Source organism: Natranaerobius trueperi (assembly GCF_002216005.1).
GTDB lineage: Bacteria > Bacillota > Natranaerobiia > Natranaerobiales > Natranaerobiaceae > Natranaerobius_A > Natranaerobius_A trueperi.
Map to the genome: position 1 here is coordinate 1 of NZ_NIQC01000009.1, position 83,148 is coordinate 83,148.

General features: G+C 32.3%; 94 protein-coding genes and 2 pseudogenes. 2 read left to right on the plus strand and 94 right to left on the minus strand.

The annotated features are described in order from the left end of the window. Positions 1-128 precede the first annotated feature (128 nt). The 7 genes from CDO51_RS05220 to CDO51_RS05250 form a co-directional block, all read right to left on the minus strand. Positions 129-1,436, minus strand: coding sequence for a hypothetical protein (locus tag CDO51_RS05220; RefSeq protein WP_158212331.1), 1,308 nt, complete (start codon positions 1,434-1,436; stop codon positions 129-131). A gap of 172 nt (positions 1,437-1,608) precedes the next feature. Further along, positions 1,609-2,073 (minus strand): RidA family protein, encoded by a 465-nt coding sequence (locus tag CDO51_RS05225; protein WP_089023256.1) that lies wholly within the window; start codon positions 2,071-2,073, stop codon positions 1,609-1,611. Between the two features lie 75 nt (positions 2,074-2,148). Further along, positions 2,149-2,682 (minus strand): spore maturation protein, encoded by a 534-nt coding sequence (locus tag CDO51_RS05230; protein WP_089023257.1) that lies wholly within the window; start codon positions 2,680-2,682, stop codon positions 2,149-2,151. Between the two features lie 14 nt (positions 2,683-2,696). Next, positions 2,697-3,275, minus strand: coding sequence for a nucleoside recognition domain-containing protein (locus tag CDO51_RS05235; protein ID WP_089023258.1), 579 nt, complete (start codon positions 3,273-3,275; stop codon positions 2,697-2,699). 20 nt (positions 3,276-3,295) lie between these two features. Next, a complete protein-coding gene (locus CDO51_RS05240; protein ID WP_089023259.1) occupies positions 3,296-4,420 on the minus strand; it encodes a D-alanyl-D-alanine carboxypeptidase family protein in 1,125 nt (374 codons plus the stop codon). 72 nt (positions 4,421-4,492) lie between these two features. Further along, positions 4,493-4,915, minus strand: coding sequence for a GerW family sporulation protein (gene ytfJ / locus CDO51_RS05245; protein ID WP_089023260.1), 423 nt, complete (start codon positions 4,913-4,915; stop codon positions 4,493-4,495). Next, entirely contained in the window at positions 4,888-5,529 is a 642-nt protein-coding gene (locus CDO51_RS05250) for a DUF2953 domain-containing protein (RefSeq protein ID WP_089023261.1), read from the minus strand. The genes ytfJ and CDO51_RS05250 overlap by 28 nt, the downstream gene beginning before the upstream one ends. Positions 5,530-5,748: 219 nt before the next feature. On the opposite strand from CDO51_RS05250, the pseudogene CDO51_RS15320 reads away from it, so the two are divergent. After that, positions 5,749-6,772: pseudogene (locus CDO51_RS15320) on the plus strand (IS30 family transposase). A gap of 59 nt (positions 6,773-6,831) precedes the next feature. Here CDO51_RS15320 and scpB read toward each other — a convergent pair. From scpB to CDO51_RS05685, 86 genes and pseudogenes are all read right to left on the minus strand, one after another. Beyond that, the gene (gene scpB, locus CDO51_RS05260) at positions 6,832-7,371 is read right to left on the minus strand and encodes an SMC-Scp complex subunit ScpB (RefSeq protein WP_089023262.1); all 540 of its coding nucleotides are present in this window, start codon (positions 7,369-7,371) and stop codon (positions 6,832-6,834) included. A gap of 19 nt (positions 7,372-7,390) precedes the next feature. Then, positions 7,391-8,113: a segregation and condensation protein A gene (locus CDO51_RS05265; RefSeq protein WP_089023263.1), complete on the minus strand. Its 723-nt coding sequence runs from the start codon at positions 8,111-8,113 to the stop codon at positions 7,391-7,393. 14 nt (positions 8,114-8,127) lie between these two features. Continuing rightward, the gene (locus CDO51_RS05270) at positions 8,128-8,787 is read right to left on the minus strand and encodes a site-2 protease family protein (RefSeq protein ID WP_089023264.1); all 660 of its coding nucleotides are present in this window, start codon (positions 8,785-8,787) and stop codon (positions 8,128-8,130) included. After that, entirely contained in the window at positions 8,780-11,440 is a 2,661-nt protein-coding gene (locus tag CDO51_RS05275) for a CBS domain-containing protein (protein ID WP_089023265.1), read from the minus strand. Before CDO51_RS05275 ends, CDO51_RS05270 begins: the two co-directional genes overlap by 8 nt. A 73-nt stretch (positions 11,441-11,513) precedes the next feature. Next, positions 11,514-12,605 carry a 2-hydroxyacyl-CoA dehydratase gene (locus CDO51_RS05280; protein ID WP_089023266.1) on the minus strand — a complete coding sequence of 364 codons (1,092 nt, stop codon included), beginning with the start codon at positions 12,603-12,605 and terminating at the stop codon, positions 11,514-11,516. Further along, positions 12,602-13,570 carry an acyl-CoA dehydratase activase-related protein gene (locus tag CDO51_RS05285; protein WP_089023267.1) on the minus strand — a complete coding sequence of 323 codons (969 nt, stop codon included), beginning with the start codon at positions 13,568-13,570 and terminating at the stop codon, positions 12,602-12,604. Before CDO51_RS05285 ends, CDO51_RS05280 begins: the two co-directional genes overlap by 4 nt. An 11-nt stretch (positions 13,571-13,581) precedes the next feature. Further along, entirely contained in the window at positions 13,582-15,057 is a 1,476-nt protein-coding gene (locus CDO51_RS05290; protein WP_169710426.1) for a spore germination protein, read from the minus strand. 11 nt (positions 15,058-15,068) lie between these two features. Beyond that, positions 15,069-15,422 (minus strand): stage V sporulation protein AE, encoded by a 354-nt coding sequence (gene spoVAE, locus CDO51_RS05295; RefSeq protein ID WP_240503492.1) that lies wholly within the window; start codon positions 15,420-15,422, stop codon positions 15,069-15,071. Then, positions 15,415-16,467 (minus strand): stage V sporulation protein AD, encoded by a 1,053-nt coding sequence (gene spoVAD / locus CDO51_RS05300; protein ID WP_089023269.1) that lies wholly within the window; start codon positions 16,465-16,467, stop codon positions 15,415-15,417. The genes spoVAE and spoVAD overlap by 8 nt, the downstream gene beginning before the upstream one ends. 41 nt (positions 16,468-16,508) lie before the next feature. Continuing rightward, positions 16,509-16,946, minus strand: a complete 438-nt coding sequence (spoVAC, locus tag CDO51_RS05305; protein ID WP_089023270.1) for a stage V sporulation protein AC — start codon at positions 16,944-16,946, stop codon at positions 16,509-16,511. An 81-nt stretch (positions 16,947-17,027) separates the two neighbouring features. After that, a complete protein-coding gene (locus CDO51_RS05310) occupies positions 17,028-17,231 on the minus strand; it encodes a dodecin family protein (RefSeq protein WP_089023271.1) in 204 nt (67 codons plus the stop codon). A gap of 64 nt (positions 17,232-17,295) precedes the next feature. Next, positions 17,296-18,075, minus strand: coding sequence for a sigma-70 family RNA polymerase sigma factor (locus CDO51_RS05315; RefSeq protein WP_089023272.1), 780 nt, complete (start codon positions 18,073-18,075; stop codon positions 17,296-17,298). 3 nt (positions 18,076-18,078) lie between these two features. Next, on the minus strand, positions 18,079-18,516 hold the full coding sequence (gene spoIIAB / locus CDO51_RS05320; protein ID WP_089023273.1) for an anti-sigma F factor: 438 nt from the start codon (positions 18,514-18,516) through the stop codon (positions 18,079-18,081). A 12-nt stretch (positions 18,517-18,528) separates the two neighbouring features. Then, on the minus strand, positions 18,529-18,864 hold the full coding sequence (gene spoIIAA / locus CDO51_RS05325; protein ID WP_089023274.1) for an anti-sigma F factor antagonist: 336 nt from the start codon (positions 18,862-18,864) through the stop codon (positions 18,529-18,531). A gap of 122 nt (positions 18,865-18,986) precedes the next feature. After that, positions 18,987-20,204 (minus strand): D-alanyl-D-alanine carboxypeptidase family protein, encoded by a 1,218-nt coding sequence (locus tag CDO51_RS05330; RefSeq protein WP_089023275.1) that lies wholly within the window; start codon positions 20,202-20,204, stop codon positions 18,987-18,989. A 125-nt stretch (positions 20,205-20,329) separates the two neighbouring features. Then, positions 20,330-21,670: a pyrimidine-nucleoside phosphorylase gene (locus tag CDO51_RS05335; protein WP_089023276.1), complete on the minus strand. Its 1,341-nt coding sequence runs from the start codon at positions 21,668-21,670 to the stop codon at positions 20,330-20,332. Positions 21,671-21,686: 16 nt separating this feature from the next. Beyond that, positions 21,687-22,502, minus strand: coding sequence for a purine-nucleoside phosphorylase (locus CDO51_RS05340; RefSeq protein WP_089023277.1), 816 nt, complete (start codon positions 22,500-22,502; stop codon positions 21,687-21,689). Between the two features lie 32 nt (positions 22,503-22,534). After that, on the minus strand, positions 22,535-23,701 hold the full coding sequence (locus CDO51_RS05345) for a phosphopentomutase (RefSeq protein WP_089023345.1): 1,167 nt from the start codon (positions 23,699-23,701) through the stop codon (positions 22,535-22,537). Between the two features lie 41 nt (positions 23,702-23,742). Continuing rightward, positions 23,743-24,630 carry a site-specific tyrosine recombinase XerD gene (xerD, locus tag CDO51_RS05350; RefSeq protein WP_089023278.1) on the minus strand — a complete coding sequence of 296 codons (888 nt, stop codon included), beginning with the start codon at positions 24,628-24,630 and terminating at the stop codon, positions 23,743-23,745. Between the two features lie 91 nt (positions 24,631-24,721). Beyond that, the gene (locus CDO51_RS05355) at positions 24,722-24,925 is read right to left on the minus strand and encodes a hypothetical protein (RefSeq protein WP_089023279.1); all 204 of its coding nucleotides are present in this window, start codon (positions 24,923-24,925) and stop codon (positions 24,722-24,724) included. 162 nt (positions 24,926-25,087) lie between these two features. Then, positions 25,088-26,203 carry an alanine dehydrogenase gene (ald, locus tag CDO51_RS05360; RefSeq protein ID WP_089023280.1) on the minus strand — a complete coding sequence of 372 codons (1,116 nt, stop codon included), beginning with the start codon at positions 26,201-26,203 and terminating at the stop codon, positions 25,088-25,090. 95 nt (positions 26,204-26,298) lie between these two features. Next, positions 26,299-26,931, minus strand: a complete 633-nt coding sequence (gene spoIIM, locus CDO51_RS05365) for a stage II sporulation protein M (protein ID WP_089023281.1) — start codon at positions 26,929-26,931, stop codon at positions 26,299-26,301. A 78-nt stretch (positions 26,932-27,009) separates the two neighbouring features. Continuing rightward, positions 27,010-28,185: an endonuclease Q family protein gene (locus tag CDO51_RS05370; RefSeq protein WP_089023282.1), complete on the minus strand. Its 1,176-nt coding sequence runs from the start codon at positions 28,183-28,185 to the stop codon at positions 27,010-27,012. 14 nt (positions 28,186-28,199) lie between these two features. Then, entirely contained in the window at positions 28,200-28,724 is a 525-nt protein-coding gene (locus tag CDO51_RS05375; protein WP_089023283.1) for an NUDIX hydrolase, read from the minus strand. A 10-nt stretch (positions 28,725-28,734) separates the two neighbouring features. Then, entirely contained in the window at positions 28,735-29,811 is a 1,077-nt protein-coding gene (locus tag CDO51_RS05380) for a DUF3866 family protein (RefSeq protein WP_089023284.1), read from the minus strand. Positions 29,812-29,887: 76 nt separating this feature from the next. Next, positions 29,888-30,433 carry a 2-oxoacid:acceptor oxidoreductase family protein gene (locus CDO51_RS05385; RefSeq protein WP_089023285.1) on the minus strand — a complete coding sequence of 182 codons (546 nt, stop codon included), beginning with the start codon at positions 30,431-30,433 and terminating at the stop codon, positions 29,888-29,890. 1 nt (position 30,434) lies between these two features. Then, entirely contained in the window at positions 30,435-31,184 is a 750-nt protein-coding gene (locus CDO51_RS05390) for a thiamine pyrophosphate-dependent enzyme (RefSeq protein ID WP_089023286.1), read from the minus strand. After that, on the minus strand, positions 31,184-32,248 hold the full coding sequence (locus CDO51_RS05395) for a 3-methyl-2-oxobutanoate dehydrogenase subunit VorB (RefSeq protein WP_089023287.1): 1,065 nt from the start codon (positions 32,246-32,248) through the stop codon (positions 31,184-31,186). The genes CDO51_RS05390 and CDO51_RS05395 overlap by 1 nt, the downstream gene beginning before the upstream one ends. A gap of 30 nt (positions 32,249-32,278) precedes the next feature. Continuing rightward, positions 32,279-32,500, minus strand: coding sequence for a 4Fe-4S binding protein (locus tag CDO51_RS05400; RefSeq protein WP_089023288.1), 222 nt, complete (start codon positions 32,498-32,500; stop codon positions 32,279-32,281). A gap of 56 nt (positions 32,501-32,556) precedes the next feature. Next, positions 32,557-33,246, minus strand: coding sequence for an ATP-binding protein (locus CDO51_RS05405; protein WP_089023289.1), 690 nt, complete (start codon positions 33,244-33,246; stop codon positions 32,557-32,559). A 13-nt stretch (positions 33,247-33,259) separates the two neighbouring features. Further along, positions 33,260-34,336 (minus strand): butyrate kinase, encoded by a 1,077-nt coding sequence (gene buk / locus CDO51_RS05410; protein WP_089023290.1) that lies wholly within the window; start codon positions 34,334-34,336, stop codon positions 33,260-33,262. A gap of 34 nt (positions 34,337-34,370) precedes the next feature. Then, on the minus strand, positions 34,371-35,435 hold the full coding sequence (locus CDO51_RS05415; protein ID WP_089023291.1) for a Glu/Leu/Phe/Val family dehydrogenase: 1,065 nt from the start codon (positions 35,433-35,435) through the stop codon (positions 34,371-34,373). Positions 35,436-35,460: 25 nt separating this feature from the next. Continuing rightward, positions 35,461-36,372 (minus strand): phosphate butyryltransferase, encoded by a 912-nt coding sequence (gene ptb / locus CDO51_RS05420; RefSeq protein ID WP_089023292.1) that lies wholly within the window; start codon positions 36,370-36,372, stop codon positions 35,461-35,463. A 172-nt stretch (positions 36,373-36,544) separates the two neighbouring features. After that, entirely contained in the window at positions 36,545-38,299 is a 1,755-nt protein-coding gene (locus CDO51_RS05425; RefSeq protein WP_089023293.1) for a sigma-54 interaction domain-containing protein, read from the minus strand. Between the two features lie 23 nt (positions 38,300-38,322). Further along, the gene (locus CDO51_RS05430; RefSeq protein ID WP_089023294.1) at positions 38,323-39,144 is read right to left on the minus strand and encodes a hypothetical protein; all 822 of its coding nucleotides are present in this window, start codon (positions 39,142-39,144) and stop codon (positions 38,323-38,325) included. A gap of 14 nt (positions 39,145-39,158) precedes the next feature. Then, the gene (locus tag CDO51_RS05435; RefSeq protein WP_089023295.1) at positions 39,159-39,845 is read right to left on the minus strand and encodes a glycosyltransferase family 2 protein; all 687 of its coding nucleotides are present in this window, start codon (positions 39,843-39,845) and stop codon (positions 39,159-39,161) included. Beyond that, positions 39,829-40,284 carry a copper transporter gene (locus CDO51_RS05440; protein WP_089023296.1) on the minus strand — a complete coding sequence of 152 codons (456 nt, stop codon included), beginning with the start codon at positions 40,282-40,284 and terminating at the stop codon, positions 39,829-39,831. The genes CDO51_RS05435 and CDO51_RS05440 overlap by 17 nt, the downstream gene beginning before the upstream one ends. Positions 40,285-40,299: 15 nt before the next feature. Further along, complete coding sequence (gene steA / locus CDO51_RS05445; protein ID WP_240503493.1) at positions 40,300-41,451, minus strand: putative cytokinetic ring protein SteA; 1,152 nt, start codon at positions 41,449-41,451, stop codon at positions 40,300-40,302. 113 nt (positions 41,452-41,564) lie between these two features. Beyond that, a pseudogene (locus tag CDO51_RS05450) lies at positions 41,565-43,007 on the minus strand (IS1182 family transposase). Between the two features lie 117 nt (positions 43,008-43,124). Beyond that, positions 43,125-43,958, minus strand: coding sequence for a sporulation transcription factor Spo0A (spo0A, locus tag CDO51_RS05455; protein WP_089023297.1), 834 nt, complete (start codon positions 43,956-43,958; stop codon positions 43,125-43,127). A 190-nt stretch (positions 43,959-44,148) separates the two neighbouring features. Further along, positions 44,149-45,444 carry a SpoIVB peptidase gene (spoIVB, locus tag CDO51_RS05460; RefSeq protein WP_089023298.1) on the minus strand — a complete coding sequence of 432 codons (1,296 nt, stop codon included), beginning with the start codon at positions 45,442-45,444 and terminating at the stop codon, positions 44,149-44,151. A 167-nt stretch (positions 45,445-45,611) separates the two neighbouring features. Continuing rightward, positions 45,612-47,297, minus strand: coding sequence for a DNA repair protein RecN (gene recN, locus CDO51_RS05465; RefSeq protein ID WP_089023299.1), 1,686 nt, complete (start codon positions 47,295-47,297; stop codon positions 45,612-45,614). 13 nt (positions 47,298-47,310) lie between these two features. Further along, a complete protein-coding gene (locus CDO51_RS05470; protein ID WP_089023300.1) occupies positions 47,311-48,171 on the minus strand; it encodes an NAD(+)/NADH kinase in 861 nt (286 codons plus the stop codon). Then, positions 48,168-49,007, minus strand: a complete 840-nt coding sequence (locus CDO51_RS05475) for a TlyA family RNA methyltransferase (protein ID WP_089023301.1) — start codon at positions 49,005-49,007, stop codon at positions 48,168-48,170. The genes CDO51_RS05470 and CDO51_RS05475 overlap by 4 nt, the downstream gene beginning before the upstream one ends. Further along, on the minus strand, positions 48,994-50,895 hold the full coding sequence (dxs, locus tag CDO51_RS05480; RefSeq protein WP_089023302.1) for a 1-deoxy-D-xylulose-5-phosphate synthase: 1,902 nt from the start codon (positions 50,893-50,895) through the stop codon (positions 48,994-48,996). The genes CDO51_RS05475 and dxs overlap by 14 nt, the downstream gene beginning before the upstream one ends. A gap of 25 nt (positions 50,896-50,920) precedes the next feature. After that, positions 50,921-51,514, minus strand: coding sequence for a hypothetical protein (locus CDO51_RS05485; protein WP_089023303.1), 594 nt, complete (start codon positions 51,512-51,514; stop codon positions 50,921-50,923). A gap of 678 nt (positions 51,515-52,192) precedes the next feature. Next, positions 52,193-52,636 carry a divergent PAP2 family protein gene (locus CDO51_RS05490; protein ID WP_089023304.1) on the minus strand — a complete coding sequence of 148 codons (444 nt, stop codon included), beginning with the start codon at positions 52,634-52,636 and terminating at the stop codon, positions 52,193-52,195. A gap of 33 nt (positions 52,637-52,669) precedes the next feature. Further along, positions 52,670-53,560 carry a polyprenyl synthetase family protein gene (locus CDO51_RS05495; RefSeq protein WP_089023305.1) on the minus strand — a complete coding sequence of 297 codons (891 nt, stop codon included), beginning with the start codon at positions 53,558-53,560 and terminating at the stop codon, positions 52,670-52,672. Between the two features lies 1 nt (position 53,561). Beyond that, complete coding sequence (locus tag CDO51_RS05500; protein ID WP_240503494.1) at positions 53,562-53,810, minus strand: exodeoxyribonuclease VII small subunit; 249 nt, start codon at positions 53,808-53,810, stop codon at positions 53,562-53,564. Beyond that, entirely contained in the window at positions 53,800-55,062 is a 1,263-nt protein-coding gene (gene xseA, locus CDO51_RS05505; RefSeq protein WP_089023306.1) for an exodeoxyribonuclease VII large subunit, read from the minus strand. Before xseA ends, CDO51_RS05500 begins: the two co-directional genes overlap by 11 nt. Continuing rightward, positions 55,044-55,898: a bifunctional methylenetetrahydrofolate dehydrogenase/methenyltetrahydrofolate cyclohydrolase FolD gene (folD, locus tag CDO51_RS05510; RefSeq protein ID WP_089023307.1), complete on the minus strand. Its 855-nt coding sequence runs from the start codon at positions 55,896-55,898 to the stop codon at positions 55,044-55,046. The genes xseA and folD overlap by 19 nt, the downstream gene beginning before the upstream one ends. Before the next feature lie 1,079 nt (positions 55,899-56,977). After that, a complete protein-coding gene (locus CDO51_RS05520) occupies positions 56,978-57,967 on the minus strand; it encodes a Kae1-like domain-containing protein (protein ID WP_089023309.1) in 990 nt (329 codons plus the stop codon). A 4-nt stretch (positions 57,968-57,971) separates the two neighbouring features. After that, positions 57,972-58,391 carry a transcription antitermination factor NusB gene (gene nusB / locus CDO51_RS05525; RefSeq protein ID WP_089023310.1) on the minus strand — a complete coding sequence of 140 codons (420 nt, stop codon included), beginning with the start codon at positions 58,389-58,391 and terminating at the stop codon, positions 57,972-57,974. Positions 58,392-58,424: 33 nt separating this feature from the next. After that, on the minus strand, positions 58,425-58,646 hold the full coding sequence (locus CDO51_RS05530) for a DUF2273 domain-containing protein (protein ID WP_089023311.1): 222 nt from the start codon (positions 58,644-58,646) through the stop codon (positions 58,425-58,427). A 14-nt stretch (positions 58,647-58,660) separates the two neighbouring features. Beyond that, complete coding sequence (gene amaP, locus CDO51_RS05535) at positions 58,661-59,197, minus strand: alkaline shock response membrane anchor protein AmaP (RefSeq protein WP_089023312.1); 537 nt, start codon at positions 59,195-59,197, stop codon at positions 58,661-58,663. 78 nt (positions 59,198-59,275) lie between these two features. Continuing rightward, complete coding sequence (locus tag CDO51_RS05540; protein ID WP_089023313.1) at positions 59,276-59,644, minus strand: Asp23/Gls24 family envelope stress response protein; 369 nt, start codon at positions 59,642-59,644, stop codon at positions 59,276-59,278. 124 nt (positions 59,645-59,768) lie between these two features. Beyond that, on the minus strand, positions 59,769-60,419 hold the full coding sequence (locus CDO51_RS05545; protein WP_089023314.1) for a SpoIIIAH-like family protein: 651 nt from the start codon (positions 60,417-60,419) through the stop codon (positions 59,769-59,771). Between the two features lie 11 nt (positions 60,420-60,430). Continuing rightward, entirely contained in the window at positions 60,431-61,012 is a 582-nt protein-coding gene (locus tag CDO51_RS05550; RefSeq protein WP_089023315.1) for a hypothetical protein, read from the minus strand. A gap of 66 nt (positions 61,013-61,078) precedes the next feature. Further along, the gene (gene spoIIIAF / locus CDO51_RS05555) at positions 61,079-61,747 is read right to left on the minus strand and encodes a stage III sporulation protein AF (RefSeq protein ID WP_089023316.1); all 669 of its coding nucleotides are present in this window, start codon (positions 61,745-61,747) and stop codon (positions 61,079-61,081) included. 17 nt (positions 61,748-61,764) lie between these two features. Beyond that, complete coding sequence (spoIIIAE, locus tag CDO51_RS05560; protein ID WP_240503495.1) at positions 61,765-62,946, minus strand: stage III sporulation protein AE; 1,182 nt, start codon at positions 62,944-62,946, stop codon at positions 61,765-61,767. 14 nt (positions 62,947-62,960) lie between these two features. Continuing rightward, a complete protein-coding gene (gene spoIIIAD, locus CDO51_RS05565) occupies positions 62,961-63,347 on the minus strand; it encodes a stage III sporulation protein AD (RefSeq protein ID WP_089023318.1) in 387 nt (128 codons plus the stop codon). A 2-nt stretch (positions 63,348-63,349) separates the two neighbouring features. Further along, positions 63,350-63,556, minus strand: coding sequence for a stage III sporulation protein AC (gene spoIIIAC / locus CDO51_RS05570; protein ID WP_089023319.1), 207 nt, complete (start codon positions 63,554-63,556; stop codon positions 63,350-63,352). Positions 63,557-63,573: 17 nt separating this feature from the next. Continuing rightward, on the minus strand, positions 63,574-64,089 hold the full coding sequence (locus CDO51_RS05575; protein WP_158212332.1) for a stage III sporulation protein AB: 516 nt from the start codon (positions 64,087-64,089) through the stop codon (positions 63,574-63,576). Between the two features lie 2 nt (positions 64,090-64,091). Further along, positions 64,092-65,078: a stage III sporulation protein AA gene (spoIIIAA, locus tag CDO51_RS05580; protein WP_089023321.1), complete on the minus strand. Its 987-nt coding sequence runs from the start codon at positions 65,076-65,078 to the stop codon at positions 64,092-64,094. Positions 65,079-65,170: 92 nt separating this feature from the next. After that, entirely contained in the window at positions 65,171-65,608 is a 438-nt protein-coding gene (locus CDO51_RS05585; RefSeq protein ID WP_089023322.1) for a CD1247 N-terminal domain-containing protein, read from the minus strand. 34 nt (positions 65,609-65,642) lie between these two features. Continuing rightward, the gene (gene efp, locus CDO51_RS05590; RefSeq protein ID WP_089023323.1) at positions 65,643-66,209 is read right to left on the minus strand and encodes an elongation factor P; all 567 of its coding nucleotides are present in this window, start codon (positions 66,207-66,209) and stop codon (positions 65,643-65,645) included. A gap of 34 nt (positions 66,210-66,243) precedes the next feature. Further along, positions 66,244-67,314, minus strand: coding sequence for a M24 family metallopeptidase (locus tag CDO51_RS05595; protein ID WP_089023324.1), 1,071 nt, complete (start codon positions 67,312-67,314; stop codon positions 66,244-66,246). A 5-nt stretch (positions 67,315-67,319) separates the two neighbouring features. Further along, positions 67,320-67,766, minus strand: a complete 447-nt coding sequence (gene aroQ / locus CDO51_RS05600; protein WP_089023325.1) for a type II 3-dehydroquinate dehydratase — start codon at positions 67,764-67,766, stop codon at positions 67,320-67,322. Positions 67,767-68,078: 312 nt separating this feature from the next. Next, positions 68,079-68,270, minus strand: a complete 192-nt coding sequence (locus tag CDO51_RS05605; protein ID WP_338044564.1) for a hypothetical protein — start codon at positions 68,268-68,270, stop codon at positions 68,079-68,081. A 327-nt stretch (positions 68,271-68,597) separates the two neighbouring features. Continuing rightward, positions 68,598-69,428 carry a lipoate--protein ligase family protein gene (locus CDO51_RS05610; RefSeq protein WP_089023327.1) on the minus strand — a complete coding sequence of 277 codons (831 nt, stop codon included), beginning with the start codon at positions 69,426-69,428 and terminating at the stop codon, positions 68,598-68,600. Positions 69,429-69,444: 16 nt separating this feature from the next. Then, positions 69,445-70,404: a LipS2 family lipoyl synthase gene (locus tag CDO51_RS05615; protein WP_089023328.1), complete on the minus strand. Its 960-nt coding sequence runs from the start codon at positions 70,402-70,404 to the stop codon at positions 69,445-69,447. Next, complete coding sequence (locus tag CDO51_RS05620; protein WP_089023329.1) at positions 70,401-71,258, minus strand: LipS1 family lipoyl synthase; 858 nt, start codon at positions 71,256-71,258, stop codon at positions 70,401-70,403. Before CDO51_RS05620 ends, CDO51_RS05615 begins: the two co-directional genes overlap by 4 nt. Beyond that, entirely contained in the window at positions 71,255-71,635 is a 381-nt protein-coding gene (locus CDO51_RS05625; protein ID WP_089023330.1) for a hypothetical protein, read from the minus strand. Before CDO51_RS05625 ends, CDO51_RS05620 begins: the two co-directional genes overlap by 4 nt. A 169-nt stretch (positions 71,636-71,804) precedes the next feature. Next, on the minus strand, positions 71,805-71,984 hold the full coding sequence (locus CDO51_RS13745) for a hypothetical protein (protein ID WP_158212333.1): 180 nt from the start codon (positions 71,982-71,984) through the stop codon (positions 71,805-71,807). 551 nt (positions 71,985-72,535) lie between these two features. Further along, the gene (gene cysK, locus CDO51_RS05630; RefSeq protein WP_089023331.1) at positions 72,536-73,456 is read right to left on the minus strand and encodes a cysteine synthase A; all 921 of its coding nucleotides are present in this window, start codon (positions 73,454-73,456) and stop codon (positions 72,536-72,538) included. A 75-nt stretch (positions 73,457-73,531) separates the two neighbouring features. Beyond that, positions 73,532-74,059, minus strand: coding sequence for a shikimate kinase (locus CDO51_RS05635; RefSeq protein ID WP_158212334.1), 528 nt, complete (start codon positions 74,057-74,059; stop codon positions 73,532-73,534). Positions 74,060-74,078: 19 nt separating this feature from the next. Continuing rightward, a complete protein-coding gene (locus tag CDO51_RS05640) occupies positions 74,079-74,351 on the minus strand; it encodes a late competence development ComFB family protein (RefSeq protein ID WP_089023333.1) in 273 nt (90 codons plus the stop codon). Positions 74,352-74,372: 21 nt separating this feature from the next. Beyond that, the gene (locus CDO51_RS05645) at positions 74,373-74,855 is read right to left on the minus strand and encodes a prepilin-type N-terminal cleavage/methylation domain-containing protein (protein ID WP_089023334.1); all 483 of its coding nucleotides are present in this window, start codon (positions 74,853-74,855) and stop codon (positions 74,373-74,375) included. A 3-nt stretch (positions 74,856-74,858) separates the two neighbouring features. Continuing rightward, the gene (gene pilO, locus CDO51_RS05650; protein WP_089023335.1) at positions 74,859-75,485 is read right to left on the minus strand and encodes a type 4a pilus biogenesis protein PilO; all 627 of its coding nucleotides are present in this window, start codon (positions 75,483-75,485) and stop codon (positions 74,859-74,861) included. After that, on the minus strand, positions 75,482-76,039 hold the full coding sequence (locus tag CDO51_RS05655; protein WP_205842122.1) for a hypothetical protein: 558 nt from the start codon (positions 76,037-76,039) through the stop codon (positions 75,482-75,484). The genes pilO and CDO51_RS05655 overlap by 4 nt, the downstream gene beginning before the upstream one ends. After that, positions 76,027-77,001, minus strand: a complete 975-nt coding sequence (pilM, locus tag CDO51_RS05660; RefSeq protein WP_089023337.1) for a type IV pilus biogenesis protein PilM — start codon at positions 76,999-77,001, stop codon at positions 76,027-76,029. Before pilM ends, CDO51_RS05655 begins: the two co-directional genes overlap by 13 nt. A gap of 4 nt (positions 77,002-77,005) precedes the next feature. After that, positions 77,006-78,028 carry a pilus assembly PilX N-terminal domain-containing protein gene (locus CDO51_RS05665; RefSeq protein WP_089023338.1) on the minus strand — a complete coding sequence of 341 codons (1,023 nt, stop codon included), beginning with the start codon at positions 78,026-78,028 and terminating at the stop codon, positions 77,006-77,008. A gap of 18 nt (positions 78,029-78,046) precedes the next feature. Then, complete coding sequence (locus CDO51_RS05670; RefSeq protein WP_089023339.1) at positions 78,047-78,535, minus strand: PilW family protein; 489 nt, start codon at positions 78,533-78,535, stop codon at positions 78,047-78,049. Continuing rightward, positions 78,532-78,897 (minus strand): type IV pilus modification PilV family protein, encoded by a 366-nt coding sequence (locus CDO51_RS05675; RefSeq protein WP_089023340.1) that lies wholly within the window; start codon positions 78,895-78,897, stop codon positions 78,532-78,534. Before CDO51_RS05675 ends, CDO51_RS05670 begins: the two co-directional genes overlap by 4 nt. A gap of 176 nt (positions 78,898-79,073) precedes the next feature. Then, a complete protein-coding gene (locus CDO51_RS05680) occupies positions 79,074-79,505 on the minus strand; it encodes a type II secretion system protein (protein ID WP_089023341.1) in 432 nt (143 codons plus the stop codon). A 21-nt stretch (positions 79,506-79,526) separates the two neighbouring features. Next, positions 79,527-80,738 (minus strand): type II secretion system F family protein, encoded by a 1,212-nt coding sequence (locus CDO51_RS05685; RefSeq protein WP_089023342.1) that lies wholly within the window; start codon positions 80,736-80,738, stop codon positions 79,527-79,529. 205 nt (positions 80,739-80,943) lie between these two features. Here CDO51_RS05685 and CDO51_RS13750 point away from each other — a divergent pair, with 205 nt between their 5' ends. Continuing rightward, entirely contained in the window at positions 80,944-81,114 is a 171-nt protein-coding gene (locus CDO51_RS13750) for a hypothetical protein (RefSeq protein WP_158212337.1), read from the plus strand. An 87-nt stretch (positions 81,115-81,201) separates the two neighbouring features. On the opposite strand, the gene CDO51_RS05690 is transcribed toward CDO51_RS13750, so the two are convergent. Next, positions 81,202-82,878 carry a GspE/PulE family protein gene (locus tag CDO51_RS05690; protein ID WP_089023343.1) on the minus strand — a complete coding sequence of 559 codons (1,677 nt, stop codon included), beginning with the start codon at positions 82,876-82,878 and terminating at the stop codon, positions 81,202-81,204. Positions 82,879-83,148 lie beyond the last annotated feature (270 nt).

The window sequence follows — 83,148 nt, forward strand, 5'->3', positions numbered from 1 at the left end:
AAGTACCTCCTCTGCTATTTTAATTAAGGGTCGTTAAGGGTCGACTTCAGTGACGACACCTCGTATATTAGCAGGAGGTACTTTTTTTATCATTCTTCATTTAAATTCATTACAGGAATGCTTCCTTATTACATAATTATAACAGCAACCAAACTTGAACTTAATAACCCAACAAGAACTGGGATGAAGTTTTTTCTAGCTAATTCAATAGGATCTACTCCAACAACACCAGCAGTTGCAACAAGGCCAAAAGCCCATGACGTTAAGGTTCCTCCACCAGTCCAAATTGCCCCCATTTGACCAATTGCAGCAAGCGGTGCAATTGATACATCCATCGTATTAGAAATCACTTCTGCAAAATTAGCAGTAAGTGCAATACCAGAAAAACCAGAGCCATCTAAACCTGATATTATACCCAATATCAGGTTGCCTAAAACGACTATAAAAGAATTCAATGGTACATGTTCTGTAAAAACTATCGCTATGTCAAACAGTATCTCATTCGCCTCTTTTCCAAGTATATTATATGTTTGAGAAGAACCTAGAAAGAAAAAACCTGTTACAGGTATAACTTTACTAAAAACTTTAATTGAAAAAACAAAACCTTCAGTTAAATAATTAGCGATATGATCTAAAAAACCTATTCCATATACTGTAGAATTGGCTATTATAATTATAATTAATGCTGTGCCTCCAAGTAAAGCTGTAGCCTCATTACCCTGGATGTCATAATAAATCATTAATATTAGAATTCCTATAAAAATACACGGTACTACTATAGCTAGTAGTGTTGATTTAAAGCTTTGTTTATAAGAATCTTTTTTTACTAATTTATGCTTTTTCACTTCAGTTTTATCTTGACAAAATTCTTGTTTGTACATAAAAAATGCTATTATGCTCGCTACACTACCTGTTACTATTGATAAAAGTGCTGCTTCAAACACTATTGTACCTGGTTCAAGACCAATCGCTCTTTCACTGAAACCAGGAGCCCCCTGTATTATAAAATCGCCACTCAAAGCCATACCATGTCCTAATATTGTCATACTAACAGCAGCTCCCATTGGCGTTAAGCCAGATTTTACTGCAGCTGGTACAATTATAGTACCCACCAATGCTGTCGTTGGTGTCGGCCAAAAAAATAGTGATAAAATATACATTACTATTCCTAATACCCAATATGAGACACTTGACGTTATCATAAGATATGTACAAGGTTTAATCATTTTCTCATCAGCATTTATTGCTTGCAAACTTTTAATCATTGCTGTCATAAGAGCAATCAATAGTATTAAATCTAGTAACTCACTACCAGCACTTAACATAGACCAAAATAAGGTTTGTAAGCCTAGTAAAACAGAATAGTCATGAAAAACGTATCCAATTAAAAAAGTACCTAATAAGCATACTGCTATAACATTTTTCCTAGCCAACATTGTTATTATTATTAAAAAAATGAAAAACAAATAAATCCCATGTAAAATTGTCATTGAATCTGGATACTCCTTTTTAAATATAGTTCATATTATTACATATGAAAGTATCCAGCCTAAAATTACTACACATTAAAAAACATCAAAAGCTAAAAAGCTTTTGATGTTTAACTAGTTATTCAGAAACCTCAACTATCATTTCAATTTCTACAGGACTATTAAGGGGTAGTTCACTCACGCCGACTGCAGCTCTTGAATGTTCTCCTTTTTTTTCAAATACTTCTCCTATGAAATCACTAGCTCCATTTATAACTTGTGGCTGTTTATTAAAATTAGTAGCACTACTCACATATCCTGTTAACTTTACAATCTTTGTTATTTTATCTAGATCGCCAATTTCTCCTTTTATAACACTTAGACAGTTAATAGTACATTGTTTAGCTGCTTCAATTCCTTCTTCTAAAGAGACATCTTCTCCCACTTTACCTTCATATTTAAGATCACCAGAAACTAAAGGTAATTGACCAGAAACAAACACAAGATTACCTGTTTTTGCTGTTGGGACATAAGACGCTACAGGCTTAGGTGGCTCAGGTAATTCAATTCCTAGACTTTGTAATTTTTGTTCCACTTTTGACATTATTATTCCCCCTTAAATTATAAAGTATTGCTTTAATATATTTCGTTGTAAATAAAATAAATCCTTTATTTATCTTTACCCAAAAATTAATAAACATATAGCTACTGAAGCTACAAATCCTACAAAGTCACCAACTAATCCAACACCAAGTGCATGTCTTGTCTTTTTAATTCCAACTGAACCAAAGTAAACTGTAAGCACATACAGTGTTGTATCAGTACTTCCTTGCATAGTAGAGGCTATTCTTCCTATTAAAGAATCAGGCCCATGTGTGTGTAGTAAATCAGTTGTCATTGCAAAGGTGCTAGACCCCGAAATAGGACGCATTAAAGCCATGGGAATAATTTCACCTGGTACTCTGAAAGCTTGAACTACCGGTTGTATTAAGTCTAATAAAAAATCCATAGCACCACTGGCTCGAAATATTCCTAATGCCGTTAACATAGCAACTAAAGACGGAATGAGTTTAACTGCAGTATCAAAGCCTTCTTTTGCCCCTTCAATAAATACATCAAAGACACTAATTTTTTTAAAGTGACCATATAATAAAGTAGTAATGATCATAGCAGGAACAGCCCATTTAGAGAGAAAATTAACAATTTCTAGCATCTTATACCTCCCCATTAACGAGTTACTTTCTGTAGGAATTTATCAACTGTTATAGCAGCTAGAGAGGATAAAAAAGTCGCCAAAACAGTTGTTCCAACTATTTCAGCAGGCTCGTTTGAACCTGCTGCACTTCTGATTCCTATAATAGCAGTAGGTACTAAAGTTAAACTTGAAGTATTAACTGCTAAAAATGTGCACATAGCATTTGTAGCTGTATCTTTTTTTTCGTTTAACTCTTGTAGATGCTCCATAGCCTTTAAGCCAAAAGGGGTGGCAGCATTTCCCATACCAAGAAGATTTGCACTCATATTCATCAATATAGCGTTCATAGCAGGATGATCTATAGGTACACCGGGAAATAAAAACCTAGCTAAAGGAGTAAGAGCTTTATTAATTAAATTTATAAGTCCTGATTTTTCTATTATCTTCATGATACCTAACCAAAATGTCATTATACTTATCAATCCAATTGCTAAGCTAACCGCTTCATCAGCTGAATCAAATAAGGCCTGAGTCACATCTTCCACATTATCATTAATAAAAGCAAATATAAATCCTCCAATAATGAAAAACATCCAAATTATATTTACCAAATTTCCCACCCCTGTTTCTACTACCAGTCTAGATTAAAAAATCTGTTGAAAAAGGAACGCTCTACGTCTCTTGAGGTCAATAATGACGCTTCTCCAATAACATCATTCTGTGATATGATTTCTATTCTTCCCACAACCTCGTGTTTATCTAGAGGTGCTTTTAATTGTTCTGGTAATTTCAAATTGTAACTTAAAGATTCCGACTCTTCCTCTTTAAGTGGTTTAACTATATCTCTACTAGCTATAAGAGAAATATTAGAAATTCTCCCACCTTCAACTGGAACAGTTCGTACAAGTTGACCACTTTGGAGCAATTTCTTCTGTTTGAAATTGTCAAAACTATAGTTGATTAAATTTTCAGCGTCCTGAAACATATTTGAAGCATTTAACAATGTCCCTACTATTTGTTTTCCATCTACACTAGCAGAAAATATCAGACATCGCCCTGCTTCATCAGTCCAACCTGTTTTCACCCCATCAGAAATATCCAATTTATCAAGTAATTTGTTATCATTATTCAAATATCGTCTTTTTACATCATCATTTGCAGGCCAAGGAATTGTATATTCGTTTGTACTAACTATCTCTGCTAACTTTTCATTATTAAGTGCTGTTTTTGCAATTATAGTCATATCATGAGCTGTCGTGTAATGATTTTCAGCGGGCAACCCATGAGGGTTTTTAAACTTACTATTTTTTGCACCAATTTTATGTGCTTTATCCGTCATTTTCTGAGCAAAATCGGGTACGGATCCAGAAACGTATTCTGCTATTGCATGAGCAGCATCATTTCCAGACTCTAACATTAAACCATAAAGCATTTCTTCTAATGTTAATGTTTCACCTTTTGATAAGTATATCGAAGAACCCTCTACGTTAGAAGCAGATTCACTAGCAGTTACTTTATCTTCTAAGTCACCCTCTTCTAGTGCTACCAACGCTGTCATTACTTTAGTTATACTTGCCATAGGTAATATTTCATCACTATTATGTTCATATAAAATACGTCCACTTGATACGTCCATTAAACTCACACTTTTAGCAGAAATATCTTCTTGTGAAATCTCTTCATTCCCAAATAGATGTGTAGGTGATATACACATTAATATTACAATTACTATAATAAAAAAATTAAAATTTTTCACATTCACCTAACTCCTTTGTATATGTTTTTATATTTCAAATATATTAAGTAATAAAAAAAAATATGCCCCCAACTACTCTTTTGGGGGCGTATCACTAGAACCATTATTTTCATTTTTGTGTGAAGTCATAGTTTTCAAATTATCTAATAGTTGAGGTGCTACATCAACTAACCGATCCCACAAGGGAGAATTATCTACTGTCATTAATCGAACTTGTTCATTTCCAACAACCAAAAAAGCTACAGGTTGCACTGAAACACCAGCACCACTCCCACCTCCAAAGGGAAGGTCAGAGTCATCTTCTTTGCTTTCTGTATTTTCAGGTTCGAACTCGCTACCACCTGCGGCAAAACCAAAACTCACTCTAGATATAGGAATTATAACTTTACCATCAGGAGTTTCTACTGCATCACCAACAATCGTATTTACTTCAACCATACCTTGAATACTTTCCATCGCGGTTTTCATCAAGCCTTGGATGGGATGTTCTTCCATTTTAATAACCTCCTTTTTAGTCCATTAATCATTAATGATAACCCAATTAATGTGATTTGATACCCATGTAAGTGAAATGTACACTCAAAATAAGTATCTAAGTATAATTTGTCGTAATAAGGTACAATAGCGAAGTCTTTATAAAAGTTTTTTGTTTTTTTCAAATGCTTTAGTAAATGATCCATATTTCCTAAAATAGTCCAGCCTACGCCATTAAGCATGGCAGTATAAAAGGCATCTGCTACCCCAACACCTGCTTTAATGATTAGTTTATGCAAAGTAATATATTTTAAAAGTAAAATTACCATTTGCAGTAAATTTTCTTTACTGCATACACTCTTTGATAATCTTTGTTTTAGATTTATATTTAGACCTAACCTCCCTAAGAGCCCTTTTTTAGTTTGTAAATCAGTTTCTGTTTTTAGATTACTTTGGTTGAAAATTAAATACGGTATTTTAACTTTAAAACTGATTAAGTTCCATAACAACCCAATAACTAAAGAAATATCTTCATCTTTCTGAGCTTTTCTTGCACTAACTGTTACAACTATCGGACTAACTAACATGAATATATAAAATAATGGTATTACGAAAACAAACTTCTTTAACCCCATTTTTACCACTCACCTATTTCTTTTAACTAATATTCTTACCAAAATCTAGATAAAATATGAAAATCCGATGGTATTTAATACCATCGGATTTTTTATGAATCTTTTATTGGCTTAATTGTAAAATCAAATTGGACTAAATAAAAAACTCCATAGTGGACCCAACTGTAATATAATTAATTCGCCAGAAAAAACTAATTACAGGAATGGTGCACACTATGGATCACTTTAAATGATACACCAACTTCCCGCAAGAATAAACACCTAAATGATTTCGAGCGAGGAAAAATTGAGTTACTGCATAAACAAGCTACACTCCCTACGCTATTGAAAAAATTTTAAATAGAGCATCAAACACTTTCGAAATGAACTAAAAAGAGGCACAGTAACCAAATCAAGGCTCTTAGACTATGTCAAATTTATTATCCAGATACAGCTAAAGGAATATATGAAAAGAACCGAAAGAACTGTGGACCTAAATTTAAGTTTTTACAATGTGAAGAATTCATCAATCATGCTACAAATTTGTTTTGAAATTCCAAGTTTTCTTTGGATTATATTTGTGGGTCTATCAAAAGACAAAACAAGTTCCCTAAAGAGACTATGGTATCAACTAAAAAGTTCTATAATTACGTTTATGCAAGTTTACTCAATATTAAAAACATCGATCTACCGCTAAAGACTAGACGCAGGACTAAACTTAAACGAATTAGAAAACGAAAAATATTTTAGGAACGAGTATTAGCGAACGACCTAAAGAAGTAAATGATCGCCAAGTATTTGGTCACTAGGAAATTGACATCGTGATTGTTAAGAAAACAACTGAACCTGTGTTACTAACTATTACTGAGAGGAAAACTCGCAAAGAAATTATACGTAAGATTCCTGCTAAAACGACTGAAGCTGTACAAGAAACTTTAGCAAACCTGGCTTATGAAATAAGTGATAGTTTTTCAAAAGTCTTCAAGAGCTTTACTGCTGATAATGATTTAGAGTTTGCAGATCTAGCATCTTTAGAGAAATTAGTAACACCAAAGTTTACTTTACACATCCTTACTCTTCTAGAGAAAGAGGAACTAACGAACAACATAACGGCTTGATTAGACGTTTCATCCTAAAAGGGGCTCTCTGATTTTTCATCACAAGCAATTGCTAAAGTTCAAACCTGGTACATACCTTACCCAGACGGATCCACTTATCTCCAGACGAGGCGTTCTTAGAACAGTGCAATGTTCTATTTAAGTAACAATTTTTATATTACAGTTGGAAACTAGTTCAACTTAATATTGCAATTTAGCGAATCTTTTATTGGACATTTTCGAATAAGTTTTCAGAGAAATCCTCAGGACGAGGTAAGTCATCAATAGAATTCAAACCAAAGTGAAGCAGAAATTTTTTGGTAGTCCCAAATAGTATAGGCTTACCAGGAACATCTTTTCGTCCCAATGACTCAATCAATTCTTTCTCTACTAAGGAATACAATACTCTATCAACTTTTACGCCCCTTATTTCTTCTATTTCAACTCTAGTAATGGGTTGACGATATGCAATAATAGCAAGCGTTTCTAACGCTGCTTGACTGAGTCTTCTGCTTTTATCAGTGCCAAACATTTTTTCTATGTAAGGTTTTAGTCTGGGTTTGCTTGTAAGTTGTATTCCACCTGCAACTTTACTAATTTCTACCCCCCAATTAGATGAAGATAACTCTTCTTTTAAACTTGCTATCACTTCGCGTATTACAGATATATCCTGTTCTAAAATTTGTGCAATTTCTCTGTAAGAGATTGCATCACCTTTAGTAAATAAAATCCCTATTATAAGTCCTTTTAATTCTTTAGCTTCCATTTACCTTCCCCCTATACGATTATTTTGGGGCATTTCTTAAATTAATCCAAAGTGGACTACTAATGTCCTGTTGAGATATATCTACCCTTCTTTCTTTAACCATATCGAGTAATCCAAGAAAAGTTGCAATTATTTCCGCTTTTGATGAAATCTTTTCAAATAATTCTTCAAACATTATACCTTTTTTACATCTTAGTAATCTTAACAACATTTCTTTTTGTTCTGATATTGATATTTCTTTTGTTTCAATATTTTTTATTGCATTATCCTTTTTTTGCTTATTTAATACATTATGGATTGCTTTTAATAGATCGTGTATTTTTAGCTCACCTATTTTAAGTTCTTTTTTTTCATCCGGCTTAATCGCTTCTTCTCTCCAATAAACCTGTAGTCTTTCATTCTCTTTTTCTTTTAAATGATGAGCTATTTCTTTAAAAAACTTATATTCGATAATTTGATTTATCAATTGTTGTTTAGGATCTTCTTCATCTTCTTCATCAACAGAAGAAGGAGTCTTAGGTAAAAGTTGCTTAGATTTAAGCTCCATCAATCTTGCTGCCATTACGAGAAACTCACTAGCTATTTCTAGGTTAAACTTTTCCCATTCTTCAATATATGAGATATACTGATCAGTGATCTCTGATATTGATACTTCATAAATGTCAACTTCTGCTTTTTTAGCAAGATGATATAAGAGATCTAAAGGTCCTTCAAAGTTTGGAAGAGTAATTTGGTATTTCATGTTTCACACCACCATTAAAATAGCTGAAATGGAGTATATAATACTGTTAATATGGCATTTGATACCGGACCTAATACTGTTCCAATAGCTCCTGAGATTATCAGAAAAATTAATATAATAAAACCATATTGATCTAAATAATCAAAATACCCCTCGAACTTTCTAGGTAATAGTGATCTTAATATACGAGATCCATCTAAAGGGGGAACTGGTATAAGATTAAACACTGCTAGAAAAATATTCAAAGTAACTATCCATTGCAAAACTTCATGTGTTTGTGCTAGCGTAATTTGGACGGAATGTCCTGCAAACATAGGTTCTGTGATTCTCACATAAATATCAGACACTACCAAAAAGATAAAAGCCATAATCAGATTACTTACAGGCCCTGCTAATGATACGAATAACATACCTTGGCGCATAGATATGTCTCTTCTAAAATTCACTGGATTAACAGGCACAGGTTTTGCCCAACCAAAACCTGCCATAGCAAGCATTAATAAACCGATAGGATCTAAATGGTCTAAAGGATTTAGAGTTAATCTTCCATGGGCTTTAGCTGTATTATCTCCTAAATAGTAAGCCACTCTACCATGTGAATACTCGTGTATTGTTAAAGCAATTAATAAAGCTGGTAATATATAAAGTATATTTCCTAAAAAGAAATTACCCATTTAATCTTTCTCCTTTCTTAGCAAAAAAATCTAAAACATATTCAAGCTCTTCTTCAGAGGTAGATACAATTCCATCTAATCTTGCTTTTCTAACCTCTTCTAATGCTTTTTTATATATAGGCCCGGGCTTAATTCCTAGATTTTTCAAGTCTTCACCGGTTATACTTATTCCGACACCTTTGAGATTTTCAAGAAAATAATAAACTTTTTCTTTTATACTCTTATTATCTTTTCTTGCAAGTACAAATAAAATAGTTTCTAAAGGATATCCATCTAATAACTCTACTAACTCGCTATTTTTTAAATCTTCTTCTAACTTTTTAGTTAAATAGTTCTCATGATTAATTGTTGTAAAAATCACTTCACGTATTTTTGTTGGTATCTTTAGTCGTTCAGATAAAGAACTTACTATTGGGGCTGGTTGATCATAGAACAAACAAGAGAAAATAAGAACCTCTTTACTCACAGACTTATTATATGACCTTTGTTCATACCACTGTAATATATCCTGAATAATAGAGATAGTTTCGATTTTATTCTCATTCAATTTCAGATCAGGGAAAATATTCTCAAATATTCCTATCTCATCCATTTTCATTAAAGCATCCATGAAATTTTCCTCATAAAAGACATTTCTAAACTCCTCATATAATTTTTCACCAGGTAACTTATCTAATACACCTGTAATCAAACTATTTTTCATAAATAATAAAGTCTGATCTTCAATAGTAAAGTTAAACCGTGCTTCGAAACGTATACCTCGAAAAATTCTAGTAGGGTCTTCTACAAAGCTAAGATTGTATAATACTCTAATTATTCCTTCTTTTAAATCTTTCGCACCATCGAAGAAATCTAATAATTTACCGAAAGTTGAACCATTTAATTTAACTGCTAAAGTATTTATGGTGAAGTCTCTTCGATATAAATCTTGTTTTATAGTGCTTTGCTCAACTTCAGGTGAAGCAGCAGGAAACGCATAGTATTCAATTCTAGCAGTAGCAAAATCAACATGCTTTCCTGAAGGTAAAGTAAGTCTTGCTGTTTGATATTGTGGAAAGGTTTTTAGTTTGCCATTTAAGTAATTTTTTAGTGATTTTGCAAAACTAATCGCATCATTTTCAACTACTAAATCTAAATCTAAATTATCTTTTCCCAGTAAGAGATCTCTTACAAATCCACCGACTCCATAAACTTTATATCCTTCTTTATCAGCTTTTTTACCAATTAAATATAATATTCCCATAACTTTATCTGGTAAACGTTTAGTCATTAACTCCGTTATATCAGTAGTGTTTTTTTCTAACTCTTCTAGATAAAAGTTATTTTTTTCTGTTTCTTTATTTTCAATTCCATGTTGTATTTGTAACAAATCAGTTCTTGTAACTATTCCTACAAGATTGTCATTATTATCAACCACAGGTAATCTACCAATATCGTTTGATACTATTAAATGTTGAATTTCTTTTAAGGTCGCATCAGGTGTTATAGTTATCGGCTTTTGTGACATATATCCTTTTACTGAAGAATGCCCAAATCCGTGATGTTTAGCTTTTTCAACATCTCTTCTGGAAATTATACCTAATAATTCTTCTTTATTAGCATTATCGTCTTGATTACTATTTACTACAGGAAGTCCACTATGGCCATATTTATGCAATAACTTTTCTGCTTTGTTAATAGTTGTTGACGCAGAAATGATATTGACAGGGGAAGACATAATTGTACGAGCACAAATATGCACCGGAAGTCGCAACTTCAATGATTCAATTAACTTTTCTTTAATTTCATGTATACTTACATCCTTTATGACAGCAGAAGCTGCTTGATCATGTCCTTTACCATCAAATGGTTTTAAGATCCTTGGTATACTAATTTCTTCTCTTTTGCTTCTTCCAATCAAAAATACTTTTTTCCCCATTTTCACGATTATAAAAAATAGGTCGGCATTTTCTATTTCCATAAGTTTATGCACTAAAATTGCAGCCCCATTGAGATACTCATCCTGTTTTGCAACAGAAACCCCAATTTGATAGTCGTTAATCGAAATATGATTAGTATTATCTAAAAGTTCATCAAGTAAAAGACGTTGGTTATCAGTTAAGTTTAAAGTAACATAATCTCTTATTATCTCAAGCTGAGCACCTTGTTCTAATAAGAAAGAAACTGCCTTTACATCCCGAGTCGTTGTACTATTATATGTTAAATTTCCTGTATCTTCATATATACCAAGTGCTAATACTGTTGCTTCTATCGATGTTATATCTAAACAATTTTCTTTTATCTTTTCTACTAATATTGTTGTTGTTGCTCCTATTTCTTCACATAACTCATAAGTCGGTGTTCTAGTTATGTTTTTATGTAGATGATGATCATATAATACCAATTTGTTGACTTTACCGACTGCATCTTTTAGTTTGCCAATTCTATTTTCATCTCGTGTATCTACTATTATCAACTCTTCTATTTCATTAATATTAAATGTTATTTTTTCTATAAAGGGAAACATATCTTTATACAGTGAATAAAAGGCTCGCACATTTTGATTTAACTTAGGCGGGACTACCATTTTACTATCTTTATTTAAAATATTATATCCGATCATTGCGGCCAATCCATCGAAATCTAAATTCTGATGAGAAGTTATTACCTTCATAGGTGGGATCAGCCTCCTTTTTATACTTACTACATTATACCATAGTTATAAAATTTAAAAAAGCAACCTTAATTTAGGTTGCTTTTGCAGTCATTTGATTTTTACGGTGTAGCATATCAGTAAAAGCTTCAATCCTTGTTTTTAAACCTGCTACGCCTTTATGTTCATCCATTACAATAGTTAAAAAGGGAATATCTAAATCTTTACTAACTTTCGGCATTACACTTTGTGCTATTATTTCTGGAGTGCAAGTAAAAGGAAGAAGATGAACTATTCCATCATAGCCCTCTTGTGCTTTTAAAACTGCTTCACCAACAGTTTCTTGACCATGTCCCCCTACAAATCTACTAATATAGGGTTTTGCGGCTTCTTTTATTTCTTTATTTTTACTTAAACCCAAAGACCCACACACTACATTGTCGATTATCCAATCACTAAGGTAAATACCTCTACTTACTTGCGCTCCACTTTCTCCTAATAATTTTTCAATCTCCATATTAGCAGTTCTCTCTAATACCATATAGATTTCACCGACTAACGCAATTTTTATTGGCTCAAAATTTTTATTTATTAATTGATCTAGTGTTTTTTCTGTTTTCTCTAACAATTCATCTAATTGACTGTTACTTTCTATGTTTAATACTTTATCTTGAAATTCTTTTTCAATGTTATCTATCTCTCTATAATAAGTGGTTCTTGGTCTTACATATTTGACTTTTTTATCTAATTCATCTAGTAATCTAATTTTTTTGTATGTTAATTGTATCGAATTCAAAACTTTGTTCCACGATATATTATTTCGTATTAAGTTTAATTCTTTTAACATCTCTTTCAAGTTACCTCTAGGTGGTTCTATTACAATCATTTTAAAATCATAACCTAAACTCTTTAATATCCTTTTTTGTACTTCAGCATAATAACCAAATCTACAAGGACCCACACCACCTAACATCACTATGGTATCAGCACCTTCTTCTAACGCTTCAATAAAATTTCCTACGTTTATCTTTAAAGGAAAGCAAGCAAACTCTGGTGAATGTTTTGAACCTATTTCGATAGTTTTTTGAGTAATAGGTGGTGGTAAAATTATATCTAATTCTAATGACCTAAAAAGTGATTTCATAGGTAAAAAAAGACTTCCCATATGGGGAAAAGTTACTTTCATATTGCCTCTCTCCTCCTATTTAACATATCAATAAAAGCTTCAACCCTTGTATTTAAACCTGCTTTACCGGTATGTTCATCTAATGTTAATATCAATAACGGAATATTGTTTTCAGAAAATTCACGTTCGCAAATCTCTATAATTAGTGAATCTGGTCCACACCCAAAAGCCACAGGTAATATCACACCATCTACTTCTCTTTTATCTATCTGTCTTAAACTAGCACCTAAAATTTCTTCTCCAAAAGACCAAAAGGTAGGTTTATATAATCTATTAAGACCATATTCTAGTTCTGAATCAGTATACATTTCTGCTGTAACAGGTTTTGCTTTTAGCTCTCTAAGTTTATTTAAAATACCCATATTAATAAATTCATCATTTACGTTATAGGTGTGACCAAAGACGCCAATTTTCAAAATTTCTGTATTATCATTCAAATCTGTATTATTTTCTAGTAATTCAGTAGGTAAATATCCTTGCTTTAATTTTTTTATATACAAATTTTGTTCTTTTTTTGCTTTTTGATGAGCTAATAAAGTAGTTATGTATGACCTAGTACCACACTCATTGCTAAGCTTCAACAATTGAGAAAAAAAGTGTCTTCTACTCTTTTGTGCATTAACCTCAATTTCTAATAATTTATTATTCGCCATATCAGACATATTGCTAATTATGTCTGATATAGCGAATAACTTTGGACAATAATATTTAGCTTTTTTGTTACTAATAACGTTAGGAATAAATACTTTATCTATACTAGAATCCTTTAGTAGCTGTAGTACATGACCAAAATATACTTTAACTGGTAAACAAACATCATCAACTGCAAAGTTAACACCTTGAGTTAAAGTATCCCTATTTGTTTTTTGGGACAGCACTACTTGATGTCCTAGGTTTTCAAAGAATGTTTTCCAGAATGGAAAGTCATTGTAATATAAAAGACCTCTAGGGATTCCAATTTTCATATTTATCTCCTCTACTTTCTCTTCCTGTAGTAATCTTTTGTTTTTAACGCATCCGGTCTACCAAAACTTCTCATTGGTACTGGTTTTCTAAATATAATGGATAATAAAGCATTCCAATTAAATGGAAATAATGGCCAAAGATAAGGAACACCAAAGGATTTTGTTTTAGCTAATAGAACAATAAATCCTAATAACCCAATTACAAAGCCATAAATTGTAAATGTTCCTATTAATATCAGAAATACCAAATGAGGTATTCGGTTTGCTAATTGTAATTCAAAACTAGGAGTAGTGAACATTCCAACTGCTGCAATACTTATATACAGTAAAACTTCAGGTGTAAAGAGTTGTACTTCAACGGCTATCTCACCAATTAATAACGCGGCTACTAAACCCAAAGCAGTAGCTAAGGGCGATGGAGTGTGTACTGAAGCTAATCGTATTAAATCAATAAAGAAGTGAGCCATAATAAATTGAATAGCAAGCGGTACTGGTCCAACTTCATCTGGTCCGATAAAATCCAAGCCAGGAGGTAATAAGTCTGGTTCTAAAGAAAATAATAACCATAATGGTGCAAGAAATATACTTGTAAATATCCCAAAAAATCGCACCCATCTTAAATAGGTACCTGTAAAGGCATTTTGCCTATACTCTTCCGCATGTTGAACATGATGGAAAAGAGTTGCAGGTGCAATAATAGCTGATGGAGAAGTATCTACAAGTAAAACGACATGCCCTTCTAATAAGTGAATGGCTGCAACGTCTGACCGTTCTGTATATCTCACCTGAGGATAGGGATTCAAAAACTCTTCTATAATGTATTCTTCTACTGTCTTTTCTGCCATTGGGATACCATCTAAATCAATATTTTTTATTTTTTCCTCTATGTTTTCTAACAATTCAGGGTTTGTTACATCATCTATATACAATAAGGCCATGTCAGTTTTAGTTCTTTCACCAACTCGATATGGCTTTACTCTTAAACGTTTATCTCTAATTCTTCTTCGTACAAGACCAATATTAAAAATTATTGTTTCAACAAAACTATCACGCGATCCTCTTGTTACACGTTCAGTATCAGGTTCTTCTGGATCTCTAGCAGGGTACCATCTAGTATCTAATAATAAAGCTTCTTTAGACCCATCAACAAATAATACCATTTGTCCGGCTAATATTTCATCAATAATGTCATCTAATTGATAATTCTTTTCTATTTCTGTATATGGAATAGTTTTCTTTAATATTTTTTCAAAACTATTTGGTACAATTTCTTCATGAGATACATCAACTAAATTTTGCATAATTAATGTAATAACTTGGTCATCACCAAAAGTATCAATATAAGACAAAACAGCCTTTTTATTACCAATCTTAAATTCTCTAATGACTACATCAAAGCTAATATCAGCCCCTAGATGTTTTTCGATATATTTGACATTATTAGAAATTTTTTCATCAACTTTTTTAGTTTGAACATCTTCTGACAATTAACTCCCTCCTAACCTTTGGGATCAAAAATTAATGCCATAATAAAAGCAAAAATAATTGCTGACGTAATGCCTGTACTCGTTAGTTCGAACATACCAGTTAAAACCCCTACAATACCAAACTGTGCTGCTTCTGCTATTGCTCCCTGAACCAAAGAGTTTCCAAAACTCGCAATGGGTATAGAAGCTCCAGCACCAGCAAATTCAATTAATGGTTCATAGACACCTATCCCTGATAATATACCTCCTCCAACAACAAAACCTACTAACACCTGTGCTGGAGTGAAACGAGTCAAGTCAAAAAGTAATTGTCCTATTACACAAAATAGCCCTCCTACTATAAAAGCAGTTACATAACTACCCACTAGTATCACCGCCAACATTTTGATTATTACTAGAAGAAATATTTTCTAAAACCACTGCATGACAAATAGTTGGAATTGTAACATTCTGCTGTACTATTTGCGGATTATGTAATGCTCCAGTAGCCATAATTAAGGCCCTTGATAACTTATTTTGCTCAAATAATTTTAAAACATACCCATATGTGACTGTTGCAGAGCACGCACACCCACTTGCTCCACCATGAACATCTTGGTCACTACCATAAATTAACAAACCGCAATCATTATGGTACATAGCTACTTCAATTCCATCATCTTCGCATAATTCTCTAAACATTGAACTACCTTGTATACCTAAATCGCCAGTAAAAATTGCATCATAGTCTGAAACTTGTTGGTTTGTATCTTCTAAATGATTTTTAAGTGTGTCATAAGCGGCAGGTGCCATTGCTGATCCCAAATCATAAGCATCTGATATACCCCAATCCAACACTTTACCAGTGGTAACATAGCTAATCTGTGGTCCTACATCCTCTTGAGATATAATTGCTGCCCCTGCACCTGAAACTGTCCACTGAGCATAAGGAGGTCTTTGACCACCATATTCAGTAGGAAATCTAAACTGTCTTTCAGCACCTTTGTTATGACTAGACGTCGCAGCCATAACATTATTAGCATACCCTCCATCAATAGCCTTAGAAGCTAAAATTAGTCCTTCTGTCATTGTCGAACAAGCTCCAAACAGACCAAAGTAAGGGATACCAAGTTTTTTAGCTGCTAAGTTTGAAGATGCTGTTTGATTTAATAAGTCACCAGAATAAAAAAAATCTATGTCTGATGTAGTTAGTTCTGCTTTTCCTAAAGCCTTTTTACATGCTTTATATAAATAAGTACTTTCAGCTTGTTCCCAACTTGGCATTCCTAATAAATCGTCTTGACTTACTTCATCAAAGTATTGCGAAAGTGGTCCCTGTCCTTCTTTCGGACCAACCACAACACCTGTGGATTTTATAGAAGGTTTAGATAATAAGCGATTCGTTTGAGATCCTAGTTTTTTTCCACGCATAATTTAAGTCGAGCTCCTTTCATAGCAATATAAGAAGCTTACTAAATGATTGCTGATATCAACCCAATAAAAAAAGCAGTAACAACACCATAAACAATTACAGATCCAGCTAAAACAAACATTTTTGACGCTACACCGTGAACAAAACCTTCACGCTTAAATTCAAGAGCAGACGAAGTAACAGAATTAGCAAAACCTGTAATTGGAATGGCCGTTCCAGCTCCCGCAAATTTAGCTATTTTATCAAAAACACCTAATCCTGTTAATAAAGCTGCTATAAAAATCATAGTTGCAACTGTAGGATCTTGAGCATCTTCAGGGCTAAAACCAAAGTATATATAGAGATTTTGGACTGCCTGACCAATCAAGCAAACAAAACCTCCAACAAAAAAAGCGGTTAAAACATTTTTAACAAGAGGCGGTTTAGGGTGTTTTTCTTTAGCAATCTGACTATAATTATTTTTAATTTTATCTTCCATAATTTTTTTCACCCCCTTACTAGATTTCCCTTAACAAATAGATTTATACATAAAAAAGCACCCTAAACGGGTGCAATAGGCTTATCTTGTAACTTCAAAAGCAACTTTTACATTCGCCTTATATTCTGTTAATTCCCCATCACGTACACCTGCAGTCATATTATAAACTTCTACACCTGAAATATTATCTATTGATTTACACGCATCATGTACGGCATTTTTCACTGCATCTTCCCAACTATGCCGTGATTCACCAACTAACTCTACTACCTTTACTGTCTCCATTTTATAGCCTCCTTGGATAGAAAATTCAATATTAGTTTGTGAACGTAATCTGATTTTATTCATATTAACCTGGATCTTTTAAATACTCTTTTAGATAATTTAAGATTCTCTTTTCCATTCTAGATACCTGTACTTGTGTTAATCCAAGAATCCTTCCAGTTTCACCCTGACTCTTTTCCATATAGTATCTTAGCACTATTAATTGACGTTCTTGCTTATCAAGCTTTTTTAAAGTTTCTTGTACTGTTAATTTATTAAAAATTATATTATCAAAATGCGTATCTGGTAGGGTATCTAATAACAATTTTTGATCTCCTTGATTCTCATCCTTTGAGTCATTAATAGGCTTATCTAAAGAAACAGGAGATTGGTTAGCTTCTTCTGCTGCTACTAATTCTTCACGAGTAACTTCTAATTCTTTAGCAACCTCTCCAACAGTCGGCTCACGTCGTAATTTTAAGGTCAACCATCTACGTACTTCCTTAGCTTTTTTAAATAAATCAGTTAAATTTCTACTTATTTTTATAGGATGATCATCACGTAAAAAGGTTTTTATCTCACCGATTATAAGAGGTACAGCATAAGTTGAAAACTTTACATTCCTTTTAGTATCAAATCTATCTACAGCCTTAACTAATCCTATCAGACCAATTTGAATCAAATCTTCTTTATCCACGCCCGAACCGGAAAACCTCATTATTACTGATTTAACTAATTTGATATTTTGTTCAATAACTTTTTTTCTAGCTTCACGATCCCCATCATTTTGCCACTTTTTTATAAGTTTTAGAATCTCTTTTTGATCTAAAGTTTCATGAGATTTATTTAATACACTAGTAGTCATACACTACTCCTTAGAATCAGAAAACTTTTTAGACATTGTAATCAAAGTTCCTTCATTTGGGGCTGATTTAACTTCTACTTCATCCATAAAGTTTTCCATAATAGTAAATCCCATTCCTGATCTTTCCAGTTCAGGCCGTGTTGTATAAAGAGGTTCTTTCGCTTTATCCAAATTTTTTATACCTACACCAAAATCTTGTACTCTTAAAAACAATTCGTCCTTCTTTATCTCTGCTGTGAGTTTAATGTTCCCATTATCATTAGGGTAACCGTGTATTATACTATTTGTAACTGCTTCACTTACAGCAGTCTTGATATCATTTATCTCTTCAATCGTTGGATCTATACGTGAGACAAATGCTGCAACAACAACACGGCAAAAAGATTCATTTTGCGAGTTACTAGAGACCCATAATTCCATATAATTTTCAGTTTGAGTCATTTTACTCCCCTCCTAAAGTTTTCTCTCTAGTTCAGATAGATTTTGATAATAATTTATTACTTTTGTTAAACCAGACATCTCAGCTAACTTTTTAACTTGTTCATTCATACCACAAGCAAAAACTTGTCCATTTTGAGATTTTATTTTTTTGTATCTGCCTAAAACAGCTCCAATTCCTGAGCTATCCATAAATGATAAATTAGATAAGTCTAGAACCAAATTATCATAAATACCTTTTTTTAACTCTCTATCAATTTTTTCTCGAAATAAGTTAGATGTGTGATGGTCTAACTCTCCCGAGAGATGAACAATTAAATTCTCTCCTTTTTTTTGCACATTTATATCCACTCAAATCACCCTCCCCCATCTTATTTTTACCAATCAAAACTTGTCATTCTACTAATTAATAGTAAACTCCTTCTATTAGAGGAAAAATTGCACAAAGTACAATTTTTCCCGCTAAAATGCAATCAATCGTCACTGCTGTTGTCTCCAAATTTAACCCAATAGTTGATCATCTTACTCATATAGTCAATAAAATTAGCTTCTTCAATAGTCTCTGCAGAAACTAAATCAATTTCATACTGTTTATCATCTGCTAACACTTTATAGTTTCCCACTTTTTCGCCTTTCTCTATAGGTGCCATTACTCCCTCTGGAATATTATATTCTTCTTGGAGTTCTATCTCATCTTCTCCCTCATCTAATACTAATTTCATATCCTGTTTAGCTTTTAAAGGAAGCCTATCCTTTTCTCCTTTGTAAATTGTGGTCTGTGCTAAAATATCATCTTTATTAAAAATCTTTTCGGTCCTGTAATTTGCAAAGCTATAATCTAATAACTTCATAGCATTTTCAAAACGATCTTCCGATGTTTCTTCTCCCATTACAATTGCTATAAAGCGATCACCATCTTGTTCTGCTGTTGCTGAAATAGAATGGCCGGCTTGTTCAGTAAACCCAGTCTTATAACCATCACACCCCGGATAGTCATTTATTAATCTATTTGTATTACTAAGATATACACCATCTTCTTCATCTTTTGAAACTTTATCACCTTTTAGAAAATCTTTGATTAACCAAATAGATAACCAATCATATATTTGTGAATAATTATCTAATTCTTTTGACATAACAAATATATCATGGGCTGTGGTAACATGCTCGTCGTGATGGAGTCCATGTGGATTTTCAAAGTTGGTATTTTTCATTCCTAATTCTTTAGCTCTATCATTCATATCTTCTACAAAATTTTCTTTTGTCCCAGAAACATGCTTAGCTAATGCTACTGAAGCATCATTTGCAGACCCAACAGCTAATGAAGTAATTAAATCTTCAACATTGATTTTATCTCCCTGTGACAAAAAGACAGTTGTACCAGGAATACCTTCAGATTCTTTAGGTACTACAACTTCATCATTTAGACTTATTTGATCTTTTTCTAGTGCCTCTAGAGTAAGTAATAGCGTCATAATCTTTGTAATACTAGCAGGATATACTTCTTCATGTATATTACTTGCTTCTAGAATCACACCACTTTTTGGTTCACCTAATAAGTAAATAGAGCTGTCTAAATTTATTTCTGATTTTGCATAAATAGGATTTATACTACCTAACAAGATTGAAAGTGTAAATATCACAATAACAAAGTAAACAACGGTCTTAATCTTTGTACAGCTGTAACTCATAGTTTTATATTCCCTCCTGACTTACAAAATTATTATTTTTAGTTTTAGTAATTGTTGCTTTAAAAATTCGTAAAAAAATAAAAGGCCCCTAGAAAATGGGCCCTTGATTTACACTATCTGGTTATTTAATTAATTGGATCAAGTTCACCTGGATTTGATTCAATTGTAATCATTCCATATATAAGATGTTTATCCTCTGTTGGTTGTTCACTTATCTCATAAGAAATATCTAATACTGGTAGCGCATCATTTAACTTTTGTTCCTCGTTGTACCATATCTTGGCAATAGGTTCATCTTTTTTAACTTTATCGCCGGTTTTTTTTAATAATTCTACACCAACTGATAAATCAATCTCATCTTCCTTGGTTTTTCTACCAGCACCTAAATTCACACAAGCAAGCCCAACCTTTCGTGCATCTAAAGATGAAATATACCCTTGTGTAGATGCTTTTAACGTTTTAGAGTGCTTAGGGGTTGGTAGTTTACTATTATCATGAATTGCTCGATAATCTCCATTTTGTACTTTAATCAATTCTTCAAACTTTTCTAAAGCTTCACCATTTGTTATTTTTTGTTGTAATAGATTTCTTCCCTGTTGTAATGTTTCAACTTTTTCACCTAATAGAAGTAAATTCGCACCTAAATGTAGACAAAGATCCTCAAAATCTTTGGGACCTTGACCTTTAAGTGTATCAATAGCCTCAATAACTTCTAGGGCATTTCCAACATTTTTACCTAGAGGTTGGTCCATATCACTTATAACAGCTATCGTTTTCCTTCCTAAATTATCACCTATATTTACCATTTCATGCCCCAATGCTATTGCATCATCTAATGTCTGCATAAAAGCACCCTTACCGACTTTAACATCTAATACAATCGCATCCGTCCCTGCCGCTAGTTTTTTACTCATAATAGAACTAGCAATCAAAGGAATTGAATCAACAGTTCCAGTGACATCTCTTAAAGCATATAATTTTCCATCAGCAGGTGCCAAATCTTTTGTTTGACCAACAATAGCTATGTTATGTTTGTTAACTCTATCAACAAAATCATCCATAGTTAAATCTATTTTTAAACCTTGAAAAGCTTCAAGTTTATCAATTGTACCTCCTGTGTGACCTAGCCCTCTTCCTGACATCTTAGCTACATTTAACCCTGCTGAAGCTACAAGTGGTCCTAGTGTTAAAGTGGTTTTATCACCAACTCCACCAGTACTGTGCTTATCAACTTTAATTCCTGAAATAGATGATAAGTCTAATGTCTCTCCCGAGTTAACCATTGATTGTGTTAAATTGGCAGTCTCAACTTGAGTCATACCATTTAAAAAAGCGGCCATTAAAAAAGCTGATATTTGATAATCAGGAATGTCACCTTTAGTATACCCTTGTACTAGGTAGTCTATTTCTTCTTTAGTTAGCTCTTTATTATCTCGTTTCTTAATAATTAGATCATCAGTTTTCATTATTGGCACACCCTTTCTACATCTGTTTAAGTGTAGTTTTAACAAGTTGTTGAAATTCTTCCTTTACTCTAGTGGTAACTTCTTGTACTTCTTCGTGAGTCAAACGTTTATCTAAAATTCCCGCTGCCATATTGGTAATACATGATATACCTAGAACTTTCATGCCAGCATGATTAGCTACTATAACTTCAGGAATTGTTGACATACCAACAGAACTTGCACCTAACGTTCGTGCCATATTTATTTCGGCTGGTGTTTCATAAGAAGGACCAGGCACTCCCATATAAACTCCTTCATATAGATTAATTGATAATTGATCTGCTGCTTTTTTCGCAACTTCTCTTAATTCAGGATTATAAGCATATGTCATATCAGGAAAGCGTGTTCCAAATCTATCTTCATTTTTACCAATAAGAGGATTATCACCAAAAAAGTTGATATGATCCTGAATAAGCATTAATCCACCTACAGAAAAGTTCTTATCAATTCCCCCTGCTGCGTTTGTCACAATCACTTTATCTATACCTAGAGCTTGCATAACTCTAACAGGTAATGTAACTTCTTTCATTGAATAACCTTCATAGTAATGAAAGCGTCCTTGCATTGCCATAACTTGTTTTCCTTCTAAAGTACCTATAGCAAGTCTACCTTTATGTCCTTTAACTGTTGATTCCGGAAAATGAGGAATATCTTTATACGGTATGTATTCAACATTATCAACTTCTTCTGCTAAACTCCCTAGCCCAGAGCCAAGTATTAACCCTGCCTCTGGTGTTTTTTCAATCTTGTCTTCAATAAAGTTCTTCGCTTCTTGAATTTGATCAAAGTTCATAAAAAAGAACCTCCTTTTTTATTATCATTAATCTATCTAACTAGTTCATCCGCGAAGCTACTACCATTTGGTGTCTTACCTACCTCTAACAAAGATGTAATAGTTTGCCCTACATCTGCAAAACTCTCTCTAGTATATAAATCCACAGACTTAAGCTTATTATTATAAACTAGTAATGGTACATATTCACGTGTATGATCAGTTCCTGGATGTCCTGGGTCACAACCATGATCTGCAGTAATAATTAACAGATCATCATCATTTAAAGAAGCAAGTATATTAGGTAAATAAGTGTCAAATTCAAATAAAGCTTTATAATAGCCTTCTGGGTCATTGCGGTGACCATAAAGCATATCGAAATCAACTAAATTAGTCATTATTAATCCTTTAGTTTCTTCAGAAATTGTGTCAATAGTTTTTTCAATACCTTCTAGATTAGTCTTTGTAGGATAAGATTTTGTTACTCCCTTTCCAGCATAAATATCATTAATTTTACCTATACCTACTACATCGAGATTATTATTTTTTATAAGACTTAACATATTAGGAGTTGGTGGTTTAATTGAAAAGTCTTTTCTCCTTTCAGTTCGTTTGAAATCAGGGAATTCTCCAACAAAAGGTCTTGCTATAACACGTCCTACCCCATGTTCTCCTTGTAATAATTCCCTCGCTATCTCACAAAGTTCATAAAGTTTTTCGGGAGATATAACTTCTTCATGCGCAGCAATTTGAAAAACACTATCAGCTGATGTATAAACAATTGGATAACCATTGTCAATATGTTCTTGACCTAAGTCCTTAATTATTTGAGTTCCTGAAGCAGGGTAATTACCTAAAGTTTTTGTTTCTATGCGAGCTTCGAATTCTTCTATCAAGTCTTTTGGAAATCCTTTTGGGTATACAGGGAAAGGTAAATCAAGGACAGTACCCGCAAGTTCCCAGTGACCAGTTGTAGTATCTTTACCCGGAGATTGTTCTTTCATCATTCCATAAGAGCCTAAAGGTTTCTTTTCAGCATCTAAGTTAGGGATATCAGTTATATTTCCTAATCCTAAACTCTGTAAGTTTGGGAGTGAAAAGTTCTGAACCCCCTCCGCTACATGTTTTAAAGTAAAACTTCCTTCATCTCCATATTTATGTGCATCAGGTAGTGCTCCTAATCCAACACTATCTAGAACAATTACAACTGCTCTATTTATATTCAAAATAAATCCCCCTTTAACATAGTAATATTTCTATTTTATGCTCTCGGATGTGCCTTAGAATATACATCCTTTAATCTCTTTTTTGTTAATTGTGTATATATTTGTGTTGTTGAAATATCAGAATGTCCTAACATTTCTTGAACTGCTCTTAAATCAGCTCCATTTTCTAATAAATGAGTCGCAAAAGAATGTCTTAAAGTATGTGGCGTAATTTTATTCTTAATCCCTATTTTCTCAGCATACTTTTTTATAATTTTCCAAAAACCTTGTCTTGATAAACGTCTGCCATGATGATTTAAGAATAAAGCCTGTTCTGAAAGATTTTTTCTAAATCTAGCACGACTTTTACTAAGGTAATCTATTAATGATTCAATAGCTATTTTACCTAATGGTACGATCCGTTCTTTCTCACCTTTACCTTTACACAATATGTATCCATTCCTTGTATCTACATGCTCAACATTTAAAGAAATTAACTCACTCACACGCATTCCTGTAGCATAAAGCAATTCTAGCATCGCTTTATCTCTTTTACCCTGAAAAGTTGTTTGATCAGGTTGGTCCAATAAGTTGTCCACTTCGTCAGGAGATAAAACCTCTGGTAACTTTTTTTCTTGTTTAGGTGATTCAAGGTCAGTTGAAGGATCTTCTCGAATCACTCTTTCTTGAAGTAAAAATTGAAAAAAAGATCTAATAGAAGCTAAATTTCTAGTTATTGTAGATGGAGCTCTTCCTTTATCGTATAAATACATTAAAAATTTCATTATATGAGTTCTTTTAACTTGTGTCCATTCAAAGATTTCACTATCATGTAAAAATGTGAAAAAACTATACAAATCCCTTTGGTAAGAATTTAGAGTGTTATCTGAAAGCCCTCTTTCTACATTAAGATAATAAATAAACTCTTGAATTGTTTTTTTCATAGGCATACACCTTTCATTTTAAATCTAATATTACAGATCCCTTTTAAAATAAGTTTCAACGTAAATTATAAAATTCCTCCGACAAATTTCTTTAAAATCCATAATTATAGAAGTCTACTAAACCTGATATTAATGATTCCCACAATCCATAGCCTCCAGTCACTCGTTCTAATGATTTTTCAGTATAAATCCAATCATAATATTGTTCTGAAATTAGTGGAGATGATACTATTAAAAAGATACTCTTTAAGGTAAGTAAAATAATAAGAAAAGTTATAAAAATAGTATTTTTCAATTATCTCACCCCATTTCTTTATAATATACTATGTTTGATTATTAATAATCATGAAGGGATTATTTGAAACTTAATAGTGATTGCAATTATTCGCTACAGTACCCTCCATACTTGCGTGCACATAAAAAAACAGTTGGGACATTTCCCAACTGTTAGTACTTATTATAATACTTCATCAATAGAAGTATAATCCATCCCTAAAGAATTTGCTACTGGTTTGTATGTTAATTTGCCTTCTACTGTATTTACACCTGGCTTAAGAAGTGAATCTTCTTGAACAGCTTTCCTCCACCCTTTGTTAGCTAATTTTATTGCATAAGGTAATGTAACATTAGTTAGTGCGATAGTTGAAGTTCTTGGAACAGCACCAGGCATGTTTGCAACTGCATAGTGAACTACTCCATGTTTTTCATAAGTAGGTTCTGCATGTGTTGTAACTCTATCAATAGTTTCAATTGAACCACCCTGATCAATAGCAACATCAACAATAACAGAGCCATCAGACATTTTAGAAACCATATCTTCAGTTACCAACTTAGGTGCCTTTGAACCAGGTACCAATACAGCACCAATTAACAAATCTGTTTCCTCTACAGCTTCCTCTATGTTCAATGGATTACTCATAATTGTACCTAAACGGTTGTAGAATAAATCATCTAAATAACGAAGTCTAGCCGGGCTGATATCTAAGATAGTTACGTCTGCCCCCATACCTAAAGCTATTTTTGCAGCATTTGTACCAACAATACCGCCACCTATAATAGTAACTTTTGCAGGTCTTGTTCCAGGAACTCCTCCCATTAAAACTCCCTTACCACCGTTAGTTTTTTCTAAAAATTTAGAACCCATTTGAGTAGCCATTCTTCCAGCAACTTCACTCATTGGGGTTAATAATGGTAAAGATCCATCAGCTGCTTCAATGGTTTCATAAGCTATACCAGTCACTTTTCTTTCAATCATTTTTTCTGTTAACTCCGGCTCAGCTGCTAAATGAAGGAAAGTAAATAGTATTTGCCCTTCTTTCATTAGTTCATATTCTGGTGGTAAAGGTTCCTTTACCTTCATAATCATATCTGCCTTATCATACACTTCTTTTGGTGTTGATACAATATCAGCACCAGCTTCTTTATACTTTTCATCGAAAAAACCACTACCAGTACCAGCATTAGTTTCGATAACCACATCATGTCCATTTTGTTTCAAGGCTACAACTCCTGCTGGAGTTAGTGCCACACGATTCTCATTCGGTTTAATCTCCTTAGGTACACCAATTAACATTAAAATAGCCCCCTTTAAATATACTTAGGAATCAATCGTTTTTTTAAACGTTCAATTTAAATATAACACATTTGGTTATACGTGCCAATATATTTTTACAAATATTGCAAAAATATTCTCATAAATGTTGGACTAATATACGCCTCTATAAGTGATCCAGCAATAAATCCTACTCCGATCATCACAAATAACAACGTATAATTAATTAGTTCTGGCATGAGGTGTATTGATTTCCTTCTCAGTTGGTTTTTAATCAACAAAATAGAAAAAGATATACTTGCAACACTTATAATAAAGAAGCTCGGAATAAATAGTAAATTATGTGGTAAGATTGAGATCATTGCCATTATAACTTCTTGAAAAGATGATTGCTGTAGCAAGAAAACCATTGTAAACCCAAAAGCTACCCCTCTTAAAAAAACTAATAATAGCAAAACAGGTATACCGATCATTGTTATACCAAGAAGCCATATAATTCCTAACAATGTTATGTGATAACCTAAACTAGATAAAAAAACTTGATGATAATCTAAAGACTGGTCCTCTGATACAAAATGATAGAAATTATCTAAATATGATTGTAAATTTGATGTTATGTCGTCAGACAGTCCACTTACAACAAATCCTCCAATAATTGCTCCTACCATAAATAATAGTATTACAATTAAGAATAATATCAAATTGTACTTGATATAAAGAGATAAAATCTCCTTAACTGATACAAGCATCCTTTTTCCCCCTACTCTTGCTGCAAGTCTTGTACATTCTATGCAGCAACAGTACGGGTTATACCATGTTACTCTATATCATTTCTTTTGCACACTCCCATAATGGCCTCCTCCTCCAGGTTTAAAGGACAATTTACCTTCTCTTGCCTTCCTTATATAATTAAATGTTTGATTTGTAACTAGATATTCAATTTTTTCTAACTGAACATTGTGAATTATATCTAATTCTGTTCCTAAACTTTTTATCAATGACTCATAGGTTTTTTTACCAATACCCGGAATGTTTTCTAATGGTACTTGATAGTTATAATTTTTATAATTATTTCTAGGATGTGAAGTATTAGAATGATTATTATTAACTATTTGTGTAATCCTATCTAATACACCAAGCACAACTTTATTTGATTTACAATTCAAACAACTAACAACAGGCGGTTTTTGGGAGGCCGTTCTATTACATTCTAGACAGAAGGTGCGATAATACTTCCCGAGTTCTGGATGAAGACCAAAATTTTCAATATTCGATTCATCTTTATTTTTCTCTATCATTTTACTAAGAGATGTAAAATTTAGTCTATCAGATTTGATTTTGTTATACTCTCGAGCAATTTTAGGTAAAGAGTGGGCATCAGAATTTGTGAAATAAGTTAGGTTCTTAATTGAAGGGATAAACTCTGCTATATAAGTATCTGCACTCAATCCAAGTTCTAAACCTTTAAAGTTAATGTCCAGCTCATCTAAGGTATCAATACAAGCCCCAAACAAACTTTTATGCGGTGTAAAAGCGTGAGCGGGAATCGAAAAGCCACCATACTTTTGCACGTTTTCACAAAATTCAACTAAACTAGTTTTTAATAACTGAGAACTCAAATTAACATTAGTTATATAATTAGAGATCCATTCTGAAAATTTTTTAATAGTTTCGAGATTAGGAAAATAAGCTAAAAAATGCGCTCTTTTTTTTCCCACTGAAATTTCAACTTCACAACCAGGAATCAATACTAATTCATCCTTATAAATGAGCCCTCCTTCTGGTAGCTCCTCTAATACCTGTGTTTTGATGAGTTTATCTAATTCATCTATCACAGGTGGTGAAGCACAATCAACAACACCTACCATATCTAAACCTTTAAACTCTTTAGAGTATTCTAATATATTACATAGTGTCAGCTCGTTCGAAGCAGTAATTTTTACAGGTTTGTTTTGAGTTTGTCCTATATGTATATGTAAGTCTACAAACCAAGCTTTCTTCATGAATTATCATCCTTTTATCTGTGTTCTTGTATATAATATAATAAACTAACTATAGTTTTGGCATCTTTTATATCTCCTTCTATAACCTTTTCCTTAAATTCACTTAAAGATAATTTAACTGTGTGAATCACCTCATCTTCATCATGATCTGCAGTACAACTGTATAAGCCATTTGCAATATAGATATGTATTACCTCATCTAAAAATCCAGGACTTGGATAAATAGTTGTCATATATTCTAGAGATTTTGGTCCCATTTTAAGTTCCTCTTTAAGTTCTCTATCTGCACAGGCTTTTGGGTCTTCTCCTGATTCGATTTTCCCTGCTGGTATTTCTATTGTCTTTTTCTCAATAGCTTTTCTATATTGGCTAACCAAGTAAATTTTATCACCAATTATTGGTAATATAGCTACAGCACCAGGGTGTTTGACAATTTCGCGCACTCCTGAATTACCATTTTCTACTATAACATCATGCCTCTCAACATTTATAACTTTTCCTTCATAAACAGTATCTTTTTGAATTGTTTTTTCAGACATCAAAACACTCCTAAAATATAGTTATTTTTTTTGCTGTTACAAAAACAGATTCAAAGTAAGACTTATCTTCACGAAAAGATCGTCCCATTGTTTTAATGGGCAACTCTGAATTGTTATATAAGGACTCACAATTTTTTGGATCAAGCCATGAAATTTTATGTTTATTAAAGCATTCTAAGTGATCACTCATTTGATTTATTATATATTTATTTTTATCATCATCTAATATTGGAAAGCAAACTTGCACACCAGGATCAGCAAGTCTTAATACACTAAGTGTATGATGAGAGATTCCTGTATGTCTTTTTCTTGAATCTGAGAAACTTATTCTAGGAATAAAAAAAGTACTTCCGCGTAATTTACTTGCAGCCATCAGTGTAAATACCTGTTCTAACCCACTAAACCCATAAGTACTACAAGTTCCTACAATACCAGGACCCATAGTAACAACAACTAGATCAGCCTTTAGTTCAGAATAAGCATAAATAAGTGCAGAAAAAATATTAACCGCTTCATAATCTCCTCCAAAAGAATTTCTTATCGAAATTGTACTGTTTATCAATTTTTTTTGTTGAAGTTGTTGAATATTTCGAGAAAGTTCCATAGGCAATGCAGCTTCATCAGTCATTATATAGACAATTTTATAAGAAGAATTGAAGTGATTAACAGCTAAAATGAAAGGTACTAACATACTATGAAGTTCACCGACTACTACTGGTAATTTATTAAGATCACGAAATTGAGATTCGCTTATTTGATACTCTTTTTTTTCCTCGAGAGACTCAACTGCAAATTGTAATGGCGTATATCTAAGCTTCATAATATGTCCCGATGAATTATATCTTACATTCTGTTTTGAAAGATTTGTAATTACAAAATCAAGACCGCCAGTACCTAGATTTAATTCTTCAGCAGTTACATTTAAAAGTACTTTATCACCTTGCATTGCTGGGTTACAAAACCTGTAATAAAGTCTTGCTTTTCTGATGTTATTATCTGTCCCTAGTTCTTTTACATAGAGATCCTGAAATTGATCTTGAAATTTTATCACTTCACTAACCACAGCCTCAGTGATTGAAAGTTTCAAAATAAGAACCTCCAATAAACATCAAATAGTAGAGCCCTTAAGGGCTCTACTAAAATATATGCTCTCATACAAAAATCTATTTACTTTTTTTGACTATTTCAGCACCTTTTCTTAATGCTTCTTCATTTAGAGGAATTAAATTATGGCGCCTTTCAGGTAAAACTTTTTTTAGAGATTCAAGTACATTATCAATAGTTACTACACCTGAAAGTTCTAAAAAAGCTCCTAGCATAACCATATTAGCAATTCTTGAATTTCCTAAATCATTTGCGATTTTGTTCGCAGGAACTGCATAAACATCTGCATGGTCAGCGGATACTTCTTCCTCTATTAAAGAACTATTATAGAGTAATGCTCCACCCTCCTTAATCGCGTCTCTAAATTTCTCAACAGAAGGATAATTCATCGCTATAACTGTATCCGGGTTAGATACAACAGGAGAACCGACTTGTTCTTCTTCTGTAATAACTACTGTACAGTTAGCAGTTCCCCCACGCATTTCAGGACCATATGAAGGCATCCATGAAACAGCTTTTCCTTCAATCATACCTGCATATGTCAGTAGCTGGCCCATACTCATAACACCTTGGCCACCAAAACCAGCCATTATAACTTCCTGCATATTACTCCACCTCCTTAGGAGTTTTTACGTCCCCAAGAGGATATTTAGGTACCATATTCTCTTCAATCCATTTAACAGACTCTTTAGGACTGATCCCCCAGTTAGTTGGACAATTTGATAAAACCTCTACCATGCTGAAACCTTCTTCGTTCATTTGCATTTCAAAGGCTTTTTTAATTGCTTTCTTGGTCTTTTGAATATTAGCCCCATTATGAACTGATTGTCTTGATATATAAGATGCTCCATCAAGAGTAGCTAGCATTTCAGACATCTGAATTGGGTAACCTTCTACAGAAGTTTCCCTACCTGATTGTGAGGTAGTTGAACTTTGGCCAATTAGAGTAGTTGGAGCCATCTGACCACCTGTCATACCATAAATAGCATTGTTTACAAAAATAACGCTTATATTCTCCCCTCGAGCTGCTGCATGAACAATTTCAGCAGCTCCAATAGACGCTAGGTCTCCATCACCTTGATAGGTAAACACTAAGTTTTTAGGATGAACCCTTTTAATTCCTGTAGCAACAGCTGGCGCTCGTCCATGAGCAGCTTGTTGCATATCACAGTTAAAATATTCATAAGCTAAAACTGCACATCCAACAGGTGCTACACCAATAGCGCTTTCACTTTCATCTAACTCATCAATGGCCTCAGCAACTAGTCTATGAATGATACCATGAGTACAGCCAGGACAATAATGTAATTTCTTATCGGCCATAGTTTGGGGTTTTTTAAATATCTGTTTAGCCATTATTGGTCACCTCCTTGAAGCCGCTCAATCGCTTCTAATATTTCTTCTGGAGCTGGTATAATACCACCTGATCGTCCGTAAAACTCTACAGGAGCGGCTCCGTTTACAGATAAACGTACATCTTCTATCATTTGTCCATTGCTCATCTCTACAGTTAAGAAACCTTTTGTTTGGTCTAATACTTTATGAAATGCTTCTTCAGGAAAAGGCCATAAAGTAATTGGTCGAATCATTCCAACATTAATACCTTTTTCTCTTGCTTGTTTAACAGCATTTTTACAAAGTCTAGAAGTTGTTCCACAAGCTACTACAAAGTACTCAGCATCTTCATGTAAAATTTCATAACGTGTTTCATTGGCTTTAATTTTATCGTATTTTTCTTTTAGTTTTTGGTTATGATCTTCTAACTTTTCTGCCTGTAGAGAAAGTGAATTGATAACACTCTTTTCACCTTTTTTTCCTACACCTGTAGTAGCCCACTCTTTATCTGGTAGATCTGAAGGATCAATAGGCTCTTTATTGAACTCAATCGGCTCCATCATTTGACCTAAAATCCCGTCCCCGAAGATCATAGCAGGGTTTCTATACTTATCAGACACATCAAAAGCTTCAATAGTTAAATCAACTAACTCTTGAACAGAGGCTGGTGCATAAACGATTAGTCTATAGTCACCATGTCCCCCTCCTTTAGTAGATTGAAAATAATCAGATTGGGCTGGCTGGATACCACCTAATCCTGGTCCACCTCTAACAATATTTACAATCACACAAGGTACTTCAGCTCCAGCAATATAGGAAATACCTTCTTGTTTTAAGCTAATACCTGGACTTGATGAACTAGTCATAACTCTAGCCCCAGATCCAGCAGCACCATATACCATATTTATTGCAGAAACTTCACTTTCCGCTTGTATAAAACTACCATTTTCCTCTGGTAATCTTTTTGACATATATTCAGGTAATTCGTTTTGAGGGGTAATAGGATATCCAAAGAAATGTCTACAACCTGCTTTTATAGCAGCCTCTCCGATAGCTTCATTACCCTTCATTAATGTTTTAGCCATGCTTAAAAACCCTCCCTTACTCCTATTGTCTTAGTTTTCTTCCTCAAATACTTCTATAACTACATCAGGACAAACCCTAGCACACATTGCACATCCTATACATTTATCCATTTCATCAACTTTAGCTGGATGATAACCTTGAGTGTTAATTTTATCATCTAGTTTAATAATTTTTTTAGGACATGCATCGATACATAATTCACACCCTTTACATCTTTCTTCATTGAAAATTACTTTACCTTTTTTGGCCACTAGATACCCTCCTTTTCCAAAAAAATACTAGCTCATTACATCTAATCTAATCTAATCTAATCTAATGGATTAGTCAAATAATTATCCACAATCAAAAAATCCCCTAAAATTGATTTATAATCGTCTATTTCATCAGTTAACTTTTTAGGTATAGCTGAATATTTAATAGGAATATTTAGCGTGTTTTCAACTTCTCTACACAACTCTAACCCAGTTAATATATCTTGAATAGTGGTTTCTTGTTTTAGGTGAGTATTGTTTATAATTCCAGTAAACTTTAACCTTGACGTACTCTCTATCTTCCTAGCTAATTCTTTTATTTCTTCAACAGAAGATGTCTGTGGTCTATTTGCATTAATTACTAACCACATATCATACCCTGCCTTAGTAACTTCTTTTTGGAGTCCCCCTACTGGTAAAGCACCATCGGGATTTCCTCCTAAATCAATTACAAGCTTTCCATCTTGTTCTACAATTGCTCCTTTAATTTGAGGTGGAATTATTGGAAAGTCTGCATGTTGAAGTTCTCTTGGAGGCAAGATTGTATGAATACCTTTTTCCTCCATTAATTCACCTGCTTCTCTTGAACGAAAGTATGGGTTAATAATATCTAAGTCCACAATACTAACTTTATAATCTTGTGAATTAAGGTGAAGACAATAATTTACTGCATTTTCAGTTTTTCCACTACCAAAATGTCCTGAAAAAATTATCACTGGTTTGGTAGATAAGATTTTATCTGTCATATAACTCACCTTTTTATGAATATTCTTTAGCTGGTTCTTCGCCTCTAAGAACTCTTAAGCAGCCTTCAGCCAATGATTGCATTTCATCTTCTCCTGGAAATACAAGCACATCTCCTAGGAAATTAATATACTGTTTCAGTTTAGTAACTAAATAATCATCATGAGCAAGACCACCAGTTAAGACAATTCCATCAATACTTCCTTTTAATACAGGTGCACAGCTTCCGACCTCTTTCGCGGTTTGGTATATCATTGCGTCATAAATAAGTTTAGCCTTTTCATCACCTGATTCAATTCTATCAACTACTTCACGACCATCATTTGTATTTAGATAAGAAACAATTCCACCATTACCAATTAACTTACGTTTTAAATCTTTCCACTCTAAATTATTTGTTTCAGAATATTTTACTAAGTCGGCATTAGGTAATCCACCGCTCCGCTCAGGTGAGAATGGACCTTCTCCATCTAATGCATTATTAACATCTATAACTTTACCATTTTCATGTACACCTACAGAGATGCCTCCACCAAGATGTACAACTATTAAATTAGCATCTTCATACGATTTGTTTAATGAAGAAGCTGCCTGTCTTGCTACTGCTTTTTGATTTAGCGCATGGAAAATGCTTCGCCTTTCAACCGGTTCAAACCCAGAAATTCGCGCCAAATCCTGAAGTTCGTCAACAACAACTGGATCCACAATATATGAAGGAATGTCTAATTGCTTTGAAATTTCTTTAGCAATAATACCACCTAAGTTTGAAGCGTGTTCACCCTGATAACCTTGTTGTAGATGTTCTATCATCAAATCATTCACCCGATAAGTTCCACCAGAAATGGGCTTTAAAAGCCCACCTCTGGCTACAACAGCATCTAATTTATTAAAATTAATACCTTGTTCATCTAGAGTAGAAAGAATACTTTCTTTTCTTAGATCATATTGATCAATAATGCTGTCATATTCATTTAATTCCTCGGGAGAATGGGAAAGCTTCTTTTCAAATAAAGGTTTTTCACCATCAAAAATTGCAATTTTTGTAGAAGTTGATCCAGGGTTTATTACGAGCAAGCGATGTTCTTTTTTCATTGTTACCCCTCCCGAATATTTGATGTTTTATAGATTAATATCTGACATAGCTAGTTTTTACATTTTTAATAGCTTCAATTCTTTCTTCTGCCATTCTATTCGCAGCTTCATGAGTAGTTATGTCATCTCTTTTAGCTATTTCAAAACATTTTTTAATCCTATCGTAAATTGTTGCAATCTTTCTATAAGCTTTATCTTTGTCATATCCTGATATTTCTTCTGATACGTTCATAACTCCACCAGCATTTAATACGTAATCAGGAGCATGAGCTATTCCTCGTTTTTTCAACTCTTCACCATGAACTTTTTCATCTTTTAATTGATTATTTGCAGCACCAGCTACAGCCTTTACTTTTAACTTTGGAATTGTTTCATCATTTAAGATAGCACCAAGAGCACATGGAGCGAAAATATCAGCTTCTTGCTCATAAATTTCATCAGGCTCAACTGCTTTAGCACCATACTGTGATACAACTTTATCAATAGTTTCTTGATAAATATCAGTTACGATAATATTAGCCCCTTCTTCATGTAAATGACCACATAGATACTGTCCAACACTACCTAAACCTTGAACAGCAACAGTCTTCCCAGATAGACTACTATCTCCCCATACTTGTTCAGCAACAGCCTTCACACCTGAGTATACTCCATATGCAGTTGCAGGAGATGGGTCACCACTTTTACTTTGAAGACCAGCTACATGTTCTGTCTCAAGGTTAATATTGTCAATATCATCAACTTTAACACCAACATCTTGAGCAGTGATATATCTGCCATTTAAGCTTTGGACAAATCTTCCGTATGCTCTCCACATTTCTTCTGATTTATCAGAGTTAGGGTCTCCCATAATAACTGCTTTTCCACCACCAATGTTTAGGCCTGCAGCAGCATTTTTATACGTCATACCTCTAGACAATCTTAAAGCATCTTCAATAGCCTCTTCTTCAGAGTTATATGTCCACATTCTTGTTCCACCTAAAGCTGGCCCTAGAGTAGTATCGTGGATTGCAATAATAGCTTTTAGACCACTTTTTTCGTCCTGACATAGTACTAACTGTTCATGTTCATTATTATTCATATATTCAAAAATATTCATAATTAAACAACCTCCTTAAATTTTATTATGCTTTTTGATTTGCAGCCATCAAGCAAGCTGCTGCAATAGAATATACTTTAGCTTCATGAGGGTCTGCTCTAGAAGTTAATATTACAGGGGACTTAGCACCAGAAATCACTCCCGCGATTTTAGCATTAGCTAAATGAGTGAGAGCTTTATATAATGCATTTCCAGTTTCAATTGCAGGTGCTAATAAAATATCAGCCTGTCCTGCTACAGGGCTGTCAATACCTTTATGTTTAGCTGCATCCATAGAAATTGCATTATCTAGTGCCAAAGGACCATCTACAATAGCATTTTTTATCTGTCCACGATCAGCCATCTTAGACAAATGTGCAGCATCTAAAGTCGCATCCATATCAAGATTGACATTTTCTACAGCAGCTAAAGGAGCTACTTTTGGTTCCGGTATTTCCATATTAATAGCCATATCAACTGCATTTTGAACTATATTGATTTTTTGATTCAAATCGGGAGCAATATTCATAGCTGCATCAGTTAGGAATAGTAATTTATCATGGTTAGGAACGTCCAAAATTGCAATATGACTTAGAATTCTACCAGTCCTTAGTCCAATCTCTTTATCTAAAACTGCTTTCAAGAGATCTTTTGTTTGTACATGGCCTTTCATAACCAAGTCAGCTTCTCCTTTAGAAACCAATTCCACAGCTTTTTTAGCAGCTTTTGGTGCATCTTTTTCATCAATGATTTTGAATTTTTTTACATCAAAATCAAGTTCAGAGGAAATTTCTTTAATCTTACTTTCATCACCAACTAATATTGGTTCACAAATTTCTTTTTCTACAGCTTCTTTAACTGCAGTTAGAACTTCTTTATCTTCTGCCACAGCAATACTTACCTTTTGTGATGATAGCTTTTGGGCTCTTGAGATTGCTTCATCTAAATTTTTGACCATCTTTAATCCCCCCTTCTTTGATACTTCAATAGTTTTAATTAATTTTCATCAACATAAATATATATTGCAATTTATATGCCAATAGGCAAATGGCGTGAAACAGGCTCATTTTTGCGTTTTTTTATTGCAATAATTTGCAAGATGCATCATTTTGCATGCGTTATTTTGCAGTCTAAGAGATTTTGTATTTATCAATTTTGTAATATAGGGTTCGTAAAGCAATATTAAGATCCTTCGCTGCTTCACTTCTTTTTCCATTATTACGCTCTAAGGCTTCGATAATTGCTTTTTTTTCAGTTTCTTGTATAATTTCATCCAAAGACAAATCTTTAGTAAATTCTCGTCCATTAGGTGTACTATTATTACAATTAATTTTTGTAGTTTGTTCTGTTGAAGGTAGATGGTTAGGTTTCATGATTGTTTCAGTAATCTCCATATTAATCATTGCTCGTCCTATGTAATTTTCTAATTCACGAACATTACCTGGCCAATCATATTTCTTCAATATTTCTAACGCTTTGTCTGATATTTCATTTACATTTCTACCATACTCTTGATTAAACTTTTTTAATAAAAATTGAGCTAGAAATGGAATGTCTTCAGCACGTTCACCCAAAGAAGGAATTTTAATAGGTATTACATTCAAACGATAGTAAAGGTCTCTTCTAAACTCGTTATTATTTATAGCATTTTCTAGATCTCTATTAGTTGCTGCAATAACTCGACATTTTATTGGTACAGGCTTATTACTTCCTACCCTCATCACTTCTCTTTCTTGTAAAACCCTTAATAACTTAGCTTGTAGATTTAATGACATTTCTCCAATTTCGTCTAAAAAGATAGTACCACTTTTTGCTTCTTCAAAAAGTCCTCTTTTTCCTCCCCTTTTGGCCCCTGTAAAAGCTCCTTCAACATACCCAAAAAGTTCACTCTCTAACAAAGTCTCTGTTAGTGACGCACAATTCACTCTTACAAATGGATCATATCTTCTTTCACTGTTATTATGAATAGCATGTGCAAAAAGTTCTTTCCCGGTTCCACTTTCTCCTCTAAGTAAGACAGTTGCGGGTGTTTGAGCAGCTGTCTTAGCAATCCGAATTGCTGCTTTAATATCACCTGATTCGCCTACTATATCATCAAAGGTATACTTTGCTTCTAGTTTTCTTATGATACTCTTCGCTTCATTCAGCTCTTCTGTAAGTTGTTTAATCTTAGATACATCATGTATCACTCCTACACTACCTTTTAAGTTTCCATTTACTATAATCGGTGCCACATCAACTAGAACATCTTTTTTATTTGGTCCAACTTTCAGTGGAACATTTTTTACCGCTTTTTTAGTTTTAAGAACTTTATAGTGCATGCTTTCACCTTCAGCAATATCTACTGTAGCAGGTTTACCTATAACATCATTTTTCGTCAAACCAGTTATTTCTGTATATGCAGGGTTTATTAATATACCAATACCATTTTCATCTACTACAGAAATAGCATCTTGAGTTGAATTAATTATAGCCTTTAGCATACTTTCTATTTCTTTTAAATCTGTAACCTCTTCTGCTAGCGTAATTATCTCTGTAATATCTCTAAAGACCGCAACAGCACCTTGAATATTACCATATTCATCATAAACAGGTACCCTATTTGTAATAATTGTAGTATATTCATTTAGTTCTTGTCTTCTATCATACTCTGGTACACCAGTGTTAAGTATAATAGGTAAGCGTGTATTTGGAATAACATCTTTTGCATATTTACCTGAAACTGAGTCTTTTGATATATCGGTAATTCTTTCTGCAGCATCGTTAAAAACAGTTACAATTCCATTGTGATCAACTGCTAACATGCCATCATGAGTAGAGTTTAAAATTCGGTCAATCTCTTTTCCAGAAGTTGAAAAACTATTTTTCAATCTTTTCTTAACCATCAGATCACACTCCATACATAAAATCATTGCCTACCCAAATTATCGAAAAATGTTAAAATAGAAGACCTTTTTATAATTCTACTTAACGAATAAAACTCTGTCAAAATATGTAGTGCAATGAAAACTGTCAATAACACCAGTTTTTGTTGAAAAGGTAATATAATTACAGCAAACCCACCGAAAAAAGATCCAATACCATTTGCTCCTGCATCTCCCATCATGTATTCCTCTTTTAAGTCACCTTTCAAGTAATATGTCAGCATAATAATAGCTGGATATATGATTAATATACTAGTTTCTAAAGTAAATAAAGAAATAAGTATTCCAAATAACAAAGCTCCTTTAGTTGCTCTACCAGGTTTTACATCTAATGAATTGATACTATTTGCAGATAGAGCTATTAGAAGCGTATCTAATAAAATAATATTTTCAAACCCTTTGTTTAGTACTATTGAAAATGTTCCCCCTATAAGTATACCAAAAGATGCTTTTATAAATCCTATAGTAATTTGACCTTGAAATATAAATGAATATATATGGCCAATTATCCCTTTCCTTCGTTCTATATTCAGATCATCTATAAAACCTAAAATTGTAAATATGCTCATTATTGAAAATAAAGAAATAACTTGAGTATATTGTCTATCAACCATTACAAAATAAATAAGAATTGATGGTAAATATATGAAAGGAAATACAACTCCCATAGCTATAGGTATTTCATTATTACGATAATTTTTTGCAGTTATATTAGCTTTTTGAAAGGTTGTTTTAAAAACTTTTATCAAATTATATGACAAACCAATTACTATAGCAGTAAAACCTACAAGAGACCATACTATCACACTTATCCTCCTATTCAGAGTGAATCAATTTTCTTATTTATAATTGTTTTTAATATGTGAACAAATTGTTTTCCCCTATGTAAAAAACCAAAAAAATCTTTGCCGGTTACCCTATGATCCATTTGTACTTCGACTTCTTTTATTTCCTTTTGTAATTTAATTGCTTCAATAGTACTTCCTACTTCTATCCCAAACTTACTATCACACTCTTTTTCAATTATCTTTTTTGCTGTATCTTTACTTAACACTCGTTGGCCTGAAAGAGCTGTGTTCACTTTCTTACCAGTTACGTGTTGTATTCCCCACTTAGCTAAACATTTTACAAGACCAAACCCTCCGTTGTTACTTTTAGGAAATTTAGCAATAGTAATATCCGTTTCACCTCTAGTAACAGGGTTTATTAAATAACTAATTTGTTGTGCTGTTTCTCCTAAGTCAGCATCAACAAAAGCAACTATATCAAAGTTTGCTTTATCAACCCCTATGCTTAAGGCTCTTCCTTTTCCTCTATTATTAGTTAATTTAATACATTTAACATCCATAGCTCTAGCTTTGTTTACCGTATTGTCTAGTGACCCATCATCAACAACAATAATCTCACCTACTTTAGAGATGTGATTTAGTGCCCTTATAGTATTTTGAATAGTGTCTTCTTCATTATAAGCTGGTATAATAACAGATATTTTATCTATTTTTTTCATCTTCATTACTCCCTATAATCACAACAATTTCAGTTGAGTTTACTGTTAAGACATCGTCATCTAATTTAAAATTATCATTTAAAGGTAACATTTCCAAATCATCTATACCAATACTTCGTAACTTACTTTCAAGTAAAGAAGACTCATCTCTCATTAAAATATACACTTCTTGTTCTGCAATCAAATCGTTATAGGTTGAAACCATAACTTCTTGAGTATGTTTAATTTCATCGATTTCATTTTTTAAACTTTTATTTTCTTCTAGTAAATCTTGCTTTTCTTCTGTCACCATTTCAAAATGTTGTTCTAATCTATCTATAATTTCTTCTTGTTGTTTTACCAACACATCTTCACCCATAGTCATCCCCATTAATATGCCGATTCCTAGGCTACAAAATAAAGCTACAATAGTAATTACATAATGATTTATTTTAAACATTTAATTCCTCCCTAATTAAAACAACAATCGCAGATACAGATAAATAAGTCTAAAAAAGTGTGCTACAACAGGTGACAATGAAGCTAGTATAATTACTGGTATTATTGCTGCAAATAAAATCATTCCTAATGCATGTATTCTAACACGTGGCCGATATAACTGACTTACACCTTTAGCATCTACTAACTTTTCTCCTACCTTTAGTCGTGCTAAAAAAGTACTTGCCATCCCTTTTCTACCTTTTTCTAGAAAATCTATTACATGAGTGTGTGTACCCAAAGCGATTAATAATCTAGCATTTAACTGAAAAGCTGTTAGTAGGGCAACATCTTCACTAGTACCTGGTGCCGGTATATTATAATATTTTAAACCTAAATCTTGTAGTCGGTCTCCTCCTGGGGCTTCTCCATTTGGATAAGCATGGACCAACAAATATTTTGCCTTTTTTAAGGCACGGTCACTGACACTATCCATATCCCCTAAAATAACATCTGGAATAAACCCACGATCTAGTAAAGCATCTCCACCTCCGTCTACACCGATTAAAATTGGATTTTCTTGATTAATATATTCTGATATAGTTTTAAGGTCACTCTGATAATCTTTTCCTCTAACAACTATTACACAGTGCTTATTATTTATTAGTTCATACATATCACCTGGTAAATCACTAAGCTCTAGATTTTTAAACATTAATTCTTTCTCTGGAATAACATAATTAAAAGTATTTTCGACAAACTCTTTTAATCTATTTTCAAAATTTTCTTCAGCTTTTCTCTCTAAATTTTCTAAAGTCTTTTTTGTTATTAACCTTCCTTCTGTAATCTTTTTTTCATTATGATAAACTTTGTTGTCAGCAATTGTTAGATAACAATTACTTTTATTCTCCAAAAACTGTCGAAGTTTCTCTCCCTCTACCTTATCAATTAGAGGTATATTCTCCCTTAGTAATACTCGGGGGCCTTGGTTTGGATAGAAACCTGTCATACTGTCCTCTATATTAATAACAGCTGTTATCCCAGCCTCAACTAAAGATTCTGCGGCAATTTCATCTAAATTTTCATGGGCAATTACCGCAATGTCTCCTTGTTTTAACTCTGCCACCAAATTTTTCGTTTTAAAGTCTAATTTAGCTGGTCCTTTTAGCTTGTTTTTTAATGTGATCACTACGATCCCCCCGAATTATTTCTAGGCATTTTTATTATGCCTTAATTTAACCACAACTATGAAAAACCGTTCAGTTTTTATAACTCAATAAAAAAAGAGGCTTTTTAAGCCTCTCAGATTGTAGACAAATGGCCTTCTAATTTACTATTAGGAGGCCGCCATTTGTTATCTGATGTTGGCTTTATTTTGCCTAAAAAATAAAAAAACGAACTGCCCTTCTTCTTTTTCCAGGACCAGTTCGCTAACTTTTTCAGATTCATTGCAGCAAAAGCAAGCATCGCTTGCGCTGCCACTTTACTCTTCCCACGAAGTGTGGTCCATCGCAAACCATGCTTCTCTTTTAAATCACCAAATACTCTTTCAATTGACTCTTTACGCTTTTCATAAATTTGTTTGTTGTAATGTGTGTGTCTTAGATGTTCTGCTTCATCTAAAGAATCTTGCCATATATGTCTAGATATTACTTTTTGGTTTTTTTGACTTTGAGTACACTTATCTATATCAGGACAACTTTGACATACTTTAGGATCAGAGACATACTCCCTGTAACCTTCTCTATTAGTAGTGCGATAATGTAATATATGTTCATGTGGACAAATATAGCAATCATAGTACTCATCGTACACATACTCATGTTTTCTAAAGTATCCTTTTGGAGTTTGAGGACGTTTATAAGGCATCACAGGATGAACATCTTCTTCTAATAGAAAGTTCGCAATCGCAGGTGTTTTGTAACCGGCATCCACTGCTACTGTCTCGGGCTTTTTAACTAGTTCTTTAATCTTGTTAAACACATCAAAAAACACTTGACTGTCATGTACATTTGCGGCTTCTACAATACTACATAATACAAAACCATTCTTGTCGCAAGCAGTATGCCAGTTGTAAGCAAATAATCGTTCGCGCTCGTTCTTAACAAAGTAACCACTTTCCGGATCTGTTGTGCTTATTCTACCCTCCCGAAACTCAGTTTTGTTTCGGGAGGGTAGGGGCTTTTTTCCGGATTTCTCTCGATCTATGTTTACTTCTTCATCTAATTTTTCTTGATATGCTCTCGTTTCGGTGCTTTTTAATGAATTTCTTTTTATTTGCATTTGCTTTTACATGAGTTGAGTCAATGAATACTTCTGAAGGATCTACAAACCCTCGATCTACGGATTCTTTTAAAATACGATAAAATATTTGCTCAAAAACGTCTGTGTCTCTAAACCTACGTTCATAGTTCTTTCCAAATGTTGAAAAGTGGGGTACCGGGTCATATAAACCTAAACCTAAAAACCAACGGTACGCTACATTGGTTTCAATCTCTTTTATGGTCTGTCTCATAGACCTTATCCCAAACAGATATCGAGTTAACACCATTTTTATATTAAAACCACTGGATCTATGCTTGGACGACCTGTATCTTTAGAATAATAATCTTCAACTAAATCATAGATGAAATCAAAATCAATAGTTTCATCTACTTTTCTCACTAAGTGATCTTTAGGCACCAAATCGTCCAGCATTACTATTTCTGCTGCTTTACGTTTTTCTCTTTCTTGCTTGTTTAGCACCTTTATCACCTCGGATTATTTTTTCCGAAATTACTATTCTACAAAAAAAGCTTGTCGACCTGCCTATTTAATAGACTTTGTCGACAAGCTGAGAGGCTTTTTAAGCCTCTCTTAAAACTATAAACTAACACTTTTTTTATTTTTTAATCTCAACTTGTCAGCAACAATAGCTATAAATTCAGAATTCGTTGGTTTTCCTTTTTCTGTATTGATAGTATACCCAAACAAGTTTTTAATTGTTTCTATATCATTTCTATTCCATGCAACTTCAATAGCATGTCTAATTGCTCTTTCTACTCTACTAGGAGTAGTTTCAAAAGATTCAGCTATTTTAGGGTATAATATTTTAGTTACAGAACTTAATAAATCAGGTTCCTCAATAACCATCATTATAGCTTGCCTTAAATATAAATATCCCTTAATATGAGCTGGAACTCCTAATTCATGAATAATTTCAGTTATTTCACTTTCTAAATCAAGTTTATTATCTTCTGTTTCTTCATGTTTTTTATTACCTTCATTATACTCTATTATATCTGCTTTTCCCTCATCTAAATTCATTTCTGATTTAAATTCAAATCCATTATATAATTGCTTAATCCTATCAGCCAAAATATCCATACTAAAAGGCTTTAAAATATAGTAATCTGCTCCTAAATTAACTGCTTTTTGTGTTATTTTCTCATGTCCAAAAGCTGTTAGCATAATAGTTCTAGGTTTAATTTTTTTAGCGTTCTCTTGTTGAAGATATTCCAAAACACCTATTCCATCTAGAACTGGCATAATAATATCTAATAACATTACATCAGGCTTTGATTGTTCAATACATTCAATAGCTTCTTCTCCATTATAAGCTACATCGACAACATTAAACTCTTCATGTTCTACTAAATAATCCTGTAAAATTTCGCAGAATTCTTTATTATCATCTACGATCAACACATTAATCATTAACCTACCTCCTTTTAATAAAGCAAATTATTCTATAATAAACAAATTCCTAAGTTGGAAATTACTCACAGATGATTTCGACAAAGTCAGTAATTTCTCCTTCTAAAACTGCTAAAAAATTAGCATCGAATGTTGACACCATTCGATGCTATTGTTATGATTATTTGTTAGAAATTAAACTTTTTTGTCATTATCGCTCTGCCTCATATAACATCCATTCCAGAAATATACCATATCCCTTAGTTGGTTCGTTTACAAACACATGTGTTACTGCCCCAACAATTCTATCTTCTTGTATAATTGGGCTTCCACTCATTCCTTGAATAATACCCCCAGTTTCTTCTTTTAATTCTTCATCAGTTACTTCTATAACCATACCTTTACCACTTGCAGAGTTTTGTGGCATCAGCCTTTTAATTTCAATATCAAATCTTTCAACTTTGTCATCTTCTAAAACTGTCAAAATTTCAGCTTCTCCTTCATCTACATGATCAATTAAACCTATAGATTTTTTGTTTACAGAAGTAGTATCTACTTGTTCATCTTCTATTTGACCAAAAATCCCAAAATCCGTATTTTTTTCTACTTTTCCGTATGGTTGATCTTCTTCAACAAATACTCCTCTTTTTTGTCCTGGTTTTCCGCTTTTTCCCTCTTCTATATCAACTATTCTTGCATTTACAATTCTACCGTCTCTAAAAGATCCATCTCTATTTGTAAAATCAGATACTGAATGACCTAGAGCACCAAATGTATTGTTTTTTTTATCTATATAAGTTAACGTGCCTACACCTAAAGAAGAGTCAGCTAAATATAGGCCTATACTCTTTTTTTGAAGTTCATTACAGTATCTAGATTCAACAGTTGTTTTTTTAAATTCATTGTTTCTCCTTACTGTAATATTAATAGATGAACTTTCCTCTAAAGTATTTTCTAGAATTTTAGACGTTTTATCTATGTCTCGGATTTTTTGACCGTCAACTTTTACTATACTATCTCCGGCTTTTATTCCCGCCTCTTTAGCCGGCGAAAGTTCACCATTTTGGGTTTGTAGAAAATAATGATCAGTAACTATCACTTCACCAGCTCCTGATCTGATTCCAATAGATTCTCCACCTGGAATAAGATCCCTATCAGGAACGATGTTTACTTCCATCGATCTTAGGGGAACATAACCAAAAAGACGAAATTCTACAGTTACTTCTCCTATATCTTTGGGTTCAATTTTTAACGGTTTTCCTAAATTAACTTCAACCAAATCTTCAGCAAGTGTTTCGTTTCCATTTAATGACAAAACTTGCTCGTTTTGACCACTTGTGACATATATCTTTATAGGCAAGCTGGGCTGTATTTCGTAATGATCATTCTCTAAAATCCTTATCTCATCTGGTATATTTGCATAATTTTGTACCGGACTACTGAAACCAATAAATAATATGGTTAACGCTAAGCATATTCCTGTTAGTTTTCGTTTATTAGATTTCAATTGCCAACACTCCTAGTTTAATTTTTCACCTCCCCACCAACATCTTAACTGTTTTGGGTCATTTTTAAATTTCCCCTGCTAAGTATGTCTCATACGGTTTCAAATCCAGGGAATAAACTGAATTCAATGCTAGGATTAACAAAAAAAACACCATTTTATAAATGGTGCTAATTTGAACCAAATATCATATTTTTTGCATGTTTTATTGATGTTTCTGATGGCTTATCACCATCTATAATTTTGGCAATTTCATTGATCTTTTGGTTTTCATCTAATTCTTCTAAAACAGTAAAAGTTCTACCATCCAATTCTTTTTTAGTTAACTTAAGGTGTTTATCTGCCTTACTTGCTACTTGAGGTAAATGAGTAACACATAAAACTTGATTGATATCAGATAATTGTTTTAGTTTATCAGCAACTTTTTGTGCAGCATCGCCACTAATGCCTGTATCAATTTCATCAAAAATCATAGTACCTATATTATCAATTTCTGAAAAAACAGATTTTAAAGCTAGCATTATCCGTGATAATTCACCACCAGATGCAACCTTATTTAAAGGTTTTAAAGGTTCACCAGGATTTGGACTTATTTGAAATTCGAGCTTGTCCATACCTTTTGTAGTTATTTCATCCAATTCAAATATTTTAACTGCAAATTGAATTTTCCCCATAGCTAGTTCAGATAAATGTTTTTGGATAAGTTGTTCTAATCGTTCTTTAGAATCATACCGCATTTCTCTTAATTGCTCAGAGAGCTCTATAATTTTACGTTTTATTTTATCTCTTTTTTGCTGTAACTCAGATCTTTTATCTTCAGCTCTTTCTAAGTATTCAAGCTCAGCAGTTATTTTATTAAAATAATGATTAATTTCAACAACACTATTACCATACTTTCTTTTTAATTCATTGTAAATACTTAAACGTTCTTCTACTTCTTGTAATTCTATTGGATTAATATCTATAGCTTCTAGATAATCACTAACTTCACGGCTTATTTCTTCAAGTTGTATCATCGAATTTTCTAATTGTTTATTAATATTATTTAAATTATCATCTACATCCACCACAGAAGAAAGTTTATCTAATATTAACCCCAGTGAATCAATAACCGAAGATTGATAGTCATCTCCTGCATACAGTCTTTGATACGAGTACCCTACAGCTTCTCGTAATCGTTCAACATTAATAAGTTTTTTCCGTAAATCAGTAAGTTCTTCTTCTTCTTTCACAGTAAGATTGGCGTCTTCTATCTCTTGTTTTTGATAAGCTAATAATTCTAGTTTACGTGCTCGCTCTTTAGGGTCTTCTACTAAATTATCTAATTCCGTTTGTACATTTTCAAATTTATCATATAAATTTGAAATTTCTTTTCGCACAGAAAGTATGGTATGTCCACCAAAAGCATCTAGAAGATCTAAATGTTTATCTGTACTGAGTAATGATTGATGTTCATGTTGTCCATGCATATCTACTAATTGCTTACCCAAAACCTTAAACTTTGAAAGTGTCACTACATGATCGTTAATTTTGCATATACTCTTATTTAGAGAAATTTCCCTTGTTAGGATCAGGCTATCATCATCTTCTTTAGGTAAGTTCCATTCATCTAGAAGTTGAGTTATGATTTTTTTTTTATAAAAAGAAGGTTTGAAAACACCTTGTACTGTAGCTTTATTACATCCTGTTCTTATAAAACTACTTGAGGCTCGCTCACCTAAAATTAAGCCTAATGCATCTAAAATTATGGTTTTACCTGCACCTGTTTCACCTGTTAAAATATTTAATTTAGAACAAGGTTCTAATACTAGATGTTCAATTAAAGCAAAATTCTTGATATCCAGATGGACTAACATCAGGAACCCTCCTTTATACTTCCTGACTTCCAGTTAACTTTTCGTTTAACAATTGATAAAAACTTCTTTTTCTTAGCTTAACTAATTTTGTTTTATATTTTGATCTACTAACTTTAATTTCATCACCATCTTGTAATGTGAAACCTTGTTGTCCATCAACAGTTAAAACAACAACCGAATAATAAGTTTTAAGTCTAGCAAATACTGTTTCATTAGATGATATAATAACAGATCTATTATGCGTCAGGTGTGGACAAATTGGTGTAATCATCATTACATCTAAATTTGAACTAATAATAGGACCACCAGCTGAAAAAGAGTAGCCAGTCGATCCAGTTGGTGTTGAAACTATTAATCCATCCCCTGGGTATGTTTCTAAATAATTTCCTCCAACTTTAGTTTCAACTTCTATAATCCTTGAAAAAGGTCCTTTAGCTATTATAACATCATTCAAAGCGCAAAAAGTTGAAATTTCTTTTCTTTCTCTTATTACTGTAGCGTCTAACATCAACCGTTCTTCAATTGTATAGTTTCCTTCTAATAAATTATTTAAATTTCCAATTATTTCACTTGCTTCTATTTCAGCTAAAAATCCTAATTTCCCAAGGTTTACTCCTAAAATAGGAATTTCATAGTAGGCATATTCCCGTGCAACTTTTAAGATGGTTCCATCTCCGCCTAAAATAACTATGATATCAGCAACATTTCCTATTTCATCAGAAGACGCCCCCATTTCAGGTTCACCTATTAAATCAGCTCCTTCATGAGTTAAATATACATTGATATCATGATCCATAAAAATTTTAAGCATTCTACGAGTGATTTCAGATACTTTATCCTTATGTATATTCGGTATCAATGCAATAGAGTTCATAAAGAGCCTCCTTTTAGAAATTCATGAGCATTTTTTACTTCTCTTGCAATCATATCTGAAAAGTGACGATTCCTGTTATAATTATTTTTATTTGATTTTTTATCTAATAAATGAATCAAATATTCAATATTACCTTTAGGTCCTTTGATGGGGGAATAAGTTATGTTATTTGGTTCTAAATTATTTTCCAAAGAAAACTCTAAAATGTTTTGTAATACATCAATATGTGTATATCTATCTTTAACAACGCCATTTTTACCAATTTTATCTCTACTAACTTCAAACTGGGGTTTTATTAACATAATCATCTCTTTAGGTTCATCTAAGATTTCCACTAATTTAGGTATGATTAATTTTAGTGATATAAATGAAACATCTACTGTAGCTAAAGTTGGAATAGGCTCAAACAAATTAGAGTCTACATGACGTATATTAGTTCTTTCATAAACACTCACTCTATCATCTTTTCTAAGTTTCCATGCAAACTGTCCATATCCTACGTCAACTGCATGAACATGTCTTGCACCTACTTGTAATAAGCAGTCCGTAAATCCGCCAGTTGATGCTCCAACATCTATAGCAATTCTGTCATTTATATCTACCTTAAAAGCCTCTAAACCTTTCTCTAATTTCAATCCTCCACGACTAACATATTTTAACGGATCTTCTTTTACATATATATTTTTATCACTAGGTGTTTTTTGTCCTGGTTTATCAACCTTTTCTCCATCAACATAAACCATGCCAGCCATTATACATCTTTTAGCTCTTTCTCTACTTGAAATAAAACCTTTATCAACTAAAATTTGATCTAATCTTTTTTTACCCGTGGTCAACCTGTTCACCCTCATCTCTTAAAAAATTTAATAGTTTATCTGAAATTTGTTCAGGTGCCATCATATATTCAGCTAATAGCTTATCCCTTTCACCTTGTGGTATAAATTTATCTGGAAGTGCAAAACGAAATAATATTTTATCAGACATACCTATACTTGATAGATATTCAAGTACTCCACTACTAAACCCACCTATTTCAGTATTTTCTTCAAACACGCATAGATGTTGATGACTAGATGCTAACTTTTTAATACCCTCTTCATCTAACGGTTTTATAAATCTTGCATTATAAACTGTCGTAGAGATACCATGAGTTTCTAGGTTTTCTGCTACTTTATTAGCGTGGTTAACCATTTTACCTACTGCAACCAAGGCAATTTGATTTCCTTTTCTCAAAGTTTCACCTTTATAAAGAGGCAATAATTTAGGAGGCTCATTTAAAGGTACGCCTTCTCCACAACCTCGTGGATACCTAATCACAACTGGTTTGTTTAGTGATATACCAGTACTTATCATATCTTTTAATTCTTTTTCATTCTTCGGAGACATAATAACTAAATTTGGAATATTCCTTAGAAAGGAAAGATCATAAAGACCTTGGTGAGTTTCTCCGTCACCACCTACTATTCCAGCACGATCAACACCTAATACAACAGGTAAATTTTGTAAGCAAATATCATGGGTTATTTGATCATATGCTCTTTGTAAAAAAGTTGAATACAGGGCAATTACTGGTTTGTATCCTGAACTTGCTAACCCTGCTGCAAAAGTTGTTGCATGTTGTTCTGCAATACCAACATCAAAAAACCGTTCGGGGAATTCTTTTTCAAAGGATTTTAATCCAGTTCCATCTTTCATAGCAGCAGTAATAGCAACTACCGATTTATCTTCTTTAGCAATTTCAGTAACAGTATCACCAAAAACTTCAGAATATTTTGGAGGCAGATTGGGCCTTTCAAGTGGTTTGCCAGTCGATACATCAAATGAACTTACTCCATGAAACTTATCAGGAAACTTTTCTGCAGGTTCGTACCCTTTACCTTTTTTTGTTATTACATGAACCAAAACAGGACCATTTTTTTCTCGCGCGTTCTTTAAAACATTTAGAAGGTTTGAAACATCATGACCATCAATAGGTCCCAAATACGTAAAACCCATCTCTTCAAATAGTATACCTGATACCATTAAATACTTAAGACTATCTTTAACACGCTCCATAGATTTTATAACTTTACCGCCAATTGCCGGAATACGTTTTAGAAGAAATTCTATATCATCTTTAACACGGTGATATGTAGGATCTGTTCTCAATCGACTTAAATAAGACGACATAGCACCAACATTTTCACCAATAGACATTTCATTATCGTTTAAAATAACAGTTAAATTACTTTTTTCATGTCCAGCATGATTCAATGCTTCAAAAGCCATACCGCCTGTCAACGCACCATCACCAATAACAGCAACTACTTTTTCAGAACTTTGCTTCAAATCTCTCGCTTTAGCCATACCAAGAGCAGCTGAAATTGATGTACTGCTATGTCCAGTTGCAAAAGAATCATGCTCACTTTCTTCTGGCTTAGGAAATCCAGACAAGCCTTTGAACTTACGTAAGTCATTAAATTGTTTTTTTCTACCAGTTAGAATTTTATGAATATATGATTGATGACCAACATCCCAAACGATTTTATCTTTTGGCGTAGAAAAAACACTATGTAAAGCAAGTGATAACTCTACTACACCCAGATTCGGGGCTAAATGTCCTCCAGTTTTAGAAACATTACTAATTAAGAAATCTCTAATTTCATCTGACAAGCGACATAAATCATCGGCAGTTAAACTCTGCAGATCTTCTGGTGAATTAATTTGATCTAAAAGTTTATACATATAAACCCCCTCAACCTTTAAAGCTTTATTTATCCATCAGACTAGAAATGTATCTCTTTGGAATACTTATAAACTCTTCTAGTTTAGTCAAAAAAATTCCGACTATGTATATAATATATGTTCCTTTTGTTACAGCTAAATATTTCCCTATTGATTTGCCTCCTACAGTAAAAGCAGATATAAAAGCTGTTAATACTATATTTAAAGCTGTTGATCCTAGCATTTCTTGATGTGTAATAAGTCTCATTACTAATATAGTAGTTATAGTACCACTAGCTATACCAGCAATATCACCTATAACATCGGCACAAAAATTAGCTACTTGATCTCTATTTTTTACTAAATTATTTGCTTTTTTTGCCCCATAAACTTTTTTCGCGGCTTTAGCATTAATAGGTGCTTCGCTAGCTGAAGTAGCAGAGACACCAATCAAATCAAAAAAAATACCTATTAAAACAGTTATTATCAAAACCAAAAAAGTTATTATAGTTGAAGTAACTTGCGATAGAATAAATTGACTTAGAAAACTAAATATAACTGCTAAAAAAAATGTCCATATACTAATAATTACGGTCCAACGTAAGACCGCATTTTGCTTTTCTTTTTCTTTATTTTTCAAAGTTTTTCACCTTACCTCAAAAAACCTTGCGCAGATGGTAGCAGTTCGGGTAAACGCTGTGGCTTAAGGTCTAGCCGGTTTTCCCAGAAAGAAACCGAGTGTCGCCATCTCGGCGGTTTCCCTTTAATTCTTTCTCTATCTTGTTACCAAAGACAGTGCTAGATTACCACTTAGACCACACTTTAATCCCCGAACTTCTTCCCATAAGATGGGAACAGCCTAGGAGTTTTCCTCAATGACATTTCCCATTTTCTAGCCTCTTTTGCAGTATTGGTTTCAAACAGAGTATTCGAGCAGAGGCCGGCCCTTTGCAGAACACTCATATTTAAGTTATCCACCAATACCACTCAAGGCAGGCTACACTGTACACAGTTTCGCTGCATACAGGTTCTACCTAAACCGTAGCTTATTTGCCCATGTGTCAAATAAACCACATATTTAGGTCTCCACGGAAGCAGGGGGGCATCTACATGCCATTGTAGATTTCCCTACTACCTTAACTCCCAGCACCGACCCTCAACTGGGCGTCGAAAGCCGACACCAGGAACTTCATCGATGTGCCCTTTAGCGGATTTTTAGGCCCGCCTTCGAAAATAGGGTTGCCAACTAGGATACTGCACCATCTGCTTATTAAGGTTCATAAATATTATAACACAGCTTTAATAAAAATAAAAAGAATTATACTATTAGATAAGATACAACCAAACCTAAAATTGCACCAAAAATAACTTCTATAGGAGTATGGCCTAATAACTCCTTCAGACGTTTTTCTGTTAATTTCTTATCATTATTGCTATCAAAAATTAATCTATTTAATATAGCTGCTTGCTTACCGGCAGCTCTACGTACACCAGCAGCATCATACATAACTACTAAAGATAAAACAAGTGCCATAGCTGTTAAAGGGGACTCCCACCCCACTTTAAAACCTAAGGCACCTGTTAACCCCATTACAAATGCAGAATGGGAGCTTGGCATACCTCCACTTGCTACAAATAATTTAAAATCTATTGATTTAGTTTTTAATAACGATATCAAAACTTTTAAGAGCTGTGCAATAAACCAAGATATGACAGCTGTTGCAAAAAAATCATTAGATTTTAGTTTAACCAAAAATTCCAAACGATATCAACCCCTTAGAGTAGATAGATCCTTTTAACTTTCTCGATTCACTAATTTATTAGCTATTTTTCGTAATGGTTCGGCTTTTTCCCCATAGGTAGATATAGAGTTAATTGCTTCATTATACAATTTTTGTGCATATTGTTCAGATTCTTTTAAACCTATTAATTTGGGGTATGTAGCTTTATCACTTTCTTCATCTTTTCCAAGTGATTTTCCTAATTTTTGTTCATCACCTTTTATATCTAATATATCGTCCACAACTTGAAAAGCTAACCCTAACTTTTGAGCGTAATTAGTTATATTATTCAAGTCATTACTACTTGCTTCACCTATTATAGCACCAGCTCTCACACTGGCATTAAATAATGCACCAGTTTTATTTTCATGTATAAAAGAAACATTTTCAATATTAGCGTTTCTATTTTTTTCCATTTCTAAATCAACAACTTGTCCTCCAATCATTCCAGAGGTGCCAGATGCTTTTGATATCTCTCTAGCCGCTTTTAAGCCAATATATGGATATTTATAATTTAAAGAGCTTTCTAACATTAGTTCAAATGAATAATTCAGTAAAGCATCTCCTGCTAAAATAGCTATATCTTCTCCGTATATCACATGGTTAGTTGGTTTACCTCTTCTCTTATCATCATTATCTAAAGCTGGTAAATCATCATGTATTAAAGAATAGGTATGAATCATTTCTATAGCACAGGCAAACGGAAGTAACTCGTCTTCTTTTGTTCCAAAGAACTCTCCTGTAATTAATGTTAATACAGGCCTAAGGCGCTTGCCACCTGCAAAAACACTATGCCTCATAGATTTATGAATGTGATTGGGAATAGTTTCAGCATTAGGTAGATATTCATCTAAAGATTGCTCAATTAAAATTCTTTTGTCTTCTAAATAATTATCATAATTCATATTAACTCTCCTCCTCAAAATCGACAGGCTCTAAAGTTAATTCACCGGTTTGTTTATCCTTTGCCAATTTTTCAATCTTTTTTTCAGCAGTTTGAAGTTTTTTACTACAAACTTGAGATAATTCAATACCACGTTGAAAATTTTCTAGCGATTGTTCTAAGGTTAAATCTCCTTGTTCTAAAGATTTTACCACTTTTTCTAATTCTTTTAAAGAATCTTCAAAACTCATCTGTTCTTTTTTACTTGTCACCTCTATCCACTCCTTCACCCTCAACAAACTCATAAATATCATCGTAGCTATGATTTTTTGTTCCTTTTACACAACAATCCGCTTTACCATCACTAAACTGTAACTGAATATTATCACCTTTTCCTAAATGTTCAATACTTGTAACTACTTGGCCTTTTTCTGTTTCACAAAAAGTATATCCTCTTTTTAGTACTTTTAACGGACTTAATGAATCAAGTTTTTTAACAAGAATTTTAAATTGATTTTTTTGCTCCTGTATTAAATGATATTGTTCTCGTAACAACCTCTGATCCAAATATTCTAATTCTTTTTTTCTTTCTAAAACGAAAATCTCTGGTGTTTTAATAACTGGTCTGTTTACTAATTCATGATATTTATGTCTAAGATTATTAACTCTATTAAGTAGACCTTTTTCTAACCTTTGTCTATAGTCTTCTAATAAACGCATAAGTTCTTCTTGATCTGGAACCACTAATTCTGCAGCAGCTGTTGGAGTAGGTGCTCTTAGATCTGATACAAAATCAGAAATAGTAAAGTCTGTTTCGTGTCCAACACAGGACACCACTGGGGTTTGAGAGTTAAAAATAGCTCGTGCCACGTCTTCTGTATTAAATGGCCAAATTTCTTCTAAAGAACCTCCTCCTCTGCCGAGAAGAATTACGTCTCCATCAATCATTGCATTCGCGTACTGTATCCCAGAAGCAATTTCTGTTTGTGCCAATTCACCTTGGACACGTACCGGTATTAATGTTATGGATGTTAATGGATATCTTCTACTAATCGTTACAACCATATCTCTAACAGCGGCACCAGTAGGTGAAGTAATAACTACTACTTTTTTAGGAAACTTAGGTATTGGTTTTTTATATTCAGTATCAAAGAGACCTTCCTCTTTTAAATCGTTTTTTAACTTTTCAAAAGCTAAATGTAAAGAGCCCATTCCATCACGTTGCATACTATCTACATAAAGTTGATATAGCCCGGCTTTTTCATATATGCCCACAAAACCTGAAACGATTACCTTAATTCCATCTCTAGGCTTAAAGTCCAGGGCCCAATTCCGGTTTCTAAACATTATACACCGTAAACTAGCACCCTGGTCTTTAATAGTAAAATACATATGCCCTGATGAGTGATGTTTGAAATTTGAGATTTCACCTCTCACCAGGACATTTTTTAAATTGTTATCTTTTAATAAAAGATTCTTCAAGTAACCTGTAAGCTGTGTTACAGTTACTGCTTGTTTTTCCATGCCTTTGCAGCTTCAATAGTATTATTTAATAGCATCGTAATCGTCATAGGGCCAACTCCACCGGGCACAGGCGTAATATGGCTAGCTGCTTCTTTAGCAGAGTCAAACTCGACATCTCCTATTAATTCTCCTTCTATTCTATTAACTCCAACGTCAATTACAACTGCACCAGGCTTAATCATTTTTCCTGTTACAAATTCAGGTTTTCCTACTGCTACAATTAAAATATCAGCCTCTTTTGTCATAGCACTTAAATCTTTAGTTCTAGAATGGCAAATAGATACTGTCGCGTTTTGCTCAAGTAATAATAATGATATTGGTTTTCCAACAATATTGCTACGCCCAACAATCACTGCATTTTTTCCATTAATTTCACAATTGATAGATTCTAATAACTTCATAATACCTGCCGGAGTACAAGGGGTGAATTTTTTCTTACCAGCTACTAAATTTCCAACATTGATGGGATGAAAACTATCAACATCTTTATCCGGGTCTATAGAATTGATAACTTTATTTTCATTAATATGATGTGGTAACGGTAATTGTACTAATATTCCATGTACAGAATCATTTTCATTTAACTCTTTTATCAATTGTAATAATTCCTCTTCAGAAACATCAGAAGGAAGTCGCTTTACAGTTGATTCCATCCCAATTTTATTTGCTGTTTTTTCTTTCATACTTACATAAGTTTTTGAAGCCGGATCATCTCCAACTAATATAACTGCTAAATGAGGTGCTATACCATCCGTTTTTAATTTTGCAACTTCTTCTTTCAAATCTCCCCTTATTCCCTTAGCAACCTTCTTACCATCAATGATTTGTGCACTCATTTTATAATACCTCCCTTTTGGAATTAAAATATTTACTTCCTGCAAAACTTTAAAAGTCTACCATAAAAGGATTTTGCAGGCTATTTCAACAGGAGTCCCTCCACTTTATAACGAAACACTCATCTAGGAATATTTCTTGGAGGTAATCCTGTGAAAAACAAAATTTCTTTCTTTGATTACTCCAATGAGTTTCAAAAGTTAGATTCTCATTCGAAACTCAAGAAACTTCTGATTACGTAGATTTTTCTGAAATTAACCAAACAGGACGGCGCCTTATTCTCCTATGTTTTTTACTTCAATAATTCAAAAGCTTTTCTCCATACCAACGGTTCAGTGTTAGTTAGCTTTCTGAACTATCAAGACCGCTTAAATTTTTACTGCTTTATCGATTCCGTTTCTAACCCTTCAGGCTTTGCTAGATTTAAACACAAATTAAGAAAAGATGGTATAAAGAAATATTACATAAGCTAATTGAATTAACTAAACCATATTTCCCTTTTGATTCATCCCTTCCCTCTTTTACATCACTGGATTTGAGGCCTCTTTTAATAACCCTGAATATTTCCATTATCCTAAAAGAAAGGTTGAGAAGGAAACTCCCATAAAGCCTGACCATGAATCAATTGATAAAACTCTTAGTAAAATGCCTAAACGTTCTAAAAGCTGAGTCCAAGTCCAAGCTTCTTACAACAATGGCATTTTGTTACGCTTTTACTGGTGAATTAACAGATGGGTTCAGTGTTATTAGAGATATTGAACCTTTAGAGAGTCAAAAATACTCTACTACTCCCCCTCATGAATAAAAATACAATATCTTCACAGCGATACCGGACTTTGATTGTACTGAAAACTACCGCTTCTTGTATAGAAAAATGGTCATTGCCCTATTAACCTTAATCCTATACCACTTTCAAATATGATGGTTATTGTAATTCTAGTAAAAGAATCACATGAGTTTGCCTTTAAATAGAAAACAAGGTACTAAACATTTTAGTAAAAGGTTCTATTAATTAAAATATTTAGCTTTCTTCTCCGTGGTTACTTAACACATACTATAATAAAATTCTCTATATATTAACTTATGCCATTTGAGTTTTCAAATGATTATGACCTAACAAAGATACACCTATTGCATTATCTTTTGAGAGATTAGGCGTGGTAAATAAAAAAGATATTTCAGATTCTCTAAAGCATCTACTAATATACTTTTTTATATAATTATTACTCATTACTCCCCCAACGAATAAAATTTTCTTTTTTCTTTTGTGTTTAGAAGCATTTTTTAATATACTAACTAAAGATTCTGCTACACATTTTTCAACTTTTCTTGCAATAATTTCTCGTTTATAATTACCTTCATTTATAATTTTCTTGATATGGGTCTCTGGACCTGAAAAATTTACCCATGTATCGGATATAGATATAGGGACTGAAACATCTTGTTTAGCATCCACGAATTTAGATAGACTTTCTAATTGTGGCCCACCAGGGAAAGGAAGACCTAGTTTGTTAGCCGTCCTGTCAATTAATTGACCGGCCGCAAGATCCCTTGTCCCACCTATAATTTTAATATCAAACGAACTATAATTCTGTGAGGGAACACATTCTAATAATTCTGTTGTACCCCCAGATACATGAAATACATAAAACTCTTCTAAAACATTAAGATCTATTTTTTGTAAATTGTCATATAAACAAGCAGCTATATGACCTTCTTGATGACTAACTCGATAAATAGGGACTTCAAAAGCAGTCCTTAAAAAAGATGCATATGAATCACCAACTAAAAACACTGGCATGTAAGATTCTTTTTGTGGTCTTGGCTTACTACTAACAGAAATAGCTGTTATATTATATTTTAAGTCAAGTTTCATAGTATCAGTCAACTTTTCTAGGGCTTTAGGTAAGTTCTTTGTATGTTGAAAAACACCTTCTGATTGCCGTAATCCCCCTTTATTTGAGGATACTTCTAAGGGAAGTTGTACAGAGTTAATAAAATTAAGATTAGTATCTAATAAGGCTAAAGAAGTTGTATAACAGCTTGTATCTATGCCAAGGACTAAACCCATATCATCACCGATCCCTTTTCAGTTGTTCCGCAATTTTATCTAAGATTCCATTAATATAGCTTGATGCTTTGTCTGTACTAAATTTCTTAGCCAGTTCTACCGCTTCATTGATAGAAACTCGAACAGGTATGTCATCAAAATAAATCATTTCACAAATAGCAAGTCTCATAATACTTAGATCTACACGACTAAGACGCTCTATTTTCCAGTTTTCTGACATCTTATCTATATGACTATCTATAATTGGTAGTTCTGTACTTGCTTTAGAAGTGACATCTTCTAAATATTGATAATTATTTACATCTAACTGTTCTTCACCACTTTCTTTATATTGTTGTGCACCTTCATAATTCAACTCATCATTATTAAATGCCATTTGAAAAATTATTTTCATTGCTGTTTCTCTAGCAAAACGTCTAGACATCTTTTATCCCCCTATATTACTTTAAAATTTTTCTTATCTTCTGGGCGGTAAAAATCTATGTATTGAGATAGGCAGTTGTTTTTCTTTATCCCAATAGTAACCAAAATAAAAGCCTACCCCCATTAAAATCAATACTAATAAACCTTGTAAAAAACCAAAAATCACAAAAATTAATGAAATTAGAAAACCTAATACCACACCTATAATTCTTCCCAAATAATTTTCTAATAGATACATTATGTATTCACGATTCAAATTATCACCCCCAGTTACTTAGGCCGTGAAGCATCAGATGCTATATTTTCAATATAAACCTTAACCTCACTTATATTTACTCCTGCCTTAGATTCAACATGATCTTTAGCTATCTTTTGAAGTTCTTCAGAAACTTGAGGTATTTCTACATCTGCTTGAACTTTACCTTTCAAGTATATAATTAGACCATTTTCAGATACTTTTATTCTTGATTTAACTTCTTTCATACCTTTAACTTCATTTTTTGCTACTCTTAAAACCATACTTTCTATAGTTTTTAGAGATATTTTAACTTCACCTATTTCTGTGTTCTGATTAACAACCTCTTCATTTTTTTCAACCCTCGATGCTCCCCAAATTGATCTCAACGCGATTAATAGAATAATTAAACCCACAATTCCTAATTCTAAAGATTCAGCATAAAATTCCATGCTTGTCCTTACTTCATCCATAATTGGATGGATAGGTATAGCAAAAGATACTAGGATAACTGATAGAATTAGTAATAGAAAACTAGTTATAAAAAAGATCACTCTGTCAAAAACATGCACTAATTATCCCTCCTTTAAGTTATAACCTTTTGTTTTTTTAGAAACCCTTCATTATTATGGTGAATCATTGATTATTTTTTATACATCTTCAAAGCGAACTCGTTGAATATATACATTTACATTGCTAACAGAAAAACCAGTCATATTTTCTACAGCCTCTTTTACTACTTCTTGAGCTGCCTTAGATATTTCAGGAATTTTAACCCCATACTGTATATCTAAATTCACATCAATAGAAACATTTTCTTCTGTTAGATCTACTTTAATGCCTTTTGAAGTTTTTTTACCAAACATTTCACTTATTCCTTCAGAAACCCCCCCACTGACATTATAAATTCCATCTAATTCTTTCAACGCTAAGTAAGAAATAATACCAATAACGTTATTGGCTATACGGACTTGACCGAGCTCATTTTTCTCTGCCATTGTATGAGAATTTGGGTCCATTTTTTAGTACACCTCCTACAAAACTACAAATGTATTTATTATTTATATTCGTTATTAAACCAAAAAATCCTTTTTTTGATAAGTTAAATACAGTTATAAAGTGTATAATATAGTATTCCCTATCTTAATTATATTCAATCACTTTAACATTAGAAATTGATACTCCAGCATTCTCTGACACTATTTCTGCAATCTGTCTTATTTCTGTTTCTGATAAGTTTTCCACTTTAACTATTACATTAGCTGAACCATTTCTAAAAAAGAATATTGCATCTTCAAAACCATTTGCTCTTATAAGGTTTTCAAGAGTCAATTCTTTTTCTCTGATTTTCACCAAATCTAAAAGTTCACTTTCTGCTTCACTTTTCGCTTCATCACTAGTGTTTGGATTATCTATAAATTGATTCAATCGTTCTATTTCTTTTGATCTTACTCGATCTCTCTCTAGTCTATAAGCAACAAAAAAATCTTTGTCCTCTTCCATTTCCCACTCTTCTACTTCATCTGGTGGAATAAGGTCTGCAGAAGTTACATCTTCTTCGGTTTCATTTTCTATAATATCAGATTCGGTGTCATCTTCTTTAAGTATGTTATTAGACCCTTCTTCAATATCTATTTCCGCATCACCTTCTTGTTCAATAACATCTACAGACTCTCCTTGTAAAATTTCAACTTGCTCAACTTCTCTATCAACATTAATTATCCAAAAGGTTAAAGCTATAAAAAAACCTGAAATAAAAATTACCCATCGCCTTTTTAGGTAAATTATTTTCATATTAAAACCTCCTAATTATTTTTTGGTAGTATTACGATATTATGCTCTGCAACATCAAACAAAGTATTAACAGCTGTTAACAAATTTTTCTTTACCTTTACATCATTTGCACCCTCCGAAACTACCAAAACGCCATTAATTGCGGGCTTTTTCTCTCGTAATACTAAGGGCTCATCACCCTGCCCTCTAATTGTTAATACTTCATGATTAGAAAATTCCTCTGTAATTTCTCTTTTACCATCTGTTCCATCACTTTCTACAGTTGTAACTTTTTCTTCATCTTTATTTTTAGCAATATCTAGTTTTTTGCTTCCTTCTAAAGTTATCATAGCATTAACATCACCAGCTCCTATAACTTGAGACAAAATAGTTTCTAAATCTTTTTCCAGTTGTCGCTTATACTGGCTTTCTTCAGTTGATCTTTCAATATCAAAATTCTCTTCTTCATTAGGTATTGGATTAATTTCAGTATTAGGATCATCTTCATCACTTTCTAGTGGATTACCGAGTAATAAAAATATCAGTCCCAATATACCTAGCACTATTAAGTGTGGAGGTATTTTTTTAAAAAAGTCTTTAGTTGATTGATTCATAATCTCCCCTCCCTTGATTCTTCTTAATACTTTTGGCCTAGCTAGTACATTCTATGCAATAACAGATTATTTCATTACTTTTACCAAAACATGGTCTTCAGTTATTTGAAAAACATCACTTATATCCTTTTCAAAATTATCTAGTTTTTCGTCTGAAACATTCAATTTATTTTCTGATTTATTATTCTTTTTTTCAATTAAATCACTAGTATTATCATTCTCTAAGCTAATTTTTATTTCTTCAACTGGTTCTACTAGTTCTTCTTTATTTTGCTCATCTAACTCTTTATCTTTTTTATCTAAAAAAACTGTTAAACTTTTTATTTCTCCGTAGTTTTCAAGAGAACTGTCATCTTGATATTCTATTTCAACATTAGCAACTTCAATACTATCAAAATGATATTGTGACCTTTCTTTTACTTGTCCTTTGATTTCGTCTTTGTAGCGAGCATCAATTTTATCAATTCTATTTTGTTGCATATCCTCTCCTCTTTCTAATAAATCATCCACTTGATCTATATCAGCTTCTGGTTCTTCAAAAATATCAGGTTCAATCATATCTCCATTTTCTAATATTTTGACTATCGGATTTAAAATTATTAAAACTATCATAAGTCCTATTACTAATCTTACGTACCTTTGCAAATTCCCAGGTGGAAGTAGTAATTCTAAAAAAGAAGCCAATATAATTACTATAACTATTGAAGTTACTAATTCATTTAGATGATCTAACAATTATATCCCCCCTTTTTCTAACCCCTGATCATCATTGATATATTAGTAGCACCAATAATTGTTGCCATAGCTATAAAAAACATAACCGAAACTGTAGCTACTCCGGCAAAAACTAGTGTTAAACTTTTAGACATGGTATTTAAACTATCAGGAATTGTAGTTTCTCCTAAAGGTTCCATTAACGAAGCAGCTAATTTATATATAAAAACTAGTGCAAGAATTTTTAGAGCAGGAAAAATTGTTATGAAAAATAAAATAACTGCCCCTGCCATGGTTACACTGTTTGTTAAAACTAAAGATGCTCCCATGACCGTTTCAACTGCATCAGATAAAGCTTTCCCGATAACTGGTATAAACGAACCTGTTAAAAATTTAGCTGCTCTAATAGATATACCATCAGCGACAGCACCACCTACTCCTTGTAACCCCATAATGCCTATAAAAATTGTAAGAAAAAAACCGATAGCTGTAATACTAACATTTTGAAACAGGTCAGCTAATGAAGATACTTTAAATTTAGGATTGATATGACTTATCACATTTAATACCGCAGAAAATAGGAGTAAAGGTAAAATAACATTGCTAATTAAAGTACTGAAAGTATTAATTAAAAATATAGTTATCGGGTGAAAGATTGCAACAGATGTCACAGCTCCCATAGAAGCCATAAGAGTTAACAATAAGGGGATTAAAGCTAAAATTATATCTACCATGTTATCTACGGTTTCTCGACCAATTTGAATTGCTAAATAAAAACTTTGTAATGCAATAACAACTATAGACATGTAAATAACTGTATGGGCTAATTTAGCAACATTTTCATTAGCAAATGCATTTTGCAATGTCGTTAGTAAAACTGCTACTACGGTAAGTAGTATAACTTTACCTAGAAGTTGAAAATTAACAACTACTTCATGTAGAAAAAATCTTAATAGCCCACTAAAAAGTTGAGCTAGACTAATGTCACCATCATCGCCTCGGATTAAATAAAAAAGATCCCTGAAGGTCAGGTCAGGAATGTAAGCATCCATTTCTTGATTTAACTGATTCCACTGTTTTTCCATTTCTTTTATTTCCGGTTGATCTAATATTTCATTTAAGTCTTCGTCTAGCTTTTCATCTGTTATTTCTTCACCATAAACAGTAGATGGGATTATTAAATAGATTAGTAATAATAAAATTACAACTAATTTTTTCATAAACTTCATCCTTCCTAAGGAAGTAAAGTTAACACTGTTTCTAAAATCATAACCACTAACGGAACAGCCATAAGCATTATTGCGATTTTTCCACCCAACTCGATTTTTTTGGCCATAGCTCCTTCATCTGCATCTTTACAAACTTGAGCACCAAACTCTGTAATATAGGCTATCCCAACAATTTTAAGAAGAGTATCAAAATAAGCAAAATCTAAGTCAGCTTGTAAAGTGAGTTCTTCTAAAATGTCTAGAACAGACTTTAGTGGACTTAATAAATACAAAAAAATCATTATTCCCGCTGCCATTGATAGCAAAACTGCTAACTCTTTTTTATACTGTCTAACTACAACAATCAAAACAGTTGCTATAAAACCAAATCCAACTATTTGAATAATATCCATAATTAATACACTCCAAATACCTGCCTAACTGTCTCAAAGAGATCAGCTAGAAGATGAATTACCATAAATAATACAATAATTATTCCAGCTAAATTTACATACGTTGTCACATCTTTTCTATCTAGTGCTGTTAGGACTGGATTTAATATAGCTAGAATCATTCCCACACCTGCTATTCTAAATAGTAAATCAATATCCAGTTCATACATCTAAATTCCTCCTTTAGTTACCATATTAAAATCACAAGTAAAAGCCCCGTTAGCACTCCTAGATACCGCCACATTTTTTCACTTTTTTTACGATCTTCAAGGGCTAATTTTTGATTTACTCTTATATGAGATAAACATAGTTCTATATGTCTTAACTGTTCATCAGTATCACTTTTTCCTAAATTTATTGTAAAGTTTTCAATTATTTCCCAATCTTCTTCTAACAATGGTAAATCAGATTCTAACTTATCACGAGCTGCTACAATTGCTTCATCTGGAGGGCACCCTTCTTGTGCTAAGTAATAGTTTAAATTAGAAAAAATTTTCCCAGCACTTTTAGGAAATCTTCTACCAAGTTTCGATAAAAGTACAGGTAAAGGTGTTGCTACATAATTTATTTCTGAGGCTGCCATTTCTAAAATAGTTTCAATTTCTTGAAGTATTTTAGGGCGTAGTCTATAATTACTAGCAATTTTATTTCCTAGTGCCATAGAAGTGAATAAAATCAAGGCTGCTCCAATTATTCTTAGCACTATCATCCCCCCTGTTTTCTCAAGAATTTTTCATTTTTTAAATTGTTAATTTTTAGTTGTTTCTTGTTTTTCTCATGATTGTTTTTTACAATAGATTCAACAGTACCAGGACCCCTATTATTAGTTAAAAATACTACTCTTTCAATTCCACCGCTATCTAGTAATTCCGAAAATCCAGGACGATTCATAAGAGAATTATATGAGTCAGAATGAGCTGATAATAACAGTTTAACTCCTGCATTCAAGGCTTCCCCTACAGCTTTTACATCTTCTTGACTTCCAATTTCGTCAGTTACGATGAGATCAGGGGACATTGATCTTAACACCATAGTTATTCCTTTAGCTTTAGGACATCCATCTAACACATCTGTTCTTAACCCCACCTCCTTTTGAGGTACACCTTTAACAGTCCCAGCTATTTCTGAACGCTCATCTACAAGGCTAATATTATGTGGTCTTATTTCTGAAGATCCCTCACTATAAATTCTAGTTAAATCTCGTAATAGAGTTGTTTTACCACATCCAGGTGAGCCAACTATTAAAGTATTATATATACTTTTTTGATGGTTATTGTAAATTTTACAAGCAAGACTTTGAGAAGCACCTATGACTTCACGTGATATTCTAAAATTGATACTCGAAATATCCTTAATAGTTCTAACATGATTATCTCTTATATTTGTTTTCCCAACTAAACCAACTCGATGCCCACCAGCTACAGTTATAAACCCTCTTGATAGTTCATTTTGATATGAATATACTGAGTTTTCACTTATCAATGCTATGATTTTCTCTAGATCACTCTTTCTAACTTTGTAATCTGTTACTATGTCATCTGATGTTAGTTTTAATATAATTGGTTTATTGATTCTAACCCTAATTTCTTCAATTTTATCTTTTGAGTTTTTATTTTTTTTAAGACATTCTATTATTATCTTATTTATATTATTAGGAAAAAAATTACGTAAAATTTTTTCGATTTCTTTCATAAACGGCTACCCTCCTTTTGTAAATATTTATTTGGCTAGTCCTACGTTTATGCATAAAAAAACTCCCGGATAAAAATCCGGGAGGATAGTGGTTATACATATTCGGATTCTACAAAAGAAGATGGATGTTCAAACTCATATTCTAGTTCAGGACTAGTTTCCTCAGTGACATACAGTACATCATTACATGTTGGACAATATAATTCTGTAGAACCTTCCTGATTAAAAAGATTATCACCTAAAACTACTGCTTCATTACAAGTTGGGCAAATAGTTTCATGATATCTTCCTTGTTCTTCTTCAATTAGATATTCTTCATCATAATAGTCAGTCTCAAGTGCTTCTAAATCTAGGTCCATAGCATCTACATGTTGTTCTAGATCACCTAAGTCAATATCTAGTTCTTCAAAACCTTGCGCAAAATCTTCTAATACATTAACAATTTCTTTAATAACTTGACCTTCTTTACTGTTATCTGAGACATTCAAACCCTCAACTAATCCTCTTAGATATGAAACGCGGGCCCTCATATATAACCTCCTTGTTTAATGTAGTCTCATTATATTATTCCCCTTTAACCCGCTCAATATATTCACCAGTTCTAGTATCTACTTTAATTATATCTCCATTATTTATGAAAAACGGTACATTAACACTTAACCCAGTTTCTAATTGGGCTGGTTTTGAGCCACCAGACGCAGTGTCTCCTTTCACGCCTGGTTCTGTTTCAGAAACTTGTAATTCAACAAATACTGGAAGCTCTATTCCTATAATTTCTTTTCCATAAAATAGAATTGAAATAACCATATTTTCTTTTAAGTATTTAACTTTATCACCTAATTGCTCTTTATTAATAGTATACTGTTCAAATGATGTTGTATCCATAAAATAAAACATGTCATCTGCTGAATATAAATATTGCATTTCAGATTTTTCAATATGTGCTCTCTGTACTTTCTCACCAGCTCGGAATGTTTTTTCTGAAATGGAGCCAGTCTTATAATGTCGCAATTTTGTTCTAACAAAAGCTGCCCCTTTACCAGGCTTTACATGTAAGAAATCAACAATCGTATAAACTTCCCCATCTAATTCAATCGTCATTCCATTTTTGAAATCATTACTACTAATCATAATATAATCCTCCTTTAATTAACTATTAGTTCAACTAAATCTCTAGTAAATCTTTAGTTGCTTGAGTTAACACTTCACAACCATTTTCTTTAACTACTATTATATCTTCTATTCTTACACCACCCCAACCAGGTAAGTATACACCTGGTTCTACAGTTACTGTCATACCAGGTTTCAATGTCTCTTCATGATTTGGAGACAAGCGAGGAGATTCATGCACTTCTAGTCCTACACCATGTCCTAAACCATGGCCAAATTTATCACCATAGCCTTCTTTATGGATTATACATCTAGCTGTTTCATCAGCTTCTTTGCCTGTCATACCAGCTTTAATGGATCTAATAGCATTCATTTGTGCTTGTAGTACCATTTCATAAATCTTTCTTTGTTCCTCAGTAGCCTCACCTAAAACAACTGTACGAGTTATATCTGAACAATATCCCTTGTAACAAGCACCTAAATCCATTTTTACAAAATCACCATTCTTAATCTTTTTTTCTGATGCAACACCATGAGGTAAAGCTGATCTTTCTCCACTTGCTACTATTATATCAAAAGAAACCTTTTCGGCACCTTTTTCCTTCATGAAATGTTCCATTTCTAAAGATAGCTCTCGCTCTGTAACACCTTCTTCGATAAAATTAACTATATGTAAAAAAGCTTCATCAGAAATTTTAATAGCTTCTTTTAATGTATCAATTTCATCCTCATCTTTAATTTTCCTGATTTCAGATACTAAATCAACACTAGGTTGCAAAGTTGTATTACTCAATTTTTGCTGATATTCTTCATAAGTTTCATATGTAATATAATTTTTTTCAAAATATAGAGTTGATACATTTAAATCACCTAGAATTTCATTTAATGTTTTAGTCATAGGAAATTCATGTTTTACAACTTCAATCCCTTCATAGATTTCTTCATTTGCTTGTTCTACATATCGAAAATCAGTTAAAAAAATATTCTTTTGTGGGGTGATCAACAAATAACCACTTGTTCCTGTAAACCCAGTTAAATAACGACGATTCTCAGGTTTTGTTACAAGTAAAGAAGAAATCCCTTTTTCTTTCATAATGTCATTCAACTTCTTTAATCTGTTATTCATATTATCTACTCCTCTCTTAAAAAGTCAAGATGATTTAATAAAGCTTTTAAACCAAGTGAATAACTTTCCAAACCAAATCCTGATATCTGACCTATAGTAACCGGAGCAATCACCGACTTTGCCCGAAAACTTTCTCTAGAATATATATTAGAGATATGTACTTCTACTACTGGAATGGTTAGCGCTGCTATGGCATCTCTTAGTGCTATACTATAATGAGTATAAGCAGCTGGATTAAATATCACTCCTGAAGCTTCATCATTTGCTTTATGTAAAAAATTAATTAGTTCACCCTCACAGTTAGATTGCAAAGTTACTATCGTTATTTGATATTTTGACCCTAATCTCTTTAGTCTATTATTTATTTCATCTAAATTCACCTTACCATAAACTTCAGTTTCACGTTCCCCCAATAAATTTAGATTAGGGCCATGAAGAACTAAAATTTTCAAGGTCAGACCCCCATTCTAGTTTATACATCTTAACATGTATACTATTTCTTTACATCTCATTGTTTTCCTGCTGAAAAACAAAAATGCGCTTTTGGCGCATTTTTGTTTTTACTTCACCCTATTTTTTCCTTTTTTGCTTTACCTAATGTATAGTAAGGTTATCTACATCAAGAGCAGCCTTCCAAGCTGTTTCACTTAACGTCGGGTAAGAGTGAGCCATCTCAATAAGCTCGTCGAAGCGTGCTTATTTTTTGATAGCTAAAGTGTCTTCCTGTATCAAACTCAAACACATAGGGACCTAAAAAATGAATATCACGAACTTTTTTTAGTGTCTTTTTCTGTTACAAATTTTACTATCCCATCGATTTTTCCAAGTATCGTTTGCTTTTCATTTCCTCTAAAAGATAATTTACCAAACTCTACAGCAATTCCATGTTCTTTGCAAACATCCTCACTCATGCCTACTGTAGATATTTCAGATAATGTAAAAATACAACTATGAATTGCTTTATCTTCGTAAACTTCATAAGTATCTAAACATTTCCACTTACAATTCCCTTAATTACTAGCTACATAGCTAACATAGTCCTTATTAGAAACATCTCCGATAGCATATATTACTGGTATATTTATTTCTGTTTTTTCTTAACCATATTTATCAACATTAGTCCTAGGTTTTTAGTATCTATCTCATGTAAATTTGACCTTCTCCAATTGATAAAATCACTTAATCAATTAATCTTCGCTACGACTTATCTCTGTCACCTTTGTTTTTGTTAATATTTTTACTCCACTTTTTAAGATAACTATGAACATCTTCTAACTATTTCTTTATCTCTTGAGATTCCACTTATCTTTAAGATATTTTGTTTTCTCAAGCTCAGAAACAAATAGTTTTTCACCTTCAGTTAAAGTTCCCTGTTCTAGTTTGATATCCAAAGCTGATTCAAAGCCTTTTTTAAAGACCTTAATCAAATTGTCTTGTGTTATGTCAATATTTTTTGTTTTAGCTACATCGGCTAATCCAGCTGCTCTGTTTTTTAAGGTCTTTTTAGTTCGTTCACGCACCTTTTCTGATGGAAAGTTTAACACAGATATTAATTCTTCTATATTTATTTTAATAGGTATAGATCCATGTTGAAGTAAAGCACCATATTTCCTTACTTGGGCACTACCAATAACCTTTTTATCCTCTACTAATAATTCATACCAAGAAGGTGCATCAAAACAAGCAGCCGATCCTTGTTTTTTACCACTCCCATTTTTCAGCTCATTCATCTCAGCTCTAATACCCATTTCATCTAATCCATACATTAAGCCTCTCGATAAAACTTTATATGCCTTTATAACTTCGTCTGGGATTTTAGGATTCTGTTCATTGACAATAACACTATAAGTTAGTTCATCTTTATGAAGAATTGCTCTACCACCTGTTGGGCGTCTTACATAATCAAAACCCAATTTTTTAGAAACTTCAAAGTCTATTTGACGTTCTGCTTTTTGAAAATACCCCATGGAAACACACGGGGGATCCCAAAAATAGAACCGTATAGTTGGTGGAACTTCTTCTTTTGATACCGACTTTAATATTGCTTCATCTCTAGCCATATTGGTCGCACCGTTAGATGGTTTTTCATCAATAATCAATCTCCATGTTTCCATAGAATCTCCCCCTGTCTTAAGTTTCTATTCTAGATAAAACTAACTTAACCGCATTCTGTGCCTCTTCAGATGTGAGTGACCGGGGATAATTATAAATAATTCCACCTGGTTTTTCATTGTAATAAGGCCTATTACAATCAGGACATCCTGTAGTTTCAAATGCTTCTCCATCTTTTAATATATTCTTAATATTCTCACTTTCGATACCAAACTTAATCACTCTATTTTCATTATCAAATATAATGTCATCATATGTAATGTAATTATATCTTAATAGGTAATGAACAGTCTGAATAATCCGATATTTTTTTATGTCTGGGGGGCTCTCATTCTCAAGTTTAGTACCCTTTATAGGAGTAAAAGCAAATAATCCCACATGAACTCCCAAGTAAATAAGTTCTGATAACAGTTCAATAACTTGTTGCTCACTCTCTCCTAAGCCCACAATTAAATGTGTACTAATCTTATCAGGGAATTTTAAGGCACACTCTTTAATTAATTTAAAACGTTCTTCAAAAAAACCTCCCTTAATACTATTAAATTTATTAGGGTCACAAACATCAAGACTTATCCCTACTTTATCAGCTCCTTGATTAATTAAATCTTTAACTTGTTCTACACTTTCGATATTAGCTGATACACATATTGGTAAATTTGTCATTTGAGTTATATCATTTAAAACTGTTTGTGTTTTTTCATGACCCGAATCTTCTTTAACAGACTGAAGACAGACTCGTTTTAGACCATTTCTTTCACCCTCCGCAAGTCCATGCTTCAAATCCTCTTTACTATACTCAGGCCAAGTAATTCGACTAAGCAAATTAGACTTCGATAGGCTAGATCTAGATTGTGGACAGAAAGAACAATTATTTAAACAATTTTCTCCGTCCATCAAGTATGCAGTTGTAGGCATTGCATCCGTCTTAAGCTTATTGAGTCCACACACATAAGCACTACCTGCTGATATCCTTATCATAATGAACAACACTCCTCTTCAAATAAGACATTATACCCCTTTTCTTCTGCTAGTTTTCTCGCCTTAGGAGCAGGAATAACTATTTTATTTACTCCACTTTCTATTGCCCAATAATCAAGCTCGTTTCGATAGCGTCCACCAGGTCGCATGCACCCTAAATATATTGGAATATCCGGAAACTTTATTCGAGCCGTTAATAATACTTCCACAACATACTCTAAAGAAGGTGGTAAAGCATCGGAAAATCTGGTTTTTTTCGTTGGTGTAAAAACGATAAAAGAAAGAGCTGAAGCACCTTCTTTTTCTATTAAATTCATAGCTTTGTATTCACCACTTTTTTGACCACCATTAAGTCCTATGCATATATGTGGAACAACATCAGCATATTTTCTTAATTTACGATAAGCGTTAAGATAATCATTAATTGTAATATTATCAATTCCATAAACATTTTTTATTGTTTCATTACAACCTACAAAATCAAATGATACTACATCAGTCAATTGTCCAATTTTTTTAGCCTCATCATTATTAACTATACCTGCATGTATGTTTAATCTAGTATTTTTTGAAAGCTCTTCTAGTTTTTTCTCATACTTTAAAATGGGTACTTTACCAAAGTGATCACAACCTCCGCTAATCAAACAGCTAGGTGGATTATCAATTTCATCTAACTGTTTCATATTTCGTAAATAGTGGCCACCACAGTGAGCACAATCTAATTCGCAATTAGGTCCAGTAACACTTACTTGTTGTGTATCTTTAGGATAAACAAAGGTCATACTAGGCGAAAAGTTTTGCTGTCTAATGTTTTTGGCTTTTTTTAATAACTGATGATCTATTTTTAAATTCATGCCAGACAACCACCTTGGTATTGATTTCCTAAAACAGCCGTTACTTCATCTAATCTACCTACTGATGTAGTGTGGGAGGCATTATTTACTCTATCTTTTTTTTTTAGATCATCAATCGGGTTATGTTTCATAGTACAAGTTACTAATGAATAAAAACCAGTGTCCCTACTAGAAGTTTTTGTAGCTAGTTCTAAAAAGTCACGCATAACTTCCCTTTCTAATGCTTGAGGTAAGAGTGGATCTTTTTTCCTCTGGAGCTTTTTAGGTATTAAATCATCAATACTTTCACTTTCCTCCGGGACATCACAATAAGGAGGAGAAAAACCAACTCGACCTTCACTTCCTAGTTTAAATATAAAGGCTTTATCATTTTTCATTATTTAATACCCTCCATTCTCTAGCCAACCTGTCGATTTCAACTTTGGCCCTCTTTTCTGTGACACTAATTAACATATGATTTTTAACAACTTGTCTTGGTGTTTTAACAAGAAAAGACTTTAAGAATGGGCTACTATTGGAAGCTCTACATTTTTTAATACCTTTTGATCACATCACAGTCATATGGACACAAGCATACATTCGAAGTTGCCCGTTCCAGACTAGTGCTACTTGCTTGTTTGTAAGTTTAATACATATCCTCTTTCCCATCATCCTCTTAACTATAGCCGTAAACTCATTGCCTGGTTTATTAGTAATAAACTGTTTTTGTAATATCTCTTTTCCCATAAAATTATTATTATTTAGCTAACAAACATTTTTAGCCTTGATTCTATTTCAAACACTACTAAATTAATTCGATGAGATACTAGAAATTCCTCCAAATTATATAATATTTGTTATTATAATCCGTTTTAATGATTTTAAGGCCCAACACATATGGCTTTTAGTTCTTCTAAACTTTCATATTCCATATTCAGGTTATTTTGGTATCTGATACAGGTAAACCAACTCCATGTCGGAGAATAAAAAGGTTAAAATTCAACTCTATTATATACGATTGTCTTACTAGCTTCCGCTTTAGCAGCTAAAAAGCAAAAAGTCAAACAAGAGAACCTTGATAGTGACTACCTAAGAATAATTAGAGCTGAAAAAGAGTGGTATCAAAAAAACTTAAAGGTCTATTTAACGTTTAGAACGTTAATATCTGTATGAAAAGTAAATTCTAGTAACTCCAAACCTAATTTTTCTACATTAAGAATTAAATTTTGAAAAAGGCTTATTATAAAAAAATAACAAAGCATGCTTCAAAATCATACTTTGTTATTTAACAATTACTTTTAATTATCTTGAAACAGAGAAGTTGAGAGATACCTTTCACCTGTATCTGGAAGAATTATAACCATTGTAGTTCCAGGATTATCTTTTGCTATTTTTTTAGCCGTCCATAAAACAGCTCCAGAAGAAATACCTGTCATTATCCCTTCATGTTGCATCAATTCTTTCGAAGATTCAATAGCATCTTTATCTTCTACTTTAAATATTTCATCCACTTGTTTAAGGTTTAACGTATTTGGAATAAAACCTGCACCTATCCCCTGTATTTTATGAGGTAATGGTTTATCTCCTGATAATACAGCAGAATTAAGAGGTTCTACAGCAATGGTTTTCATATTTGTAAAGTGTTTTCTTAAAATTTCACTTGTACCTGTAATAGTTCCACCAGTACCAACACCTGAAATAAAATAATCCAACCTTTTATTATAAAGGTCATTAATAATTTCTTGAGCTGTTGTTTTTTTATGGATGTCAGGATTAGCAGAATTATTAAATTGTTGAGGCATAAAAAAGTTAGAATACTCTTTTACAAGTTCTTCAGCTTTTTCAACAGCACCTTTCATTCCTTTATTACCTGGAGTAAGAACAAGCTCTGCTCCGAAACCTTTAAGTAGGTTTCTTCTTTCAAGACTCATCGAATCAGGCATAACTAAAATTAACCTATATCCTTTTGAAGCTGCTAGCATCGCAAGTCCAATACCAGTATTACCACTTGTTGGTTCTATAATAACTGTATCTTTATCAATATCCCCAACTTCTTCTGCAGCTTGTAACATACTTAATGAAATTCGATCTTTTACACTACCACCGGGATTAAAAGATTCTAACTTCCCATATACATTAACACTTTTTAAATCATCAATTTTAGTTAATTTAATCATTGGAGTATCACCTATTAACTCAGACACATTATTAACAATCACGCTTTCACCCCTATACCCTACAATATTTTAGGGTTATTATATCATATGAGAATTTAAATAACAATTGATAATCAGTTATTTTAAGTATTTCAATTCATCAATAATTTTATCTTTAACTTGATTACGTGTTAAAGTATCAGTCCAAACTAATATATCAGATTCGTAATAATATTTTAATCTCAAATTTAAAAGACGCTCAATTTCCTGTAACTTGTTTTCTGTATTCAATAAAGGACGATTATTATCTAATATCACTCTTTGGCAAATAGTTTCTGCCGTTGCTAGTAATGAAACTGTAATTGTTTGATTTTTTAATATTTGACGGTTTATAGAACGCTCGACAATACCACCACCTGTAGCAATAATATATGGGCCATCAGAAATTAAGTTAGTAAGAACTATACTTTCTATATCTCTAAACCATTGTTCACCTTTCATTTTAAATATATTAGCTATATCCATATTCGTTTCTTTTTCAATCTGTTTATCTGTATCTTTAAAACCTATACCTAACGATTTAGCCAATGAACAACCTATCGTTGATTTACCAACACCCATAAAACCTATTAAAGCAATATTTTTATCTAATGATATTAATGTCAATCTAATCATCCTATCTTCACTAATGTCTCGGGCTTTTATTAACTTTCTCTATAGCTTTAACTATTTCAGCTGTAACATCGGTTGAAAATTGTACCATCAGGGAATCTATTTTAGAGTAAATTTCTCCTTTTTCAGTAACGATATAACGTGGTGGTAGGTTATTTAAAGCAATAGCCATTATATCTTTTTTACAATGATCACAATTACAAATGCTAGAACGCTCAGCTAATAAAGAATTTAACTTTTTTAAAACAACATCTTCCATATAATTCTTTAAATTTAAATTACTCATTTCCGTCCCTCCTTGAAACTTTTAAAAACCAGGTAAAACTTCACTTTTTCTAATACGACCAGAGACTGCAGCTATGACAACATATTTTGTATCACCTTGTTTATTAGAAATACCAATAGTAGCCCCGCCCCAAGGCACTCCATCCGGAGCGAAAACAACCTCAGGATTGTAAAAGTCACTTCCCCCTGTGTTAAGTGTACTAAAATTTATACCATCTGGTAAATAATTTATTTTAGTTCTATTCGGTAAATGTAAAACATAGTAGTTTTGAGGTCCAAAATAAGGAAAACTTATTCTTGATAATTGTTCAGTTTTCAGTGCTTGCATTTTTACAAGTCTTAAATCTTGGTAAAGCTTATTATGTGCACCGTCAAGAACAAAGATATCTATGGTTTTTACAACATTAGGGTACAAAATAGAAATTATAATTGCTATTAAAATTATGACACCTAAGGTTTCAATCAAAGTAAATCCTCTTGTGTTATTAACTTTGCTTATTTTAATAACCTACTTTCTACCCGTAAACGGGTTTATTTTTCCAATATCATCTTCTGATGTTAATTTATTTTCCGGTAACAAATTATAGCCATCAAAATAGGTTTCTAAGTGTAAATTAACCGATAATATTTCACCAACATTTGTGCTATTAAAATTATTTAAATTTCTAATATGTATTGATCTGATATTGATATGCCTTTTAAAGCCTTGTATTTCTTCTAGCACATTATATATGTCTCTATACTCTCCTTCGACATGCCCCTTTATATCAACAGAAGAGATACAATCATCCATTTCATTAGTTTCAAATTCAAAGAAATCCAATTTTAAATTGTATTGTTCAAGTATGGAAAAAATCTGATCTATAGTATATTCTAATTCTTTTTTCCCTGGTATTAAGTTAGAAAGTATTTCTATATTTTGATCCTGATCAAAGTTTTGTAGGTCTTTTTTATTAATTTTAAGGACTTTTATATCATTATTATATTTTTCTATTTCAGATTTTTTCTCTTGAATTTCTTGTTGTAACGGTTGAAATAAAATATGCCAGAATATTGCAAATAAAATAACTAAAAATGTCAATAATATGATGACTCTTTCTCTTTTCGTCAATTTTTGAACGAATTTCTCAATCATTCAGTATCATCTCCTACTTTTGTAGGTATTTTTGCAATAATTTCGAAATAGTATATACCAACTTGTTCATTTATAGTTAAAATCTCTACATCGTAATAGTCAGTTCTTTTTCTTAAGTTTTGTTTAAAGTTCAAGACTCCAAAAACACTGTCTCCAAATCCTACTAGCTGTACCCTATTATCTTTTGCAATATATTCCTCTAAAGTAACGTCTCGAGAAATATTTAGATTTATTTGTTCTAAATAATTTGTCCAGTTTATTTCTTCTTGTAAAATATCTTCTAAATTACTTAATTTACTTTCCACGGTTTTTTTTAGTTCTTTTTTATCACCATATACTATTAAATCCTCTTGTAACTTCATTTCGTAGTTTTCTAGTTGTTTTACTGATGATTTAAGATCATTATTATGTCTCATTGCCACTCCATACCAAATAACTAAAACAGATAAGTAAAAAATAATGAATAATACAATTATTCTTCTATTACGCATCTCCTTTTCTTTTTCAATTAATTCCGGTGGTCGTAAATCATAATTTAATTTCAAGATACCCAATTCCTTAGTGCTAGACTTGTAGCTATGCTCATAGTCATCCCTTCTTGTATAAAAGAACTATTAATATTTTGAGTGCTCAATTCTTGAAAGGGATCAATTAATATTGGGCTAAGACCTAAATACTTTGTTACTATATCTAGAAGGTCTTTTTGTTCCCAGCCTCTACCTGTTACAAGTAATTGAATAGGAAAGCCTTTAATAATCCCCTCTATATTTAAATATTCAATAGAACGTTCAATTTCTATAATTAAATTATTTACTATTTGTTCCTCCATTACATTATCAGTTACTGCCTTTTGAAGATTTTGTCTTACTAACTTTTCAGTTCCAAAAGATATGTTTCTAGAAAAAATATATTGACTTCCTTTGGCAATTAATATAGTTGTTGATATTAAGCCTAAATCTAAAATTAAATTTAAAGGTTTAGCTGCATTTTCTTTTTCAAAACTAAGGCTTATGTATCTTAATAAAGAAAATACTTCTACATCTAATGCTTTAAGGCGTAAGTTTGCAAATTCAGCTACTTTTACATATTTATCAATGATATTTCTATTTGAAGCTAAAAATAAAACCTTCATATTGTTCTTTTGTCTTTTAATAATAGACCAGTCAGTTACAAACATTTCTTTTGGAAACATTAAATGTTTGTCAGCTTCATACTCAATTACACTACTTAGTTCTTTATTTGACATTACCGGAAAGTTAAGGGTTTTTATTATAACATCACGTTCTCTGAGAGCTAGACAAGCATCTCTATTCTTAAAACCACTACGTTTTAAACACTTCTTAATAGATTCCCCCAAATCTTTAATGGATTCATCTATACTAATAGAGTGATTATAGACTGCTATGTTATTAAATTTAAGTTCAGTTCCTTTTTTAACTAACTCAACTATCCTGATAGTTCCTGGACCCAAATCAATTCCTAGTGGAGATTTCTTAGTCATTACCTTATTAATCATTTAATTAGTTCCTCCTAATATGATATTTAAAATCAGTTGTTTCTAATTTATATAATGGAGAATAATTTAAATTTAGATTATTAATCCTTAACCTAGAAATGTTCTTTCCAACAATATCGCCTTTAGGTGCTATAAGACTACCATTAATTGCTATATTATCTCCTAACAATTTAATCCCTGTACCGCGCTCTTCAGAATATAATAATGTATACCCTTCCGAGTTAATACTTTGTAAGTTATTCTCTTCCACAAATATTTTCCCAGCTGCTAATATAACTAAGGTATTATCCTGGTATTTCTCTAGAACACCTTCTTGTATTGTTATATTTCCATTTTCATTACTGTCTTCTAATACAATTAAAAAATACGGATCATGTGGTATATAATCTAAGTATAAATCACCATAGTTTAGCTCGATGCTTTCATTTTCGCCATCATATTGCTTTATATCTAAAGAATCTAAGGTACGGAGTTCAATCGAATCTAGAAATTCAGGCTCATAGTAGATCACAGGTTCTTTTATATCACTTTCATTTTTAAAGTTTCTCTGATAAAGAACCTTCCCCGATATTGAATAATTAGTATGATCAAAGTATATATTTTTTGCCAAAATAGCATATTCCATCATTTCTTCTAATAATTCAAAATTAATAAAAAACGTTCGTTCTATATTACTTATTAAAGTTCTATTTGCATTCTCAAACATTCCGGTAGACTTAATATTTTTAGAGTTTCTGTTTACTGTTTCTATATCTACTGTAAAACTATGTCCGTCTGTATTAATATCATGCTCTATGGACATTTTATTAATTTTATCCCATTCATCTTGTAAATGTTTTTTTGCGTATTGTATTCCTGAACTAGCATTGTAATAAGCTTTAACTCCATCGCCGTACCCTTTTGCTATTTGAGAATTAACAAAAACTATATCTAATAAAAATTTACCCAACAGTGATAAAATCATTAAAATCACGAGACTCATAATAAGTACAGACCCACATTGATTATTTCTTAATTTATTAAACAATAAATTTTCCTCATTTCATCAGTTTCTAGGTAAAACATTAGTATTATATGTTTGAACTTTACCGTAATTTTTTACACTTAATGTAATTGATAAAAGATCCCAGTGACTAGAAGTGTTCTCAACTTTTACTAATCTTCCATTTCTCATCTGTTTTTTTGTAAACTGAAGATCACAAATATTAGATGCAACTGGTAAATTGAATTCATTCTTAATATCAGTTCCACATAGATAAAAAATATTTCTACCCTCTAACAACAAATAATTATCAGAACTAATTTCCAATTTATCTTTATCAAGTTCTCGTATAGTCTCTACCATTTGATTCATAACATATCTTGAGTTTTGTTGAATTTCGACACTATCTGTTGCAATATACCAACTTTTAATTCCCTGGCTAAATATTGAAAGAATACTTATTGTAACAATTCCAATTAATATGGTTGTAGCTAATAGCTCAACTAAAGTATACCCCTTTTCATTTTTTAGATGATTATAAGACTTTCTCATACAATAAACCTATAAGCTTTCAGTTGATAAAGATAATCCCGCTCCATTTCATTCCAGTTAACAATCAAACCTACTAACAGTAGGTTTTCTGAATAGTGTTCTACAGAAATGGTTACTTCAAATATATCTTCCTCGTATTTTATTGAATCATATGAAATAAGTTCTTCAGAAGAGTTTATCATCAAATATTCCATCTTACCTTGTGCTAATTGTACAGCTTTAGTGTAATCCTCTCCTTCATTCACACGAATCAACCCTTGTCCTAAAATCCCTAGTAGAGGCGTAACAATTAACCCTAAAATAACCACTGATCCTAAGACTTCTAGTAGAGTATAACCCGCTTCAGAATTTAATTGAGCCATAGTAATTCACCACCCCAAAAAATTCAATACATTTTCGATAGGTATTTACCGCACAGATAAAAATGGTACTTTAAATAAATAAAAAAGGAACAAAAGGTAAATGGATGTTTTATAGCTTTTATCACAAACCATTAGAACAAAGATAACTATTAAACCTATAATAGACGCAATAGACACTACGTAAGTCCTATATATAAATTTTTCGACATTTCATCTTCCATTTTCGGTGTTAAATTATTAATTACATCTTGCCAGCTAGTAGCAGTTTTATATGCTTCAGAAAAATCTTCTAATTCAAGTGTATTTTTAACAATCCTATCTGCATCTTCTAATTGAGTATTTATATATTTTTCAAAAAAATCATCTACCCACTTGCCTTCTCCAATTTGTTCAAGTTTTCTGTTCTGTAAAGAATATATTTCAACCGCGCTTCTTAGAGCATTGAGATCAGCTAAGTCAGCCTCGCCTTGTGCATTATCAACCACCTGTATAACTTTAGGAACAGAAATTGATATTAATATACCTAAAATCACTACAACAGCTAATAGCTCTACCAAAGTAAAACCTTTTTCACCTAAAACAAAATTGTATATTTTAAAGAAATTCATAGTAAAACCTCCCTTTTTCACTTAAAATATTTGCCATATTTCTACCATAGGTAATACAACTGATAAAACTATTAAACCTACAATAATCGTCATAAATAAAATCATAAATGGCTCAATTAAACTACTTAACCTTTCTAAAGTAAATTTACTTTCTTTTTCGTAAAACGTTGCCAATTCAATTAACATTTCTTCAAGTTGTCCAGTTTCTTCTCCGACGGCAATCATTTTACTAACTAAAGGTGGAAATAAATCACTCTGAGCCATTGGCTCACTCATAGGTTGTCCCTTTTTTAGATTCAAGATCGAGCTATCAATTACACTCTCAACAACTCCATTATTAAGTGTTTTTTTAACTAATTTCAGCGATTCTAAAAGAGGAATACCACTTCCCACTAATGTTGCTAAGGTTCTTGAAAATCTAGCCATTGAAACTTTTATATAAATATCTTTAATAAATGGGGTAACAAGTAAAAATAACTCAAAAAAACGTATACCTAATTTTGTCTTTAAAGATAAGTACACTGCTCCTAAAAAAATCATTAGCAAAATCAAGAATGTTATAACTTGTTCATCTATTAAAATACCAGTTCGAATTATGATTTCAGTTATAAGGGGTAAAGTTATCCCTGCATCATCTAAAATGTGAGAAAACTCAGGTAAAATTTGTGTTATTAAAATATAAATCACAGCTAAAGAAACAACTAGTAATATAATAGGATATGTCATAACATTTTTTACTTTCTCTTTTGTATCATAATCTTTTTGATAGTGAATAGAAATCTTATCTAAAATGTCATCTAAAGCTCCTGATTCTTCACCAGCAGTTATCATATTTACAAATAAAGAAGGGAATACATCTTGTCTATGTTCAAAAGATTCTCCTAGCCCTTCCCCTGTTCTTACTCTTTCAGTTATACTACTAATACTTTTTTTAAATTTATTGTTAACATTTTGTTGTGCTAATACATCTAAACTATCAACTATAGTTATCCCTGCTTTTATCATAGTTGATAGTTGCCTAGAAATAATCATTAAGTCTCTAGATGTTATCCTGTTAAATAAGTCTATATTATTTAAATATATATTTAATTTGTTAGCTTTTTTTATATCAGTAATAAATAGATTTTTATTTCTTAAAGTTAAAATGGCACTATTTTCATCTTTGGATTCTATGGTGTTTTCTATTTTATTTCCATTTATATCTCTTGCTTTATATATATAAATTGAAGTCAAATCAGCTCACCTCTAGAAAGTTTTGTTTTATTACTTTTCATGTGATTATATCGGCTTTGTTTCGATATCAAACCTTTAAAATAAATTTTTTGTACAGAAGCTTACATAGTATGTGAATGTATCTATAAATTTTCCCTCTCTAATTAAATTTATATCGCATTAGTAGAGTTACATACGATGAACTTCGAGAAAAATTTTAAAAATTATGACAACAACTTTCAGAGTTATATACTCAACCACAGCTGCTAAACTTGGTAATTTACCACTACCTGTTCCTCTTGTCACAAGAACTGAGCCACTTGATTTATTGGACAATTTACTCTTAACTGAAGAAATCATTGAACTTCTTAAAGCTGGCGCTTTGGTGATGTATTAACTGTAATATGTAAATCTGAAACATCTAAAAATATCGCCATTTCTAAAAGTTCAAGTTTATTTCTCACCTCTAGTTTGTTTTACTTTGTTAAAAAATGATTCTATTAACTTCTTCAATCGTTGTTTCTCCTTTAGCCACTTTGTCCATTGCATTCTCAAGCAAAGGTATGAACCCTTGTGTTCTAGCATAATCTGTTAGTTCTTTAGTACAACCTCTTATTAGCATATCTATTATAATATTATCTAAGATTAATAGCTCATAAACTGCTGTTCTATCTTTATAACCTGTATTCTCACAGTTTTTACAGCCTCGTCCTTTATAAAATGTTACATCTGTTTGTACTTTAGAATATTTTTTATAAATCTCTAATTCTTGTTTCGATGGTGTATACTTCTCTTGACATGTTGAACAAATTATCCTTACTAATCTTTGAGACACTATACCACCCGCAAAAGCCTTAATTAGAAATGAAGGTATTCCCATATCAATTAGTCTAGTAAGAGTATTTATAGCACTATCTGTATGTAAAGTCGATAAAACAAGGTGACCAGTTATAGCTGATCTAATAGCAATTTGAGCTGTTTCTATATCTCTAATTTCACCAATCATTATGATATCTGGGTCCTGTCTCAAAATAGTTCTCAAACCATTTGTAAAAGTAAGCTCAATCTGTTCATTTATTTGTACTTGATTAATCCTACTAAGCTGATACTCTACAGGGTCTTCAATAGTTATAATGTTTTTTTCTAGACTATTAATACGGTTTAAAGAAGAGTAAAGCGTGGTTGTTTTACCACATCCAGTTGGTCCAGTTACTAGTATCATGCCAGCACTACTTTTCAGAAGTTTAATATATTTATCTAAATCTTGCACTCTGAATCCTAACTCGTCGAGATTAATGTACTTTCGATTTTTTATTAATACTCTTATAACAATCTTCTCACCAAAAATTGTCGGCAAAGTTGATATTCTTAAATCACTTTCTATCCCTTCCAAATTAAAACTACATCTACCGTCCTGTGGAGTTCGCTTCTTAGTTACATCCATACCTCCCATTATTTTAATCCTACTAATTAAAAGATCTTGGACATGTTTGGGAGGCGATGTGATATCATGTAAAATGCCATCAATACGAAATCTTACATTCATAGATGTTTTTGTAGAATCAATATGAATATCACTTGCTTCTCTTTTAATCGCTTGATTTATTAAGGAATTTACTACCTGAACAACAGGCGAATCTTCACCTATATTTTCTATTGAATTTTCGTTTTTTGATTTGTCATAACTACTATCAATTTGATTTATAGTTTCTTCTAAGTATTCTGTAATACCAAAAAACCTAGTTATTTCTTGTTCTATTTCTTTAGTAGTTGCAATCACTGGTTCAATTTCTAGTCCTGTAGCCATTTGAATATTATCAATTGCCACTACATTTAGTGGATCACTCATTGCTAGGGTTAACTTATTGCCACTTATATTAATAGGTAAAACTTGATAATGTTTCATCAAATACGAAGGGATTTGATTGACAATTTCTTTTTTTAAGTAATAATTCTGCAAAGAAATATATTTGATCCCCATATGTGATTTTAATACTTGAATTAATTCATCTTCACTAATTATATTGAGATCGACAATACTTTTTCTGAAAGTTTTTCCGGTCTCATGTTGATGCTCAACAATTTTATTTAACTGATGATTAGTAATTGTATTTGTATCAACTAACAGTTCACCTAATTGCTTTTTCTTTTGTCGAAACATTCGCTCCTCCTAAAATAAATTTTTGTAAAAAAATATTAGTATTGTATTCTAGAAACTTACTAAGAACTCCTTTTTTTATAGAAAATATTTTTATTACTCCGAAATTAGTTGTTCTAGTCAATTCAGATCAATTAAAAATTATTAAATCGAGTAGGAGGTAGATAATTAATTTATCTACCGACCTCTCACACCACCAAGCATACCGTCCGGTACTTGGCGGTTCAATGATTTAAGTGCAGTACCTCGTATCTTTTGGATATGTCATCATAT

Bases quoted from the DNA above. Each gene is read 5' to 3' on its own strand.
- CDO51_RS05615 (WP_089023328.1), bottom strand. From the start codon at position 70,404: ATGATAAGGATATCAGCAGGTAGTGCTTATGTGTGTGGACTCAATAAG.
- CDO51_RS05540 (WP_089023313.1), bottom strand. From the start codon at position 59,644: ATGGACCCAAATTCTCATACAATGGCAGAGAAAAATGAGCTCGGTCAA.
- CDO51_RS05390 (WP_089023286.1), bottom strand. From the start codon at position 31,184: ATGGCTAAACAGATATTTAAAAAACCCCAAACTATGGCCGATAAGAAA.
- CDO51_RS05370 (WP_089023282.1), bottom strand. From the start codon at position 28,185: ATGAAGAAAGCTTGGTTTGTAGACTTACATATACATATAGGACAAACT.
- spoIIAB (WP_089023273.1), bottom strand. From the start codon at position 18,516: ATGACTCAAACTGAAAATTATATGGAATTATGGGTCTCTAGTAACTCG.
- CDO51_RS05680 (WP_089023341.1), bottom strand. From the start codon at position 79,505: ATGAATTTCTTTAAAATATACAATTTTGTTTTAGGTGAAAAAGGTTTT.
- ptb (WP_089023292.1), bottom strand. From the start codon at position 36,372: ATGGTCAAAAATTTAGATGAAGCAATCTCAAGAGCCCAAAAGCTATCA.
- CDO51_RS05470 (WP_089023300.1), bottom strand. From the start codon at position 48,171: ATGAACTCTATTGCATTGATACCGAATATACATAAGGATAAAGTATCT.
- CDO51_RS05250 (WP_089023261.1), bottom strand. From the start codon at position 5,529: ATGGGGTTAAAGAAGTTTGTTTTCGTAATACCATTATTTTATATATTC.
- CDO51_RS05405 (WP_089023289.1), bottom strand. From the start codon at position 33,246: ATGACAGATAAAATCTTATCTACCAAACCAGTGATAATTTTTTCAGGA.
- spoVAC (WP_089023270.1), bottom strand. From the start codon at position 16,946: ATGGAAGATAAAATTAAAAATAATTATAGTCAGATTGCTAAAGAAAAA.
- CDO51_RS05280 (WP_089023266.1), bottom strand. From the start codon at position 12,605: ATGAAAGTAACTTTTCCCCATATGGGAAGTCTTTTTTTACCTATGAAA.
- pilO (WP_089023335.1), bottom strand. From the start codon at position 75,485: ATGATTGAGAAATTCGTTCAAAAATTGACGAAAAGAGAAAGAGTCATC.
- buk (WP_089023290.1), bottom strand. From the start codon at position 34,336: ATGAAAAAAGAACATCGCTTGCTCGTAATAAACCCTGGATCAACTTCT.
- spoIIIAE (WP_240503495.1), bottom strand. From the start codon at position 62,946: ATGAAAAAATTAGTTGTAATTTTATTATTACTAATCTATTTAATAATC.
- CDO51_RS05395 (WP_089023287.1), bottom strand. From the start codon at position 32,248: ATGGCTAAAACATTAATGAAGGGTAATGAAGCTATCGGAGAGGCTGCT.
- scpB (WP_089023262.1), bottom strand. From the start codon at position 7,371: ATGGAAGCTAAAGAATTAAAAGGACTTATAATAGGGATTTTATTTACT.
- ytfJ (WP_089023260.1), bottom strand. From the start codon at position 4,915: ATGGAAGAACATCCCATCCAAGGCTTGATGAAAACCGCGATGGAAAGT.
- CDO51_RS05230 (WP_089023257.1), bottom strand. From the start codon at position 2,682: ATGCTAGAAATTGTTAATTTTCTCTCTAAATGGGCTGTTCCTGCTATG.
- recN (WP_089023299.1), bottom strand. From the start codon at position 47,297: ATGTTAGTCCATCTGGATATCAAGAATTTTGCTTTAATTGAACATCTA.
- CDO51_RS05690 (WP_089023343.1), bottom strand. From the start codon at position 82,878: ATGTTTCGACAAAAGAAAAAGCAATTAGGTGAACTGTTAGTTGATACA.
- CDO51_RS05670 (WP_089023339.1), bottom strand. From the start codon at position 78,535: ATGAGAAAGTCTTATAATCATCTAAAAAATGAAAAGGGGTATACTTTA.
- CDO51_RS05415 (WP_089023291.1), bottom strand. From the start codon at position 35,435: ATGAATATTTTTGAATATATGAATAATAATGAACATGAACAGTTAGTA.
- CDO51_RS05675 (WP_089023340.1), bottom strand. From the start codon at position 78,897: ATGGCTCAATTAAATTCTGAAGCGGGTTATACTCTACTAGAAGTCTTA.
- CDO51_RS05545 (WP_089023314.1), bottom strand. From the start codon at position 60,419: ATGAAAATAATTTACCTAAAAAGGCGATGGGTAATTTTTATTTCAGGT.
- CDO51_RS05220 (WP_158212331.1), bottom strand. From the start codon at position 1,436: ATGTTGGCTAGGAAAAATGTTATAGCAGTATGCTTATTAGGTACTTTT.
- CDO51_RS05375 (WP_089023283.1), bottom strand. From the start codon at position 28,724: ATGTCTGAAAAAACAATTCAAAAAGATACTGTTTATGAAGGAAAAGTT.
- spoIIIAA (WP_089023321.1), bottom strand. From the start codon at position 65,078: ATGAAAGAAATCGAAAAAATTTTACGTAATTTTTTTCCTAATAATATA.
- xseA (WP_089023306.1), bottom strand. From the start codon at position 55,062: ATGGAAAAACAAGCAGTAACTGTAACACAGCTTACAGGTTACTTGAAG.
- CDO51_RS05595 (WP_089023324.1), bottom strand. From the start codon at position 67,314: ATGAATAACAGATTAAAGAAGTTGAATGACATTATGAAAGAAAAAGGG.
- CDO51_RS05640 (WP_089023333.1), bottom strand. From the start codon at position 74,351: ATGAGTAATTTAAATTTAAAGAATTATATGGAAGATGTTGTTTTAAAA.
- spo0A (WP_089023297.1), bottom strand. From the start codon at position 43,958: ATGATTAATGTGTTGATCGTAGATGATAATAAAGAATTCTGCGAAATT.
- CDO51_RS05315 (WP_089023272.1), bottom strand. From the start codon at position 18,075: ATGACTACTAGTGTATTAAATAAATCTCATGAAACTTTAGATCAAAAA.
- spoIIIAD (WP_089023318.1), bottom strand. From the start codon at position 63,347: ATGGATATTATTCAAATAGTTGGATTTGGTTTTATAGCAACTGTTTTG.
- CDO51_RS05435 (WP_089023295.1), bottom strand. From the start codon at position 39,845: ATGAAAAAAATAGATAAAATATCTGTTATTATACCAGCTTATAATGAA.
- spoIIIAC (WP_089023319.1), bottom strand. From the start codon at position 63,556: ATGTATGAACTGGATATTGATTTACTATTTAGAATAGCAGGTGTGGGA.
- pilM (WP_089023337.1), bottom strand. From the start codon at position 77,001: ATGATTAATAAGGTAATGACTAAGAAATCTCCACTAGGAATTGATTTG.
- CDO51_RS05495 (WP_089023305.1), bottom strand. From the start codon at position 53,560: ATGAATTATGATAATTATTTAGAAGACAAAAGAATTTTAATTGAGCAA.
- folD (WP_089023307.1), bottom strand. From the start codon at position 55,898: ATGAGTGCACAAATCATTGATGGTAAGAAGGTTGCTAAGGGAATAAGG.
- CDO51_RS05425 (WP_089023293.1), bottom strand. From the start codon at position 38,299: ATGGTTAAGAAAAGATTGAAAAATAGTTTTTCAACTTCTGGAAAAGAG.
- CDO51_RS05340 (WP_089023277.1), bottom strand. From the start codon at position 22,502: ATGAACTTTGATCAAATTCAAGAAGCGAAGAACTTTATTGAAGACAAG.
- CDO51_RS05270 (WP_089023264.1), bottom strand. From the start codon at position 8,787: ATGGGTAATTTCTTTTTAGGAAATATACTTTATATATTACCAGCTTTA.
- efp (WP_089023323.1), bottom strand. From the start codon at position 66,209: ATGATTAGTAGTAATGATTTCAAAAATGGAATGACGATTGAATTAGAT.
- CDO51_RS05310 (WP_089023271.1), bottom strand. From the start codon at position 17,231: ATGGAGACAGTAAAGGTAGTAGAGTTAGTTGGTGAATCACGGCATAGT.
- CDO51_RS05385 (WP_089023285.1), bottom strand. From the start codon at position 30,433: ATGCAGGAAGTTATAATGGCTGGTTTTGGTGGCCAAGGTGTTATGAGT.
- spoIIM (WP_089023281.1), bottom strand. From the start codon at position 26,931: ATGCTTGTATCAGTTAAGGAGATTTTATCTCTTTATATCAAGTACAAT.
- CDO51_RS05440 (WP_089023296.1), bottom strand. From the start codon at position 40,284: ATGTTTAAAATAAATCATTATGTAATTACTATTGTAGCTTTATTTTGT.
- CDO51_RS05225 (WP_089023256.1), bottom strand. From the start codon at position 2,073: ATGTCAAAAGTGGAACAAAAATTACAAAGTCTAGGAATTGAATTACCT.
- CDO51_RS05335 (WP_089023276.1), bottom strand. From the start codon at position 21,670: ATGAAAACTGATGATCTAATTATTAAGAAACGAGATAATAAAGAGCTA.
- CDO51_RS05625 (WP_089023330.1), bottom strand. From the start codon at position 71,635: ATGAAAAATGATAAAGCCTTTATATTTAAACTAGGAAGTGAAGGTCGA.
- CDO51_RS05265 (WP_089023263.1), bottom strand. From the start codon at position 8,113: ATGAAATACCAAATTACTCTTCCAAACTTTGAAGGACCTTTAGATCTC.
- CDO51_RS05610 (WP_089023327.1), bottom strand. From the start codon at position 69,428: ATGGAAACATGGAGATTGATTATTGATGAAAAACCATCTAACGGTGCG.
- CDO51_RS05330 (WP_089023275.1), bottom strand. From the start codon at position 20,204: ATGAGTTACAGCTGTACAAAGATTAAGACCGTTGTTTACTTTGTTATT.
- CDO51_RS05585 (WP_089023322.1), bottom strand. From the start codon at position 65,608: ATGAGGGCCCGCGTTTCATATCTAAGAGGATTAGTTGAGGGTTTGAAT.
- CDO51_RS13745 (WP_158212333.1), bottom strand. From the start codon at position 71,984: ATGGGAAAAGAGATATTACAAAAACAGTTTATTACTAATAAACCAGGC.
- CDO51_RS05620 (WP_089023329.1), bottom strand. From the start codon at position 71,258: ATGAATTTAAAAATAGATCATCAGTTATTAAAAAAAGCCAAAAACATT.
- CDO51_RS05275 (WP_089023265.1), bottom strand. From the start codon at position 11,440: ATGAAGGTAATAACTTCTCATCAGAATTTAGATTTCGATGGATTGGCC.
- nusB (WP_089023310.1), bottom strand. From the start codon at position 58,391: ATGTCTAGACGTTTTGCTAGAGAAACAGCAATGAAAATAATTTTTCAA.
- CDO51_RS05285 (WP_089023267.1), bottom strand. From the start codon at position 13,570: ATGAAAATTGGAATCCCTAGAGGTCTTTTATATTACAATGACTTTCCA.
- ald (WP_089023280.1), bottom strand. From the start codon at position 26,203: ATGTTAATTGGTGTACCTAAGGAGATTAAACCGAATGAGAATCGTGTG.
- dxs (WP_089023302.1), bottom strand. From the start codon at position 50,895: ATGTATAAACTTTTAGATCAAATTAATTCACCAGAAGATCTGCAGAGT.
- CDO51_RS13750 (WP_158212337.1), top strand. From the start codon at position 80,944: ATGACAACAACTTTCAGAGTTATATACTCAACCACAGCTGCTAAACTT.
- spoVAD (WP_089023269.1), bottom strand. From the start codon at position 16,467: ATGCGTGGAAAAAAACTAGGATCTCAAACGAATCGCTTATTATCTAAA.
- CDO51_RS05550 (WP_089023315.1), bottom strand. From the start codon at position 61,012: ATGAATCAATCAACTAAAGACTTTTTTAAAAAAATACCTCCACACTTA.
- CDO51_RS05520 (WP_089023309.1), bottom strand. From the start codon at position 57,967: ATGGGTTTAGTCCTTGGCATAGATACAAGCTGTTATACAACTTCTTTA.
- xerD (WP_089023278.1), bottom strand. From the start codon at position 24,630: ATGAAAAAAACAATTCAAGAGTTTATTTATTATCTTAATGTAGAAAGA.